The sequence below is a fragment of the Brumicola pallidula DSM 14239 = ACAM 615 genome, from assembly GCF_000428905.1.
Taxonomy (GTDB): domain Bacteria; phylum Pseudomonadota; class Gammaproteobacteria; order Enterobacterales; family Alteromonadaceae; genus Glaciecola; species Glaciecola pallidula.
Map to the genome: position 1 here is coordinate 1 of NZ_AUAV01000013.1, position 115,343 is coordinate 115,343.

A 115,343-nucleotide genomic window follows, 5' to 3' on the forward strand; every position below is an offset into this window, starting at 1 on the left:
GAATTTGCCCTGCCAGATGAGGAGCGCGGAACAAAAGTTTCTCTTGAAGGGCATGATTTACCTGCTCCACATATTAATACATTAGAATTGATTATTTTTGATGCTAATGTATTGAGAATCAAAGCTCGATTTAGCGACTACAAAATCGATCTGCGCAAGGTTGAGTTAGAAGAAATTGAAAAGATAAAGCAATCTTTAGTTCTTCATAACTATGATGACCGATTTGAAGTTAAATATACATAGGTCTATGCGATTCATATGGATTCACTTTAAGTAGGCTGACTTTTGCTACTCAATTATCATTTTCATTCACAGTAAAACGATAAATTTGAATAAAAAAGCAGACATAAGGAACGGTAAATTATAGGGGTGTTTTAACTAGCTAGGGGTAATAAGATAACACTTTGTCTAAAGCACACGCTTGGCACAAAGGCGACTAAAGCTAAGTCGAGCTGGTCGGCGGCAATGAGGTGTGAGTTCAACTGGTCAACGCAACACTTTGCCGACTGTCAGATTTCTAAATTCAACATTTGCAAAATTTAAGATCAAGCCCTAGCGAATACAGCGTAACTTTGTCTCTATTTACAATCCATTTGTCTCCATTTAATTCCATTTTTCTTCATTTACCATCTAATAAAACATTATGCCACCTGCCCCGCAGCCCATCCACTAGACCAAGCCCACTGAAAATTATAACCACCTAGCCAGCCGGTTACATCAAGTACTTCACCTATAAAGAACAATCCTTCTTGATCCTTAACTTGCATGTTTTTTGATGAAACATAGTCAGTGTCAACGCCGCCCAGTGTGACCTCCGCAGTCCGATAGCCTTCAGTTCCATTTGGTTTAATTCGCCACTGCGTAAAAGCGTCGGCTGCGCTTTGCAACTGTTTTGCGTTGTATTGCTTAAGCGGCTTATTGTCTAATTCAAAATACGGAATAGCCGCTTGTACAAAACGTTTTGAATAATGTTTTCCAAGTGCTGTAGAAAGTTGTATTTCTGGATTTGACTGCTGTTGCTCAAGTAAGTCTTGGAGCAGATCAGCATTTGGAAAAAGGTCAAATTCCACCTCTTGTCCTGGGTCCCAAAAACTCGAGATTTGCAGCACTGCGGGGCCACTTAAACCACGATGAGTAAACAAAATACTTTCATTGAAATTGGTGTTGTTGCAACTTGCATTAGCATCAACTGAAATACCGCTGAGCTCGCCTATTACGGCCTTGTCATGTTCCTGCAACGTAAATGGCACAAGGGCGGCTTTTGTTGGGATAATGGGCAAGCCAAACTGTTCAGCAACTCTGTAGCCGAACGGTGTTGCGCCTAACTTTGGCATACTCAAGCCACCCGTTGCAATGACCAATGACTCACTGCTAAAAACACCTTGGCTGGTATTCACTACATAACGATTATCGACATATTCTATGCCGATAATTTCTGTTCTATTCTTAATATCAACATTGGCTTTTTTGCATTCAGCCAAGAGCAAATCGACGATATCTTTAGCGCTGTCATCACAAAAAAGTTGGCCAAGTGTTTTTTCGTGATGCTTGATGCCATATTCGTTCACCAATGAGATAAAATCCCATTGTGTATATTGGCTTAGTGCGGACTTACAAAAATGCGGATTTTGAGATAGAAAGTTTTCGTGCGACGTATACGTATTAGTAAAGTTGCAACGACCGCCTCCACTCATGAGGATCTTACCACCTAGTCGTTTTGCATGATCAAAAACAATGACCTTACGACCTCGCTTACCAGCTTCAGTTGCGCAAAATAAACCTGCGGCGCCAGCACCTATTACAATAACTTCTGTTTTGGTCACGTTACTACTCGTTGTTATAAACACAGAACATTATCGCTGTTTAATCACAAGCCATCAACTAGATGGCTTGTTTTACTTGCTTTTGTTTTACTAAATGCGTTCGCTTTAGTGAAATATTGCTTACAGTTGCTTCAATATGGTTTCAGCATCACTGACTTCAAAACGACCAGGGTCCTCAACATTGAGTGCGCGAACAACACCGTCTTCGACAATCATGCTGTAACGGATTGAACGAATGCCACCAAACGCGTCAGTATCCATATCGAGACCAATCAATTGGGCAAAAGTACCGTTGCCGTCTGCTAACATCATAATTTCGTCAGCGTTTTGTGACTTACCCCAAGCGTCCATAACGAAAGCATCATTTACCGCGATACAAATAATGGCATCGACACCTTGTGCTTTAATTTTATCAGCCAATGCAATGTATCCTGGAAGATGAGATACTGAGCAGGTAGGTGTGAATGCGCCCGGAACTGCAAATAAGACAACTTTCTTTTCGCTAAATAAAGTACCTGTATTTGGATTTTTTATTTCACCATCTTGTAAGATACTGAATACCGCTTCTGGTAATGTGCTGCCTACTTCAATCATGGTCACTCCTTGTTATTCTATTGTGTGTCTATATTAGAGTATTCTTACTCGTATAAAGGCAACTTGCGATTATTTGTTTCAGAATATCAGTGTAGTATATACACATCAAATCTGTGTTTTTTTGATTCAATTGCGGTGTCGGGTTTACGTCCACACGCTAGTTCAATCGGTTCCGCCGAGATAGGTCTCTTAACCACGACCCTGCTACCTGCATGGTTCAGTGCTGCGTCCAACAATTGCGCACTGTCGATATCTGCACCTAACAACTGCTGGAATGCGCGCATTTCTTTCTTCACCAGAGCTGACTTTTTTTTGTGCGGAAACATTGGGTCAAGATAAATAACGTCAGCCAACGGTTTAGCATTTTTTTTTGCACCTTGCTTCAAAATATAGTCTGTTGCATCGGTTTTTACTAGCAATAATCTTTCGGGTAATTCAGCAACAGCTTCAATACGGTTTAGCGCATCCTCTAACAACGCTGCGATAATCGGACTGCGCTCTAACATGATGACATGAGCACCAACACTTGCCATAACAAAACTGTCGTTACCCATTCCTGCAGTGCAATCAATCACTGACAGTGAATCTTTACCTTTTATACCAATTGCTTTCGCTAGCGCCTCATTGCGCCCGCCACCATGCTGCTTGCGATAATTAAGCGCCGCTGAATTGAAATCAACTATAATATCACCCCAGCTTGGTTCATTGCTAAAACGCAGGGCAAGCCCATTGGATGTGTAGACGAGTTGCCACTGGCTATCAATGTTTACGTTGGCAACAGCGTTATCGCTTTTCGTGCTTCGTTTTGCCATTTTTTGTGCGTTGGTATGTGGTTTTTTATGTTTTGATGACGGCTTACTTGATTTTACTTTAGTATCGTTGAAACCCCGCTTTACGATAGGGTAACCGGTTTCAGCAGATAGCTTTTTTGCATCCTCTTGAGGGGATATGCGGTCACGATCCTCTATAAGAATGACTATTCCTATACCACCATCCTGCCCGCTTTGGGCATTGATAGACACATTTTGATCACGCATTCCCGTACTCCTCTTTATATGCCAGCCACCGACCAATGAGTGCTTGAGAGTTACTTGGATATTCGCGCCATACATATTCAGCCATATTTTTTATATCTGGAATAAGCGCTGCATCACGTATTAAATCCGCGATTTTCAAGTCGGCTATGCCAGTTTGTTTAGTCCCCAACATTTCACCTGGGCCACGAATTTCTAAGTCTTTTTCAGCAATATAAAAGCCGTCAGTTGATTCACGTAAAACACCTAGACGCTTACTGGCTGTTTTAGATAGCGGACCTGAATACATTAATACACAATGACTTTCTACCGAGCCGCGCCCCACTCTGCCGCGCAACTGATGCAATTGGGCTAAGCCTAAACGCTCCGGGTTTTCAACAATCATTAAACTAGCATTGGGAACATCAACACCCACTTCAATCACGGTAGTGGCGACTAACAAATCAAGCTTGCCTTGTTTAAAATCGTCCATGACTTGTTGTTTTTCAGCGGCTTTTAAGCGCCCGTGAACCAGTCCAACCTTCAGCTCTGTTAAGGTGGTTCTCAATGCAACTGCCGCATCCTCAGCCGCTTGGCATTGCAATACTTCTGATTCGTCAATAAGTGTGCATACCCAATATATTTGGCGTTTTTGCTCAACAGCCGCTTTACGAACACGCTCAATAACATCACCACGTCTGCTATCAGGTAACACTACCGTTGTCACCGGTGTTCTTCCTGGCGGCAATTCATCGATAACGGAGGTGTCTAAATCAGCATACGCAGTCATTGCTAACGTCCGCGGAATAGGCGTTGCTGTCATTATTAGTTGATGTGGGTATTTGCCGAGCTTTTCACCTTTTTTACGCAACGCCAAACGTTGATGCACACCAAAACGATGTTGTTCATCAACAATCACCATTGCAAGGTGTTTATACTCTACTTGTTCTTGGAATATTGCGTGAGTGCCAACCAGCATTTGAATATTGCCCAACGCAAGCTGTTCGAGAGTTTCTATTCTCGCTTTGCCTTTCAACTTGCCTGCCAACCAACCTACCTTGATCCCTAAAGGGGTAAACCAGTCGGTAAAATTACGAGTGTGCTGTTCGGCCAACAATTCAGTTGGAGCCATCAGGGCAACTTGATAGCCTGCGCTAATCGCGGATAATGAGCTAAGCGCAGCAACTAAGGTTTTTCCCGAACCAACGTCACCCTGAACTAAACGCATCATCGGTTGCGCATGTTGCATGTCTTGCTCAATTTCACCCACCACACGCGCTTGTGCACCCGTTGGTTCAAACGGTAGGGTGGCTAAAAACTTTTGTTTTAAGGGCTCATCTATTGTTACCGCGATGCCGGGTTCTGCATTTGACTGCGAACGTACTTTGAGCATACTTAAATGATGTGCCAGCAACTCTTCAATCACTAAACGCTTTTGCGCGGGATGCCTTCCCTCAACTAAATCTTCTATTACGATGTCTGGCGGTGGTCGATGCACTAAATGCAGTGCGTCAGTTAACGATACCTGTTGTTCATATAGACCATTGGGCAGCAATTCTAAAAGTGCGCCTTTATCCAGTTGTCTCAATGCTTGCTCGGTTAAATTTCGAAGTGTGAGTTGTCTTACGCCCTCGGTTGTTGGATAAACCGGCGTTAACGATTCTTCCAAGCTCATATTTTCAGGATCATCTACAATCTTATATTCTGGGTGCATCATCTCGAGGTTTGCTTTGCCTGTTCGAACTTCACCAAAGGCACGAATAATATTGCCAATTACTAACGACTTGGTTTGGGCAGCAGAAAAATGGAAAAAGCGCAGAGTAACGGAACCGCACCCGTCACTGACTTTAACCAACAACATTCGACGTTTACCGTATTGAATGTCGGATGACATAATCTCGCCTTGGATAGACACATGCAAATAAGCATGCAAGTCAGCCATAGGATAAATTCGAGTGCGGTCTTCATACCTAGCCGGAAGGTGAAAAATCACGTCTTGCAGAGTAACAAGGCCGAGTTTTTTTAGTTTTTCCGCAACTTTTGCTCCGACACCTTTAAGCGTGGTAACCGGCGTATCAGCCAGTGACTTCATTTCATAATATTCTTTTAGTTGTGAGATTGACTTGATGCCTAAACTTTACCAGACCTTTGCAATTAAGCCACCTGTTCTAGCAATCAGGCTTACAAAAACGACTAACCGCATTCTACCCGGTTAGTCTATTCTTTAGTTCACAGTGTTTACGTCATTCAGCTTTGAGGGCTTTGCTTCAGATTGACAATAAAGTGGTACGCTTTGAGTAAGATTTGTCGCAAGCTAACACTCGATATTGTCCTAGTTGAGTTGGTCGTCTTTCCAGAATTTTGTTCCTTTAACAGTCGCCTGTAAAGCCAAACCGCTTTCAGTCATGGTATACACCGTGACATCACCATAATAGGCCTCACCTTCAATCGACTTTCCTTTTGTACCGGCTTTTGCAGCTGCATCTGCATTTCCACCGAAGGTCCAGCCTTGTTCTACGAAATTGCGTATAGCTGCTTGATTGTGAAACACCATGACGATGCGATAATCTTTTGCGCCTATACCAAAGCCAACGCCACCTTCAGCCATATTCATATACGTTTTTTTGTTCTGAATCTGGTCGTTTACAACGCCATAGCCGGTTCCAGCAGAGACCAAGAACAAATTAATATTAGCGTTTGAAAATACAGCGTAACCGGGTGACGCTTTTAATTCCTGTCTCGCTGCGGGCTTTTTCAAATATAGTTTTTCTAACGCGTCTTGTTGCATTTCTAATATCGCGACACGCTTTTCAACGTCAGTACCTGCCCCATAAGACGCACAGGCACTGAGTAAAAAAACACACACTAAGCCACTTAATAATTTTAAACGATACATTTTACTTTCCTTATAATCGATTGATGCTTATGCAGCATAGTATACACTCAAACTAAGTATAAAATTTATAATCAATTACTGACTAACAAATTGCATACTCCTTGCAGCCGTATTTTTTGCCCTGACTGCATCGGAAGTTTGCATAGTTACCACATGCCTCTACCCATTCGACGGTTTTAGTTTTAATCAAAAATTCTTTGCCTAGCTTTTTAACCAGTAAAATACTCGCTAATGATGTAGATTGTTGGCAATCAATTTCTTTATCCGGTTTATTGGAGATTGATTGAGCATCCCCTAACCATTGCGCAACTATGTGCGCAACTATGTATCGATACACGGCAATCATTGCTAAAAAGAAGCAAACTAAAGCTAGCATTTCGTAGGTGAATTTGTGCTTCTGAAAGTGTTCTTTTGAAAACGGCATCTCAATTAATTACCTGTCACCCCTGATTTCCACCACTTATAACTTATTGTTTAATTTCAGTAATTTAGACACATAACGACTGGTCGTTCATGGCAGTATTCGACCCATACTTATTTCATTTAAATCACACAAATACAAGAGAAAACATGAATAGTACTGCTTCTCAAAACACAAATCGACTGCCTTGTTTAGACTGGCTCAGGGTAATTGCTATTGGCGTATTACTGATGTATCACATTGGTATGGTTTATGTACCTGACTGGGGTTATCACTATAAAAATCCCGTGGCGGGTGGTTGGATAAAATAGCTAATGCTGTTGACGTCGCCTTGGCGCATGGGAATAGTACGTGTCCCAGGTTGGCGTAACGCTATTTTTACATTTCTATGAATTAAACGCAGATAATTTACTTACTTAGTAGGGGTTTATTCGTTCCTGCTCGCTAATTAATATGAACACAGACTAAAAAATCCTCATTGATAAAAAGCAAGGCGCTTAACTTTGATATAACTTAAAATAAAAAAGGTAAAGTCAAGATGAACAAACACAACAACTTTAAAAAACACAAAAAGCTAATTATTGCCTCATCTATCACAACGGCTTTGGGTATTGCTTCTCCCCACGCGCTTGCACAAAACGAAACCGAAACACAAAATATAGAGAACGTTGAAAGGATAAGCGTTCTGGGCTCAAATATTCGTAAAATTGATACCGAAAGTGCGGCACCGGTTCAGTATATTGATAGAGACAGCATTGAGCTAAGCAGTATCGGTTCAATCTCAGACCTCGTTCTGAACATACCAGCAAATGCTGGCTCTGTGGTAAATCCTGTTAGTGGTGAAAATATTGGTTCATCCAATTTTAATATCCGTAACTTAGGCGCCGGCTCAACGCTGGTTCTAATCAATGGCCGCCGAGCGGGTAAGAGCCCCTTAAGTGATAATTTAGGCAATCAATTTTACGATTTGAATCAGTTACCGTTGTCTATGGTAAAAAGCGTTGATATCCAAACAGACGGCGCTTCAGCAATTTATGGTTCCGAAGCTGTTGCGGGTGTGGTCAATATAGTCACACGCAAAGGGTTTGAGGGTTTGGAAGTCAGTGCGCGCTATGAAGATGCGAGTAACCAAACAGAAACAATTAATTTTGCGCTTGGCAGTAATGGTGAGCGTGGTTCTTTTGGTTTATACGCTACGGCGTACAATGGAAGCATTAACTATCGTGATGATTTCGATTTCATTGTAGAGCGATCAGGCGGAGTACTACTATCAAGTAGCGGATCGCCTGATGAATATCGCACTTTAGATCCACAAACGGGTGCATTTGGAAGTACCAAGATCATTGACCCTTTCTGCGAAGAGGCAGGTCAAGTTGTTCAAGGGAATAATTGTAGCTATAACTTTTTTGACCATACCAGCCCTGTCCCGAAGAATAATCGCTTATCAATTTTCGCAGAATTTGACTATGATCTAGGTCAGTTATTCGGTTTTGAAGAATTAAAGGCATTTGGCGAAGTAAGTTATGCACAAAACACGACGACTCGCGCATTCGGCCCTCAAATAAACGGCAATGGCGAATATGGAGGTAGATTTTTAATCCCGGGTAGTCATCCGTTCAACTTTTTTGTAGACAATGCAGATGGTCTTCAATATATCGACCCAACTACAGCAACTGGTGCTCAATTTTGGCAACAAAATCCAAATGCGGCGGCTAATTTAACAACCAGTGGTAACTTTAGACCAATAGGTGCAGCCATTGCTGGTAGGAACGGACGTGGGAACGATTATATTAATAACTCGGATCGCCATATGATTGGTATTGATGCATTCAGAGAAAACTGGAGTATTTCAGCTTGGTACCAAAATTATGAACACGAGAATAGGTTTATAGCAGAAGGTGATAGCATCGCTAGCGGCTTGCAGTCTGGTTTAATGGACGGCACGCTCAATCCATTTGGTATTGCATATGCGCTACCAGACTTCATTTCGCCCAAGGACGGTATTAGTACCGCAGCTCATGACCTCGATAGCTACAATAACAACATTGGTTATACCACTACTAATATTCGCACAAGCTCACAAGAAACGCTTGATTTCGTAATGAGCAACGGTGAAGTTTTTGAGCTAGACGCGGGCTATGTAGGTGTGGCATTTGGTTATCAGAAACGCCAAGAAACGTTTACTTTTACACCAGACAGAATAACAAGTTCCGGTTTAGGAAGTGTTGCATCATCAAGGTCGCTTTCAGTTAATGGCGAAACAGATGTTGATTCCGTGTTTGTTGAAGTTGCCATACCTGCTCTGGAAAATTTAGACATACAGCTTGCTTTGCGCTATGAAGATCACGGAGAAGAAGTCGGCACTACTACCGATCCTAAAATTGCTGCATTGTATAAAATAACAGATGACGTTTTACTTCGCGCATCATATGGTTCATCGTTTCAAGCGCCAACGGCAATTCAAACAGGGGGAATAACAAGTAATACTGGGGTTGATTTTCTAACCTCAAATGGACGTGTTACTTGCAACACCGAGAATGCACAAGCAGGCGACTTTATTGCAGATACTTCCGCTAAAGTCCTCGGTAAATTGAACCCACAGTCGGCTGACAACATTAACCTCGGGATAGTTTGGCAAGCATCAACTAAAAGTAGTGTATCGGTAGATTACTGGCAATACGATTACGAAGGTCTCATTGTAAATGCGCAGTCGCCGCAAGCGGTATTAGATAGCGATTGTAATGATGGCATATTGAATGACCCTAATATCACGAGAGCCTCCGACGGCGTTCCTTTATTTATTAACACTTCCTTAGAGAATGCCAATAGTGCGAAAACTGATGGTATTGATGCTAAATTTAATTATGGTATTGATACTGAGATGGGTGCACTTGATTTTAATTTGACTGTGTCCTACGTTATGTCATTTGAAGCGGTGCTAAGCGGAGTTACTGTTGACGTTGCAGGACGCCGAAATGCCAACACAGACTCATTTGGCACGATGCCAGAGTTAAGTGGAAATGCCAGTGGCAGATGGACAAAAGAGAATCATCAAGCAACTGTGACTCTGCGTTATACAGATTCCTATTTACAAGATGACGGTGCGCGTAACAACAGTCTCTTAGGGCAAAATATAGATAGCTTCACGACAGTAGATTTTCAGTACAGGTACGATGCGTCAGAGTTGACCGGAATTGGAAGTTGGATAATGCTCGGGGCGAATAATCTTACCGATGAAAATCCTCCACGCTATGGTGCTCGTCCATTTTTTGATGAGGAAGCGCATTCCATCAGAGGAAGAGTCCTTTACGCAGAAATTGGTTTAACATTTTAATAAGCTATCTTCATAGGCTGCACTTAAATTTTAAAAGAATTTAGTTGCAGCCGATTCATCATTTCTATGTGCGTATTTGCATGTTTGCGCTGTCGTTAAAGATATAACCGGTTAGTCAAACTGAAACCAGGTGAGCGGTAATGAAACACATGTTTGGTAGTGTTGAAATTTACATGGAGCGAGTCAATCTACTTTAGTTTGCGAAGGGGCGGTTTACACTCTGAGTCATTCAACCCAAATAGCGGCTGTTGGCAATGAGCCGAAAGTTCGCAGCGCGCGCTCAACCATCGTAGCTTAAGCGGCATATCTTGATTACTTTTTTTAGATTTATTAGTGCTATCTGTCGTTATCCTAATGGCAGGTGATCCGACAAAGAAGACACGCTGTATTTTATGCCATATGATAGGACTATTGTCATATTCTTCATTGCCTATTAAATCCTTAAGCAAATTTTGAATAAACTTTTTATTTTACACCGTCTTTTTCGTTTTCTTTAAGTGTCTACCAAGCACTTTGATGTTTGGGTAATTTATTTTCATCATCAATATTAAGTTGCTAATAATGTCGATAAGAAAGCATAAAACGATTGACGTAGCTCATTTTATTTACGCTACTTCAATTTCATCTTTACTTTTTTACTTTAGGTTTAACATAAACGGGGAACGACATGATTCCAAAGCTTCCTGATAAAAAGTCGAGCGGCCAAGATATTCAAGCATTTATTGGCAAAGTCAAGAATGCCCCACTGGTCACCGGCGTAGGCAAGGGCAGATTAATATTTGCAATGGATGCAACAGCAAGTCGTGAGCACTGTTGGGATATGGCTAGTCAACAACATGCAGCTATGTTTGCTTAAGCCGACAAGGTGAGTGCAATCAGTGTACAGCTTTGTTACTACCGGGGGATGGGCGAGTTTAAAGCGCTTCCGTGGACACGCGGCGCCGATGAAATCAAACAAGCCTTGCTTTCGGTACGCTGCCTGGCTGGACAAACACAGATCGCCAAAGTGTTATCGCATGCTTTGAGTGAAACTCGCACAAGCAAAGTAAATGCACTGGTATTTGTCGGTGATTGTATTGAAGAAGACCCTGATTTACTTGGAGCCTTGGCAGGTAAGTTGGGAATACTTAATTTACCTTTATTTATTTTTCAAGAAGGAAATAATCCACAAGTTGGAAATATCTTCTCACAGCTAGCGACATTGAGTGGAGGCGCATATTGTCAGTTTGATCAAGGCAGTGCCAAACAATTAGGTCAGTTGTTGGCCGCGGTTGCGGTATATGCAGCGGGCGGTAAAACCGCTTTGAAAAGTAATTTATTGAGCATGGATGCGAGTGTGCAACGTTTATTGCAGCAGCTAAAGTAGCCATAATTAGATAGCAGCCCGTAATCTAAATTTTTAAATGGAAATATCAATACCGTAAAATAAAGGATGATAGGCTTTGCGGCTTAATTGATACCTCAAATAAGTGAAAACTTTATGTTAGGACTTGTCGTTTTAATAGCGGTTATTATCATCGGCTACATCGCGGTGGGATATATACGCCCCTTTAAACGCGAACAAATAAAGAAAGTTGGCGCGAAAGCTGGCGTACTCGCGTTTATCGCGATTTTGCTCTTGCTAACGATCACCGGAAAGCTTTATATTTTGGCAGCGTTGGGAACAGGTTTAGTTCTATTTGCTAAGCGCTTGTTTCCATTTCTACGTTATTTTCCGTTTTTAAAAGGACTTTACCAGAAGGCTAAAGCTAAACAAAGCTCGGGTTCATCTCAGCAGTCTACGATTGAAACCAGCTTGCTCAAAATGACCCTTGATCACGAAAGTGGCGATGTAGATGGTGAATTACTGGCTACCGACAACAAGGGCAAATATCTGTCTGAATTAAGTCTGTCAGAGCTAGTCTCTCTATGGCCTAGCAGATAAGCAATATCCGGATTCTATTGAAGTGTTAGCCGCCTATCTTGATCGCAAGTATGGTTCTGACTGGCACGAAGCTGCTAATGCCGGAAACTATTCAGGGGGTAGTGAACAAAACTCTCGGGGAAGAGACAGCGTTGAGATGACGGCAATTGAAGCTTATGCGGTGCTCGGCCTTAATGATGACGCAACGGATGAGGAGGTTATCGCAGCTCACCGCAAACTGATGCTAAAGCTCCATCCTGATCGGGGAGGCTGCAATTATTTAGCAGCAAAAATAAATCAGGCGAAGAATTTACTTGTAAGCAGCAAGGACAAGTAAACCTTTAATAGATTAGCTTGGTATCAGTCTACCAATGCAACGGCCCAGAATTTCCTGAGCCTTAAAACACGACACGGATCTGAACCCACTAGTTACCTAATCATTAGCACAAACGACGTATTCGCGCTATTGCGGTAATGTCGATGTCGACCTAGAAACAGTTAGAGGGATCTTATACTAGCGAAGCGGAATTTTAAGGCAATCTTCGCTGGCATCGCCCAACTCTGTGCCGCCATCTACTGTCATAATTGTCCCGTTTATATAACGACCCATATCACTAGCGAGATAGATTGCCGCATCGGCTATATCTTTGGTATCGCCAAATCGTTTGCTGGCAATCTTAGCAGACATTGCCGATTTCGCTTCTGGAGTAGGGGCTAAGCGCTCTGCGCCCTCGGTTCCATTAATGGGACCTGGTGAAATACCATTGACCGTGATGCCAGATGCGCCCCATTCAACAGCTAAGCATTTAATCATCATATTGATACCCGCTTTTGCTGCGCAAACGTGAACCTGAAAGGGCATCACAGTGACTGCTTGTGGAGCAGTGATCGCGATAAGTGATGCTCCTTTGTTTATATGATTAAAGCCTAGGTGGAATACGTTATATGTACCTAGAAGGTCAATATCGACGACAGTCTTGAAGCCTTTCGGTGAGATCCCTAAGGCAGGTGCTGGAAAATTGCCTGCCGCACCGGAAATTAGACAGTCAATCTTGCCAAGTTGCGCAACACATGACTGTAACGCGTTCTCAACTTGTTCCGGATCCCTAACGTCAGCGGTTAGCGCAATTGCACTGTGTCCGTTAATGCTTTTAACACTTTCTGTAATCTCTTGAGCTGCTGCTAAGGCTTTATCTGAGTTTCGGCCCAGTACGGCGATCTTCGCACCTACTGCTGCCATGCCCTTGGCTATACCTAAATTAATACCACTGGTGCCGCCTGCAATGAAAACCACTTTATCTTTTAGTGTTGACTGCTCAAACATATTGATTTTATCCTTTGTACGGCAATTTTAAATTGCACTTTTAAATTGCACTCTTAAATTGCACTCTTAAATTGCACTCTTAAATTGCACTCTTATTGACCTTTCGTCAATGATTTGCGAGCGTAGTTGAATGATAATAGAGGCTATACTCAGTCTCTGCAACTCGCGTTTGTTTTTTTCTGATTTAGGATAGATTCAGTGATTGAGTTCAGATAATACCTAACAAAGGTAGCTGTAGTTTACGCTTAGCCTTCTAGTTTTGAAAATTGAAGCGCTTTCCACCAACTCTCATCTGCTTGTATGTGGCCGACTTCATCAATATACGGGAAAGGAAGGTTTCGACGCTGACATTCCTTAAAAAGAACGGGAAAGCCGCCTTTGAATAAAGTAAGTTGGCATTCTTGTTCATCCAAACTTTGGACTTCATACATGCCAGCGGCTTGGCGCTGACCCTGAGCTTCATACATAACAATTGCGGCTGCCACAGATACATTCAGAGATTGCACCATTCCAACCATAGGCACAATGATAGAATGGTCGGCTAATGCAATCGCGTCTGGTGTGGCACCGGTCTTTTCTTGGCCTAACAATACAACCGTGGGTTTGGTGTAGTCAATGTCACGAAAATCACACGCATTATCATCTAAGTGGGTTACTAAGACTTGCATGCCCTGCTCTTTAAAATGACCAATTGCCTGTTGAATAGTATTGTGAAGTTGCGTTTTCACCCAAACATCACTGCCCATTGCCGTGCATTTTCGTAGGTTTTCAGGTTCATTCCATACGGCGTGAACTTTATGGACACCGACAGCATCACATGTACGAATAACGGCAGAAACGTTGTGCGCCTTGGTTACCTCTTCCAAACAGACTGTAAGATCTGGTTGTCTCATTTTTAGTAATTGGCGAATACGAGTATACCGTTCCATCGACATGCTTTGATTCATATTGATGTCTCCAAGCGCTATTCGGGTAGCACCATTACACCATCAATCTCAATCTGAGCACCTTTGGGCAATTGGGATACACCAATAGCGGCACGCGCTGGATAAGGCTGCTTAAAGTAATTAGCCATAATTTGGTTAACAGTAGCGAAGTGTCCAAGGTCGATTAGAAATATATTAACCTTGACCAAGTGTGAGGTATCGCCGCCGGCAGCAGTACATACTGCTTTCAAATTTTCAAACACTTGCACAGCTTGCTCAGTAAAGTCGTCTGAAACCAAAGCCATGGTGCTCGGTACCAATGGGATCTGACCTGATAGATACACGGTCGTACCAGCCTTGACTGCTTGACTGTATGTGCCTATAGCGGCGGGTGCATCGTCGGTCTGAATGATAGACTTAGGCATTTACTTTCCTTTTTTTAAATGAGTTACTTTTGTTTGTATTGACTGTGCCGTGATACTTTTTGAAGTTCAGGTAGGGCACGAATTTTACGCATAATTTTGGCAAGATGAACGCGATTTTTGGTCGTGAGTTCAATATCGATGACGTAGATACTATTTTCACGTTCTTCAGTTTGTAAATTAATAATACTCGAGTCGCAGCTCACGATAGTGCTCGTCAGCGCTGCTAGTGTACCCTGATGGTTAAAGAGTTCTAAACGCAGGGCTGCTTTGAACTCACCTTGCGGCACATCGTCCCACTCCATCGGCAATACCCGCTGTGGCTCTTCTCGACTGAGTTTACGAATGTTAGTACAACCCGTTTGATGAATAACAATGCCACGACCCGGTGACAAAATAGCAACTATTTCATCGCCTGGAATAGGATGACAACAACGTGAGAAATGCACCAACAAGCCTTCTGTACCCCGTATTGCGACATGCGATTTTTTCTCAGAAAGGCTAGGGTTTTCACCCACTAAACGTCTGGCAACAATTGCACTTAATTCATTGCCCATACCAATATTAGTCAATAAATCCTCAAACGTTTCACACTTAGTTTCTTCCACTACGCGATTAATATCAGCAGGAGAGATTTCATCTAACTTAATGGTGCCTAAAGCATGACGCAGTAAACGGTTACCCATACTTATCGCATCTTCAGATTGTTGGCGTTTGAGAAAGTGACGAATATTACTACGAGCACGCGCACTCACTACGAAGTTTAACCAGTTTGCGTTAGGCTTGGCTCTGGGCGAAGTAATAATTTCGATACTTTGACCGTTTTCCAAGGGCTTACTCAAGGAATAGTTTCGACGCTCCACCCTCGCACCAACACAGGTATTACCCACATCAGAATGCACCGCGTAAGCAAAATCAACCGCAGTCGCGCCCATCGGCAGTTCAACAATCGTGCCTTTGGGTGTGAATACATAAATTTCTTCAGGGAATAAATCAGACTTCACACTCTCAATGAATTCAGCAGATGTGCTAGAGCGCAGTTGCAGTTCAGTTAACGACTGGATCCATTGATTTGCTCTAAGTTGCGCGGTCGTGCCTTTATCAGCAGATTTTTTATATAGCCAATGCGCGGCGACACCTTTGTCAGCCATATGGTCCATTTCTGCAGTACGAATTTGTACTTCAACCGGAATACCATGCGGTCCGATTAATGACGTATGCAACGATTGGTAACCGTTAGTACGCGGAATCGCGATATAGTCTTTAAAACGATTTTCGATCGGTTTATACATGCCATGCATAGCACCTAAAACGCGATAACAATTATCTACATTTTCTACAACCACTCGAAAAGCATAAATATCCATGACTTCGGTAAACGACAGTTCTTTGTTTTTCATCTTTCGATAGATGCTATAGAGGTGCTTTTCGCGGCCTAGCACAGTGCCACTGATACCAGATGATTTGAGACGTTGAACCAGTTCATTTTGGGTCTTTTCGATTATCGCTTTACGATTGCCACGCGCCTGGTTAACCGCAGAGCGCAATGCCCGATGACGCATAGGGTACATGGCTTGAAAACCAAGATCTTCGAGCTCATTTTTTATATCGTGAATGCCTAAACGATGTGCCAAGGGTGAGTAAATTTCGAGAGTTTCCAAGGCAATACGACGGCGTTTATCCGGGCGTAATGAACCCAGTGTTCGCATGTTATGCGTGCGGTCAGCTAGCTTAATCAAGATAACTCGAATATCTTGTACCATCGCCATTAACATCTTACGAAAGTTCTCAGCCTGCGCTTCTTGTTTGCTGCCAAATTTGAGCTTATCTAACTTGCTCACACCTTCAACTAATTCGGCAACCGTTTCACCAAAAGCGAGACTTAAATCTTCTTTGCTGTAGTGTGTATCTTCAATGACATCATGCAGTAATGCTGCCATTAACGTTTCATAGTCGAGATCCATATCGGCAAGAATACCGGCAACAGCAACTGGATGGGTGATGTAAGGATCACCACTACTGCGCGATTGACCGTCGTGAGCGTCACGCGCAAGCACATAAGCCGCTTGAATATACTCGACTTGATCTTGTGGTAAGTATTTACTTACCTTTGTTTTTAAACCTTCAAATAGATACACAGATACTAATTAAAAAAAATAAGAGTCAATATTGCTAGAATACGGTTATTTCCGCGGTTTGCAAACGCAAAAACGCCGATTTTCATCGGCGTTTTATAATATATTTTTATTTTCAGATAAATAACGGAATTAAAGCGCCAGTTTATTAAGCCTAGAAGGCATTTTAACGTAGCGTCCGATTTCTAGCTATCTGAAAGAATGCTAGCGACAGAAGCAAACTCTGCAGCTTCTTGTTCACGCTGATCGTGCAAGTCAGATTGTTCTACTGTTTTAGCAGTCACTAAACCTAACTCAATTTCACGAAGAGCAACTACTGTTGGCTTATCGTTACCGACATCCACAAGAGGCTCTTTACCTTCTGTAGCAAGTTGTCTCGCGCGGCGAGCTGCAACTAATACTAAATCGAATCTGTTACCAATTTGGTTTACAGCATCTTCAACTGTTACACGTGCCATGTTGTGCTCCGATAAAATCAATAGGTATTTCAAAAAATGGTCGCGAAGTATACTGCATAACATCACTAAAGCATAGTAAATTCGTTTACTTCAAGGCTATTTCCTCTACCCTTGCGCTAACAAGCTGGCAAAAAGTGAATCATATCTGATCTGTTGATTTTCTAAGCTCAGACGTTGAGCTGAAATGATGGCCTCAAACTCCTTGTGCGCGACTGCCAAATTATCATTTACAATGACAAAATCAAATTCATTGTAGTGTGACATTTCTGACTGTGCCGCAGCCATCCGTTTGGCAATGACTTGGTCGGAGTCTTGTCCACGACCTGACAATCTAGTTTGTAAGGTTTGTATCGAAGGGGGTAAAATAAAAATACCAATAACCGTTGGATTTTGCAGCTTGACTTGGCGCGCGCCTTGCCAATCAATATCTAAAAATACGTCAATACCCTGTTGAAGCTTATCGCTAATTGCGGATTTGGATGTGCCATAGTAATTACCAAACACTTCAGCGTATTCATAGAAAGCGTCCTGTTCAATCATGCCTGTAAACGTTGCATGGTCGACGAAGTGATATTCAACCCCGTTTTGCTCGCCCTTTCTAGGTGCCCTAGTGGTGTGTGATACCGACAATTGCATAGCTTGTGTGTGGGTCGGCTTGTTCAAAACCTCTTTAATTAATGTAGACTTCCCCGCTCCGGATGGTGCCGCAACAATAAATAGGTTACCTAACTGTTGAGCAGATTCTTGAGGTATGTAAACAGAAGTACTTTTGGACATATATAGGAATTTTTGTTAATTGATAGTGCTACGATATTCAACAATGGTAGCATAAGCAAAAGCAAAGTGCGCAAATTGGAAAACAAAAGATGAAAGATGCTGATTACCATGAATTAATAGACACTCTGTTTATTTCAATTGAAGAGGCCTTAGACGTATGTGAAGTGGACATCGACTATGAAGGTGCTGGTGGGATTATGACCTTAACCATGCTTAATCATACTAAGATCATTTTGAACAAACAGCCGCCATTGCAGCAGCTTTGGGTGGCGACAAAATTTAACGGCCATCATTTCAATTACACCAATAACTTATGGATAGATGAGCGCACTGGCGTCGAATTTTTTGCATTTTTCGATGAAGCAATCAGCAAACAAGCCGGCCAACCTGTAAAGCTCAACCTACAAGGATAGAATAATGACTCAAGAATTATTATCTGGCGTTGAAATTCAGCCAAAAGGCGAGCACAAAGCCACTATTATTTGGCTACACGGCTTAGGTGATTCAGGTAATGGATTTGCACCTATCGCGCCTGAACTCAAGTTACCCGACCAATTGGGTGTCAAATTTATTTTTCCTCACGCGCCCATTCGTCCAGTTACCATTAATAACGGCATGGAAATGCGCGCATGGTATGACATTAAGTCTATGGACATGGAGTCGCGGGCAGATCTCGACGGTGTTATTGATTCATCGCAACGCATTGAGCAGCTTATTCGTGCTGAAATAGCATCGGGCATTGATTCGAAAAAAATAATGCTCATTGGCTTTTCACAAGGTGGCGTGATTGCATTACATTTAGGCGCCCGATTTACACAACCCATAGCAGGCATTGTAGCGTTAAGCACTTACATGTGTGCACCACAAAGTTTGCTTGCAGAGAAATCTGTGGAGAATCAAAATACGGCGGTATTTTTTGCACACGGCCAACAAGATGAAGTTGTTCCTTTATTTTTAGGTAATTCAGCGTTTCAAGTAATGAAAGAAAATGGCTACAATGTTGAGTGGAAAGAATACACGATGCAACATAACGTATGTATGCCTGAAATTGCTGACATTTCTACATTTATTCAAGCACAACTTGCTTAAAACAACACAACAGATGGGTGATATGAGCACTAACAAATCTTCACAACGCGTTATTCGAATTGCCACTAGAAAAAGTGACCTTGCTATGTGGCAGGCGAGGTATGTGCAAGCAGCATTGCTCGAGCATCACCCAGAGATAACAGTTGAGTTGCTGCCTATGTCAACCAAAGGCGACCGAATTTTAGATACACCCTTAGCAAAAATTGGTGGTAAAGGTTTATTTATTAAAGAGCTAGAAATTGCCATGCAAAATGGTCAGGCTGATATTGCCGTTCACTCCATGAAAGACCTACCCGTTGCCTTCCCCGACGGTTTTGGCCTGCATGCCATTTGTGAACGTGAGAATCCCTTTGATGCATTTGTTTCAAATACGTTTGAGTCAATCGAAGCACTTCCTCAGGGTGCGGTTGTCGGTACATCTAGCTTACGCAGGCAATGCCAGTTACGCGCATTTCGTGGCGACCTTGTTATTAAAGATTTACGTGGCAATGTCAATACTCGATTAGCGAAGTTGGATGCGGGTCAATATGACGCTATTATATTAGCTTCAGCAGGATTAATACGTTTGGGTATGCGCGATCGCATACAGCAAGAAATTAATGCTGACATTAGCTTACCGGCTGTTGGCCAAGGTGCAGTTGGTATTGAGTGTCGCAATGACGATGCAGAACTCATCGCATTGTTAGCCGCACTTAACCATGATGTTACCGCAACACGCGTTAAAGCGGAGCGCGCAATGAACGCAAGACTAGAAGGCGGTTGCCAGGTCCCTATTGGTAGTTACGCCGTTATCAATGGCCACTCGTTGTTATTGCGCGGACTGGTTGGTACGCCTGATGGTAAAACAATGTTGAAATCGCAAGCCGAAGGACCGTTAAGCGATGCAGAAAAAATTGGTGAAGCAGTGGCAAATGAATTGCTAACCAAAGGCGCTCGGTCTATTTTGGATTCCTTATATAACGATTAAACAAACTCAGAGGCAATAGCAAAACATGTATTTGATACTGCGTCCAAAAGCAAAACTAGCTGATTCAGTTGTGTGCTTTCATGAAGCTGGATTAAGTGCGCTTGGTTGCGGCCTAATTGATACCATCGCGCAACCAGATGTGCTTACCCTGCTACCTAGCCTATATGCATTCAACCCAGACCTTATTGTGGTTACAAGCACTGTCGCTGCCGACCTATATATTGATACTATTGCGCATATCCAAGGCGTAGATCGTCCACATACAGAGCAAAATAGGCAAGCTTCAAATTTACTCTTTATTGCAGTTGGTGCTAGCACAGCCAAAAAATTATCTAGCCAACATGAGCGAGTTATACAAGCACAACCATCAAATTCAGAAGGCATCTTGGCCTGCATTTCACACCTAAAACTGAAACACGCTAATGTTGCTATACTTAAAGGTAAGGGCGGCCGGAACCTAATTAACAATACACTAAGTGCCAATGGGTTTGCGGTTAAAGAGTTTGACTTGTATGAACGCCTTCTACTAAAAGAGCCGTATTATACTGATCACTTTGAGGCTGCAACTATTCAATGTATTATTGCTACGAGTACAGAAATTATTGATGCGGCTTACAATTATTTTGAAGCTGAATGGCTGAATAAGTGTCAGTGGATAGTAGTTAGTAAAAGAGTAAAGCAACATCTTAGCGCATTAGGCGCGAATAACATTTTCACCAGTAATGGTGCTACCGACAGCCATCTCATCGCTGCCGCTAATCAAGTTAAAGGATCACAACATGAGTGACAAAGAGTCGCCCCATTCTGACACCACATTAAAAAACCCAGACAACGTGGTAGAAGATGCCGTTATTATTGAGTCTGATCCCGACGCCAAAGCCGCGCCTAAAAAAGTCAAAACGGGCGGACTCTGGCTGTTCAGTATAGTCAACTTTTTGTTAATTATCGGTATTTGCGCAGCAGCAGCCTGGACTGGATATCAGTGGCAGCAAAATCAAACAAATGATTCTGACATCGGCGCAAAAATAGAGGCAGAATTGTTGAGCATGGATTCTTCCATAGCAAAAATAGATGCCTCTGTTGCAAAATACGACGCCGAATTAGTTAGCATTAATGAAGGCTTAAGTGAGCAAAACCAAGTTCTGAATAAAAACATGGATAGCTTGCTACAACAGATATTACAAAATGTAGATGAAAACCAAGTCTTAAAATCACGCATTGCAGACCTGTCAGGTAGACGTCCAGCGGATTGGCTATTGGCAGAAGCTGACTATTTGGTGCGTATAGCAGGGCGTAAATTATGGTTAGAAAATGATGTAAGTACTGCCATGTTGATGCTGCAAGCCGCTGATTCGCGGCTCGAAGATATTGGCGACCCGTCTTTGTTTCCAGTGCGTAAACTCATTGCTGAGGACATTCAAGCGCTACACCAAATAAACCCTGTATCAATCAATTCAGTCGCCTTGGCACTGTCTGGGATGATTCCCCAAGTTAATAACTTACCATTGAATGCGCTTAAGATCCCTGAAATTGAGGACAATAAAGCAGAAAATGAACTTAGTGAAAGCATCAGTGATTGGCGTGTTAATATCAGCAAAACATGGAATTCATTGGTTGACGATTTTATTCAAATAGAAACCAGCGATAAACCAGTTCTTCCCTACCTTTCTACAAAGCAGCGATGGTTAATTACGGAGCAACTAAAACTCGCATTATCGCAATCCAAAAGTGCTGCATTAGACGAACAAGAAACCTTATATTTAAATGCCTTACAACAAGCGACAGCGCTTTTAGTCGAGCATTTTCAACTGGACGATAACAACGTAAAGCAGTTTGCAGATGCCTTACAACAACTTCAAAATACGGATATCGCCAAAGACTACCCACGTCAGCTACAGTCAGCCGATGCCTTGAAAGACATTATTGACCAACGAGTTAAAAGTGTTTTCAAGAATAACACTGACACAGGTGCATTATGAGAAAACTACTACTCTACTTTTTTCTACTCATCTTGTTTTTTGGCGGATTGTTGTTTGGTCATGCTGCCATAGGTGAAAAGGGTCGTATCTTTATTGCGATGGGTGAATGGCGTATTCAAATGACGGTTGTCAGCGCAGTCATTAGCATGCTCATTGGTTTAATTGTTGTGCTTGTTTTATGGTGGGCAACCAAGCGTATTTTTAGAATGATTTCTGGCTCGCGAAATTGGTTTGGCGTTTTGTCGAAAAGAAAACAAAGTAAAGCCTTTTTTAATGCTATTAATGCTTGTGCCATTGGTGACTATGAAAGTGCGCAGAAGTACATCAATAAAACGTTCCCCGGCGAATTCGATGGTGCTAACTATATGTTGGCTGCGGATATTGATAGGCGTATTAATAATGGTAATAACCTTGAAAACCTCTTGGGCATAGCGGAAACCTTTCCTGAATCAGAAGCATCGGCAAAAACACAACACGCCGCTTGGTTGATACAGCAACATCAATTTCAACAGGCTGAACTGGTATTAGAAAGTATTGATGCCAAGGCTCAACAACAAGCTGTTGTCGTCAGGTTATGGCTGGCGACCCTGTCAGCACTGGGTAAATGGGCATTGGTAAAAGACAAACTCAGTGCGCATAAAAAAGTGTTAGGAGATGACTATGTGCAATGGGCGCAACAAGTAGTTCAAGGTGAATTTGCCGAAATAGCCAGTAAGCAAGGGGCCAATGCGCTTAAAGATAAATGGGCTTCGTTGCCTCGCGCAGCGAAAAAAGACATTGCTAATCAAATTGTGTACGTGCAGTTACTTATCGATCAAGGCTTATCAAAAGACGCTGAATCTATTTTGGTTGAGCTTGCTAAGAAAACCAGAAACCCTGCGTTCCATGGTTTGTTCAAGCAACTTAAACATCCCTCACCACACCAAGCAATGCGCTTGATAGAAAGTTGGATAAAAGTCGATATGGACAACGCACAGTTGTATTCAGTGCTAGCACATTTGGCTTACAATAGCGGCGATATTGAACTTGCCGAAAAAGCCGTCAGGAAAGCCCTCGAACTTGCCAGCAATCCCGAGGATGGCCGGTTATTGGCGAGATTACTAGAGAAACAAAGCGCATTTGAAAAAGCCAATAACGTGTATAAGGGCCTGCTGGCTTCGTGAGCCATCGGCCTTGTCTGGTCATTGTTAAATCTTGGATTATTAAGTTGGCTTGGTCTCAAATCAAAATAGACAATGTCATCTTAAAACGTTTCTCCAGCGCTTTAATTTTGGCAATCGAGTCTTCATCAAAGATGTGACCTTGCGGCAAGATCAGAATGTCATTTTCGTTAAATAACGATTCACCTAATACCATACCCGGCTGGATCTGATGCGAACGCCGCCCAATATCAAACCTATCTTCGCTTGCGGCTAATTGCTGCTTCTTTAGTACATTTATAACGCTACCGTCGTATTGCAGACCACTATAATTTGCTAATTTATCAAGCGAATCCACAACACTGTGTTCGATCCCATCGATTTTGCCTGTACGGTAACGCATATAATCCCTTGCAACCGACAATATTTTAGCGCCTATTGGAATATCCGCTCCAGCAACATTATTTGGAAAACCGCGACCGCTTACATATTCAAATTGATGCATTATGATATCGGTCACATTTTGCAATTGCGTAGCTGGACTCAATATAAGTTGGGCCTTCGATGATTGAGTGAAAAAAGCGTCTTGCTGCGCAGGTGTTAGCTTATTGAAAGGCGTTGTTACAACCTTTGAGTCCAATCCAACCATACCAATTTCACAGATAAAGCCTGCGAAACTAATCGCTTCAACTACTTTTTTTTCTACACCCATTTCTTGAGCAATATCAACAGCAGCTTTACTTACCGATTTGGCGAAAGCACCACTAAAGTAAGGATTAATAATTAACAGGTTGTAGACGGCTTTTTTTAAAGCCAAGATGCTTCTTTCAGATGCATTTAATGCAATCTTCAATTGTTTGGTGCGCTGTTCAACCTGATCTTCTAAGGTACCATTGATCTCATTTAATTGTTTATTTTGTAATATTGCTAATTTCGATAGCTGTTTATCTTTAGATACTAGACGGTACTGCGTAATGCCATTCTCAACAGCCTTAATAAGCTCTTCATTATTCCATGGCTTCTGTAAAAATCGATGTACTTGACCTTTATTAATGACTTCAAGCGTGGATTCTAAATCTGCGAATCCAGACAACACTATGCGATACGTTTGCGGAAAGTCCTTTGCCACTTTGGCTAAGAATTCAGACCCACTCATTCCTGGCATTCTCATATCAGAAACAACCACATGAACGGTATTAGTTTGCATGAATTCGAAGGCTTTTTGCGCATTATCGGCTAATACAAGTTTGAATGGCTTACCATGAAAAATACGTTTCATGGTTCGTAATATATTCGCTTCATCATCAATAAATAGAACTCTAAATATGGGGCTCTTTGATAACTCGTTTTTAATATCTGACATAGTTAACTTTACTCTCAACAGTATCTTTAATCGGTAATATGAGGGTAAATGTAGTGCCTCTACCCATATGACTGCTCACGTCAATAAACCCTCCATGTTCTTGCATAATATCAAATGAAATTGATAGACCCAGCCCTGTGCCTTCTCCCTCTGGTTTGGTTGTAAAAAATGGATTAAAAATACTTTTGAGCGTTTGCTCATCCATTCCTGAACCAGTGTCTATAACTTGAATTTTAATTTGTTCATCTACGAATTCAGACCTTATCGTCACCTTACCATTTGACTCAATAGCCTGCCCCGCATTCATCACCAAGTTTGTTAACACTTGGTTTATCTTGCCGACATTTAAGAGTGTTTGCGGCACGTCGTGCAAATCTAAGATGAGTTCGGCATTTTGCTCAACCTTAGACTTGACCATTTTAGCCGTGGTCAAAATACATTGATTAACGTCGACCAATTGCATGGTGTCGCTGTCTGCTCGTGAGAACATTTTCATGTTTTTTACTATTTCAATAACACGTTTTAAACCATCGTCGGTATCCTTGAGTAAGTCCTTTACGTCGTCATTGATAAAATCAATATCTTGGTCTTTAAGGTAACTTGCCATGTCCTTAATGAGTCTCGCCTGATCTTCATGGTAACTTGCAGACTCGCTCGACAATGCCAATAGGACTTTTGTGCGATTACATATTTGGATATACACATCGATGTAATTTCTTAGGCAACTGACATTACTATTAATAAAGCCTATCGGATTATTAATTTCGTGAGCTAGACCCGCAGCTAACTGTCCAACTGATGCCATTTTTTCGGCTTGCAATAACTGTTGTTGAGCTAATTTTAGATCGTTATTAATTTGTTTTAACTCACGGTTTTGCAATTCGATTTGTTCGGTACGTTTCGCCACTTTGTCTTCTAATGCACGATTTAACCTCTGTAATGCATCTTGAAATGATTGCGTACCTTGATGCTCTACTTCTAAATTTTCAACCAGCGAGTTAAAGGCACTTGCTACTTCGGCAAGCTCATCGAGGGAATCTTCAGGGACTCTAGCGAGGTCAAACTTACCTGAGTCTATGGCCTTTGTGATGTTTCTAGCACTGTTACGCAATACGCTAAGTTGTGTGGTTAAATAACTGCCTAAAAATAAGGAAAATAATGCCACCAATAGCATTTCGAACAACGCGATCCCCGCAGTTAATCGAGTAATAGAAGCAATAGAACGTTGCACTTGAGTCGTACTAATACCAATCTCAACATGTCCGTATACGACTGTGTCCTGTATTATTTGTGAAGTAGCATCAAAAACGCCGTCGTCGACATCAGATACGTTAATGTCCGCTTTAAAAGTTCGAGTCAGGGCGCGAATTCTTCCCGCTTTGGCAACCTCACCGCCAGACTCGTTAACAACACGAGCGTAAACAATATCTGGATTATTGATTACTTCAGTCACAATGGAGTCAAGTGAAGCGATATCATACGACAAAACACTATTTTTTACCGTGGTTGCAAAAAGTTTTGCCGTTATTTCCGCGCGTTTGATGAGGTTTTCATTTGCAATATCGGCCATAAATTTGGTGACTATGAAAACCAATATAAGCAGCAATGTACCTTGAATTAGCGCAGTACCTAATATGGTTTTACCCTTCAATGATAAACGCATAAACGACTCTACTTAGTTGACTTGCATTCGCAGTGCAAGATGACCTGATATTTCTAAATCTTTAATGCCGTCCCACTCTACACCTTCTGGTCTTACAAAAGGACTAAAATTTTGTAGGCGGAACAATTCCATAAAGGTAGCTGTAATGGCAACATCCATTTTTGCTAAATTTACGCGAGGAATAATAGTAGTAGCGAAAGAAGTTGCATTACGCAAGGAAGCTATCGATGATAGAACACATAATGGTATAGAAACATGTATGCTAAATCATACTTACCTTCTGGTGATCTTTCCGCACATACAAGAATTTGTTGCCGTCATAAACGCTAATTTAATGCCAGACTCTTGTGACGACGTTGAAAAACCGGCCCCCATTTGGCAGCCAGTCTGTTAGCGAAGTGTTGAAGAACAACCCCAAAGGTTAACTGTATAAGAGAATAAGTCTTAGGCGCATTTTTTTCACGCATACGCCTCTTGTTCTGTCTCTATTATAGAGTCTAGGACCATTGCAAGTGCATAGTTATCAAGTGGCTTGGCTAATTTAAACACCTTTGCATCGTGGTCTGCAGATAATCGGTGGTCACTAAATTCATCAAAAACAATGATGTGAGGCTTATATTCTAACTTTGATTCGATTACTTTAGTCAACGCAGGAATGTCCACGCGAGAGGTTTGACTATCAATCATAATTAGAGAGGGTTTGTGCTGCGCGATTTCAACGCCCGACTCAATACCGTGTTGGTAGACTTGTGTCACAAAACCGGCATTTCTAGCAATCCGCTGTACATTCTTAACAAGCTGCTTTTCAACTGAAACGATAAAACAAGATTTCTCTTTTTCAACAATCAATTCAGACGGCACTGGGATTTGATTTTGCACTAAAAAATCGAGCAAGTCGCTGTGCTTAACACGATTGTTACCGCGACCTGGCAACTTAAATGCCTTTAATTTTTTCGCTTCTATCCAGCGAATTACTGTTCGTGGGTTAACATCACAAATTTTTGCAACATCGCCACTAGAGAATGACTTCATATTATATCGACTACAGCAAACTAATAAGGCCTAAAGATTATCAGACGCCTTTTAAAATTGCGACATTCAGCCCGATCTGCTGACATACTTAGCTATTGATTTATATACCTACGTAAGCGCTGAATCGGACTGACAAGCCTGTCTTTCTTATACTTTCTTATACCTTTCAGCTCGACTGTTACACACAATTAATAAGTCAAGCCACTTACTTGATGTTCCCGTTTATAAATTTAGACTTTATGTAGACGACGTCTGAATGCAGTTGCTGCTAAAAGCAAAACTAGCAAGGTACCCATAGAACCGCCTGAATCAGAATCATTACTGGCGTTTTCGTTGCTAGCAGCTAACAATGTATTGGGCGCGGGATTTAAGCTTGGGTTAGTAACCACTGCGGTATTGGTAGATACTATGTCGGTTATCATGACTAAATTACTGTCGGTTGGCACTATACCAGCCGACTTGTCAGCCGATGTAAATTCTCGCAAAGGAATGGTCGTAAACGGAGCGCCATAATCAAAGTTGGGGGTATTTGCAATTGCATCAACAATCTCCATTCCATTCCCTAAAACTTGTCCAAATACGGTAAAACCACCATTTTGTACGTCAAGATTTGCAGCATTATTGCTCACATTAATAAACCACTGGGACGTTGCACTATTTACATTTCCACCCACTTTTGCCATCGCAATTGTGCCACGAACGTTCGACAGTACAGGTTCATTCACAACGGCGGCGCCGGTTTGAATGGCGGTTGGAGGAAACACATTGTTATAAGTAAAACCGCCCGCTTGCATCACAAAATTAGCTTGCGTTCGGTGTACAACGCCATTCGCATACTCGCCTGAATTGACGTAACTTAGAAAGTTCTCTACCGTTTTAGGTGTAGTTTCGTCAAATAAATTGACTTCGAAGTTACCTAGTACCGTACGCACTTCCACAACTGTCGCTTGAACTGAAAGAGGAATGACCATTGCCAATGAGAGTAAGATAGCCGAAAGGCCCTTTGATTTAGTTAATGTCATAATGATTTTCTTATTGTTTTGTTTTAAATGTAAATTAACATCTAATACCGGTTGAGATGGATTGATTTATAATAAAAATAAACAGGCTGTAAGCATTCCGCCTACGGGTTATTTACCGATATTAAGGTTAATCGATATCGAGACGTAAAACCAGTGCGCGAAAGAGCAAACTTCGGCACTTATTGTTAACTCCTTACTTTTAACTCCTTACTTTACAGCCTGCACTTGAACTGAAATTGATGAACTTCTGCCAAGGTCATCACTAACTTGAACCTCGTAGTCACCCGTTTTAGCCTGCCATATCAAAGGGGTGTGATTAGACATATCGGATAAATCGTTATTACCAATAAACTGCCCATTGGCAAACCAACATAGATAACTCGCCTGCGCATCAGCATTCGCTTGCAGTGGAATCGATACGATGCTCTGTAAGCTGCTCTCAACAACCTAATTAAGCAGAGATTGTGGTGAAATAATCTGTGGTTTATTGCCCTCGGCGACAATGTCATCAAACCCACAGTTGGGCATAAATCGGGGTGGCTTTTCAATATGCACACCGGCTTGTGCAAAAAGCGATTGGAATTCTGTAGGCCAGAAAGCATATATCTTCTGTTTTGCCATTGCTGTGTTTTGGTCGCAGCGCCGCAAGCCAGTACTATTGTCCACCCATAGCTGGCGAATCGGGCTTTGGATTTTTAGTCAACATGTCGAAAACTAAAAAGGCAGCCTCTGGTCTTACTAGATTGTGTTTATCAGATGCGTTCCTTTTGACTTCTTCAGCACTCACCCAGTAAGTACTTACTGCGTTTTTATGCTTTACTATATTAACAATCATCGCATCTTGAGCAGAAATAGGACCAACAAAACCTTTGCCAAAGTTTTCCGGTACAAAACCCGCGTACTTCTTTGGTAAATCTTTTAGCATTGTTATCGGATGAATAAGCTCCACATCAATAGCCAATCCAAGAAAGAATATTCCAGCGTAACCTAGCCACTTGCATAACGATAGTTGAGGCGCCGATACGCCGTTCTTGGAGCACATAGGTTTGCCAAAATGCGGGTAGCAGTGCGAGGTAGTCAACGCCTGAGTGTGCATAGTAGTTTTGATCCTCATACAGTATGGTTGCACGTTGCAAGTGCTCGGCAATGTCGTCGATAGGAGTGTATAGGCGATATTTGTCGTCGTGGGCTAAGGAGATGCGCAGCAACTAATCGTTGCGGTCAAAAATGGCGACCGAGTAACTTGGGTAATTAACGAGGTTCGGCTTAGGTAATAACAAATACATAAGCGCACCTGTAAACAGGGCAAGGCAAATGACAAAAAACACGTTAAAACGAAAAGCTAAATCAATTAGTAGATTAGATGTCACCACGCCACTGTGGGTCAGCAAATAAATGCCCTGTGCGTGTTTTCTTAAAGTCAGCAAACTCAAGCTAGCTGAACTATTATTGGTACTTGACCTAACAAAGTTGGCAGCGGTGTCGTCCAAATAACCAAGGCCACTGACATAACTCTGTCGTTGCCGCAGTTTGCTAATAGCTTGAGCAAACTGCAAAGCTACCGTCTCATTCTCAGGCGCGTATTTGGCTAAGTTAGATAAGCCCACTAATGGGAATACCTGACTGACGATCTGTTCGGTACAACCATGCGGATATTTCGCTAAATAGGCACTCAAACCCTCGGCTATCACTAAGGGACTCGCCGACGCTTTTACTAATTGGTTTGACTCAACAATACTAATATATTCGCTAGTACTTACTTGTATTTCAAACGCAGCGTTATTAAAGGAATCCTTAACAACATTCGCAACATTTAGGGTGATATCAAATTCATCACCGGAGCCGCATGATTAAGTACATTAGGTGTTAATACAAAAGGCCCTCTGACGATTGTATTTTGTTGCGCACGTCCCATTGTTTGTTCACCCACCGCAATCGCCATTACTCTTAAGCCACCGGCAAAATCATTTGGCACGTCGAAGGTGTAGGTGTTGCGGCCTTTTTTCGCTATTACTACGCCTGACCAAAATACGGCAGGGTTTTGTACTTTGCGTTCAAACAGGTTTTGGGAGCGTTTAATTCGCCTACCTGTCACCATCTCCTCTTCACTCATCATCGCGTCAGCAAACATATCACCACCTGCGGCTGAAAGCATTTGGCTTAACGCAAAGACAGGCAAAATCAAATCTAATATCTGCTTAGTGCGTGCACTTAACGCCCATTTCTTTAAGAAGTACGCCAGCGGATCGGGTGTGCGGTAACTAGCAACTTGTAAAATGCCTAAATCAAGGGCGAACACGGCGACTTTAGCATCCTCAGATACATCCAAATCAACCGCCATTGGTTGACCCGGCTGTACAATATTTTCAATTGTAAGGTCTAGATCCAACACCCGCTTTGAACGATTAATAGAGAAAGGCACTACTGTGTAACTCAATGGACTGGTAAATATTTCTTTTGAAGCAATATCACGAACAAAAGCAACATTCACGTAGGCATTACCTTCTATTCCTTCTGGAATCTTAGTGTCGCTAGTAAACCACTTGAAGGAGGCATCCATAAATCCAAAATGGGCAAGTTTGATTTTTTCAACATAAATTTCTGTATACTGAGCATCTCCAACCACTAGTTCAAGTGGGATATTACCTAAGTTCTGCAGATTTTTGCCCTCTACAATTATACCAATATTAACTGTTTCACCGGGACGATAAATACGGCGATCAGTGAACATATAAGCATTTACACGCTCCTTATCAGCAGAATAAGCATATTCGCCGCCAACATTAAAACGCGAGTAATTTATTTGCCGAGTATAACGATTATAAGGAATAAACGACACATCGCCTTTTTGTTTTACAACGTAAACAACCGGCTGCTGTTCGCGCTCATAGCCCTTTGCTGAGGGGAGAGTAACATGACCCAGTTTATCGGTGATCTGACTGAACAGTTTGGTACCGTTTTTGGCAATCAATTCAATCTGAGCACCAGCAACAGGTGCCCTCGAGGTTATTGACACTGATAAGTTGAGTATTAAATTGAGCTAGGTTGGTTTCATTAAAGCGCCAGTTATAAAAACTAGACTTGCTAATATCACCCTGTGTTTGTGACACCGAATGATATAGTTCGTCGTCAATGACTCTGCCTATACTGACTTGAACGTGTCCGATACCTCGCGTTAAAAATGCCAAGCGCTGGTCTTTTCAAATACAAGCTCGACATAAACTTGCTTTAGCTTGTCTTTAACACTTAATCCAAATTCACTCATTTCAATCCTGCCTTTCAATGGCCTGGTGATGAAACTAAATTTATCATCGGTTAATTTGTCTTTGCTCTCGAACACTTCTGGTGCAAAACTGACTTCATATTCTTGGCCTGCTGGCCAGTCATTGCTTGTGTAGGCAAACTCGATATAAAGTGCTGGCACTAAGATCTTGTTACTTTGACCTTCTCGATTATTGTCATCTTCATCATGGGACTCAAACTCACCTGAAAGTTCTGGGATAGTAATGACGGCATCGACCAATCAACTTTGCCAAATAGCACGACCAGAATTTTGCCGACGACGACAAAAGGAAAGCTCAGTGTTTTGAATAGAAATTGCATGCGCTTCATCTTAGAATGCCACGTTATTTAAGACCTAAAAGAGGTCATCCTTCAATTTTTGAAGGTGTTTAATTCACTATTATCTATAAGCTGGGTTTTGCGCTGATAATACAATTGGACCAGGAGTATCAGCGATACCAAAATTGGTATGTAGGCAACACTCGCATAGGCGCCAAAATCTGCGTTAAATAAGAACACTGCTGAGACTAATAATTTTAGCCATTCGAGCCAAATAGCGATCCGTTGATTCTCCATGATCCAAGCTACATTAATACTCGACACAATCACAACAAAGGAAATACCTAACTGATAACTCACACTTAACATATTTGCATTGATCAACAAATAAAGCGCGAGCAATGAAATAATCACATATTGCAGCAAACAGTAGATTTTAGTTATTAACGAAATCTCTGTTTGATACGCTGTAAATTGACTCAAATCTACTCGAGCAAGCGGGAATTTCTGACTGACATCATCTGGCCGCCACCCCGTTCTGCCAAACCAAACCTTGAATTTGTCAGACCATTTTTGTGTATATAAACTGTCTTGTATAAGCTGCTTATAAACTTGGATATTCGCGTAAAACGGGTTCCAACTTTTTAATGCTTTACGCACACCATAAATCGGTTTCTCATGGTCTAATTCGCCTTGATACGAACCAAACAAGCGATCCCAAATAATAAATACACCACCATAGTTGCGATCAAGATATACCTGGTTTTGTGCGTGATGAACTCGGTGGTTAGAGGGTGTCACCATAAACCATTCAATGAATCCTAACTTACCAACATGGCGAGTATGAACCCAAAATTGATAAACTAAATTAACAGAAGCGACGGAAACCAGTAAAATCGGGTCAACACCGAAAAATGCTAACGGTAGGAAAAAGATAAAATTGAAAAAACTACCGGATGATTGTCTTAGGGCAGTGGTTAAATTATAGTCTTCACTGGAATGATGAACCACATGTGCAGCCCAGAAGAAACTCATTTCATGACAAAATCGGTGATTCCAATAATATAAAAAATCATAGATGACGAATACAGCAAGCCAAACCCAAATCGATTGCTGGAGTTCAAACAACGCAAAGTGCTCATAAAGTAAGATGTAAATGGTGAAAGGCACAAGGTTTTTCATGACGCCCATAATACGGCTTAAGCCACCAATACTGAGACTAGTAATAGCGTCATTGAGACGGTAGTAATCTGTTTTTTTTACTTTTTCCGCAATGAGTTCAGCTGCAATTAACAGAAAAAATACAGGTGTAGCAAAAAGGATAATGTTCATACGTACACCGAGGTTAAACACATAGCTATACTAGTGTTGATAACGCAGTTAAGTCAAATAGCTTTATCGCAATTTCAATTCTGTGTAACGCCGTTGGTTTAATTGACTAATGTTTAGTGGAATATGACTTTTTATCCATACTTTATGTAGATTAAAATTAATTAAATCAATAAAAACAATACTTTAAGAATTGGCACATTGAATGCAAAGCAATGGAAAATATAAGGTTTTATGATGAATAAGACCAATACAATACACATTCTCACATCAATTACGGAGTTAGCCATGATTAACCAGATTCGTCGCCCTATTTACTCGTTTATAGGAATAACCCTTATCAGCTTCACACTCAGCGGCTGCATTATTCACGTTAATGCAAAAAATAAAGACTTGGATGTTGACACTACACTTTATTCGTCAGATGTGAAGTCGACCAATAAGAGCGTTAAAGTCGGTGCAGGAAGAACAGTACAAGACGTAGGTTCAGTTAATGGCAGTGTTGTTATACAAGACAAGGTGACTGCTGCGCGTGTAAGCAATACAAACGGCAGCATCTCTATAGGCGACAATGTTAAGGTAGATTCGGTGGACGGTGTTAATGGTCAAATTGAGATAGGCGAAGGCTTTGTAGCAGAACAAAATGTGAGTACCGTTAATGGCCAAATAAAGATACAAGAACAAGGTCAAATTGGCGGTGAGTTATCAACCGTAAACGGCAACATTTCGATAAGTGATGTAATTGTTGAAGAGGATATTGTAACTGCAAACGGAAATGTGACACTAAGAGACGGAAGTCTCGTGAAAGGCGACATTTATTTTAGTGGTCGCTCTAATCAAAAGTATAACAAAAACTACCCGGTGCTTTACATCAGCGCGGATTCCAACGTTGAAGGCGGTATTATTCTTGAACGTCCAGTTGAGTTAGTACTTGAGAACGAGAGCTTAGAAAGTAAAGTTAAGCGCCTCTACAAAGACTGATAGTTGATTACATGCACAGGGAAGTCATGATCTTGACACTGAAGCGGATGCTTTCATAGCATCTACTTGATTTATAGCAACCACTGCTCGTCTATAGTAACAAACTCTGAGCTGGCATTTATCAACGAATTAGCGGTTAAGTTACGCACCCCAAACACGATTGTTTTGCAACTATACTGTTGTCGTGTTTTGGTCAGCAAACGATCAAAATCACCATCACCTGACAACAGAATAATCGTGTCAACATGAGGCGCTACTTCCAATATATCGATTGTAATACCAACATCCCAATCGCCTTTTGCAGAGCCATCAGAGCGCTGTATAAAAGGTTTGAGCTTTACGTCAAAACCAATATGACGCAGGGCACTTTGAAATTTTTGTTGCTGCGCGTCGCCGCGATCAATGGCATAAGCAAAGGCATTGACAATCTCATAATCATTCGCAATGGATTGCCAAAAGTGACGGTAATTAAAAGAGCGAGAAAATGTATGTTTAGTGGTGTAGTAGATGTTTTGTACATCAACAAAAACGGCGGCTTTTTGCACTTCAATGCCCTTTATAATAAGAAAGAATTGTGTCAAACCCAATGGTAACACTAATCAGATTAAAAACGTCTGAACACAACTCGAGGTTGATCAGGCAAAATTTTATTTTGCTAGGATTTAGTATGTGCAGACTTCACGACTGCTGACACAGGACAGTGGATGTCAACACGTTTAGACATGCGCCAACATGCCTAAACGAGGTTATCTCAGGAACTTATATTATGGCATCACTTTCATAAATTCACTGAATTTCTGTTGCCCTTTGACGACCCATTCGGGCGTCGCTTCACCGGTGCCCGCATGAATTAAACCAGAATGTGACTGTAGTACTTTTTCCAGCAAGACGTGCTGATCGTCAGTAATGTCGACGAAAAATATATGCTTGCCTTGCATAAGTAACTGTTGGAATTGTTTGAATTGATAATTAGGCATCTGTATACCAATAAAACCACCGATCCAAGTGCAAAAACCGAGTACGACTATTGATAAAAATGCAATCGGTAACCAACCTACTGAGGAAGTATGCCACTGAAGCAAATAGGCTAATAATAACAAGAAGCTAGCGGCAGCCATACCTGCGGCTGCGCCAAGTCGTGTAGACCTCACGACATCTTGTTTCAACACGGCTTCAATTGCATGTAAATGATATTTTTCTACTTCAGCGTCATTGGCGCTTAATACATGAATTTGCGGGGTAGATAGACCTTCAAACTTTAACTCTTGTTCAACCAATTTAAGGTCTGCTAGGTCACTGCTGATATAATACTGACGCTTCATTCGCTTTCTCCCAATAAGGTTAGGCAACTCAGAAACCTGTGATTAAATCTCTAACGAATAGTATAGTATTAAATTGCATTAAGTCGAACTTCGATGTAGTAGACTACAAATGGGCCACTTATAATCTCATGTGGAATGCGAACATAATAACGATGACAGATGTGTATTTGAGGTAACTCAGTTTGGATAAAAACCAACTTATACCAATTTCGGATATAGAACGACTTAAACAACAAATAGACCGAGAGAAAAATGCTCGAGAGCTTGCCGAGCGTCAATTGGAGGTGTACTCGAGAGAAATTCATTTAGCTAATGAGTGCTTAAAAAAATCACTAAATGACACGAAAAAAAAACAAGCTGAAATTGAGTATCTCACTGAAGCGTCCTATGATTTTTCTTCAAAGTTAAGCCTAATTAATATTTTGCAAAACACAGTGTCACTTACTGGCAAATTTTTTAATGCTGAGTATGGCATTAAAGCGATTTTTAATAAGGGAAAATTAAAAAATGGTTCTAACGCATTAATTTGGTCTTCCAATAATGGCTGGGGAGAAAATCTCGAACTTCAATCGTTCTTTTTTAAACATCTACCGCTTGAGCGTCTCCCTTCAGACCGATATTATGCCGCCCCTCATTGGTTTATCACACCGCTCAATGAAGAGGATGCAGTTGGCGATCAAAACTTTCAATGGATTATTTATATAAACCTGCAGTTAGAAAGCAATAATTCGGTGTGGATTGGTTTCCTAAGCAAAATCGAATCTCTTGATGAAGAGGCATTGCACATACTGGAAGTTGCAAAAGGTCATTTGCTAAGTGGAATTAGACAACACTTATCCGATGAAACAATCGCTCTGCGAAATACACAACTTCAGCAAACCGCTGATCATCTGCAAAATACACAAAAACAATTAATTCAATCCGAGAAGATGGCATCATTAGGGCAACTTGCTGCTGGGGTGGCTCATGAAATAAATAATCCTATCGGATATATTCGATCTAACTTGCAAACGCTTGACGATTATATAAAGGAATTTAAACTTACTTTTAAATTGTTGGAAGAAAAAATATATCTAAACGGCAGTTTATCTAAACAAGAGTTCAATAAAACAGTAAAGAAAAAGGAGATGAATTTTCTATTAACCGATGCCGAACTAATCGTGAAGTCAAATCAAGATGGCATTCAAAGAATTAAAGAAATTGTTGTAGGACTAAAATCATTTTCACATACCGCTGACGATAACCTCAAACATATATCAATTTATGAGTGCGTAGATAATGCTCTGCGCATTGTTGCGAATGAATTTAAATACCAACACCAAGTAATTAACGAACTAGAAACGACACTTCCCAAGGTATTAAATAATTACGGAAAACTGCAACAAGTATTTGTTAACTTGTTAATAAACTCCGCGCATGCAATGCCAGAGGGAGGAACAATGAGGATCCACAGTGAGCTACATCAACGCTATTTATTGATTCATGTTGAAGACAATGGAATTGGTATGGATGAGAAGACTAAAAGCCAAATTTTCAATCCATTTTTCACTACTAAACCGGTAGGCAAGGGCACTGGCTTAGGACTCAGCGTAAGCTATGCAATCTTAGAAACACAAAACATTAGTATCGAGGTTACATCAGAATTGGGGAAAGGTACCCGTTTTACGCTTGGCTTCCGTCTAGATTGATATATCGTATGTGAGCTCGATAGAGATTTTACAGTTAGTCTCAAAACCACATATCCGGAATTTTGAAGCTGACACAACTATTTATGATAAATTAGTGTTTAATGCATACATAAATTTAAGCCACCAACAATTGTGCGAGGCTGAAAAAAGGCTTCTGACTAAGTGGAAGGTAAAAGATGAATAGCGATTCAAAAGGCAGCATTCTATTTGTTGATGATGAAATCAATATTTTGGACGCGTTAACGCGGTCAGTTAGAGGTCTAAACTTAGAGGTCCATAGCGCGAACTCAGCTAAAGCAGGGATCGCCATTCTAGAACAAAAGGATATCGATATTGTGATATCTGACAAGAATATGCCCGGTATGGGAGGCAATGAATTTCTTCAGGAAGTCGCGCGCCGTTGGCCAGAGACAGTAAGAATAATGCTCACTGCCTACACTGAACTGGATGCGGTGATGGATGCAATTAACACTGGTCGAGTATGGAGTTTCATGCAAAAACCGTGGAATAATGACGAGTTAATAATTACCATCCAACAGGCTATTAACTATAGTGAAATATTAGCAGAACGCAGTTTATTGCGTCGCACATTAGAGCAATGGCAATCTAGGCGAAAACATAATTTCATGAATTTTATTGGACAATCTACACCAATGCAGTTTGTTTATGATTCAGTCGAACGCTGTGCGCAAAGTCATGCTTCGGTTTTTATTACTGGCCCAAGCGGCGCAGGTAAAGAGCTTGTTGCCGATGCTATACATAAATTAAGTCCGCGTAAGAACATGACTCTTGTGAGCTTAAATTGTGCTGCAATTCCCCGTGAGCTAATGGAATCTGAAATTTTTGGCCACGTTAAAGGGGCATTTTCAGGAGCGGCATCGAATCGCGAAGGTGCAGCACAAAGAGCCGATAAAGGGACACTTTTCTTAGATGAAATTGGTGAGATGGATATCACTTTACAAGCTAAAATATTACGATTTGTGCAAACGGGTACCTTTCAAAAAGTCGGTAGCAACAAGGTAGAAAAAGTAGACATTCGTTTTCTAAGTGCCACCAACCGCGAACCTTATGAAGCTATAGAGAAAGGACTGTTACGCGAAGATCTTTATTATCGGTTGAATGTTATATCTATTAACTTACCACCTTTAAATGAACGCGAACAAGACAGTATTCAGATAGCCCACTTCTTTTTGCAGCATTTTAGCGAGCTAGAAAACAAGATATTTGTTGGTCTATCATCTGACGCTCAGAAATTAATTCAAAATTATGATTGGCCAGGAAATGTCCGCCAACTCGAGAATACAATTCACAGTGCAATAGTAATGTCAGAAGGTCCTCTGCTCACTGCGAAAATTATTATCCGTCAGTTGAGGTTGTCAGACCAAAAAGTGCATGAAATTAACAATAAAAAGAAACCCGTGCACGTTATGCAAGGATCCGCTTTAAATCTCCCCGCAGTTCCTCACACTCTTGATGAGCTATTCACCGGTATTGAGGGTGTGAGAAGCCTCGCTGAGGTAGAAAGGGCTGCTATCGAACACGCAATTGCAGCATGTGACGATAACGTGGTTAAAGCCGCAGGATTACTGGAGGTAAGCCCGTCGACCTTATATCGCAAGGTTCAGCAATGGCAAGATTAATGAAATAGTGTTTCGGTCTGCTTTCTATTAACAAACAAGTCTCATTTCTACTCTAGTAATCGTTCGCAAGTTGCAAAGCAATTGCTTTGCAACTTGCGAAATTCAAATGTAAAAATCAAAGAAAGCATATTTTATGATGTAAATCATAGCTCTAAAATAATATGAAAAGTGGACCAATTTTTGAATGTACCATTTAACAACGTTATTTGTTAGGTGGCATCATTGAAACTACCAGTACTACAATTCGAAAATAAGCGCCTATTAAGCAACGTCGGTTGGTTATTGGGTTCAGAGATGGCAGCTAAATTTTCGCGACTTTTTGTTATATTGATTTTGGCAGCACAACTCAGTGCAATAGAATATGGCACCATCATGCTGGCGCTTGCTTGTCATGAAGTGTTAAAGCTAGTATTGCGTTCCGGTGCAGGCTCTCAAATTGTCCAATGCAATGAATCTCAATTATCTGAATTTGTAAGAAATGGCGCCGTATTACAATGGCTTATTTGTTTGTCACTTGCTGCCTTTCAAGTCGCTTTAGCCTTCCCCATTGCGATTTTTTACGATAACGCACAACTCTCAGAATTGCTTATCTTAATGGCACTTGCATACATACCTTACCCTTTAGTTAGCGTTAAGGTATTTTTGTTACACCGAGCCAGCAAAATGCGCTATTACAGTATTTGTAATGCCCTATGTATTTTGGCAGAAAATACCAGTATTGGTATTTTTGCGCTGCTCGATTTCGGAATTATGTCCGTAGTTTATGGCAAATGGGTATTTGTTGCTTTATGGCTTATCCTATTCTATTTTGCGCCTGTTAAGAATTATGGGATTGGATTTAACAAACCTATCTTTTTATCATTGATTAAAAGCTCTGGACAACTGCTGTCTACCGAACTCATAAGAGCACTGCGCCTTCAATTGGATGTTTTAATTGGCGCACGCCTTTTGAGTCCCGAATTATTTGGTGTTTACAGTTTCGCTAAAAGCGCAGGGGTCGGTTTAAGCCAATCGCTTAACAATGCGTTTAATTCCGGACTGTATCCTTATCTATGCAATAAGCATCGACAAGACACCTTGCCCAACTTCACACTAAAAATATATGCGTTTGCATCTCTTGTTGCATTCACTTTTATCTTTCAGGCTATAGCTGTACCTTTTTATGTTCCTATTTTATTTGAACAACAATGGCAGCAGAGTTATTCAACCGTCGCCTTTCTATGTTGTTCTGCTTTACCTGCTATCTACATAGATACCCATTGCAACATCTTACGGGCTAAAGCTGAGTATCAATACGAGATGTATGTTCGTATCTTTTGCTTAGTAACAAGCGCCATTGGCCTACTTTTGTTCAACGCAAACACACCCATCGATTTTGCGCTTAGCGTGCTAATAATGAGCGTGGTATGTCTTTTAGTTTTGCTCATTCAGCACTGTTTTTCGCGTCGTATCTCGATCATCAAATTTTTGTTTTTGAGGAGTCATTTAAATGAATAAGCTACCCTTGCCCATAGTTACTGTGGTTATTCCTATGTTTAATGTAGAAAAATATATTGAAAGATGCATTATTTCTGTATTAGAACAGACCTTCAAAAATTTTGAGGTGATCTGTGTTGATGACGGTTGTTCTGACAATACTCTGCATATTCTCAAGCAATTTACCGACCCTCGCATCAGATTGATAAAACAGCAAAATAGAGGCTTGGCGGGTGCTCGCAACACCGGTATTCAGGCGGCTAAAGGGATTTATATTGCATTACTTGATTCAGATGATTGTTGGGCAAGTCAAAAACTAACTGAACATGTGGCGCATCTTAATAGCAATCCTCAGGTTGGCGTCAGTTATTGCCCTTCACTGTTTATTGATGAAAAGGGCAATATGACGGGCATGGGTCAATTTCCTAAGTTAACAGAGATCGAATTTAGAGACATTCTATGTCGCAATCCAATAGGAAATGGTTCAGCCCCCGTTATTCGAAGAAGACTTTTAACAGATATTTCAACTATAAACCAAGAACAAGGCCGCAGATATTATTTTGATGAAACATTGCGACAATCTGAAGACATTGAGCTTTGGGTCCGCATTGCGTTATCAAACAAGTGGAAATTTGAGGGTATTTCAACACCACTTACATACTATAGAATAAATGGGGGTGGCTTATCCGCAAATCTACAAAAACAGTTTGCAAGTTGGACCTTAGCTATGAGTAAAAACGAGCAAACTAACATTCAATTATTCAATCAATTATTACCTTTAGCAAGAGCATACCAGTTGAGATACTTAGCTCGTCGAGCAATTCATTCAAGGGACAGCTATCAGGCCATAAAGTTGATCCATAGAGCATTATTCGAACAGCCACGAATTCTATTTGAAGAACCCAAGCGCACAATAGCAACCTATGCGTGCGCATTATTATCCTTATTACCTCGTTCATTTTATAGTCGCTTGGAGTTGCTAGCGATGAAATGGATAGGGCAGCGACAAAGCGCAGTGGATATTAAGGAAATTTAATTGAAAAAAATCAACGCCATCCGTAAGGATCCTGATGTCATGAATCTGTTGAGCCGTCTTCCTGATGAGACTGCGTTGTCCCTTACAGACAGGCAACTAAGCCACATTAAAGTGGCGGTTGGTAACGGCGGCTATCGAAAGCACAAAATTGACTGTCGTGGTACGATACCGATCCCATTTTATCCCTCACGGATTTATTTTGTTTTATTAATGGGCCGCAATATTCGTGCGGTAACACGTCGTGAAAAGTCTATCGCGCTAATGACGACTTTATTTTTGACCACGTTATTTTTGTCATTAAGTACATTGCTTGGATTGGTGGTGCTATACATACTCAAATCAGCTCTAGGTATCGATTTATTTGAAGGATCCTCACTCGGTTTATGGAACTGGCTTAAGCAAAACTTCGGATAAATAGAGTGTTGCTTCTAAACACAAGAGAGCAGTCTTCGGTTTCAGATGGGCTATCAAAATGTAGCGTTTCTTACTATTTCCTATAGCAAATTTTGATCATTAGTGTGTAATCATCTATTTAAACTTTCATATTTAAACTAAGTAATAACTCGTATTATTCTATTCATACAGCACATTCTTTATTTTTATACCGAGTATACGGTTAAAAGGTGGAGGATGATGACCAAAACCAGTAAGATACGCTTCAAAATATTCCCTTAACAAAGAGCTGCCCTGGTGAAATTGATCGATTCATTGAAAGATTACAACATTAATACTACTTCTGAAATTTTGCATAACCCGGACTACGATACTCTTTTTAATGAAACCACAAAATCAGAACTATCCGGTTTTGAAAAAGGATTTGTTACCGAATCAGGTGCGGTATGTGTAAAAACCGGAAAGTTTACTGGCCGTTCTCCTAAAGATAAATACATTGTAAAAGACAGTGTTACCGAAGATACCTTGTGGTGGTCAGATCAAGGCAAAAACGACAATAAGGCGATTAATCAAGACACTTGGAACCAACTTAAAGGTTTAGTCACAAACCAACTCAGTGGTAAACGTTTATTTGTCGTCGATGCCTTTTGTGGTGCAAACAAAGACACTCGGATGTCGGTTCGCTTTATTACCGAAGTCGCTTGGCAGGCGCACTTTGTCACTAATATGTTTATTACGCCGAGCGCGGAAGAATTAGCCGAATTTGAACCTAATTTTATTGTCATGAATGGCGCCAAAGTGTGCAATCCGAACTGGCAAAAACAGGGACTCAATTCTGAAAATTTCGTGGCCTTTAACTTGACCGAGCGCATCCAACTAATTGGTGGAACTTGGTATGGCGGAGAAATGAAAAAAGGCATGTTTGCCATAATGAATTACTACTTGCCGCTGCAAGGAATTGCGTCAATGCACTGCAGCGCTAACGTAGGAGAAAAGGAAGACGTGGCAATCTTTTTCGGTTTGTCAGGCACCGGAAAAACGACCCTTTCAACGGATCCTAAAAGACAGCTTATTGGTGACGATGAACACGGCTGGGACGACAATGGGGTGTTTAACTTGGAGGGCGGATGCTATGCCAAAACCATTAGTCTTAGTCAAGAAAATGAACCCGATATTTATGCCGCTATTAGACGCAATGCTTTGCTTGAAAATGTAAGCCATAATGAGGCAGGTTTGATCGATTATCACGACAACTCAATTACCGAAAACACCCGAGTTTCATACCCGATTAATCATATTGCGAATATTGTTAAGCCCATTTCTAAAGCTGGCCATGCGACAAAAGTGATATTTTTAACTGCCGATGCTTTCGGCGTGTTGCCGGCGGCAGCCAAACTAACGCCTGAGCAAGCTCAATATTATTTACTATCTGGTTTTACCGCTAAACTAGCCGGCACCGAACTAGGTATAACTCAGCCAACACCAACATTTTCGAGCTGTTTTGGGGCCGCTTTTTTAACCCTGCACCCAACTCAGTATGCGAATGTATTGGAAACACGAATGCAGGCCGCTAATGCACAGGCTTACTTAGTCAATACTGGATGGAACGGCAGTGGTAAGCGCATTTCTATAAAAGCCACTCGCGCAATCATCGATGCTATTTTAGATGGCAGCATGGATGCTGCAGAATCACATCTGTTACCCATTTTTAATCTTAGTATTCCGAAAGAATTAGCCGGTATCGATGCGACTATTTTGGACCCAAGAGGCACATATGACGAACCACAGCATTGGTACGAGAAAGCTGACGAGCTAGGCGCTCTATTTGTTGATAATTTTGAGAAATTTACAGATACCGCACATGGCCGCAGCTTAGTCGATGCGGGTCCTAAGCTAAGCTCCCCCGAATAGGCATTCAACTATAGGACAGTCCTAGACTGAGGCAGTATTGGCGTGATAGACGATGAGTATTATAGCTATTGTTGCATCCAACAATAGAGCGATGTTGGCAAAGTAAGTTATACAAATAACGATGCCAACATCAAACTAAAGTCCTAACACTTATTAAAGGACATATTCTCTACTATTCAATAAGAAGTCATTAAAAACGCCAATCCGTGATGAGCGGTTTTTTACTCTCATCCATAAACCAGAGTGCGGCAACTAAACCTGGCGTATCATTGGTAACGATGATCACAGCTTCGTAGTTAATATCACTCAACGAAGTTCTGAGCAGGCAGCTATCATAATTGATGCTATAGCTTCCATCGTTATACTGTTTATAGTCGCTACACAGTGATAAGTACGCGGCTTCATTGTCATCTTGAGCTCGAGTAATCCGCAGGTCAAACGAGCGTTCGCTGCTGAGTGCAAAACCATTTGGCACGACTATCTCATGACTGGTTTTTGCTGAACTTCCTATCATATCCCCAGCCTCCTTAGGATTACTTTCTTCTAAGCTAAATTCAGTTACAGCCGGTTGGCTTTCAATTGGAACGGGCAACGGTTCTCCTGCCGGTGGCAGCGGCACTGCCGTAATACTCTGGGACCCACCGCCTCCACAGGCAGTAATCAACATACTTAGGCAAACAAAAATATATAACTTATTCATAAGACACCTCTTTAATTAGAAAAAATATTATTTGTGTTGGCGTTTTCCAAAATGTACCAGTCAGCGTCTACCAGCCCTTGATTCGCAATAAAACTAGAAAATAAGGGATACGCATAAATTACATCCATATACTCCAAGGAATATTGCATTTCGACACCAACATTTATAGCCCAAGGCATACCATTCGTACTCACAAAGTAACGCCCATTTTGTGGTTCACTTCTATCATCTCTACGACCAAAGAAATCGGTTCTAAAAGCTTCTGTCGGCGCTTTATCGGGTAAATGTATTTCATACGCTCTGCCCGGAGGCAGACCAAATGCTAAGCTATGATCATAACCCTCAGTCGCAAATAAAAATGGGTCGTATGGAAATTCTGGCATCTGAGCACTCGGGATAGCGTTAGCCATGGGCAATGTCATTGAAAAAACCATTTGAATATCAGAACCGCAACCCGCTTCAGTTCGATAATAGTTGCAGTTTTCACCCGGACTGACCCAATCCCACACATCGTTTGTAATAATAAATATCGCCTGATTACGCCCCGCTTCTAATGGAGAGATGTTTTGTGGTAAATCATTGATGGTATAGCGGATAGCATTTTCATCAATGGTACTTCGCAAAATACCAGGTAAATGAAACGCAAAACCATTGTGATGCAATGCACCAACAGCTGCAATTTGCCCTTCTAACTTAACCCGGATAACCTCACCATTAAGCGTGTATTCACTGATACGATAATTTATGACTAAGTCATTAAAATCGTAATCACCTATTGATGGCCAATTATCTTCAAAAGCAATGGTTGCCCACTCAGAAGCGCTAGGGTAATACTGTATGCTGACATTAAGCTCTGTAATGTCGACTTGATGATCTTCAACCTCCCCATCACTAAAACTACCTGTTGGCTCTAACCCACCGATACTACTGACTCTGAATCGAGCCCATGTGCTGCCTACCTCTGCCCATTCAGGTACAGCATAAAATAGCGTATTATTACCTTGTATTACAGCTTGAGCATCAGCAATCTTTTCATCAGAGCCAAACACACCATTACCATCAAAATCTATCCAGGCGTCGACAAAAGCTGACGTTGATGCGATGAGTTCCAATACAGCAGCATTGTTCACTTCAAGCCCGGTCACAAAGGCCACACCGTCTTCATCATCATTGCCATCTGTTACGTCATCACTGAGAGGAAATTGATAGCTATCAAATTCAGCGTCAACGCCAGATCCCATAAAAATAGTATTATTTTCTGTACTATGCCGTGCACCGTCATCATCAACAAGGCTGGCGTATGAGGCTGGTGCATCACCAAAGTCGAGGGTTGCTGCAACCGGAGCGTCAGCTAAGGTTTGACTTATTGATGCGGCCATTCCGTTAGTACAACCTGTCTGTCCGACTACGCTATCTGCGCCAAACTCGATGAAATTCGTTGCTGAATAAGCACCGCCGCAATCATTAGCTATTCCCTCTATAACTGTATTTGCTCCCGTCTGGACGAAACCCTTGGCAAGAATAAATCCAGTAGTTTCGGCACCTGCGCCTAGCTGTGTATATCCCGCTGAGCCAGCTTTGTCGCCCATCACATTCCAGATAATAGTGCTGTTATCGGTTACATTTAACAATATTACCTTCGCATCAATAGCAAAACTCAAGTAGTTAGCAATATTAAAAATCCATGTGCCATCCACACCTTTGCCATCAAGTGTAAGGGTTTTGCCTCCGGTAATTGTCAAATAATCTATCGTACTGTAGATGCCAGCTTCGAGAGTTTCATTATTTACCCCAAAAGTAGTAGAAACCAGTTCTGTTCCTGTTCCCAAATCCTTCAGTGCTATTTGCATTGACGTAATTAGTACTTCTTGATTTGTAACTAAGAGAGGAGGAGGTGGAACCAGCGAAGAATTCGCCGTCAGAATGCCATCAATTTGAACGCCAGCACCAATGGTTGTTGTAGTCCCAGCATCAACATTACCATGAAAAATTGAACCGGCGCCGACGGTTACTGTGGTTCCCGCTAAAACATCGCCAGATACCTCAACAAGAGCATCAAAGGTCGCGGTGGTGCCCGTTACAACGCTACCATCGATTACGGCACTGGCACCAATAGTTGCGGTGGTTCCCGCCTGAATAAAACCATTGACAATGGCAGCTACACCAAGCGTTACCGTAGATCCCGCTTCGATATAGCCAACAACACCTGCATCAGCGCCGAGGGTTGTAGCCGCTCCAGCCTCTACAGTACCCGCAACAATCGCATTTGCGGCAAGTGTTACTGCAGTCGCACTTTGAACATTACCCCCAACTGTTGTGCGTGCACCCGCCGTTATATAGCCACTGGCATAAAGTGACTGATTATTAAGGTCTGAATCTACCAAAGATTGAGCCGCTACCTGTAAGCTGGACCCAAGAGAAAATAATAAGGTAAATATGAAACGATTTACTTGTTTCGCTGAACGACAAAGATACCCACTCTTATACTCTATAAGAACCTGTGATAATGAGTTAACATCAAAATTCGTCCCGTAGTAACTCCGAACATAAACATTGCTCTTTTTCATCTTGCCGCCCTCTCTCTATAAATAAAACGCTTTACGTACTTATAAACTGATACAGCAAATAATGTACCAAGAATCTAAAAGAATTAAGCTTATGATTATTCAAGTTATTTTTAAAAATTAACGTATTTTACGTTTTTGCTTTGCAAAAAATACATTTGTGTCCTGCTAAAATTTTCGTTTTGCAAATTGACTATTTAGTTTTGTATAACGTTATCAATAGGACTAACTATTTACATTAATATTTAGAAATTGTAAAATTACATCAGTCGAATTCCCGTAATACCTATTGTTTTGCCTGCATCCCTTTTTCATGGCATTACCCTTTTTCATGGCATTACCCTTTTTAGAAGGAGAACATCATGAGCGAACACGTAATACGAATACCAGAACGTTTTGACTTTGGATATCACAAAGAGTTTACTGAGCAATATCAGAGACTGTTAGCGGAAAACAATGTAACTGAGATTGAGTTGGAGTTTAGTCGTGTTGGATATTTGGATAGCTCTGCGCTCGGTATGATGGTGTTGCTGCAAAAAAAAGCGAAGAGTCAAAACGTTTCTATCCGCATTAGAGGACCAAAGGAAAGTACTAAAGAGATTTTGCAGATTGCTAATTTCGATCAACTTTTTGATATTTCATAGGCAGAGCCTCAAATGCGGATATTAATAATTGAAGATAGTTCTTTATTTGCTGAAATCCTTGAGACTTTTTTAATCAGTAAGCAATGCGAGACAAAAATAAGCAGTAGTTTGCAAGCTGCCAAAGATCAGCTAATAATCTCATCATTCGAGTTTATCTTGCTCGATAACCACCTTCCTGATGGCAACGGTATCGATATTCTACCTTTTATAAAATCACTGTCTTGTAAAGTCCCCGTTATGATGGTCACAGCGGAAGACAATCAAGCTTTGATGTCGGAGGCGTTCGAGAAAGGAGTTGATGACTTTTTGGTGAAGCCAATTAGCGTTGATCTATTATGGCAAAAAATCCAACGTTGCCGACGTTTATACGACCAATCCGAAGTAGTTAACTTACAAACACAAGAGCTTGAAAATTTACTAAATCAACGAAAACAAGAAGAAAATTTAGCACGCTATGTGTATGAATATACTACTGCTTCACTGTCACATAACACACAATATGTCGACACCTATATTCAGTCCTCAAGTTCGTTTAACGGGGATGCTTTTATTTGTAATACGGCACCGAATGGCAACCTCTTTGCCATCCTCGCGGATGCGACAGGACACGGTTTAGCTGCTGCCATCAGTATTTTGCCTCTTGCTTCAACAATCAAGGCAATGATCAGAAAAGGCTTTTCCCTGGCGCATATTATCCATGAAGCCAATAAAAAACTTAATATAGAATTACCTGATAATAAGTTCGTTGCAATAATTGGCATAGAGATAAATTTCAATAAGCGAGAGTTACAACTTTTCAATGGTGGGATGCCCGATGTTATATTACTTAAGACAGACCACTCATTAGAGCGATATTCATCGAGGTCGATGGCGCTAGGAATACTTGAACCTGAAGTTTTTGATCCTAAAATAGTGGTTGTCAGCCTGGAGGCTATTAGCAACTTATTTTTCTTTAGTGATGGTTTGATTGAGCAACAAAATATTGCTGGTAAGCCCTTCAGCATGCATCGTCTCTTAGAGACATTGAAACGTTATGACTACAAAGAGTCACTCGTCAGTTGTGTTGTCAACGAATTTACCGTTTTTAATGGGATGGCTGAATTGCTTGACGATCTTTCAATCTGTGATTTACAGATAAAATCGTTGATCGACAGCCATGTATACAATAAACCAAAACTCATTGCGGCTAATAAAGGAAAAATTACGGTAACACTTGAAATTGAAGGCGGACTTATAGCGAGTACCGATGTTGTTGGATACTTAGACGGTATTATGCGAAGTGCAGATATGGTTGGTGACTTAAGACAAAGAGCATTTACTGTATTCGCTGAGCTCATCAATAATGGTATAGATCACGGTATTCTGAATTTAGACTCAAAGCTAAAGAATGATTTTTCTGGCTTTTTTGAATATCTGCGATTAAAAAAAGCACGATTAACAGAGCTTGGACCGGACGACAAACTTAGCATGAAATTTGCCTTCTGCCCCAATACCGCACAAATAGATTTTGAAATCATAGATTCAGGACAAGGTTTCGATATGAATAAAGACAACAGTGTTTGCATAGATGGGCTATCAGGTCGTGGTATGGATTTAGTAAAAAAGCTCTGTAAAACAGTTGATATTGTTGCTCCTGGAAATAAAATCATCGTCAACTTGAAGAGCAACCGTTAGTCAATACGCAGTGTATTTAGCAACGTTATCAAAAAAGTAATGGAGGCAACTACTGGCTCTTAATCCATTGCTGTGCCACATCTAACAACACATTTTGCATAATTGGTTTACTCAGGAAGCCGTCCATGCCTGCTTCCTTGCATTTTTTCCGGTTTTCATCAAAGGCATCTGCTGTAAGAGCAACAATAGGAGTTCGCTCATCGCGTGATTGCATACTTCTAATTTTTCTCGATGCTTCATAACCATCCATTATTGGCATCTCGCAATCCATTAATATCAGGTCAAACGTCTGTTTCTGTAATTGATCTAAGGCTTCTTGTCCGTTTTCAGCAATGGCAACGGTGAGTCCGAAATCTTCCAGCATGTGTTGCGCAATAATGCGATTAATCTCGCTATCATCTACCACCAGCACATGTCCTAACAGTTTGGCTGAGGTCGTGACTGCGTCGTCTGCATAGCCGCATACAACAGATTCTTCCTGATGCAAGCTTTCATCGCGTTTCAGGCTCAATAAAACGATAAATGACGACCCTATCTGCGGCTCGCTTTGCGCACTAATGCTTCCGCCCATCAGCTCGATAATTTGTTTACTGATGGCCAATCCTAATCCTGTTCCACCGTATTTGCGGGTTGTCGATTCGTCCGCTTGTTTAAATGGATCGAAAAGCGTCTCCAAGACATCGGGTTGTATACCGATACCGCTGTCATTGACTTTTATTTCGAGACAGGCCCGAGTTGAGGCCAATCTGGTGCCAGTGACGTGTATATCAACCGCGCCATGATCGGTGAATTTAATAGCATTATTTATTAGGTTCAGAAGCACCTGATTGAGACGGTAAGGATCACCGATAAAAAATTTGGCTAAATTGGCATCATACTTTAGCGATAATTTTACCGACTTTTGACTTGCCTGCGCATCATAGAGCGATATCACCCCTTGGATTAACGTCTCTAAATTAAACGATTTTTCCTCCAAGCTCATTTTACCTGCTTCGACTTTAGATAAATCGAGAATATCGTTGATAATATTCAGTAGCGACGCGCTGGAGTCATCGACTAATTTTAGATAGCTTTTCTGCAACTGTGACAGCTTTGTCTTGCCTAAAAGTTGCACCACGCCGAGTATGCCATTTAAGGGCGTTCGTATTTCATGACTCATTTTTGCCAAAAACTGCGACTTCGCTTGCGTCGCGCTTTCAGCACGTTCAACCGATGTTAATAATTGTTCAGTTTGGTTAAACGCATTTGTATATCTCATCATGAGAAGGAACGATTGAGAACAAATAAATACAATGTATCCAAAGTCTGAGGGAAAAAAGAAATAATGATCGAGTAGACCTTGCTGATAGATTACGTCACTTATAATTGACAGAAATAGAAAGACTCCACCTGCCAATAATATCCTGGCTCCTTGTATTTTTTGCACAACCGCGACGATGAGAATGTAGCTTGTATACATAGCGAAAATGACGGTAAGGATTCGAAATATAGGAATGTACTGGGTGAAGATATTGACGGGGAAAACAATAACCGTCAAAGAAAATAAAATACATATTGCAATATAGCCATTTAAAAAATACCTAGAATACAGCAACGGAAATAGAACGTGGATGAATGCCGCAAAAAATAGAACGCCCAAATAAAAGCTCAGATAATCTAATTGAACTACCAGATCCCAGTCGATGCTGGGGAAAATCGATAGTAGATAAAGTTCGCCAGTTAACAGCGAGCGAAATGCCATCAATAGGCAAAAAATTGAAAATAGAAGCGACGACTTTTCTTTCCTGCGGAATGAATAAAGACCTAAATAGTATGTGCCCATGATGAAAATACCACCGCATAAAAATAGGTTGATGGCAAGATTTCCTTCTCTGGTTTTGGTTATTTGTTGCTCCAACCCTATTTCTATAGGGTACCAAGCGCCGCCTTCTGCATGGTAGAAATTGGCAACTTGCAAGACAACTTCCAGTGAATCACTGTCAGCATAATAACTGGCCGTTAGCGGCATGTATTGAGGTGTCATCTGATCACGGGTTTTTGCCACCACACCATTGGAAGAAATCAGTTCGCCGTTCACAAACAAATTGTAAGAGGAGCCCATCCAAGTGCTTCTAAACATCAGTTTTGTGTTGCGTTGGTTGCCGATAATCCGAAGGTGGTAGGTCGCATAACCGTGCCCACCCAGTGCCTCACCATTAACTTGATAGTCATTCCATGAGCTGGGTACTTTTACAAAGTGTTGTTGGTTGATAGCGCCTAAAGGAAGGAAATCGCTCGGTCCCAACAGTTGATCCCAATAAAATCCCCATTCACCGTTAAGGCCGACAACACCGTCTTTTTCGAAGTCCCATTGAGCAAGGTCAAGCACTCCTTGGCGAGCAACAGGGGATGATTTAAGCTGAGATGTATCGCTGCAGGCGCTTAAGAATAGATAGACTAATACAAAAAAGAGGTATTTACAGGGCGCGCAAAGTTGTAAGAAATTTTTTTTCAAGGAAATTGAATTTTTAGTCACAAATAAGCACACGATACAAATAATTTAATTCTCATATGAAGTAACCGGTGATAGTAGCATTTAAATCACTATAGTGGTGCATTCCTGTTCGCTTCCCTTAAAGTCATTCTGGGTGGTCAATACAGACGTTCTAGGACTGTCTGACGGTCAGCTTATTTTTACCATCACATTGGTTTTACCTAGCCTTCAATGTCGTATAATCCTGCTCCCAGTCGCCTTTTAATGTGACCTAACTAGGTAACTTTAAACACTTTTGAAATCAATAATTTTTTAATAGAAATAAGGTTTTTAATTCTCCAAATAAGCCAATATTTACTTTGATTTACGTAGAACGTAAACCGGTCTATCAATGGAAATTGCATATTTTGTCCTTTTTCATAAAAGTAGCAATTGGTCGCTTTTTTTAACCAATCATTCTCAGACTTGTTTTTCACATGCAGAAAGCTATATGGATTATTAACTCGTATGTCATGACGCATTTTTATTTGCTCAGGCGTTCTTTGTGGATAGTGTCGACAAATCGGCGATGGATGAAAAAGTGCATTACAAAAAGGAGGCACTTTTCCACTGATACTTTCAGGCCACTTTTGACTTGGCGAATTTCTGAAGAACCTCGGCTCGCGCCAATTAATTCGATAGTAACGACGACGTTTAGGAACCGGCAACGACTTGTCTTCATTATCATAAACCGCCAAATCTTTATCGGTAAAGTAGAATTGGGCTTGCCAAACACGCATTTGAGTTTTCTTCCGCTGCATCGCTTTGACAAGCATCGGGCGAGGGTCTTCAATTAGCATTTCATCTGCATCTAAGATATACCACCAATCGGATGCCGAAAAGGTATGATTGAACATGTTGTAGACACGATTTCTGAACTGGTTACGATATATTTCATCGGTATGCGCAACAATTACAATACGCGAATCTAGGTCTGCTTTTGCACAAATCACTTCCCAACTTCCATCGGTAGATGCATTATCGAATACATAAATCATATCGCAAAATGCCAAGGCGCAGTCCAAAGTGTCAGCAATAATATCGACTTCATTTTTAATAATACAAATAGCGTTAAGTTTCATTTTTTACCTCTAACTCTTTGAATTTATGTTAAAAGAACGACGTATCCACTTGAATAACCCGTTAATTAGGGAATGGCAAATACAAAGCTCTGTCCATAAATAAAACACTAATTTATGCATTGGCTTCAGTTTACAAACATCCATTTTTAGTAAACGCTTTGCAACAATAAAATCACCCGCACGTATATTAAGTCTGACTAAGTGACAAACGTGGGCGCCGCAATAGCGCAAGATGTCTCGCTTTAATTCGGTGTCAATTGACGGTGTTAAGGTCTTCTCTAGTAAACGGGCAGCAAAAGGCAAAATGCGTTGTGGAATATGTCTATCACATGCGCGATTTTCAGCGTCGGTGTGGTATAGCAATAAAACCAATGGGGAGAATACGATTTGCGATTGGAGTGCAACGCGACAAAACAGTTCTTGGTCTTCGCCCATAGATTCACCGATGGGGAAACCGCCTAACTGATCAAACAAATATGATGTAATTACACAACTAGATACCATGAATGGAAGATCCCCATTTGAGGCTACCGCAAAATAATTTTCTAAAATGCACCCCGTTGGCGATACATTCTTTATTGCTAACTTAGGGTCAATATAAATATCTTGTTTAACGACTTTCTGATAATGACTTGCAAAGAAACTCTGCTCAGGAAAGCGTAAGATTAAATTATGCATTTCAGCTAGGAAAAAAGGCGACCACTGGTCGTCAGCATCAAGAAAAGCAATATAAGGAAAACTAGCTAAAGACACGCCTAAGTTTCGAGCTGCTGATACCCCCTGATTTGTTTGTTCAACAATCCTTAAATTGGGCATATTAAGTTCTCTTACTTTCTCAGCACTACCATCAGAAGAACCGTCGTCTACAACGATAATTTCGGCAGCAGCGTAGCGCTGCGCGGATATCGATTCAAGTGTTTTAGTCACGCTATCAATTTTGTTGTATAGCGGGATAACAACTGAAAACTGTATTTTATTCATCCGTTTATCTCCAATTTAACAAAGAAGCTTGTATTGCTCCTTCTGTTGTCATAAGCGGTTTTGCAAACTCCGTACCAAGACTCTGTTTTAGTGTATTTACTACGCTATCAGAACAAACCTCTAGTGCATCAAATTGATATTCCTCAGACATTCCTATTTGCTCACACCAATTTTTACACTTAATATGATAGTTAATTGATAATGATGGTGTTTTCGCCATAAAAGACAGAATCGAGGCATGCAAACGCATACAAACGGAGGCCTTAAATCCTGCGATCCTTTGTAACACCCTAAATGGATTTGGGTCATATTGAATATGAGTTACCGGAATATTTTGGTTCAATTGGTCAATGATTTTACGATGTATTTGAAAATCACCGAAATAATAATGTGCATTAAAATCAACAAGATAAATTGGTTCACGAGTCTCTGACCAGATTCGTTCAATTATATCAACCGCACTTTGAATGCGTCTAAATTCGATTTTATTGTCTGTATTACCATATGCATCAATTGCTTGTTGGCAAAAATTAAACATGATGCCACTTCGTTCAAGCTCAACGAGTGTATTTTTTGTATTGCAAAGCATTGTAGGGGCCAAGTCAAAAGTTAATTTAACATTCGCCTGAGGGCATAAATCTTTTGCCATATCATAGCTTTGCTTATCTCTTAAACCAATGAAACCGCATTCAGAGAGAAACTTAGCACACGCTTTTTCCGCACCTACTGATGTAAATGGACCTAAGCCAACACCTGCACATCGACTTTGTTCCCTGCCCGCTAGAGCGATAAGGTGACGCTTAAATTGAATATCAGATTCTGTATGCAAGACTGACCCACCACCAAAGATTATCTTTTCACTTTGCAACGCATTTTTATAATGCGAAAGTCGTTGGTGACCACGAAACAGAGCATTTGGTATGGCTTTAATATCACCAAATTCGTGGCATTTGATATCAGTAGCACTGCTGACGATGTTATTTTGAGAAGATAATAAATGATGACTTGCCCAGCGGGCGGAATAAAGTAAAGCGTCATCGCCTGTATTGTGCATCCCATAATAGCCAACAATAAAGGCATTAAATTGTTTAAACATAGGATCTCCTACTTTGAATTTGTTTAAATACCATTCCTATCCAAAATAAAGCCGGCCAGTATAAATAAGCTAAAATTTCTAAGTTTTCGAAAAAACTATAACAAAAAAATACAATTAAGAAACATAAAGCCGCTAGCACTTGACTATTTTTTTGAAAGTAAAATAAGCAATAAATTATGCTTATTCCCAAAGGAATGGCTAAAGCAACAAGGCCAACGAGGCCCTTTATAAATAGCAAGCCAAACCAAGTATGATGGGAACCGATAGGCATAAATTCGACCAGTTTATCACCAGATTCAACGGCCCCATGGCCCCAAATTGGTGCTTCGGCTTGCCAACGCTGGAATGCCAAATTCTCCAGTGCAGAACGCACTCTTGTTGATGCTGGGCGGGATTCTTTAACTTGCTGATATGAATCCATAACTAACTCATATAGTGGCTCGCCCAAAACAAGTACAATAGGAACAACGATACCGAGAGTAATAAGTACCCAGGGATTTTTAAGGTGTTTGGCAAGTAAAAACATAGGGATAATGGTAATGAAAATAGCCAGCCCCGCCCGAGATTGTGACAGTAGCACCATCATAAAGCAGCCAGTCACTCCCCAATTACGTAAATTTTTATCTTTCTCCTGAAGACAAAAAATAATCAGAACGCAGCTTAACAAACCGGCCGCTGGCGCCCATGGGGCGAAAAACTGCCAGCGACCAGCACCTGTCTCAGGGTTCATTCCGTAAAAACTGACTGTAAAGAAAATATCTCCGGCCCCGCCTAGCACTTGTAATGGTGAAACGAACAGTTGGCCAGGTATTCGTAGGCTATATAATAAGAACGTCAGGGATGCAAAAATAGCAGTGTGCTTACAGACAATGCACGCTCCTCGAACAACGCTTTCAGGCTTAATGCTAACCAAGGAGCCCAGAAGTGGGAATATTGCTATTAGTGCCCATCCCTTTGCCCACCCAATCGTACTTTTAATCGTTTTTGCAAACCCCAAAGACCATTGTGCGTGTGCAATCCACAATGAAAGCAACATAACTAACATGCCGATGACCCAAAGCCAAACAATGACAGGAACCGAACTGAACACATTGTTGCCCTCAACAAAAGCTCTCAACAATACGATGCCTAAGATCACCCATCCTAACGCTGACCCCGTAATGTATAGTCCACCGATAGCATAGATAGGATATGTGGCAATTAAAGCCCAATAAATTAATTTCGCTTCAGTAGTAGTTTGACAAGGCGTCTGCGATTGCATAATACGGTTACTCCTGAAGTTATAAATATGATGCCAACCGCACCAGCAACTAATCCGAGTACGGTGATTGGACTATCTACTTCCGTGGGTGTAGAAGGTGTCGTTAATACTTGAACTACCGGATACGAAGCAAATACATCGGCTTTTCCAGCTTCTATTCGCGCAGCAGCAGAGGTAAAAATGGCTTCAGCCAAATCAAATTCTTTTTGCAAGCGATCTAACACTGCAGATTCTCGCGCATACAACTTTACCTGGTCACTAAGCTGCAGTTCAGTGCGTTTTAAGTCTGCTAATTCAGCCTGAATTCCTGAATGCAGAGCAGATGCTTCAATCAAATCAGCAAACATTTGGGCTCGCTTTGGATTTAATTCTAAATTTAAACTGGTAAACGAAGTCGATGCATGTGGACCTGCAATCTCATTGCTTCGATTTAATAATGATTTTTTTGCAGCGTTATAGCGTAGCTGCTCTGCAATGACTTTAGGGTGTCCTTCTCCCCAGCGAGATTGATACTCAGACAATAGCGCAGTACTTGCATCAAGTTCCTTGAGCAATCCTCTAAATTCAACGTCCGACTGCAGAATAAACGCTTTGCCTGCCAGGTCAGATGATACACCTAGGTTTTGGCTCAGACCATGACGGTAGTTTGCTAAATTTTTTACTTGGGCATGTAGGTAAATTTGTTTTTCTTTGAGTGATTGTAGGCTTGCGACCAATAATTCAAACTGAGCTAGAGACACCAAAAATGATCGTTGTTGAAATTCCGTAACGTTCGCTCTTGCTTGATTCAATTTGACTCGGTAGTCATCTAAAACTCCCTGTATACTTATATCGCGACGAGAAACTTCATCTTTACGTAAACGCGTTAGTTCTTGTTGCAAACTGTCATATAAAGCCCATGCTTTACGATTTGCTTGCGCCGCACTTTTACCGGTGATACTTATACCGAGTATCGATGTTTGTTCTGTTAATACAATTTTAGGTTGACCAAAGTCGGCGCTTGTCATCTCAGTTTTTTGACTGGCTAAAAACAGTACACCGCGACTTAACAACATCTCTTTATAATTGACTCGAGGATTAAAACCGCCCGATGAAAATGGCGCACTGGTTTGCGATACAACTTGACCTACATTATCTATAGAAACGTTAGATGAAGCACCAGTCCCCGGTAAAACTAATTCCAATTCACTCTTATATGTCGGCGCTTTCTCCAAGTATAAGATAACAAACGCGGTGATTAGCAAATAGCAACACAAGGTAAAGATTAAATACGGCCACTTCAAAGTGCGGTAAACAGTTGCTTTAAAACGAGCAGCAGGGGAAAGGACAGCAATAGCATAATTTTTCATGAGTATATACTCAAAACAGTAAGGTAAAAGGTGTTAGTAAATCTACAATAGTTTTAGCAACGTCACGTAAATTGGTCACTCCAGAGTCGTAACATGCAATCGCATCGTCAGGCATAACATAAGGGTTTATGTCATCTCGGTTTGCATGTCTCATTAATTGCTCAATTGAACGCTCAATTACTTGAGTCTCATTAGTGATGGGGTTCACGCTAGCTAACATGACTTTCCGTGGAGCATTAGTCCATTCTTTACCGCCAACACAGTTTGCAGATACAGCGGCTTGGAGCAGCTTGGTACCATACGGTAAATTTGTCGAGTAACGCCCGACGGCAGCGCTAGAATTACTCTGCGCTGAATCAATTAGATTTGACATAAATACACGAAAACCCTTTGGTGTAATTTGACTGGGACGTACTAAGTAGGATTGAAAACAACCAGTACTTGGCACAATGACTTGGTCGCCAGCAATTAGTGGATAATCGTGAACAGGGACACCAGAAAGTATGCCTGTAAGATCTACCTCTATTTGCCAGCCTTGACGGATCAAAATAATTTGATCTATTTTGGCATCAGGTCTTACGCCATGTGCTCCTCTGATCGCTTCAGACAACAGTCTCATATTACTGTAATCACCATCAGCTACAACGCGCTGGTCCATTTCTGCGTTTGCGTGCGTTTTATTAATCAATACTCTACCAGGCTTAAAAACGGCGCCTGTGACAGGTATTTGAATGGCAGCTAAATGCAGTATTTTTATATGCACTGTGGCCATTGCGGGGCGAAATATGCCGGATTTAATCAACGCTAATTCTATTCTTTCAGAGAGTTCTCTAGGTGATAGTCCGGAAGCATCAATCGCATCAATAATAGGTAAGCTTAGCAAGCCCAAATTATCCAAGACATAGTTACCACTAAAACCTTCCCCATATTCCATTGTAACTTCAATTAAATCACCTGGGCTGAGTGGCAGCGCATTGCGAGCTCGAATATTCGCTATGGGCCTTGGCGCTTGTGTTGATGCTGATGATAAAATAGGTTTATCAACGCGATAATTTAGAGGGGCTGCAAAATCCTGACGAGCGTCACAATTTAATGTCGCAGAGAACACATTCTGAGCAACGCTTTGCTGAGTGAACAAGTACCCATTTTTATTACGTTCACCATAAAACTCACCAGACCGATTTTCTATTACCTCCAAACTGTGTTGCTGCTGTGCGCATCCAGATAAAATTAACACCGTCATTATCACGGATATTAATACCGAAAACTTACTGGTAGCTGTTAAAATGTATAATTTTCTAGCTAAAGTTTCCATTCGATGTCCTGTACTATTTTGATATTAATACAGGTTATCTAGCACCTTACGAGCCAACTTTTAACTGGTTGTTTTAAATGATATTTTTATTTTAAATCATTGTTTTTTTGCAATTTGCAAAGCAAAAAAAATGACATTCTTGAATTGCGAACCACGCTGAAATTAAAAAAGCCGGATGCTATTCGCACCCAGCTGACAATTTTATAAGTTAACAATTTGATTATTAGTTAATAGGCACCGTTTGCAGTTATCACGGTTGGAACCGTCACCAATAAAATATAGATATCTAAGCAAATACTTTGTTGATTAAGATAACGTTGGTCTAGTTCAACTTGTGTTTGAAAGTCAGTATTTGCACGTCCTGACACTTGCCATAATCCGGAAAGACCCGGAATACCGTTTAAGCGGCTTAATGCGCTAGTGGGATATGCATCAACCTCCGCTGATAGTCCCGGACGAGGACCTATTAATGCCATGTCTCCAGTCACAATATTGAACAGCTGAGGGAGTTCATCTATTGAGTATTTGCGAATAAAACGCCCTACTTTAGTGGTTCTAGGATCTACTTTGTATTTTTTACAAACCCCATCTCGATCATTTGTTGTTTGATCAGGTTCTTGATAGAGAGGATCCGTTTTTAAATGCATCGAACGAAACTTATACATGCGAAAGTGCCTACCGAATTTGCCAATGCGATCTTGGCTAAAGAAACAGTTACCCCTGCTTTCCATCCGAATCAACAACATGCTTATCAATAAAATAGGAGAAAGAATGATGAGAGCAATTAACGCAACAAAACGCTGAATCGACATAGGAATACCACGATGCTTACCCAAAGAAATGTGAGGATCGCTTGTCTCACTGTCAATGATGTTGGGTGTTTTGAGTACGTTGAGTGTTTTGAGTGTGCTTGAATACATCATGATTGAAATCCTCGCTTTGCACGGTTAAAAATAAAAGTGTGAATTAGAAAAAGTGGATTACCGATTACATAGCGATTAAATTTAGTTTTCGGTTCTTGTAGTAACCTCCATACCCATTCCATGCCTAACTCACGCATCCACAAGGGTGCTCGAGTGATATTGCCGGAATAAAAATCAAATAGACCGCCAACCGCTAATGCCGTATTGCATTGTAATTGCGCTGCATTTTTTTCTAGCCACTCCTCTTGGATCGGCGAGCCCATTGCCACTAATAAAATGTCGGCACACGATTGATTAATCCGAGAAATGACATCATGTGTCTGTTCTGTGCTGAAGTATCCGTCTTGGCTGCCAGCGATGTTTAAGTTTGGATAAATCTTTAATAAGTGTTGCGCGGCTTTATCAGCGACGCCAGGCTTGGAGCCCAGCATATAAATAGATTTTTTCGTTTTTTGCGCCGCCACACATAAATATGGAAGCATATCGGTACCATTTACATTTTCACAGATACGCACACCAATATATTTGGCCGCAATACGCATACCGGATCCATCGGCGAAACAACGATCACCACGATTGATTCGCTCTCTTAAAACAGGATCATTAACCGTTAAATTTACCGAATTTACATTAATGAAATAGCCAATCTTACATTTGATATTGGTTTTTTTTATGGTTGACGTTGCCAGCGCCCATTCAACCGCTAAGCGCATGCTGTGATTATGAATAGTTAAACCAAACAATGTAAATTGCTGAGGTTGCTTGAGTTCAGTAGACGCTTGATAGAAAAAAAAGTGAGATAATGCTCCTCTAACTAACAGCGAAAGATAAGCAAGGCGTCCTGCTGAAACTTGCTGCTCAATAAGATCATATGGTTTAAGTACAGCGATCCCACTTAGCTGATGCAATCCAACGCGACTAATTAGGCCAGCTAAACAATGCCCAAAGCGTTGTAACTTTGCTCTCTCTAACCCGCTAAACGAATCTTGTAATGGTAAACCACAAAAACGAATGTTTTGTGTAACAACACTCCACAATACGCCAATCTCCCTTACAAAACCGCAGTGACAGCGATGCAGCGTGACTAGTCTACCGAGGCAATCATATTTACTAATAGATCGTATAAAAGGCTTTCTCTGTACTTTTGAAATGAGTAAGTTAACTAAGAAAATCGGACTTAAAACCAATATTAGTAATAAACTGATGGGCATATCAATGAAGATATAACTGCTTTTAACTGCGGGCAGCTCGACGCTTTCCTTACACCCTGTTACTTTAAAACTCATCTTGCTTTGCATAAGCCACCCCGAATATCACAAATCAGTTTAATTACCATGAAAACAGTCATAATTCGCTGCCTGCTAATTCATTTACTGCTTGCTCTGCGTAACTTGTGCCAAGTTTTTATTTTATTTTAAGCTATTGATATATATAAAATTAATAGATGGTTTAATTCGGATACAGATTTTTAATAGTGACTATTTGCATTTTGAAAATGCGCAATAAGAAAACTTTTTAAAATGAGAAGTTAAGATGAGAGTCGTAAAAGTACGAAATTAGTGCTCTTCAAAGCGCGTGTATTGTTTGATCACTGCATTCGTTAGAGTCGCCAGAGGATCTGTTTTTTGCGTATAGAATTTGTATTTGCTAGCAATATATTTTAATTTTGCAATTGCCTTTGTCATTCTTGAAATAACTTTATGACAAAGACTCAAAAAAACACTTCTACGTAAGGGACCAAAACAAAAGTGACGGATATAATCATCTAAGTCCGTGTCGTAAGTATTGTTCCAACGCCTATCTATTACTTCAATAAAAGTACGTTTTTTGGAATATTTAATAATGTGACCATTTTCGCCCCAACCGACACTGTCTTGATCTGAAACAGCGGTCATGCGACTAGACAAAACGGTTTTAAGCCATGCAATGGTTACTTCATGATTGAGCATAAACATAACACCTGAGTTGAATCTTCCGGTATAACTTTTAGCCAGATAAACAGACTTCTCGGGCTGAATTGTTGTTTCAATTGCGGGCGCTACCTCATTAATGTAAGCATCAGCATCGACGAAAAGTACTTTCTGATAACCCGCGTTGAATGCAGCTAAGGTAAGAGTCAATTTTAACCAGCAGCATTCTGCTCCAAGTCCTGTAATAAATGGACGAGTGACAACTTGATAACAATAACCGTGTTTTTTTGCATACTTTTGATGTGAGGCAATACAGTCTTTATACAACCATTGATAGCCGTTTAGGGCGATACTAAATATTAATAGGTCTGACTTCATCATATTCCTTTAGTACATCAATATTTTCATTAACGCATTCAATTATTATTACAAGACTCTGAACGAGTAAAACCAGTTAGCTACATTGCCTGCAAGAAACAATCCACCCTCTAATTTTTTTCATTTATTTTTAAATCTTAAGATTGTTTTTTCACTTGATTTTTATCAAAAAAGTGACCGTATTTTATCGTATTGCGTGAAACTGTTATTCAAGTAAGTTCTTTGCAAATAGAAACGTTGCTTGCGTTTGGAGCGAACGTCTTGCTCTTCTAAGTGGACGTCTCTTTAAGCTTTTTTGGCGCATCAGTTCAGCTATCCGATTAACACCGCAGTAATGTCCCAAAGCATTTATTTCAGCGCACATACTTGGAGTTCCGCACACACCACGGTAATTGCTATGAATGTCTTTTAACAACTGAATATATTTGGTAAGAATTACATCTAGTCATAAAACACCTTCAGTGGTATCGATGTATACCATTTTCAAAGTGTCTACAAAATTGGGGTAGAACTACAAACCCATCTGATGGAGGCCATTCCTAAAGATGAGTTTTAGTAAAAATGCACCAATATAACGCTAAATGCTAATAACGGCTTGCCCTTTCCAGCACTAAAATATGATACTTTACTTTCGATTTAAATCCGTGCGGCGGTGACGCTCACATCGGCCTATACCCGTTAAACGCGAACATCCAATGCCTCTTGCTCGCCGACACCAAAGACACGTTTGTAGCGGTCAATTTCCGACGCTGGCCCCATCGCTTTATTAGGATTATCAGACAGTTTCACGGTTGCTTTTCCATTCGCAGAAACGGCTTTACAGACCAGTGAAAAAGGCGATAAAGCATCATTAGACACAAGTCCTCGAAAATCGTTAGTCAGCAAGGTACCCCAGCCAAATGAAACTCGCACACGACCTACAAACTGTCGTTGTAGTTCGATAATTTTCTGAACGTCCAAGCCATCGGAAAATATCACCAGCTTTTGAGTTGGATCCTCACCACGCGATTTCCACCAGTTGATCGCAATTTCGGCACCCGTCGCGGGATCGCCGCTGTCGACCCGAATACCGGTCCAACCTGCCAACCAATCAGGTGCATCTTTTAGGAAGCCCGTGGTCCCATAAGTGTCCGGCAGGATCACGCGCAGATTGCCGTCATATTCGTCCTGCCAGTCGGATAGAACTTTATAAGGCGCATCACGCAGCGTCGCGTCGTCTTCGGCTAGGGCCGAATACACCATGGGTAATTCATGGGCGTTCGTGCCAATCGCTTCCAGTTCTCGGCGCATGGCGATCATACAGTTAGAAGTGCCGACAAACTTGTCTTTAAGGCCCTCTTGCATTGCCTGAACACACCAGTCTTGCCAAAGATAAGAATGCCTGCGACGCGTGCCAAAATCAGCGATCCGCAGATCGGGAACCTCACGTAGTGCCTCGACCTTTTGCCAAACCTTGGTCATGGCACGGGCATAAAGGACCTGAAGTTCGAACTTGCCCATCCCTTTAAGGACGGCGCGGCCGCGTAACTCCATCAGTACGGCCAAGGCGGGAACTTCCCACAACATCACCTCAGGCCAAGCGCCTTTAAAAGTCAATTCGTATTGACCGTCGCGTTTTTCAAGTTGGTAAGGAGGCAGACGCAGACCTTCAAACCACTCCATGAAATCAGAACGGAACATCTGTCGTTTGCCGTAAAATGTATTGCCGCGCAGCCACGTACTTTCGCCCCTTGTCAAAGAAAGCGAGCGGATATGATCGAGTTGTTCACGCAATTCGCCCTCATCAATCAACTCAGCCAGTTTAATATGTTTTGAGCGGTTGATCAGGCTAAAGGTTACTTGGGTGTCAGCATTATTACGAAAAACGGACTGGCACATCAATAACTTATAGAAATCCGTGTCGATCAGCGAGCGGATAATCGGATCTATTTTCCACTGACGGTTCCAGACTCGGGTGGCAATATCAATCATGTTTAAGTTTCACTCCGGCAGCATGCATCTGGGTTAGCGTGACGTCAAGGGACCCATTTAGGTCTATACCGCGGCAGGCGGTCATATCGACAGTGACTTTAAAGCCTAATCTGGCTGCATCAAGCGCCGAATAGGCGACACAGAAATCGGTGGCAAGGCCGACGATGGTAACCGTGTCGAGGCCACGTGTGCGCAAGTAACCCTCGAGCCCTGTGGGGGTTGTTTTGTCATTCTCGAAGAAGGCAGAGTAGCTGTCTATCTGGGGACGGAAGCCCTTGCGAATGATCAGATCTGCGCTGCCGGTTTCAAGGACGTCATGAAAGGCCGCGCCATGTGTGTTTTGGACACAATGATCAGGCCACAAAATCTGAGGACCGTAGGACATGTCAATTAGGTCATAGGGGGATTTTCCATCATATGACGAGGCAAACGAGGTGTGCCCTATGGGATGCCAGTCTTGCGTCAAAATACGTGCGGTAAAGTCGGGCAGCATGGCGTTTATGGACCCGACAATGGCGTCTCCATCGCGCACGGCTAACGCGCCATTCGGGCAAAAATCATTCTGAACGTCAATGACGATCAGCGCTTCATTGGCTGCTCGCATGATAAATCTCCCTTGGCTTCAAATACCTGAGGTATTTCGTCAAATGTTCCGAAAGGGTAAACACTATATCTGATCTATGCAACGAGGTTTTTTCAACTTACTCGACCAAACAACAAGCACATTGCCGTTTGGCCTATTGGTTTTACATGGCCGCGAGGAAAATTTTACAAATTTCTTCGTGGCTTGCTTGTTTAGGGTTTGTTAAGCCACAAACATCTTTTAATGCATTATTTGCCAACAATGGAATATCATCGACTTTGACACCTAAGGTTCCTAGTCCGGCGGGTATACCTACTTTTTTGGCTAACTTTTCAATGGCATTAATAGCCGCATTTGCGCCCTGCTCTGCAGACATGGTGAGGACATTAACCCCCAAACTATTGGCAATCTCTTTTAAACGTTGTGAACATACTTGTGCGTTATAGCGCTGCACATGCGGTAGTAACACCGCATTACAAACGCCATGAGGCAAATCGTAAAAACCGCCTAATTGGTGAGCCATAGCGTGAACATAGCCTAGTGAGGCATTGTTAAATGCCATACCTGCCATAAATTGAGCATAAGCCATTTGTTCTCTTGCTACTATATTTTTACCCTCTTCAACCGCTGTCGGTAAATTGGCCTGAATAAGTTCGATGGCTTTTAGTGCCACTGCATCAGTAATAGGAGTCGCCGCAGTAGAGACATAGGCCTCAATGGCATGAGTTAATGCATCCATGCCCGTTGCAGCGGTCAATGATGCTGGCATGCCAATCATCAGTGACGGATCATTAACCGACAACACGGGTGTCGTATGTTTGTCAATAATAGCCATTTTTACATGACGTTTTTCATCAGTAATGATAGTAAAGCGTGTCATTTCTGACGCAGTGCCTGCAGTAGTGTTAATCGCGATTAAAGGTAATTGAGGTTTTTTAGATTGATCAACACCTTCGTAATCAGCTATTTTTCGACCGTTGCTAGCAACTAATGCAATACCTTTAGCGCAATCATGTGGCGAGCCACCTCCTAAAGAAACCACGAAATCACAATCATGTTGTTTGAGTAATGCTAATCCATCGTTAACATTACTGATTGTTGGATTCGGCTGTGTTTTATCAAATACGACACTGGCAATGTGTTGTTCGTCCAGTAAATCAGTAATGTGTTTTACGACTCCTATTTTATTTAACACTTTGTCGCTAACAATAAAACCCTGTTTAAATCCTTGCTCTTTTATATAATTAATAGCTTCCATCAAGCTACCATCGCCAATAACATTTAAAGACGGCATATAAAACGTTGTACTCATAACATGCTCCTTTAATAGATCAGCTATTTTGTACCATGAAAAAAATTTAAACGGCTTGATGTAAAACATAGAACAACGATTAATTGCATTTTATATGATAATAAATCATTAGCTTACAATGTAAGGTTTAAGCAGCATACTCATACCCTAAGGAGTATTAAGCCTTAAGCGAATCGCTTCGATTGCTGTTGCCGAAATACCCGAGCTAATTAACTATAGTTATCGGCAAATTGATGATTCACATCTCTGTGACCCGCTTCATCGTTTCTGACGGCTATAATGACATCGCGCAGAGTCGCATCTGCGGGTAATTTCCAGTAGTCAATCGCAATCTGGGGAGCGTTCACGTTCTCCAAGCGACCGCTATCTACCTCGGCGAGATATTCGCTGTAGCTATACACCGCCTCTTCTTCGAAATAGCCAACTAGTCGGTGCGCGGTTCGGCCAGAGACAACATAAAGAAACAAGAAACTGGTGAAAAAAACACCTTGAGCTAGCAAAATCAACATCCGTTCGAAAAAGCTCGGCTGAGCAATTTGCACAAACGTCAGCAGATGCATGCGTTCATTTTCAGCTTCCTCCAACAGTGTGTGGATCGCCTCCCTATCGTCTTTCATCCGTCGAAGTGAGCGCATGTGACGTATCATTCCACCAACCATCCCCGGCACTGCAGCCACGGTTTCCAACACTACCGCCCGGTGACCATAGCGCTTAGCAAAGAAAAGGTCCGCAAAAAAGCGTAACAACTTGGTCAAGCGAAAAGCCAAGCGATCAGAAAAACCCGAGGGAGTATGATGTTTGCTTAACGGGTCGTCGTTGTGTGCTTGTGAAGAAGCCTCAAGTGCTTCGTTCATGGTAATAACCTCCAAAAAAAGTGTTAATACCCTAAATGTTAATTCAGGGCAAATCATGATGTGCATAACAACGTTATGTACAATTATTACGCTTCTGTCGACCCTAGAGGATCACAAAGCATTATCAACTTATCATCTTTGTCAACAGTGTCTTTTATTAGCATCAAAGCTCTTTAATTTTTGATGATCTGAGAGTGATCATGAGGTGGATTGCTCCTCAAAGCCTTGCCCCAAATAGATTCTTTGCTTCCTCTTGAAATTACAACTATTCGACATGGGTTTGCGACTATACCGATCGAAACTGACTATGTTGCGTAACCACTAGCCTTATGTAACAAAAACTGGACAAGTTAGGTAGTTTTGATGTTTGTAGTGAAGTTGTCTCTGCTATGTACTGCGTTCTTTTTCAAATTACTAATCAGCAAGATCCTAGGAAACTATTAATGACTTTAAAGCATTTATCAGCCAACAAATTATTACTCATTCTGGCTGTTACCAGCGCACTCAGACCCCCCTTTGCGCAAGCAAATGTTGCTGAGCAAAGTAAACAAGCGAAAGAAAATATCGAAGTAATTTCAGTGACCGGCACGCGCCGTAGTTTGCGTAGTATTGCTGAAAGTACGGTCCCTGTTGATATAATTACGAGCAACGATATGATGAGTACGGGCCAGCTTGAAATCAGCCAAGTACTTGCAAATCAGATACCTAGCTTTAACTACCCTAGTGCCACAATTGCGGATGGCACCGACCACGCTCGCCCGGCTGTTTTACGTGGCTTAGCGCCCGATCACACTTTAGTACTGATTAATGGTAAGCGCCGTCACTCAGGTGCACTTTTAAATCTTGCCGGCGTGGTTGGGCGTGGCTCCACCTCGGTTGACTTAAACATGATCCCAAGCTCAGCAATTAAACGTGTTGAAGTACTGCGCGATGGTGCAGCCGCCCAGTACGGCTCTGATGCGATTGCCGGCGTAATTAACATTGTATTAAAAGACGCGTCCGAGGGCGGAAGCGTCAGTGTGACTTATGGTCAATATGACAGCCAAATGGCCGGTGCGCCCAACTTTAAAAGCACCTATACAGATTCAAATGGCAATCTTGGCTTTAACCTAGGCGACGACCGTGAAGTAAGTGACGGTAACACACGAACCGTTAGTGCCAATTCTGGTTTTTCGCTTAACGATAAAGGCTTTTTGAATGTATCAATTGAGTATCGTGATAACGACCCAACTCAACGCTCTGGCTTTGACCCTCGCGAACAATATAGTCGCTTGGACGACGGTAGCTTAGATCCACGCGAATTAACCATTGATCGCTATAACCACCGTTTTGGTAAAGCAGGCTTAAAAGACTATGCACTATTTTACAACATGGCTTACGACTTAGACGACGGCCTAAACCTTTACTCTTTTGGTAGCTATTCCAAACGTGAGGGTAACTCAGGTGGTTTTTACCGGCGCGCAAAAGACAGCCGAAACGTAGAAGCGCTTTATCCGAATGGTTTTTTACCTCAAATTGAAACCGACGTAGAGGACTACTCAATAGCACTAGGTTTAAAAGGCGAAAGCGATGATTGGACATGGGATGTAAGTAGCAATTATGGGCGTAACGACTTTGCATTAGGCGTGGTTAATAGCGTAAACACCTCACTAGGCGCTAACAGCCAAACCGAGTTTGATAACGGTGCCTTGGTTTATGACCAATGGATCATCAATGCAGATGCAAACACAACGCTGGATTTAGGTCTACCCGATAAGGTATATTTTACCATCGGTGCTGAGTACCGTCGTGAAAGTTATAAAATTGAGCAGGGCGAAGAAGCATCCTACATTACAGCTTTAGATGCTAATGGTGATCCCGTTGCGTCAGGCGGCGCCCAAGTATTGTCAGGATTTGGTCCAGCAAGTGTAACGGATACAAGTCGTCATAATATTTCCGTATTTACTGAATTCGACGCTTACCTTACTGAAGATTGGAATGTGGTTTTTGCAAGCCGTTATGAGAATTATAGTGATTTTGGGGACACCTTGACTTCAAAACTAGCATCGCGTTACAGCATTACCCAAAATCTATCACTTCGCGGTGCAATTAGTACAGGCTTCCGCGCGCCTTCACTCGCGCAGAGCTCGTATCGCCAAATTTCAACGGTACTTGAGAACAACCAGCCGTTTGAAGTCGGTTTATTCCCTACCGATGCCCCTGCGGCAAAAGCGCTGGGTGCTAAAAAATTAGACGCAGAAGACTCAGTAAACGTAACCGCAGGTTTTATGTTTAACCAAGATAGCTTTAGCTTGACGGTTGATGCATATCGTATCGATATTGATGACCGTGTTGTATTGTCTGAAAATTTAACAGGCTCAGCCGTGCAACAAATTTTAGCAAATGCTGGCGAGCTAAACACCGAAAGTGTGCGTTACTTTACCAATGCTATTGACTCAACCACTCAAGGTGTAGATATCGTTGCTACCTATTCACTTACGCTAAATAATCTGGGCGACGTGCGCTTAAACGCTGCTGCTAACTTCAACGATACCGAAGTAACGCATATCGACGACAACCCGGCGCAACTTAACTCACTAGGTGATGAATACGTGGTATTCGCACGTCGTGAAGTAGGTCGTTTTGAAGAAGGCACACCTGATAGCAAATGGAACTTATCTGCTGTTTGGAGCGTTGACCAATGGCAAACCACATTGCGCACGACTCGTTACGGAGAAGTTGCTGATATTTCAACAACCGCTGCTCGTGATGAATACCTGAATGCGAAGTGGATCACCGATCTGGAAATAGCATACCAAGCAGACGAACACTGGAAGTTTGCTGTAGGTGCGAATAACCTGTTTGATCAGTATCCGCAAGCCACAGTAGACAACATTGGCTATTCAAACTTTAGCCAAATATTCCCATATACACCGTATGCGCCATACAGCTTAGATGGCCGTTTCCTTTATGGTAATATTACTTACCGCTTTTAATCTATTGTTTACTTAATTAAGCACATTATAAAGGATGCCCAGCGCATCCTTTATAATATATTTCATGATCTTGCTCGCAATTGCGCACTCAAAATGCATTTGGGGTCGGACGTTGTCCTGTTACATTTAATGACTCAAGCCTTCTGCGCCCAGGCCAATCCTGCGCGGCAGTAAATGCTACTTATTATCGAGTAATGCCTGGGCTTCTTGTTGCCAAGTAGTAAACCCTTTGATTTTTTCAAACGGTTTTAACGCTTCCGTCTTACTTGCTGGGATGTTGGCTAAATCTTCAAGGCTTATAAAACCGGCATCAGCGAGCTTTTTCTGGTTCACCGGACCAATACCCTTTATTGAAGCAATAGTTGGTGACTTTGGCAGTGTTTTTGACTTTGTTTTTTTTGCTACCGTTTTTGGTTTTTCGGGGCTCTTATCATTGACTTTAACCGTGGCTTTTTTCGAGGTTTTTTTAGTCGGCTTTACAACATTACTAGCTTTCAGATGAAGCTTTTCAACCAATTCTGTTGGCAATTGGCCAATTATTTTATCTTGTACTTTGTGCACAGACTTCATTCGCTCGTCAAACTCATTGTGCAACTGAGCCAATTTTTTATGGTAGTTTTTATCAATTTTTTTAATTAACTTACCTGCAGTTTTGCCTGAATCTTTACTCAGGGTTTTTACCTGAGACTTTAGTTCGTCAACTTGCTTTTGTAATTCTTTTTGGCTCGATTTCAGCTTGGTATTGATGTCTTCAAGCATGCTTTTGCCTTTGACTTTGTCACTTTTCACTTTCTTTTTTACTGGTTCCTGATTTTTTTTTGCCATTTTTAATATTCTCCAAAGCTATATGAGTCCAAGGACTTCGATTGTTAATCTCGATACAAAGATAGCCTATGTTTGCTTTACCTGCTTGGGCTAGGACAAATCTAGGTAACTTTTGTTCTTTGCTTGTCGATGCAAAAGAAACAAGACTGTGGGCTAATACATAGTAGTCTACCGACAAACAATATGCATAATTTTGTCACAGATCAAATACGTTTTAATTTAGCACTGAATTATTGTGTGCGATCGTATTAAAGTGGAACGTTATGTATGAATGTAGAAGTGTGGAGCATGAATTTGATTTTATAAAAGCTCTCTGCGCAAATCAATTTCTGTTGAATACATCGGGAATGTGTTTTATTCGTCCTAATCACACCTATTCTCATTTGTTATGGGTGCTTGTCTATTCGATACTAAAGCATGCTGAAAATCCAAACTGTGGCTGTCTGATTAGCAACTGATGACCGCAATCTCACATCCGAGGGCCATTTGAAATTTTAACCAGCTCGCCATCATGAAATTCTAAAATCATTGCGAACTTGCCCTTGCCAAATACGTACGTGTATCGGTCAACGTTTACATAAGCATTATTAAGTTTAACTAGCCCAATAAATTCCGAATCAAATGGTTGACCGCATATTAGTTTAACCTCTATTGTTGTGGCACCCTCATTCACGATTTTGTTGCCGCACCTTAGAATATCGGCTTTAAGAATGGTCGAGCTGATAGAAAATAATGCAATAACGATTAGAAATTTCAAGCTGTAGCTACTTTTCATAGATATTCCATTTTATGTTGATTAATGAACTGTAATAGACATCTCAGACTTTTTCAACTCGGTCCAGTCTATCGACTATAGCTGCGTAAAAATTCTACGCATACCTTCGCCTAATACTAAGTTCAACCGTTTCAATTACATAAATGATAGAGGCTGTATCTTGATCCTGTGTATCTTGTTTAGCCTCAGCGCTATGTTCATCTTGTGCTAGCTGAGTCCGTATTAAAAAACCCATTTTTGATGCTTTAACATTCATCGCGTTACGTAATAATTGTTTAGCCTGTTGCAGCGTTTCTGCCTCTTTTTGTACTTTCACCAATACTGGCGCACCGTGATGATGTTCGACCAATATGGCATCAATACCTTGGTTTCTATGCACCGGATTATAGGCAATATTCGCTAAGCATTGTAACGCTTGTATATTAGCCTGTTCAAAAGCCTTACGGCCTTTTTGCATTAACGTAGATTGGGTTTTAACTGGCTTATCTAGTCTTGTTTGCGACAGTTCAATGGCGTCCTCTGACTGGTCAATACCAATGTAGTTTCTATTCGCTAAACTTGCTGCTACACAGGTCGTTCCGCTGCCACAAAAAGGGTCTAATACAAGGTCATTCTGATTAGTAACAAGTGCAATAATTCGTTCCAATAGCAGCAAAGGTTTTTGGGTTGGGTATCCCACGCGCTCTCTTGCTTTTGGATTCAGATAAGGAATATCCCAAACGTCACTTAAGGGCACACCTTGCTTGGCATCGGCCTGTTTAATACTACCTTGTTCGTCGCGAGCGTAGATAGATTTGTTGTGCTTGTCGCGGGTTCTTCTTTGCAATATTTGGTCGAGATTGGTTGCCTCTGAATAAGGCATAAAAACTTTGTTGAAGGTAAAGTCGTGTGTTTTACTATAAAAGTAGATGTTTTGATGGCTTGGCAAAAGCCCTTTTTTAGCATTCGACCAGCGTTTATATTGCCATATAATTTCCGATTGGAAATACTCAGAACCAAACACATCATCAAGCACACCTCGAACAATATGATTAGCCATTTTGTCACAATGCACAAAGATACTGCCTGTATCTTTTAATAAATCACGCATTTTGAGGATCCGTTGGTGCAAAAACTCAGCATAGCTAGACTCTTGCTTCCAAATATCATCAAAACTAAATTCTTTGGTGCGCTGCCGATTTTTAAGCTTGTGTTTACGCTCAGTAAAAAACGGGGGGTCTAAATAAATCAAATCAACCGATGAATCGGCAATTTCATTCATTTTTTGTAAACAGTCACCTAGCAATAACTGGTTGGTCGTGGTGGTCATTGTAGGTGAAATTCTCCGCTGGTTCAAAAGATGTAACGCTACACATGACACATGTTACCCATGGGCCTGATATACAAGCAAGCATTTTAAAAAGTTGTTTATGCAAAATTAACTCACTATGATGGAACAATGAAAACAAGATGAATGAATGAAAACAAGATGGAGCGCAGCTTTATGAAGCCTAGGTTAGTGCACTTTGAAGTGCTCATTGCAAGCAACGTTGATGTCACTTTCAACAACAGGTGTGTAAGTTATTAATAACTCAATCACTGATAATCCGAATAGTCCGCCGCAAGGGGGTAATAAATTCACAGGGTGGCTTGGTGACTCGCTATTCAGTATCACAGGCTGGAAGTTCGAAGGGGAATTACCACAGCACCCTAAACTGGTGTTAGCTATTGCACCACACACCTCAAACTGGGATTTCTTTTTAGGTGTCACCTTGTTGTTTGCCCTGCGAATTAAGATCCGTTTTTTAGGAAAACACAGCATTTTTGTGCCCGTGGTCAAACAGTTGCTTGAATTAATTGGCGGCATACCGGTTAACCGAAAATCAGCTCGCGGTGTGGTTGGTGAGGTAGTGAGTGAATTCAACGCTCAAGAGAAGATGATTTTAGCGGTTGCTCCTGAAGGAACTCGTTCTCCTAAATTACCTTGGAAAACTGGCTTTTTAGCCATTGCGCATCAAGCAAAAGCCCACGTTACATTAATTGGCTTTGATTATAAGCGCAAACGCATTGTGTTTGGGCCTGTATTTTTGAGTCAAGGTAATTTCGATGACGACATGCAAAAGGTATATCGCTTTTTCTCTACGATCACTGCCAAGTATCCTAAAAATGTGGTTTTTCCGAAAGACATGTGATGTTATGAAAAAGGGCTTCAAGTGAAGCCCTCAAAAATAGTCGACTAGAATTTACTTAGATGGATTAATCAGGAACTTTTCACCCGTTTTCTTTGCATTGTAGCGCGCAATATTTGCAGGCTGCATAGCCTCTTCTAAGCTAATTTCGTCACTAAAATCCAGTGCAAAAGTGGTATTAATTTCATCGGCCACTCGTTTATGCATTGCTACTACTTGGCTAATTTCTAACTTACCTAAGAAACGCATTAGCAACCAACCGCCAATTCCCCAGGTCATGCCATACGCTCGGTTTAAGACGCTCGGCGAGAAGTCCAGTCCACCATAGATATAAACTTGCTTGTTTTGCGCTGAACCGTAAGTATTAAAGCCCGTTGCGTCTTTACTTCCAACCTTTTCCATTGCCGTTAAAATATCGCTCACTACGGTACCGCCACCAATAGCGTCAAACGCCAGTGTGGCACCTGTCGCATCGATGGCTTTGTATAAATCCTTCTTAAAGTTTTCAGCGCTTGAATTAACAACATACTTTGCACCCAACGCTTTCAACATATCGACTTGTTCTTGTTTGCGAACAATATTTACCAAATCAACGCCAGCTTGAATACATATTTTGTTTAGCATAATCCCCAGACTTGACGCAGCCGCGGTGTGCACTAATGCCTGATGACCTTCTTGACGCATGGTCTCAACCATACTGAGGGCAGTTAACGGATTAACAAAAGACGATGCCGCCTGTTTTGGCGTTGTACCTTCGTTATGCACAATACAAGCTTGAACTGGTACACAGCAATATTCGGTATAAGTGGCCCCTGAAAGGACGGCAACCGTTTTACCGATTAACGCTTGTGCCTGAGGGCTATCGCCCGCGGCAACAACCGTTCCCGCACCTTCATTACCGATCGGTAGTGTTTGGTCTAGGCGTGGTTTGACTTTTGACAACATGCCTTCGTGTAATGGTGCTTTAAGTGTTTTGCCGTCATCAGAAAAACTAGCTGCACGTAAGTCAGCTGGGCCAAACATTGGCCACATATCCGATGGGTTAATTGGTGCAGCTTCAATTTTAACAACAACTTCGTGAGGTTTTGGTCTAGGTACATCAACTTCTACTAATGAGAATGAAAGTTCTCCCTTGGATGAAATGGTACTAAATAGCTGTTTTGATTTGGTCATTTGAATTTTCCTTTTAAAAGTTGTTAAGCCGATTGTTGTTTGCTAGTGATAGAGGTTCTTATTGAAGAGTGCAGGTTGTGGCTGTTTATATTTATAGCCATGTTGACGCTCTATTCATCACCTCTTGAACAAAAATAAGGCACAAAAATGCGCTGATATAATCACTAAAAAAGTAACATGCTGAAATGGCGCTGGCTAGTCAAACAAAATGTTATACGACTATCACCAAAATCAATTTCAATACTGAGGTGCTATAACTCTGCGCAATTAGTAAAAGATTCATAAAGCCTTGACTAAGTAGGACACTATTTTACACTGAGTGAATGCTTCCTTCAGAACGTTTAAGTCTAATGTCATCATTAAAAGTAAAGTTTTCTAAAGAATATCTTGTGGTCGCACAAAACGTCTCAGGAAGAAATTTGAACGTACCCGTGTATAAGTTTGTCAGCAATGTACCAGGCCCCAAAGTGTATATCCAAAGTTCAATACACGGTGCCGAAGTTCAAGGAAACGTGGTCCTACTTCATCTTCTCAAAGAACTACAAGGTGCTCCACTGCGAGGAGAAGTTACTTTGGTTCCCAACTGCAACCCAGTCGGTAGTAATTTAAAGTCAGGCGAGTACACACTAGGGCGTTTCGATCCGGTTAACGGCCAAAACTGGAATAGGGCTTATCATTACAATAAAGACTTAATTTCTGAATTCGCCGATAAGATAAATCCTGATATGGATATCAGTGAATTAAAGAAAGAATATCGCAGCAGACTAAGAGCGTCGATTGAAGAAAGGTTAAACAATGAATGGGGAGTCGGACTGGCCGAGTGTTTAAACCTAAAATTACAACTCATGGCACTAGAAGCGGATATCGTTTTAGACCTTCACAACGGACCGGTTTCTACTCGACATATTTATGTTCCTGAGTATGCCAGAGAATCAGCCAAATATTTTAATATTCCGCATGTAATCTTAATCAATAAGGTATTTTCTGGGGCTTTAGATGAAGCCACATTTTGTCCTTGGTGGTGTTTAACAGATTCCTTGATGGAGCGCTTCCCGGGTTCCGAATGGGACTTTGGGATTGAAGCGTTTACAGTTGAAATGGGCTCTCAAGAAGTCATCGATTTTGATGCCGGCAAAGCCGATTCCAAAGGGATCCTTTCATACTTATCATACAAAAAATGTTTTGAAACGCCCTTACAAAAGCCCGAAAATATAACACGTTACGGCGTTTATCTAAGAGACTATAAGATAATGTACAGTCGTTTTGGTGGGATGGTCGAATATGTAGCAAAGCCAGGGCAGTTTATTAAAAAAGGTGAATTGATGGCGCAAGTGCTTAATATTGATTTACTTGATGATGAGCAAGCCATTAGTTTTGTCAAAGCGCCATGTGATTTAATACCGATATTGCACTTTCCATCGGCCAGTGTGCTAGGTGGCACACAATTGTATAAGTGTTTTACCAATTACTTTGAAATTTAACGTTAAGCAACTGAACCTAGCTATTATTCTGTCTAATTAGCGTTTAAGAACCGACGTTAATGCGTTAACGCAGTAATCGACATTCTTTCTATTGCTGCCATATCCCATTAAGCCTATACGCCAGGCTTTTCCAGCTAATTCACCTAAACCGGCACCTATTTCTAAGTCAAATTCATTCAGTAATTGAACACGGATTTTGGCATCCTCAACCCCATCAGGAATACCCACCAAATTAAGCTGCGGTAAGCGATAGGTTTCTTCAACCATAAACTCAAGACCTATATTTTCTAGGCCCGCTTTAAGTGCCAAGTGCATATCAGCATGACGCTGCCAAGCTGCTTGCAACCCTTCCTCGTGCAAAATCCGTAACGATTCATGCAAGGCATATATGCTATTTACGGGCGCAGTATGGTGGTAAGCGCGTTTTCCCCCCTGCCCCCAGTAAGCCATAACAAGCTCCATATCTAAGAACCAACTCTGCACCTTGGTTTTACGGTTTTTGATAACATCAACGGCTTGTGGGCTAAATGAAATAGGAGATAAACCCGGTACACAAGATAGGCATTTTTGCGTGCCTGAATAAATAGCATCTACTTGCCATCCGTCTACGTCAAGGTCAATACCGCCTAGAGATGTCACCGCATCGACTATGGTTAAGCAGTCGTATTGCTTTGCCAATGCGCACATAGACTTTGCATCGTTACGCACACCGGTTGATGTTTCTGCATGCACAAAAGCAACGGCTTTGGCATCAGGATTGGCTTTTAGGGCGTCTTCCAACTTATGCAGGTCTGTAGGCTTACCCCAAGCGTCTTGCACCATAACGGCAGTTGCACCACAACGTATAACGTTTTGCTGCATACGGCCACCAAAAACGCCGTTTTGACACACTATTACTTTGTCGCCAGGTTCTAATAAATTAACAAAGACCGATTCCATTCCCGCAGAGCCCGGCGCTGAAACGGGCATCGTTAGCTGATTTTCAGTTTGGAAAGCGTATTGTAGTAATAATTTCACTTCATCCATCAATTGGATAAACGCAGGATCTAAGTGCCCTACCGTTGGACGAGAAAGTGCGTTTAATATACGAGGGTCGACATCTGAAGGGCCCGGACCCATCAATGTTCTAATAGGTGGAATAAAAGTATTAAATTGGGCTTTCATGAATAACCGACGCCTTATTTTTTAATGTGTGCACCATGTTACCTTGATCCTATTGTGTAACAAGGCCTTGATAGCCAGAATAAACAAAATGAATAGTAATTTAGCGAAAATAGTTGGCACTGATTCAGTGATCATTTATGGTCTATGTAAAATTAATGACAATAACAGCCAGCATGTGAAAAGAGGCAATTAAGTCGCTTTGGACGCATATAAACAGTTTAGGGATAATAATAATGAAGCTAAGCATTAATGCAAAGACAGCAAGGCATACTGCAAAAAAAACACACGCGTTTTTAGCATATTCAGTTGTAGCAATTTTACTTTTATTAAGCGCCGCATTTTCTACGAGTGCTTTACACGCAAAAGAAGCACAGCCCGCAGCTTCAGTTAGCAAAGCGCTAAACGGTATCGGGCATCCTCACTTTCAAGCAGAGGATATTTTTGAGCTCGAGTACGCAGCTGATCCTCAAGTGTCACCCAACGGCCAAGATATTATTTACGTGCGACGATCAAATGACATTATGACCGACAGCACTCGCTCCAGCTTATGGATTGTTGATGCTAAAGGCGAAAGCCATCGTCCCATTGTTTCCTCACAACAGAATCATTATTCCCCTCGCTGGTCACCAAACGGCAAACGTCTCGCGTTCGTTTCTAATTCAGAGGGAAAGCCGCAACTTTACGTGCGATGGATGGACACAGGTCAAACTGCCCTAGTTACCAACGTAGCGTCTTCCCCATCATCTATCGCTTGGGCACCAGATGGCAAAAGCATCGCGTTTACTATGAATGTTAAGTCGGACGAAAAACCATTTAAAGTGAATATGCCAGAAAAACCTAAAGGTGCGCAGTGGGCAGAACCATTTGAATATATTACCAAAGCAAGATATCAAGCAGATGGTCAAGGTATCCTTGATCCGGCATTCACACAAATCTTCGTTGTTCCTGCGGAGGGCGGCACGGCTCGACAGTTGTCATCTGGCAACTACCATCACCGCGGTTCACTGAGCTGGGCAACTGATAGTCAACAGATCTACTTTTCAGCTAATCGTTCAGATAACTGGGAATATGAACCTGGTGAATCGGATATTTTTGCCCTCGATATGAACGGAAAATTTACTCAGTTAACCAAGGCTGCTGGCAGTGAAAACAATCCGAAGGTGTCCCCTAACGGCGAATACATAGCTTACTCAAAACGAGATGATAAAAAGTTAGCCTATCGGAATACCTATTTACATGTAATGGAAGTCAGTGGTGAAAATGATCGTAATTTGTCGGCTAACGTCGATAATTCACTGTCTAATTTTCATTGGAAAGATAGCGCCGGGCTTTACTACCAGCAAATGCTCAGAGGTATTACACAAATTGATTATGTTGCGCTGTCGAGTGCAAAGCATAACAAGGTAACTGCTGGCCTAGGCGGCACAACACTGGGAAGACCATATACTAGTGGCACTTTTGATTATGCCAGCGGTACTTTTGCATTCACCAAAGGAAGGCACGACCGCCCTGCCGATATTTATGTGCAGCAAGGCAAAAAACAAAAACAACTAACCCAACTTAATGAAGATTTACTAGGGCATAAAACGTTAGGCGCTATTAACGAGTTTATATACACATCGTCAATTGACGGTGAAGAAATTCATGGTTGGTATATATTGCCACCCGACTATGACAACACTAAAAAGTATCCCTTAATTACTGAAATTCATGGTGGTCCGCATTTGGCATATGGCCCTCATTTTTCTGCTGAGTTGCAACGCATGGCCGCAGAAGGTTATATCGTGTTTTATAACAACCACCGTGGAAGCACGGGCTATGGCGAGCGCTTCGCCCTTTTGTTGCAAAACAAATACTCATCAAAATATGACTTTTCTGATCACATGTCAGGGATCGATGCGCTAATTGAGAAAGGCTTAGTTGCTCCTGAAAAACTGTATATTACCGGGGGTTCTGCTGGCGGTATTGCTACCGCTTATGCGATTGGATTGACCGACAGATTCAAAGCCGCAGTAGTGGCTAAACCTGTTATTAATTGGTTGTCCAAAGTACTTACCGCGGACAGTGGTATGTATCAAATTCCATATCAATTCCCGGGTATGCCATGGGAAGAAGTTGAACATTATTGGGAACGGTCACCGTTGTCATTAGTGGGTAATGTAGTCACTCCCACAATGTTAATAACAGGGGTAGAAGATAAACGTACACCCATGTCTGAAGCAGAGCAGTATTATCAAGCGCTCAAGCTTCTAAAGGTCGATACCATATTGGTTAAAGTGCCCGGTTCGTCGCATAGTATAGCGAGCAAACCTTCACGCTTAGTGGGTAAAGTGGAGAATATTTTAGCTTGGTTTAAGAAGTACGAATAAGCGATATTTGAGTATTGATACTTCGCTGACTGTCATTGTCAAATAGTTCAGGTCCACCGTTTACTCTGGTTATATTTGTTCTATATCATGCTTGGGTATGGAACAAGTATCTTGTGTATTTTTTCATCACGATATATTGTTTCGAGAATTGAAGTTAGTTTAACAACAGTGAACGCTTTTTGTGCCCGAAGGAGTAATTAACTTAATGCTAAGATACAATCGTGTAAAACCACTAATCAGCTGGCTTATGTTACTAATCATGCTGGTCCCGGTTCACGCTTTTGCTCAAAATAGTCAAGTGCTGCGTCTTCTCGTTTGGGAAGGTTATGCCCCTGAAGCTCAACGTGAACAGTTTATACAATATATAAAAGACAAATATTCAGTTGAGCTTACCCTCAAAGTCGATTATATCGCAGAAGCTGAAGATGGTTTTGAGGCCCTACGTTTAAGAAAGGCGGATGTCGTCAGTCCTGCGCACAACAGGATCAATGATAAACGCTTTCGAATGATTGACTCAGGGCTGTTGCTTCCTTTAAATCTAGATAACTTACCTAATTACCAAGAACTTAACCCGTCCTTCAAGCAGCTAAATCACTTAGTCAAGGATGATGTGCATTACGGACTGCCATTTGCTTGGGGGCCTTATGGCCTGATATACAATACTGAGGTGTTTGATAAAGCGCCTGATAGTTGGAACGTGCTTTGGGACCCAAAGTATCGCGGGCAATATAGCATTGCTGATTATGGCGAGATTAATATCTATCTGACCGCTTTAGCAATGGGCTATGATGCATCTGCTTTGGCTGATTTTGAACAATTAAATAACCCCGCATTTAAAACCAAACTCGCAACGTTGGTGCGCAATACACAATCACTTTGGGTAGGCGTTGATACCGCAGACGATCTGCAACACAAAACATTAGCGTCCTCTTGGGGTTTTGCACTGCCCGAATTAAAACAACGAGGTGAAGTTTGGAAATGGGCCCATCCCAAAGAAGGCGTGCCGGGCTGGATTGATAATCACGTTATGAGTAAGGAGTTGGCTTACAACCCCGAGTTGAAACGCATTGCAGAAGAATGGCTTAACTTTACCATCAGTGCCGAATTTCAAGCGCAGGTGCTAGTGCAAGGTTTAAGTACTAACCCTGTCAATATGAGAACGGTCGAATCTGCGACAGTGGAACAAAAACAAGACTTTTACGCGAAATCGCTAAATGATCCTGAGGCCATTATCGTGCTAATGCCTGAACTCGACCGTCGAACCCGCAATGGAATTGATAATTTATGGAATAAAGCACTGAACAAGCGGCAAGTCGAGAATGAGGATAACCATAAAAAATGACAATCAGCAAACGCCCATTTACTGATAGCCTGTCATACACACTGGCTAAAAGTAGTATTTTGGTTACTCTAATTGTTGGCTTTTCACTTAGCTTTCTGCAAATAGGTCTTGACTATCTCCGTGAACAAGACGCTATGGATAAATTTGCAGCAGAAATTTTGGCTGCTAATCAGTTTGCAGCCGCTGATGCTTCCTTTCACTTAGACTCACCCGCGGCAGACGAAGTAGCTAAAGGTATTCTGCAATACCATTACATCACATCTGTTAGTATTACCAATGAGTTGGATGAAGTACTGGCTCAACGCAGTTCTAACTTAGCCACAGATAAAGAACATACCCAACCATATGACATATTCGGTGAGATTAAAGAATTTAATCACGTTCTATATTCTGGGACTGGTGAAGACATTGGTAATTTGACCATTTATATTGATCCGGCTTTAGCCTCTGAAGGCTTCGTAGATCGTTCGATGTTGGTCCTCATTTCGGGTCTGGTACGAAATATATTAATGGCGTTTATTCTTGTTTTTGTCTTCTATCTCACTGTTACGAAAAAAGTTATCGCTGTCAGCTCTGCCCTCAAAGATTTAGATCCAAACAACCCCCGTAGTAATCATATACCTGTACTCAATGTTAAGAAGAAAAATGAATTAGACGATTTAGGTGAAGGTATTAATCGAATGCTGGGGATAATATCTAGTGACATTCAGGAGCGAGAAAAGCGAGAGCAGGATCTTTACACTAGCCAAAAAGAACTGACTTACCAAGCTAATCATGACGCATTGACTGGTTTAGTTAATCGCCGAGGATTTGAACTTTTATTAAATCAGGCGATGCAAAGTAAACAGCCTGAGTTTGTTTTTTGTTATCTTGATCTCGATCAGTTTAAGATCATTAATGACACATGTGGGCACATAGCGGGCGACGGATTATTACGCCAAATCGGTCATCTACTTAACAATCATATTCGAAGCAACGACGTATTAGCGCGCTTGGGCGGAGATGAATTTGGGATTTTGATGCAGTCTTGCAATATCAGTGACGCCGGTTTAATCGCGCAAAAACTGATTGATCAAATTGGTCAGTATCGATTTTTTTGGGAAGGCAAATCCTTTGCAATTACCGCTAGTATTGGTATCGCTTCACTGACTCAAAAAATTAAAAACACCACTGATTTACTGCGTAATGCGGATATTGCGTGTTATACGGCAAAATATGCGGGTAGAAATTGTTTTCGCATATATCAGGAAGGTATATCAGACACATCGCAGCTCCATGGCGACATGGAATGGGTGAATAAAATCAATCAGGCGCTGGAAAATAATGACTTCTGCCTTTACGCACAGAAGATTGTACCTAACATGACAACAGCTGAAACGGGCCTTCACTATGAAGTGCTTTTGCGCATGCTTGGCGATAATGGAGCGATTATCGCACCGAACGCTTTTCTGCCCGCTGCAGAACGTTATCATCTAATGACCAAAATAGATAAATGGGTGATTGAACATCAATTCCAATACTTGTCTATGCACCCAAAGCATCTTGCAGAAGTAGAACTTTGTTCAATTAACATATCCGGTCCATCCTTGACAGCGCCTGAATTTCAGCAAACAGTAATCGATAAATTACAGTATTATAAAATTCCAGCCAACAAAATCTGCTTTGAAATAACAGAAACAGCGGCTATCTCTAATCTTACTGACGCCATCGCTTTTATCGATGCAATGCATGAGAAAGGCTGCCGCTTTGCTCTCGATGATTTTGGCACTGGATTATCCTCATTCGCTTACTTGAAATACCTACCGGTTGATTATTTAAAAATTGATGGTGTTTTTGTCAAAGGTATCGTCGAGGACCCGATTGATTACGCCATGGTCAAATCAATTCACGAAGTGGCGACGGTGATGGGTAAAAAGACGGTAGCAGAATTTGTCGAAAATAGGGATATCGAATTAAAATTGAAAGAAATTGGAGTTCATTATTCACAAGGATATGGCATTGCTAAACCTTGTCCGATAGCAGAATTAGCCAGCAGTATGCAAACTAAGCCAAGCTAGAAAAATTGAGCGGATCCGTCGCCAGAGTACGTCTAAGATACTGCTTGCGCTGACTGAAAAAAAATAAAAGGAAATAATTATGTTAAAAACTATCCCAGAACTACTGCAAGAAGCTGCCACCAACGTGCGATGCATTAGTGCAAGCGTCGCAGCAGATGAAATGAAAGAAAACAATGGTTTGCTGATTGACGTGCGCGAACCCTCAGAGCATCTTGCCAAAGGCGCCGTAGGAGCGACTAATATTCCACGCGGACTTTTGGAAATGAAACTGATGGAAGTAGAAAAAAACCCTCTTCGAGCCATATATTTGCATTGCGCTACTTCAGCAAGAGCAATTTTGAGTGCTGAACAACTTGCCAGAATAGGCTATCAAAAAGTCAGTGTTATCACGTGTAATATGGATACTATCCAACAGCATCATTAGCCAGATTGGATGATAACGTCAATTCAGAGGCACTTGAGACATAAGCGTGCTTTTGAACTCGTTTTTAAAATTTTTAGATGGCTATACATCATTATTAATGAGGAATGCCTAGTTAATAAGAACCTAATGCAAAGACTGATTAGGGTTGCCAAATAACACCTTAAATTTCGCCTTAAGGCCTCTTGCGTTGAGAACACCTCTACCTAAGTAAACCCACTGATGAAATGTAATTGTAAGTGGGTTATTACTATTTATCTGCTCGACAATACCGTATTTACAAGGTTCTGTTAGTTTTTCCTCGGTAAAAGTACCAAATAATTTATCCCAAATTATAAGTACGCCGGCAAAATTTTTGTCGATATAGCCTGGGTTAATCGCATGGTGCACTCTATGATGCGAAGGCGTATTAAATACTTTTTCAAACCAACCTAGCTTATTCACTATTTGTGTGTGAACAAAAAATTGATACGCCAAATTAAGCGCTACCACGGTAAATACAGTAATGGGATCAAAGCCTATTACTATCATGGGCAACCAAAATACCCACATACCCACGATTGGATACATTAAGCTTTGCCTGAAGGCGGTGCTAAAATTCATTTTTGTCGAGCTGTGATGGACGACATGCGCAGCCCATAACCAATGGATATGGTGCGATGCTTTATGAAACCAATAATATAAAAAGTCTTGCAGTATAAAGGCGCCTAAAACGGTCATAACAGACAGCTCTATATCAAATAATCGATAATCATGAAGCCAATAAAAAAACGGCATTAACAAAAGCAAAGCAATTGCGTCGGACGCTTGGTGCATGAGTGCAAGCGCACTATTCGCCATACTATCCTTGATATCGTAGTAGCGTCTATGTTTAATAAATTCATAAGTTACAAAAAGAATAAAGATAGGACTAAGGGCGAGTAAAATAATTTCTATAGTCATGCAAATTTCCCGTCAAAACGAATAGCTAGTATGCGCATTATCTGTGCTGATAATTTGCTCTTAAATTTGCCGCTAAATATATTAACTTCGTTAGTAGTACTGTTCTTACCTACGTCTTGTCTTTCAATAACTAACAATTGCGCATTAAAAAAACCATATAACTGCTCATCATCAAAAAAGAGTTCTCTCACGTTTGAAAATTTGGTAAAGATAGGCTGTTTTGAGTGAGTTGATATCATACCTTTAACCGTGATTATTTATTAATGTTGCTAGTATATAAAAATATTGCATGGCAAACTTGTTACTACACGACCATTTTTTAGCTTTAGGCGACAAATGAGCACGCTTGCGGATCATTATTTTTCCAGTATTCTTGATTACTTAGACACTCTGGGCCTGGACAGCCGAAAAGTGTTATTGGCTATTAATTTTAATGAGTACAATAATGAACAGACACAGCAACTAGCGCCTCGAATTAGTTTGAGCAGCTATAACGCGTTACTTGAATATGCAAAGCACAGCCTAAATGAGCCTTTATTTGGTTTTAAACTTGGACAGCAAATTCGTACCGCTGACTTTGGTGTATTGGGATACTTAATAGAATCAAGTGATAACTTAGCAAGCGCGATTTCAGCTCTTATTACTTACGATAGTTTGGTGGCTGATATAGGAAAGGCACAATTTGAACAGCAAGGTGATATTGCCATTATCCGCTGGCTACCGGACCCAAACTGCAGTGTGCAGGTTATTTTACGTAATATGACTGCGTGGGTCAGCGTTATTCGTCAACTGTTAAACCCGCAGTTATCACCAAGTCGCATTTGTTTTACACAAGCATGGCCTGAGGCTGAAACAACAACACTCGCCAACTGGTTTAATTGTCCAATTGAAACCAATGCTCAATATAACCAAATTGTATTTCCCAGGAGCTATTTAGCACAGCCTTTTAGAACTGATAACGCTCAAATTAACCTTGCCCTTAAACATATATCAGAGCAACAATTGTCTCGTTTTAAAAGCCAACAATTAGTCACTGAAAAGATTGACCATTTATTAATGGCTAAAAACGAATTGGACGATTGCAGCTTAATTCGCACAGCAAGCGCATTAAACCTAACGCCTCGAACCTTGCAGCGCCACTTAAAAAAAGAACAAACATCCTTTGCTAATTTGTTAGAGCGTGAACGAAAAAGACGCTCACTACAATACATTGGAAAATACCCTTTGAGCACAACAGCTATAAAGTTGGGTTTTAATGATCAAAGCTCCTTTAATCGTGCATTTAAACGTTGGTATGGATATAGCCCTTCTGACTATTTAAAAAATAAACTGATGACTATAAAGTCGTAATAATAAACCATTACGGGGCACCGCCGACCCTCAATGCGCTAGCAAACGAAGCCATAAATTGTAAAACTGCTGAGGTTCTGGCGTCAAAGAATAAGCAAAGGTAAGCACTTTGTTGCGGTGGTCGCTCCTCGTCAATTTTTGACCTACATATCGCTACAGCCCCCCTGTGTGTCACCATACTTCCTTACGATAGCTCAAGGTAAATTTACACCACCACAACATTATCCATAGCTTGCGCCCTATAACGCTCAAACAAGGCGCTGATATCTGGATTAGGCTGAGCTAGTTTTTTTTCATTTAAAAAATCTGGATTGTAAAGCTTTGAATATGAGCGTTCACCTAAATCACAAGCAAAGGTTACTATCGTTTTACCAGGGCCTGATGCAGCGGCAGCACGAAGCGCTCCAGCAACATTGAGCGCTGAACTACTGCCAAGCACAATACCATCGTTGGCCGCCAAATAATGTGCAACGGTAATTAAATCAGGATCGGGTAAGTTGACCGCATAATCAATTTTGGCCTGACGGAAATTATCGACGGTGCGCATAATACCGATACCCTCAGTAAATGAGCCGCCTTGTGACTTGTATTCGTTGTTTTTCAGAAAATTATATATCCCAGAGCCATCCGGATCAACCAGCCAAACTTTGATGTTCTCATTTTGCTGTTTAAGGTAGTCTGAATTTCCCGCAATGGTTCCACCGGTGCCGCAGACGGATACAAACACATCGATTTCGCCTTCAGTTTGCTGCCAAATTTCAGGTCCTGTATGCATGTAATGAGCGCGATAATTACTTAAGTTTTCAAATTGATTTGCCCACCAATAATCTGCATTTTCTTCACCAATGCGTTTGGCCGTATGATAAAAATGCGCTGGATTTTTAAATGGACAAGGATCGACTAACAGTAACTGTGCTCCATGCAGGCTAATTAAGCGTTCTTTTTCGATGGTTTGGCCTTTTGGCATTACCACTTGGAGATTATACCCAAGCGCTTTAGCCACGATTGCAAGCCCAATACCAGTGTTGCCAGCCGTACCTTCCACTATTGTCATGCCTGGCTTTAAATCGCCTTTTTCTTGGGCATCTAACACCATTTGCAGGGCAGCCCTGTCTTTAATTGAACCACCTGGGTTTTGATATTCGCATTTTACGTAAATATTGCATCCGGTGAGTGCTGATAGTGATTCTATTTTAAGTAGGTCTGTATTGCCCACCATCTCACTTAAATTATTTGCACGCATGAAAACGTCACCTCAGTTCAGTATGTATAGGCAAGTTAACACATTAAGCCATGAGTCATAAACACGAATTCATGTCTATTTAAGCCGTATTATCCTAAAGAGATTAACTATCTATTATTAGTTTCAAACGCTAATGTCCGATCACACCAATATTAAAACGCATCAACAAATTAGCACGCTATTTATTCACCTGGATGATATTCACGCAGGGTATTTTTTTTAATATCTTCTGGATAAAAATACACATCTCTTAATTTTCCCGCTGCATAAAGTGGTGCTTGATCATTAAAATGCGGACTAGCAGGGTCACCACTTTGGCCACCTGCGGAAATCGCCTTAGCTTTGACCTTATTACCAAATTCAACTACAGCGACAAAACTGTTACCGCGTGTTCCATATATGCGTTTGGTATCATTGAATGTGCGTTGACCATAGGCAGCTAGTGATCCCCATCGAGCAGAAGTAAAGCCAACCGGAATACTTGGTGCAGCATCGTCAAAGGGTTGAACAATGTCACCTGTCAAACGCTGAAATCTATTTATCTGGCCCCAAGGCGTTTCTGCGCTGCCAAAATCAGCGATCAGCTTTGCCTTGGCTTCAGATAATGTTACGACACCAATTTGAGCGGTATATTCAGCTACGTACTGACTAAAACTAAGACCGCGCTCTGCTGCATTGACTCTCGCCGCTTCATCATCGGCAGCTTTGCGTCTAAGCTCTTGACCCCAAAATACGGCCAGTGATGTTGCTTTTGAGTCGACGCTTGAGCGATGATCCCATGCTTTAAGCAGCGCGATCTGATCCGCAAGGTCTGCAACTGGTTCAGTATCGTACGCCTTGTATAATACGGGCAGCAAAACAGTAAAGGCAGTTAAGTGAGTGCTATAGGCTGCCTCAGCCAAACTATCAAGGGTAAAGCCTTGCTTACCGTCGAGTACCTCAATAGCGTGAATACCGCGATAATTCTCTGGGAAATTTTCCATATACTTGGGGTAATCTTCTGCTTTGGGACTGTATTTTGGCCCTGCCATCATCCATGGCCAGTTATTGGTGTTATTTAAATAGCCACTTTTTGGATTAAGGCCACCAACAGTTTCTTCGAGTGTGTGCAAACCTTTCCAATCTGTATCGGGGTTGCTGCCATCGACCGGTTTTGTCCAGTCAAATGAAGGATCCCTGCGCGGAATAAAGTTACCATGAAAATACGCAATGTTACCTTCTGAGTCGGCAAACAGCGTGTTATTTGAGGAATTGGTATGTAACCGCATGTTCTCTTTGTAGTCGGCGTAGTTTTTGGTTTTTGTGCGACCATAGGACTGCTTTAGTGCGTCAATTGGGTTCTGCATTAACGCAACACTGACCCACTTACCATCGAGTTCTCTGACTATAGGGCCACGGTGGCTATAATAAACCGTAAGCGTTTTTGAGCTTTGTCCCTTGTCAGTTTTATACGGCAAGGTAATTTTTCTTTCACGCAGTTTTTTCCAGCTATCACCGTGTTTATAATAATGCCCATCTTTACGTTGTTCGACAGTTTCAAGATACTCGTCAATGAAATCAGCCCCACTGGACGTATGCATCCAGCCTGTATTTTCATTAAAGCCCTGATAAATAAAGAATTGTCCCCAAGTAACGGCACCATAAGCATTCAATCCTTCATCGCTGCGCATATGTACTTCAGCGCGAAAATAAAATGAGGTGTGTGGATTGATAAGTAGCAGTGCCTTACCATTTTTGGTGTTTTTCGGTGCGATAGCAATACCATTCGACCCTTGTGGCTCTGCATTAGGATCTTGGGTAGCTGCAGCAACAGCAGCGTCGCCTTTACGTTGACCATAGAAACTTTCAAGCGCCTCTATATTGATGCTTTCGATATCGCCACCAATACTACCTTCAGTGAAAGCCAGTGCCATCCAGGGCTCAAATTGCTTGAGCACTTTGGGAGTGACATCAGGGTGAGTGTATAGGTAGTAGTTAATACCATCTGCCCAAGCATACATCAGTTTTTGCAGATAAGCAGGGCTGTCGTTAAACTTCTTTTGCATGTCAACAGGATCGATATATAGTTTCATCCGAAGGTCACGATATAGCTGACTTTCACCCTCTGATTCAGCTAGGCGGCCCATGGCATTAAGGTAATTAAGTTCAATACGGTTGAAATCATCTTCAGCCTGCGCGTATATCATTCCAAAAACCGCATTAGCGTCAGTTTTGCCATACACATGAGGAATGCCCCATGTGTCACGAGTAATGGTGACTTCACCCGCCTGCTGCTGCCACCGCGCCAGATCGCTAGTGCTTGCTACAGAGGCAGAACTGGAAAATACCAAGACCATTATCAAAACAAACGATTTCATGCACACTTACCTTTTTTAAGATTTGAGCAACTATATCTGCACCAGCTATTGCTGTAAAGATATGCCTTTAAAGGGCTTTGTTGCGAATATTTTGACGCTCAGGTGTTAAATTCTGGATTCATCGTTTTATTCAGCTGGGATATTCGAACTAGTCGACGTTTGTGCACGCAAAAAACCCGCATAAAATACAAGAAGTATTTGCATACCGTGTGCATTTATTAGCATACTAATGTTATATTTTATACACTAAGCGGTATTCAAACATGGGTTCCAAAACGATCATTCAAGTTAAATTAATCCACGTCATTTTTGTTTTTATCCTATCTCATTTTGCACTTAACGTGCACGCTGAGGAGCGCGTAAGTGAACAAGCTCAAATCCACACGTCTGACTCAGTTGTAGCGCTAACGATGCAAAACATTGCAGGCAATATAGACAAACGAATATCAAGCATGAAAATGTTAGCAAATACCATCGCCAATGACACCCACATTCAAGCATGGGTGAATAACGGATTTGCACAAGCAGACGAAATTACATTACTCAATAAATTAGGCTATTTAGTTAACGAATACGAATTAACAAGTGCTTCCTTTGCCGACACCAACAGCAATAAATATTGGAATCACGAGGGCTTTTTACGGGTTTTGGTACCAGAAATTGATACTTGGTATTTTGCTTACCTAAAAAGTGGTGAACAAAATCTAATTAGTGTTTATCACGACCAAAATAATCAACGCGTTGATCTTTATGTTAACTATCGGCAGGACAATGGGAACGGGCTCTCGGGTATTGCGACTTCATTTGAGGGTGTTGTTGATATGTTAGCGAAATCATCACTGAATGAGTATGGCAAGCTGTTTATTGTTGACAGCACAGGTAAAATTCAGGTGCATTCTGACCCCAAAGTTGCAGGCAAAGTTACTTTGCAACAATTGTATTCAGAGGCAAGTGCAAAGACTCTCCTTACACCTCAACCATTCAACTATGTCGATAGCACAACAAGCAATAAACAGTATTTGCTATCAAGTTATTTGGTATCGAGTTATATCCCAAGTATGAATTGGTTTGTGGTTGCGCAAATAGAAGGTGAGTAGAAGGTTAGTAGAAGGTTAGTAGAAGGTCGGTAGAAGGTGAATTGTATTAAATAAGGCATAAACATGTCATTATTATAGACAAAATTATTATTCTGTTAACACCCGTTAGCACCTATAAATGCCCATAAATAATAGCGAAGATATCAATATGCAAAAAACACTGGTGCTCACCGGCGGTAGTTCAGGAATTGGCTTAGCAATTGCTGCTAAGTTTGAAGCCAATGGCTTTACCGTGTTTAATTTAGATATTCAGCCCGGGATGCATGGTCGATTTATTGAGTGCGACGTTAGAAATCATGATGCTGTGTGTAATATTATTGCTGACATCGCTAGCAAACATAGTATTAACGTACTTATATGCAATGCAGGTAAGCATGTTTCTGCAAATATTGAAGCAACCTCTGAAGCTGACTTGTTAGCCCTGTTTAATCTAAACGTAAAGGGTGCATTTTCAGCAACGCAAGCAGTATTGCCTGCGATGAAATCTGGTGGCGGCGTGATCCTTTATGTGGCTTCTGAGCAGGCGCTTGTAGCAAAAACAAATTCCTTCGCATACAACTTAAGCAAACACGCATTAGCGTCCATGGCGAAAACCACCGCTGTTGATTATGCTAAATTCAATATTCGTGCAAATGCATTGTGCCCAGGAACAATAGAAACGCCGCTATATCACAATGCGATTGATCGATATTGTGAGCAAAGTGGTGCTGATAAAAACGCGGTTCATGCGCACGAAGCAGCACTGCAGCCGCTTGGTCGCATTGGCCAACCTGAAGAAGTGGCCGCGATGGCTTATTTCTTAGCATCAGATGATGCAAGTTTTGTGACCGGCAGTTTGCAAGTCATTGATGGCGGCTATACAGCGGCTTAATGAATGAAAATTATTATTGACCCGCACGTCCATTTGTTTGATTTAGAACAGGGTCAGTATGACTGGCTAAAGCCTGAGTTCCCTCCTCAATGGTTGGATAAAAACAACATTTGTAATAGCTATAGTGATACCGACTTACAACAGCAAACATCATTTTCAATTGCTGGGTATGTTCATATTGAAGCGGGTTTTGACAATAAAAACGGTCATCGTGAACTTAAAAATGTGGAGCACAGAGCTAGTTTACCACAACGCTCAATCGGCTTTATCGACATTACGCTTGCACCCACTGAGTTTGTCATTGAACTGGATAATCAATGGCAGCACCAAAGCGCGGCGGGCATTCGACATATATTAGAAGCGATGGACGTGATTGAAAATTCGACAGACTTATATCTACACGATACCAAATCAGCGACAGATTTTAGTAAAACAACGTTATTAGAGAATAATAATTCTTTTATAAATTTAGGTGTTTTAGAAAAACGTAATGGTATATTTGAATTGCAATGCGATGTTAACAATCGCCAGCTAGTGGTGCAGATTTTTAGTTTTTTTCAGCGCCTTCCAAATTTACAGTTGGTGCTAAACCACGCGGGGTTTGCGCCACCAGCATCAGACCTTGATGGGCAACCTAGCTCGGCCTTTAGTGACTGGAAAATAAACATTCAGTTATTGGCTCGTTTGCCTAATATCGCGGTAAAATGTTCGGGCTTTGAAATGCTCGAACGGAGTTATAAGAAAAGCCAGATATACGCTGTTTTAACGCATTGTGTGGATGTATTTGGTTATGCCAATGTCATGCTCGCGAGCAACTTTCCGCTATGTGAATTGGTTTTCAATTACGACGATTATTGGCAACAGACTTTTGCAGTACTAGAGCAAATGATTGACCTTGGTTTATTAGATGCCCAGCAAGAAAAAGCGCTGTACTTTGACAACGCTTTTCGTATTTATCAGTTCAGCAAGACTAACTTGTCGCTAACGACAGACATTGGCTAAAACACACACGCTACTTTACAGTTATGTGCGGCGAACGCTTCACAACATCATCATTTAATTCAATACCAATACCCGGTAAATCAGGCACTTTAAACTTGCCATTAACCGGTTGGTAATCTTGAATACACAGTTCTCTGTTCCATGACTTAATTGCGTAAGTATGATGTTCGTGAATTAAAAAATTAGGAATAGCGGCTTCTAATTGCAATGCTGCCGCGGTTGCTACAGGGCCACCACAAACGTGTGCTTGCACTCGAATGTCGTATACATCGGCGTAGTCGCAGACTTTTTTAGCTTCGGTAAAGCCGCCACATAATCCAACATCAGGTTGCAATACATCAATGCTCTGATCTTCGAAGTAGGGACGCACATCCCAGCGATGATATAAGCGTTCGCCACCAGCAATAGGTACTTTTACATTCTGAGATACTTTTTTATGTACCGCAGAATTTAAATAATTCACGGGTTCTTCAAACATCATGCAACCCACTTCTTCAACTATAGAGCCCATTTGAATAGCAGAGGCACATCCCATCAGTGAATGCGCTTCAAAGATAATATCCACGTCGTCACCCACTTCTTTGCGAATAGCGCGCATGCGGTCACCAAACAGCTTCATCTGTTTTGGTGTAAATAGCTTGGTCCGATCGTAACTTGAATCACCGTTAGCATCGTACACAATAGGGTCAACTTTGACCGCATCATAGCCTTCTGCTATTGCTTTACCTGCGGCTCGCGCGTAATCGTCGGGGCTTAGCATTTTAACGCAGTCTTGGCTCCAATCAAACTGTAATTGGCTAGCATAGGTACGCAGGTTATCATTGGTTTTACCGCCTAGTAACTGGTACACAGGCACGTTTAATGCTTTACCTTTGATGTCCCACAATGCGGTATCAATAGCGCTCATTGCTGCATATAAAACAGGACCGCCGCCTAAACCCCAAAAACTTTCACGTAACATACGAGACCACAGCAACTCAGTTTTAAATGGGTCGAAACCAATCAAAACAGCTTCTACTATTTCCTTAATCATGGCTGCGGCAGCACTATGGCCCCAATCATAAGCTAATCCAGCCTCGCCAACGCCATGAATACCTTCGTCGGTATGTACGCGTATAAAAACAGGATGCCAAGATGGTCGCTCAGGACAATGAATATCAAAGATTTCTACATGGGTTATTTTCATTTTTAGGTCTCACAATAAGTTACTTGTTGAACGCGATTTTGACTATTATGGTAGCCAAATAGCGCTCGCGTTAATCATTATCTGGTTTTATGAATCAAACTCGGGATAAGCACGTTTTACTCTTCGCATCATTGCTGGCCATGCTTTTTGTCCGCCAGTTAAGCCAGTGTGCACGATATTAGCTTGTGCTTTGATACCATCGATTGTGGATTGATGCACCGTCGTTAGCTGATTATTGGTGTTCTGCATTTTGACCTGTATTTCACAAGCGCGAAGCAAGTCATACATATGCATGAAAGCATCACCGATAGTATTTCCCAGCGTTAATGCGCCATGGTTTCGAAGTAACATAAAGTTGGCATTACCTAAATTAGCTTGTAGGCGTTTAATCTCATCAGCATTCACCGCCAAGCCTTCATAATTATGGTAACTCATACTAGCTAATGCAAAAGCCGAGTATTGGCTATAAGGTTGCAAGCCTTCTATGTCACTTGCAACAGCAATAGCGTCAGCATGATGGAGATGCAAAGCACATTGCGCTTCGGGGCGTGCTATATGCACGGCACTGTGAATTGTGAAGCCTGCTGGATTAATTGAGAATGGTGACCCTTTATCAATTACATTACCTTCAATATCAATCTTGACTAAGTTGGACGCGGTGACTTCTTCAAAAGCAAGGCCAAACGCATTGATGAGTAAGTCTTCCGTACCGGGGATACGCGCAGACACATGGGTGTGAATTAAGTCGTCCCACCCATGCAAAACTAATAGCCGGTAACAGGCTGCTAACGCTACCCGTGTTTGCCATTCTTGGGATGATACTTTGTCTTTTAAATCAATTTGGGGGATGTCGTACATAGCACTTAATTAGGTTGCGTAAATCATATGTTGAAATAATAGCATGCAGATTGTGGAGAGATCATTCTTTTAGCAGATTATTAAGAAGTCTAGTGTATTACATAATATGCAATTCCACGGGGCTCGTTTGCAATCTGAGCAGAGTATTAGTGATTTATACTGCAGTTACTGCCTGGGCATATTTGCAACTTCGACCCTGTTTTTTCCGTTTTTCTTGGCGCTATACAATGCCTTATCTGCTTCGTCAATAAGGTCTTCAATACGATTTACCTTGCTAGTTATGCGCTCCGCAACACCAAAGCTTGCGGTCAACGTTATCGGAGGATGATCCCCCACAACTGATTTCTGGTTGAGTCCGTCGCAAATTCGTCTAGTCATAATTTCAGCCTCAACTAAGTCAGTATTTGGCAGTAATATTAATATTTCTTCACCGCCGTAGCGAGCCACAATATCGTCTTTACGCAACCCACTATTGGCTAGATAATCAGCAACAAATTTAAGACAACCGTCGCCGACTCCATGCCCATATTGATCGTTTACCTTCTTAAAGTTATCAATATCCATCATGATAACTGCAAGCGGAAGTTGTTGCTCTTGGGTCTGTTTGAACTGAGCGGTAGAGTATTCATCTAATGTTTGTCGATTAAACAATCCAGTCAAATGATCAATTTTAGAAAGCTGTCTTATTTTATTGCGTTGCTGCTCTAAATCAAGCGCTTTAGTTTCCAGCATTTGATTGCGAACCGACAACTCTTCTGTTTTAAGATTAATTTCTTGCTGTAGATTATTGGTCAAGTGCTCTGCTGTTTGCAAAGCGCCAAGGTAATGCGAGGCATGAATTTGAGATTGCACGAAGAAGAATATAAACAGCCCATATTCAGTAATAAACAAATTATATTGACTAGAATAGGTAGCATATATGTCATTACACACTGCAAGTAATAGCGGTAACAGACTCATCATTAAAGATCGGGAACCAGGCATTTTTTTGATAATACCGTTTGTAAGGATCAGCATAATGCTTGCCGCAATAAATAATAATACCGATTGGTATACAAACAAATAGAACATCACTGTTTGCATGGGTAATAGCCAAGTAGCCATGATAGTAATAATCAAGATGCCATAATTTGCTTGTACAAACTGCACATCGCCTTTAAACGGACAAAGATTCGCAAAGAAATGCACACCCGCTATTGCTGGCCAAATAATTAAGACGTATTCAAGTTTAGAAATAGTAAAAAATAGCGCAGGGTCTCCTATGAACACATAAAAATAGTCGGAAGCAACTAAGCCTCGCATTAATCCTGCAAAGCCTAATATTACCAACAAAAGTAGTGTTTTTTCCTTTGGTCGTTGAGCATAAAAAATTAAATTTTGCATAACTACAAAAATACCAACACCAACGATTAATATTCTAATCGCCAAATCGATGTAGATACTTCGACTTGCCTGCTCATGTTCTTGTATCACTGGGACCGCAAATAAACCGGCACGGATAGACGTATGACTCGACAAGTAAATAACAAGGGTTCCTTTGTTACTATCAGTAGGCAAATCTAAGATTGTGGTTCTGTAGCGTTGTTCTTGGTCGAGGCCATCTTTGGATATTTTACCTGAATTGCCAAGATAGCGACTGCTTCCATCTGCGTTTACCCACCAAGCTTGCCATGCATCACTGACACTGCGCATGTGAATAGCGGGTTGCTTAAACACTCCCTTTAGCCCGTCTATTTCAAGAAGGTAAGTGCCATAACCATCTACAAATGGCTGTATATTGTGCTCATCCTTTTCAACAATATTTTCTAAAAAATCTAGTTTACGGATAATTCTGATTGGATATTTATGGCTATCTAACTCATCTAAGGGCAACCATTCGCCCCAGTAAAAACCCCAAGGGCCGTCCAGTTTGACTTCACCATCTTGATACTGTTGAGATACGTTAATAGTAGGAATAGATTGCGCGCTAGCATGAACAGAAAAGGTAGTAATAAAAGAAATAGCCAAACAAACTAAGAGCAAGGGCACCAAAAGGCATTGTTTGCTGGAAAATGTGGCTTTTTGAGGCATAAATTATTCTTAGTGTACTGCCAAAAATCTAGATAGTTAGGAGAGTAAACGTAATACTTGCCGTATGCAACAAACCTAAAATTACGCAAATAATCTAAGATTGCCAGAACGCAAAGTTGATGCCACTCTTTTATCTAAAACCGGGACGATAACGTCGCTCTACCTGCTTTTCTAACTCAGCGCGTTGAAATAATACGCGCCGTTCTTGTTTTGCAACAAACATCTCCATTTGGTCATTGTAGTGCACTGAGTTGCTGTCCTTAGTTGCCGAGCCATACTGATGGATGGCGTCACTTTGAACCACGCCATTTTTATCCCACGACACGAACATCATAAAGCCGTCGCCAGCAATATTTTCAATTTGTCCATTTTGGTCCATTTCCTGACCATAAACGGCACGCAAAATATCAGGCCCGCCACTCATTGGCAGATTCTTTTGACCTCGTTTTAAGCGATATACGTCGCCATAAGGTGGTGTATAACTGCCATGATATTTAACTAATTGAGCGACCGTATTTTTGAAGGCTCGAGTGATTTTTTTCATCTCTACTGGTTTGCCATTGGCTTTTTGTATAGGAGCCATTGTCAGAACTGCTAGAGCCGCCTCCTGATTATCTTTGTGAGTTGAGAGGTTCCAACTGCGCAATGCATCAAGAGCGCCTAATTCAATTTGGCTTAAGTCGACGCTTTGTTGTTGCGCTAGCCATTTACGTAATGCCGTGATTTGATAAGACTTTGGATGATAGAAGAGGTCATATTTCACTTCCTTAAAAAGCCCCTTAGATATTTTCTTTACACCTTTTAATTTTTCTTCAATTTGTAACACACGGTTGGTCACCGAGGTCTCAATTCCCATTGACTCTGGGTATTGGCTTTCCTGCGCATCATCATCACCATCAGTTGCTAGCCAAGGTGTATTGTTGGCATTATAAACTAAACCAGAACTCGGGTTGACTGTTTTTGGCATGGCAGAAAAGTCATAAAATTCAGTCCAAATTAAATCCGAACGATTCCCCGGTAGAATTTTATCCCATTGCCATCCATCAATCCGCTTGGGGAACTTTGCGTTATAATAGTGTGCGATATTGCCTGCTTTATCTGCATATACAAAGTTAATACTGGGCATGCTATTTAATTTCAAGGCCGCTTCAAATTGTTCTTTATTAGTGGCTTTGTTTGCCGCAAACATAAACTCTAAAGTGCCAACTTCGTTCATACCAGACCAGCGCAGGGCAAATGAACCTTTCTCGGTTGCCATCACCGGCCCATGCTCGGATATATTAATTTCTTTTTTTACAGTCCATCTCAAAGGACCGAATAACTTTATGGTCATTTTAGCAACTTTTGTTTTAAACGTTTTCCACTGTCCATCTAGGAGATATTGATTTTCGTTATCAGGATTGATGGTTAGTTGATAAATGTCCACTAAATCAGGTTTATTCACTGTATTAGCCCAACCCAAATGATCATTGTGGCCATGAATAATTACCGGTGCGCCAGGAAAAGTAGAGCCAACCATGTTCCATCCCTCTTCACTATGCAAACGCACTTCATACCAAGCAACGGGGCCAGTAAGTGGTTGATGACTGTTGATTAATAAATGCGTGAGCCCATCTTCTGAACGATGTGGAGCAATTGCGATACCTTGACTTCCAATGGGCAGTGCGTTGGTGGGTTGCCAAATAAGTGCATTTTGCGACTTAGCAACTTCATGCATCACGTCAGGATCCACTAAATCACTTAGTATCTGATCAAAGCCATAAAACATCGGCATTTTAAACGTAAAGCCGGCGATAATATCTTTGCCTGTCGCGGGTAAAAAGTATCGGCTGACATGTTCTGGATTCTGAGCCGCATACAGGTTCACACCATCCGCGTAGGCTTGTGCGATTTGTTTGATATTTTCTGGTACTTGCGTCTCATAATTTGCGTTGACGGCGTCCCAGACACCCATAAATTGAACCACAAAATCGGTCTCTGCAGCCTTATATCCTATTTCAGCAGCCAATGTACCCCGAGTTGCAAGTAACACTGATTGAAGCGTTTCAAAATCGTCTTCACTTTGTACATAACCCAGACCAAATGCAGTATCGATGTCTTTCTTGCCATAAATATGAGGAATACCGAGCCCGTCGCGCATAACTTCAACATCATACTTTGTGGCCCTAGCTATATACGCGCGAGTGTCAGGCATACTTGGTAGTGTGAGGTAAGCAATGCAGAAAACAGACGCAATGACCAATGCTAATATATACCCAAACCATTTTAGTGAGATGTATTTCATTACTGAGTACTTTTCTTGGTAGATAATTTATAGGCTTGATAGCACTTTAACAGCCTTCAAGTCACAAAGGCTAAAATAAGGTAACAATACAAAATAGCGACATTGTGATTGGATTGCAGAAAAGTAATATCATACTTAAGATCTGGACGTATTAACCAGCAAACTTACGGGCACAACTTTGTAATCAAAAAGTCATGCCCATAAAACGGTTACTGTATTATAAACCATTATATTAACGTCAACTCTTCAACACCCATGTTATACAATACAAAACCGTAAATATCAGCATACTGCTCAATGGTTTTGCTAATCGGTGTTCCTGCACCGTGACCTGCATCAGTTTCAATGCGGATAAGGATTGGATTATAACCGCCTTGGAATTCCTGCAGTACCGCAGCAAACTTGAATGAATGTGCCGGTACTACTCGGTCATCATGATCCGCAGTAGTGATCATCGTTGCAGGATATTCGATACCTGATTTAACATTGTGAACCGGTGAATAAGCCTTTATGTAATTGTACATTTCTTGACTTTGCTCAGAGGTGCCATAGTCATAAGCCCAGCCAGCGCCAGCGGTGAATGTGTGGTAGCGCAACATGTCCAATACACCAACGGCTGGCAACGCAACTTTGGCAAGGTCTGGACGTTGAGTCATCACTGCGCCAACTAACAAACCGCCGTTAGAGCCGCCGCGTAGAGCGAGATAATCACTGCTTGTATAGTGGTTGTCAATAAGGTATTCAGCAGCTGCAATAAAGTCATCAAATACGTTTTGCTTTTGCATTTGTGTACCCGCTTTATGCCATGCTTTGCCGTACTCACCGCCGCCACGAATATTCGGAACCGCGTAAACGCCACCTAATTCAAGCCAAGCTGCAAGCATAGGACTAAAGCTTGGTGTCAGGCTAACGTTAAAGCCGCCGTAGCCGTAGAGCATTGTTGGGTTTTTGCCATTCAGTTCGATGTCTTTGTGATGGGTGATGATCATAGGCACTTGAGTGCCGTCTTTGGACTTATAGAAAACTTGCTTTGAAACAAATTTAGAAGCATCAAACTTTGACGCCGACTTGTTAAACAGTATCGACTCACCAGTTGCAATATCTAGGGAGTAAATAGTTGTTGGCGTAATGTAATTACTGAATGTGTAATAAGCGGTTTTTGCATCGGCCTTATCACCGTTCATAATGGCAGAACCAATGTCTGGCAGCTCAATTGTGCGCAGTTTTTTGCCGTCTAAATCATATTGATAAACCTTAGAAATTGCATCCACCATATATTCTGCAAAAATATACCCGCCGGCACTGCTCGGCGACAACACATTGGTCGTTTCGGGTATCAGATCTTTCCAATTCACGACACTCGGTGACTTCGCGTCTACCACAACGATTTTGCTATTAAGCGCATTGTGATTAGTTACTAAGTAAAGGCTATCACCTTTGTTGGTGAGCATCGAAACGTCATTGTCAGTGGTCTCGATAACTGTTTGCCAAGCCGTATTTGGATTTGAAAGGTCTTTTAAGAATGCGCGGTTGCCTGAGGTTGAGTTTGCTGCAGATACCAATAAAAAGCGATCATCCTCACTGACTTGAGCTCCGATATAACGGTGTTTCTCGGCATCAGTATGACCATACACCTTGAGATCATGGGCTTGAGGCGTACCAATTTTGTGATAATAAAGTTTATGCTGATCGGTTTTTTGACTTAACTCAGAACCCACTGGCTTGTCATAACTGGAGTAATAAATTCCCTCATTTTTGTACCACGACAAACCACTAAATTTAACGTTTACCAATGTGTCACTAAGTAACTCTTTGGTCTCAGTGTTAATAACATAAACTTGACGCCAGTCACTACCCCCGGTCGACGTTTGATAAGCTGCTGTTGAACCATCAGCAGAGAATGACAAACCCGCTAACGAAATCGTGCCATCATCACTAAATTTGTTAGGATCGATGAAAACCGTCGCATCACCACCGTCTTTTGAACGATAAACAAGGCTTTGATTTTGCAGACCGTCATTCTTATAAAAATACGTGTACACGCCTTCAGTGAAAGGGGCAGATACGCGCTCATAGTCTAGTAAGTCACGTAGAACTTTGGCTATTTCTTCACGGTAAGCAATATTTTCTAAATAGGCCTGCGTTGTTTCATTTTGTGTTTCTACCCACGCTTCAGTTTCTGCACTGCGGTCGTTTTCTAACCAGCGATATGGATCTGCGATCGGGTCACCAAAGTAAGTATCAACCACATCCTCTTTTGCCGTGGTGGGGTAATCAACAGTAATAATTTTATTTGTTTTTTTCGCTACTTCAGACACTTCGGCTTCCTTTTTTTTGGCTAACAAGCCGTCGATATGCCGGCAACTGCGATTGCTAACACCGTTTTAGTTGTTGTTTTAAAGTTGTTTCATTATCTTTATTTTACGCTATGTTTGGCTTGTTTATATTAATGCTTACTGTGTTTTTGGTTCCGGTAAACGCTCATTGAAAAACAATATAAAGCCTCTTTTATTCGGCATTACGTTATTCGGTATTACGTTATTCGGTATTACGTTATTCGGTATTACATACAGTCTGTAAGGTACGCAGTACGTGCTAAAAGCGGACACTTTTCATCTCTCGTTTGCAATTTTCGTTAATGCTTGCTGAAACACCTCAGCAGGCTGTCCGCCGCTGATCAAGTGTTTATTATTGACAATAACCGCTGGCACAGATTGCACTCCCGCACTTTGATATTGTTGCTGTAATTGGCGAACGTCTACTGTAAATTGATCCGACTGCAATACTTTTTTAGCGCCGGCAATATCTAAACCAACACTCTTAGCGGTTTTTAAAAGCTGCTCATGATCGCTTGGATTGCCATTGTTTTTGAAATACAAATCAAACAATGCTAATTTTAATTCGGTCTGCTTACCCTGAGTTTTAGCCCAGTGTAGTAAACGGTGCGCATCAAACGTATTATAAATGCGACCACCACCTCTGTTAGCAAAGTCATAGCCAACGCCAAGTCCGCGCTGCCTAATAGCGTCTCGATTTTGTTCTGCTTGCTGCTCAGAAATTTGATATTTTTGAGTTAAATGCTCGGTAATTTCTTGTCCTTCTGGTGCCATTTGTGGATTTAGTTCAAAGGGTTGCCATTCGATACTCGCTGTGATGTCTGGCGCTACTTCCTTCAAGGCTGCTTGCAGCGCTTTGAAACCGATAATGCACCATGGGCAAGATATATCAGACACAATGTCTATTTTTAATTCAGTCGCCATTCTTATTTATCCTGTTCAGTTGTAAATATTGGACGGTAGTAGTAAACGTCAAGATTACCGTGGCTTGGTAATGAAAATCCGTACTCACGGGGCCAGTTACTTTATCTCGACCATCGCCCACGACAGTAACGTATTTTTTCCTTTTTAGTAACGTTCGATTTTTAAAAATGAGCATTAACGCACCGATGAATACGGCACCTAAAACAATGGCGGCAATAACTTATCGAACGATGTCTAAAAGCGCCTTAAACTTATCGTCTTTGCAGTCTTTCATCAGTTCAAACAAGCACATTTCAACGCTAGTAATGCCTATATCCTTGGTTAGCAATTTAGTGATAGCGGTGTGTTTGTTGGCATCGTCTCGTGAGGCAATACTGTCGACAACTAGCTCAATTGTCTTGCCCATTTGTTTTAAGCCCATCGCGGTTTGATATACACAAACATGCGCTTCGATGCCACAAATTAACCAATGTTGAACCCCTACGTTGTTAATTTGCTCAACAAAACGAGGGCTTACGCAAGCATCAAAGGTGTACTTTTTGATGCAAGGATAACCATCTAATAAAGGCCTGATCTCGGTTGCCGTTTTGCCTAGCTTTTCGGGATTCTGTTCAAGCACTAATATTGGTAACTCCAGTAAGGTGCAGCCTTTAATCAACTTTGCTACATTCTGAAACATCATCTCGCTATTGTGCACGAGATGCGACAATTTACCCTGAATATCGACGACAATAAGACCGGTGTTATTTCTATCTAACATAGTATTTTCAATTAAAGAGCAATGAACATAGCTTAATGTATCGCTGTTTTTTTGTCACATTAGATACGCCTTAAATACAAATTGCGCAGTAAACACCCTATAAACGAACCTTTGATAAACTAGCATTTGATAATCGAACGGTAGGTAATCTATTTCAACGAGTTCGCGTAATATGTATTAATATTGTTTCACAGTGCGCTATCATTATAATTGCGCAGCTCAAGCAACACAGCCAACACAGCCAACACAAAATGAGTAATTACATGACAACTTATTTCGCAAAGCGCTTATTCGACGGTCTGCGAATGCATGACAACATGCACTTAGACGTCAGCAAAGGTATCATTTGCAGCATCAAAAAAGCTCACTCAAGTCAGTTAAAAGCAGATATAAAGCTAGATGGTCTGGTGTGTGCGGGTTTTATCGATACTCAAGTTAATGGCGGTGGTGGGGTTTTATTTAATTATAAACCCTCGTTGGAAACCCTGGTTACGATGCTGCAAGGTCATTCAAAATATGGCACAACGGCGATGTTACCAACCCTAATAACGGATAGCAGTGAGGTGATGAACACAGCAGCCAATGCTGTTGCTGAGGCCATAGCTAAGCCCCTATCTAGTATCTTAGGCATTCATTTTGAAGGGCCCAATTTGAGTAGGATAAAGCGCGGTATTCATCCAAGCAAGCATGTCAGAGCAATCAGTGATATAGATTTAGCTACTTTTACGCGCAGTGATATCGGTCAAGTCTTAGTAACTCTTGCACCAGAAAACGTATCACCTGATGTGATCACCGACCTTGTCAGCCAAGGTGTTATTGTGTCGTTGGGTCATACGGGCGCAAATAGTGATCAAGCACTTAGCGCGATTGATGCGGGCGCAACTTGTATCACCCACTTATTCAACGCTATGTCAGGGTTAGCTGCAAGGGAACCTGGGCTGATTAACATTGCTTTGAGTGATTTACGCGTAACCTCAGGATTGATTGCCGACTTACACCATGTTCACCCGCAGAACTGCGCCCTAGCCTACCAATGCATAGGTGCTGAGCGTTTAATGTTGGTAACCGATGCGATGGCACATGTGGGGTCAGATTTGCAAACCTTGGCATGGTTAGATTCAACCATCACCAAAACGGCTGGCAAATTGACATTAGATGACGGCAGTCTCGCCGGTTCGTGTTTAGACATGAACAGTGCAGTTAGAAATATGTATTCTTTGCTGAAGCAAAACACCCGATGGACCGACGCAGATGAACTGCTTGGAAATGTGCTCAACATGGCCAGCCAAGTTCCAGCCCGCCTGTTGGGTATTCAAGATAGAGGGAAGCTAATTAGCGGAAATAAAGCTGACTTCGTATTACTCGACGATGATATGCGTGTAAAAGGATGCTGGGTACATGGAGAAAAAGTGTCAGGCAATTGACTCACGTAACTGTGCTAATGATAGCGGATATTCGTTTAACGCTGAATATCCGCTTCTTCATCAACTGCTCTTCATCAACTGCTCTTCATCAACTGCTTTTCATCAACTGCTTTTCATCAACTGCTTTTCATCAACTGCTTTTCATCAACTGCTTTTCATAAAGTGCTTTCCATAAAGTGCTTTTCATGAACAACTTTTGCTGAACTACTTCTCGCCCAACCATTCCACTCTGAATAAATCTCGACGTTTGTCCAAATAGTTACGCACCGAGCCTTCATTCTGTAGCTTAGTTAGCTTGTCAAAATCAAGGTCAACAATGAGCGTCATTTCAGTATTTGGTGTCGTTTCAGATACAATGGCGTCATGCGGAAACGCAAAATCAGAGGGTGAGAATACCGCTGTCTGCGCGTACTGAATATCCACATTATCCACTTGCGGTAAGTTTCCTACGCTGCCCGCAATAGCCACATAACATTCGTTTTCAATTGCCCTAGCTTGCGCGCATCGACGCACCCGCAGATAACCGTTTTTGGTATCAGTCCAAAAAGGGACAAACAAAACTTGAATATCTTGTTCGGATAGCAATCGAGCTAATTCAGGAAATTCAACGTCGTAGCAAATCAGAATACCAATTTTACCAAAATCAGTATTAAATGATTGCAACTTGTTGCCTCCCTTCATGATCCATTCTTTCTTCTCATGAGGCGTTAATTGCAGTTTATATTGACTTTCAATTTTGCCATCACGGTGACATAAATACGCAACATTAAACAGTTCATCATCTTCAACAACAGGCATTGAACCGGCAATGATGTTGATATTATAGGATACCGATAAACGCGAGATAGCGGTTAAAATTTCTTCTGTGTATTCAGCTAAATGCCAAATAGCATCAATTGAACTTTCACCATCACTCAAGCCCATTAGCGGTGCATTGAAAAACTCAGGAAACAAAGCGACATCGCACTTATAGTCAGATAATGCGTCAACAAAGTATTCTACTTGTTGCAGCAATGCTTCCACATTCTCAAAGTAACGCATTTGCCATTGTACACAACCTACTCTCGCCGATGAACGCTTGCCGCCTATTAAGTTAGGCTTTTCGGCATCAAAGTACATGTTGTGCCATTGCAATAACGTGGCATAACCTAACGAGTCTTTATCTTCTGGCAAATACGCCTTCATAACCTGTTTTACGTCAAATCCGTTAGACAATTGAAAAGTCAGAATAGGATCAAAAATATCTTTCGATTTTACTTGTTCGATATACTCATACGGTGTCAGTTCTTTCGCGTATTGAATGTAGTTTGGAATACGACCACCGGCCATAATCGAGCGCAAATTCAAATTACGCACTAATTCTTTGCGCGCCTCATATAAGCGTCGACCTAAGCGTAAGCCTCGATATTCTGGCGACACAAAAACATCAACACCATACAACACGTCACCATTTGGATCGTGAGTAGTAATATAAGCATCACCGGTTATTTCTTCGTAGGTATGCTTGTCACCAAATTGTTCATAATCAACAATAACTGACAACGCAACCGCTACAACTTTGCCTTTGTCGTCAATGCAAATTTGTCCATCAGGAAAGGTAGAAATTTGGGCTTTAAACTGCTTAAAAGGAAGCGTACCACCCACTCGCTGATATATAGCGTCCTGCAGTTCCCTGATATCGTCATAATCGTCTAATGTAAGGTGCCTAAGCTCTAGTAAGTGCTCACCTTCTTCATTTGAATTTACTGTTTCTTTGGTTGGCATGTAATCCTCAAAAAAATACCTATGTCAAAAATGACGCCGATAGTTTATCAGGTATTGGTAGCTTTGGTAGTCCAAGTTTAGATTTACCAGACCCGATTCAAATTGATGAACTGGGCTTTATTGCCACGTTCAGCGTAAGCCAAACACGCCCTCGATTTCTTCCAAAGAACGTCCTTTGGTTTCTGGTAGCATCTTATATATCAGGACAAAGCCGACAATAGCTAAGAGGCCGTAAATCAAGAATGTCGTGGCTGTACCTAAATTGGCCAACTCCCAAGGAAACAGCAATTGCACACTGAAGCTAACAGCACTATTGACCGCACCAATGCAGGCAATACCGACACCGCGTAGCCTATTAGGTAGAATTTCTGCCAGCAGTACCCACATTACAGGGCCAAGTGAGACGGCAAAAGAGGCAACAAAACCCAATATACCAATCAGCACGATAACTGAATTGATTGTTACCGCGGCCTCAATTAACACAGATTGATGTTCACGTGCATCATCTTCACCGAGCAACGCGATTGTTGCGTTTTTGAAGCTGACGTCATTCGAAAAGGTTTTACCTAAAATAGGCATCAATTTACTTTTGTGATCCTGACTTTCAATTGACTGAATAGAAGTTTCGGTAAGCTGGTAGCTTGCATTGTGAAAACCGTAGGAGGCGATGGACATACTAATGAACACACCTGCAAGACCAATCAACATAAGTGGTTTTCGGCCTAACCTGTCAATTAATAGCATGGCGACAATGGTAAATACGACGTTGATAACGCCAACCCAAATGGCTTGTGAAAATGCAGCGTTTTGACCAACGCCACTTTGCTCAAAAATACTTGGCGCATAAAAGTAAATGGCATTTACACCGGTAGCTTGTTGGCAGATAGCCACAACTAAACCGACTAATAAAACAAATCGCATCTTTTTAGAAAATAAACTTTGGAGTAAATTGAATATAGAGTCTGCTTTACCTTGTGCAGCGACGTTGCGGTCTGCTTTGATTTCTTCAATAAAAGTATCGGCCTGTTCACTCGTCATTGATGGCGCGGTGGTGTTTTTTGCATTGAGCATTAAGAGGACAGATTTGGCTTGGGTTTCGCGATTATTTAACGCAAGCCATCGAGGGCTCTCAGGAATAGTAAACAACAGCGCAAAAAATATGGATGCGGGAATAATTTCAAAACCCAGCATCCAGCGCCAAACATTGTTCTCGATGCCCAAGGCACTGACCCATGCAACAGGACTAGTCGACAGTTGTAATAGGTAATAGTTAACAAAATAAGCAACCGAGAGTCCAATAACAATATTGAGTTGGTTAATAGAAATCATTTTACCACGTATTTTTGCTGGCGAAATTTCGGCGATATAGATAGGAGCAACAACCAAGGATGCAAAGGCAATTCCGCCTATAATTCGAGCCGTAACTAACATGCTATAGCTCACCGCTAATGCAGAAAAAATAGCAGACACCACATACAAAAAAGCAATCGCAATAATGACTTTTTTACGACCAAACATGTCGGCAAAAAAACCAGCAAACAAGGACCCAAATAAGGCACCAAGTGTAGGCGAACTGACCACAAAACCTTGCTGCCAGTCATTCAATTTGAATTCAGTTGTTACAAAGCCAACCACACCAGAAATAACCGATGCATCAAAGCCAAAAACGAAGCCTCCCAGTGCAACGACAATCGCGAAATAAACACTTTTTGACATTAAATTAGCTCTCTTTTTAAGGCTTTTATTTTTATTTGATCAGACCAATGCTGGCTATTAGCGAGCTATATCTGACTTTGATTATCTGTTGGTCGCTACTTATTTAAATACGATTTTCATGGAGTTTGCAGCTATTAGCTCCGCTCGCCTTTGGATTGTAACTCCGATTAAGCCAACTAGTAACCATAGATGCACAGCACCGCCGCTTGATCCTGACGCAGTTGCAGGTTCTTGCGGCGCTGGAACGACGACAACAATCGCGCAACCAGTGCTATCCACCTGAGTACCTGCAGCCGTTCCCGGGCATTGATCATCAGCATCAAGAACGCCATCACCATCGCTGTCGACTGACGTTTGGGTATTGTTACCAAAAAAGATATTATCTAAAAATAGCGTGCCATTACCTTCTATTTTTAATTGAAAGACCTCGGTTAAATCAACAATAGTCGAATAGGTACTAAGCGGTATGACCAGACTTTGCCAAGACTGCTGGACGACATCAACTTCAAAAGATGTTTCAACTGGTCCTGGACTGATAATAAAGATTTTCAATGCAGTGGCGTTTTGTGTCCAATAATCCAGATAGATATTATCAAAGGCAGAAACATCCTGTTTATTATTACCAAAATCAGTACCTTGATAATCCAATGTCGCGTACTTTAGTACGTTATCTCCTTGGATTTGCTCTTGAGTTACTGTTGTCCCTTGTTCCCAATCAGGATTAAAGTCCACACCTTCAATATTTTGATAGCTATCGCTAAATAATGAAATAACCTCATTTTCCGCATTTGTTGGTGTCGGTGCGGCTTCTTCCGGCGCGGTAATAAATTGGCAGCCCGTTGCATCAACGTCAGCATTTGGAGGTGTATTTGGACATTGATCCAAACTATTAACAACCCCATCGTTGTCGTCGTCTAGCGCCACTGGTGTGCTTTCATTACATTGCTGCCATTCGTTTGCATCAGTAGCAACACAATGAGCGACATAGTCTATCTCCATGGTCGCAGTATTTAATTGAGGGTCAACAGCGCCACCTAACGAACCGCCTATGGCTACGTTCAATAGAACAAACATCGGCTCTTCATATTGAGAACAACTTGATAGATCGTGCTGAGCTACAATATTATCATCCATAAAAAAAGTAATTTCATCGGCAGTCCATTCAATACCATATGTATGAAAGGCCAAGACATCAGTTGCACCACCAGCATAAGTAGGCCGAGTTTCACCACCGCAATTACCTGCATTGAAGAAATTGGTGATGTAACGATCGCCTGAGTTGGCATACCACTCCCAAACATCTATTTCGCCAGCACCTGGGTTAGGCCAATTAACGTTATCGTTATCACCTTTGATAGGGTCTTCTGCAATACGGTTTTCTAACATCCAAAATGCGGGCCAGGTACCCCCTCTTAATTCCAAAAAGCGAAGGCGCGTTTCAATACGGCCATATAAAAACTCAGCTTTGTCTTTGCTGTTAATCCGACCGGACGTCCAAGGACGATCCACCCCATTTTGACCAGGGCAGTTAATATTTTGTCTGCGCGCGGTAATTTTAAGCGTACCGTCTGACACTTCAAAGTTACGTTGGGCAGAGGTTTCGTCATCGGTGTAACATTGAATCTCGTTATTGTAGTTGGCTTGAATTTGCGCTGTCCAATTATCCCAGTTAACGCTTTCACCGTCGAAACGCTCTATCCAAGAAACCTCCCAGCCAGCTTGGCTTTGTGCCAACGGCATAAAGCAAAAAGCAGTCAAAAACGCTGCTTTTTTAACGTGCTTTTTAGTCAATTGCTTGATCAAATTCGCAATATCCATGTTCAAACCCCTCCAAGATTTATACGCTTGTTTGCTAGGTGCAAGTAGTACGTCAAACAGCGTTGTATAATACTTTATTTAACAATTTATTTACAAGCGTCTTGGGGTGAAGTGGACTTTTAGTAAGACGAGTGAAACCTACCCCTTGAAGTGCCCTTTGTCACGCCTCCTTGTCACGCCTCCTTTGTCACAACGTATGCAATGTTAACGAATAACGATATTGTTTGCGCTCGAGTAGATACTCTTTATGCGTACTAGGACTCCATGAATCATCGCCACCCACCCCCATGTGCTGATGATCTATATGTAAGTGAATAACATCATCTTGCACCAGCTCATTGGTATGTCTCGCGGTTGTTAAGGTATTTTGTGAATACACACTAGCAGCGAATAAAAACGCACCCTGAACTTGTAAATTATTGACATTAAGTTGCTGACAGTCGCTGCGCAAACCATTATCTGTCGGGAAAATATACCCTGTATGAAGCTCATTCAAGGCCAAACTATAGTGTCCAAAACGCGCAGCCGCTTTACGATCTGGATAGTTTTCAAATGGTCCTAAGCCTAACCAGCTAACCTGTGAGTTTTGTCCTTTGCTGACAGCTAAACTGACTCCTATACGAGGCAGTGGTGGAAGGGCTTCATTTAAGCGCACATCAATATCTACAGTAACAACACCCAAAGTACTAATATTGTAAATCCACTGCGTTTGCGCTTGCATTGCACTTTTACCTTGCTGCTCGTATTCATAATCGAACACACAAGTGATCCGCACATCGTCGCGGGATGAAAGCGCCTTAATTTGTCGGCATGTGCGTTGCCACTTGCCTATACCCGCAAGTAACCAGCGAGCTTGCCACGCATTTGGGTCGAGGTTGTCAACCTCACTAACCCCAATATCATTGTCCAGCGGGGCTCGATAAAAGTTGTCCTGTAAACCGGCGGCAATAACCGACCGATTGGCGTGTTCCCATTTGTCTATCAAGCCCGTTTTGCGGTTAAAATTGATTATAAAATTAGCACCTTGGACAGCAATTGCCTGCTCACCATCATTCACGTTTAATGCTACTTGTGAACTGTCTGGTAGAACTACTGGCTGAGTCGGTAATTTGCTCAAGCTCAAGCTGTTTACCAAGCTAAACTGTTCTGTTGCCAGCACATGACCCGCTTGCGCAAAACTGCAATCGTTGAGCAGTTCTATATCGATATTGATATGATACTGCTTCCCCGCTGTAAACTCTGAATTGGGTGCGATATCAATAATCACAGTGCTCTGGGGGGCAATATTAAGCACGACACTAGCTTGTTCAATTTCAACGCCATTTTGCATGAGTCGCCAAATCAGCTTTTCATTGTCGGTGCTCCTAAACACATAATCGCTGAATATGCTGAGGCTGTATTGACTGTGATTTTGCGCGAGGCCATTCGGCGCTTTCGGCACGAGACTAAATTGTAGGTGCTGTTGGCTATATTTAGCTTCATATAAAGAGGGGTGTGCAGTGCGATCAGGAAACAATAATCCGTTGATACAGAACTGACGATCATTAACATCATCACCAAAATCGCCACCGTAGGCCCAATAGTGAATGCCGTTGCTATCGATTTTTGATAGTCCTTGGTCAACCCAATCCCAGATGAAGCCGCCTTGCAAACGCGGGTATTCTCTAAAGGCTTGCCAATAATCGTCAAAGTTCCCCAGACTATTGCCCATTGCATGCGCGTACTCACATAAAATAAGCGGGCGTGTTTCCCCTGGTAGACTCAGCCATTTCTTGATTGCGTATTTAGGCACTGCATCGTCTATTACATCGGTATCAACTCGAGAATACATAGGACAAATAATATCCGTCGCTGAGGTGTTCGCTCCACCACCTTCGTATTGCACCGGACGGGACGGATCGAATTTTTTTGACCAGGCATACATCGCATTATGGGTTGCGCCATAACCACATTCATTGCCCAATGACCAAATGATAATTGATGCATGGTTCTTATCGCGCTCAACCATCTGTGTATAGCGCGACATAAAAGCGCCAGTCCATTGTGGATCGGATGCTAAACGCCCCATCGGAAACATACCATGGGTTTCGATATTGGCTTCATCGACAACATATAAACCTAATTCATCACACAATTCATACCAACGCGGGTGATTTGGGTAATGCGCAGTGCGCACAGCGTTGAAATTGTTTTGCTTCATCAGCTTGATATCAGCAAGCATGTCAGCTTCATTGACTACATGGCCGTTTTGCGGGTGATGTTCGTGTCGATTTACACCGCGGATTAATATTGGCTTGCCATTGACGCAAAGCTGACCGTTATCAATTGCTACTTTCCTAAAGCCAATATCGTAGGCTTCTACATCAAGAATAAGACCTTTATCATCTTGCAAACTCACCACGCAGCGATATAAGTTTGGGGTTTCAGCACTCCACTTTTTTGGGTTTTGAATGGCGATATTATGGAACACAATATCCTCCCAACCGCCTTTTTCATCGATGCGTTTATTGTTTGTGCTTTGCGTTTGTGACTCGCAAATAGCAGAATCACCATCAAATACTTGCACGCTGACCGTGTGATTTTTGAGATGAGCTAGTGCAACTCCAGCGGGGGTTTGGATCGCTGTTTTCAGCTGGAGTGTCGCATCGCGATAACAAGCGTCTAAGTCTGTTGCAATAAAGACATCACGAATATAAGTTTGCGGTTTTGTGAGTAAGACCACATCACGAAAAATACCACTTAGCCACCACATATCTTGGTCTTCAAGATAACTACCATCGCTCCAGCGAATAACCATTGCCGAAATACGGTTTTTGCCAGCGGTAAGGAAGGGACTTAAATCAAACTCACTGGGCAGACGACTATCTTGTGAATAACCAACCCACTGACCATTGCACCACAGATGAAATGCCGAGTTTACACCTTCAAAAATAATATGATTACGCTGGGACAGCCGCTCAGTCGCTATATCAAACTCAGTGCGATACAGGCCCGTTGGATTATCGCTTGGCACAAAAGGAGGATTTACCGCAAAAGGATACTTTACATTGCAATAAATCGGCTTATCAAAACCTTGAAGCTGCCAGTTTGAGGGCACGTTTATCGTTTGCCAGTCATCAACAAACTCGGCTAGTAATGAGTCATCAACATCTTCAGGCTTAGCAATCAATTTAAAATCCCACAGGCCGTTTAATAACTGTTTTTGCGGATGTTGTTTTTGACGAGCATCCGCAACAGTTTTATAGCCATTAAGTGGACTGTGAGCCTTCTCTTGATTGACCTGCACCGACAAGGGGGATTCCCAGTCGCGGCGTTGAAGAATATGTTGCAGTGACGTCATAATGCTCCTTTTTACTATTGCGGATTGTTTTTGTACGCGTTGATTGCGTGCGATTTTTGCTTTTTGGCTTTTGATAAAACGAAAATGGGGAGGCGCTAAAACACCAACACGGCGCACTTCATGGTTATTACTAATACGCTTCTAAATATAGCTAAATTTTACCCCTTAGGTTATGCTTAAATCTATCTTATTTTTATCCTAAACTATCATTTTTATTTATGAGAAATACGCTTAAAGACATTTTAGATATTGGTCCTAACTGCTATGAGCGCTTTATAGAATCTGCTACGTTAGCTGAAATTAAGCCTTTGGAAATCGAACTAGCGGGTTGTTCAAACTTATCAGGAAGATATTGCGTTGCGCGCACAACACCACCTGATCACACTTTATTTTACACCCTTAGTGGGCAAGGCAGATTAACCACGCTTCACAAGCAGTATGATCTGACACCGAATACATTGGCCATCTTGCCAGCAAGGCAGGCTTTTGCAGTGAGCATAGCAGCGAAGCATTGGGACATTTTTTGGATCAACCTTGCCAACACTGCATGCTGGGAGCATGTGGCGTTAAGTGAAGCGCTGGTATTAGAGAATCAAAAATTCGAACCACTTCACCTCGCCATGGAACTACTATACGCTGAACCTAGTGCTAGTTTGCGTGCAGGTGTGATGCCAATACTTAGCCATTATCTGCACCTAACGCTTAAAGGCCAGACACAGCAAGAGCACGCACAAAAGGCTTCAAATGATCGTTTACAAAAACTGTTTCAAGAAATTGAAAAACGCTTGCAGTTTGATTGGACCATTGATGCTATGTGTAATTATATTCACTATTCATCGCCGCATTTGCATCGTTTGTGCCAAGCGAAGTTTGGTAACAGCCCAATACAACAACTTATTCATTTGCGTATACAGCGATCCAAAACCTTGTTATTAAATACATCCTGGCCTATCTCACATATTGCGAGTTATGTGGGTTATTCAAATATTTTTAATTTCTCGAAGCGTTTTAAAAAATCCGTTGGGATATCACCTAGCGGGTTTAGGCATGGTTAGTGGTTAGCGCTTAATCTCAGCTAGGTAGCAGGCAACGTTAGTGAAAAAACAGAAATAGCTTGATGCATAGGAGTAACCTCCGCCAATTATGACAACTCCAATGCCACAATTGTCACTTAACTCTCCTAATCTGAGACGGCTAGGGGCCGTTCACGTGTTTTAGCTTGGATTTTATGACCATTTTTGGCATCCATTGTCTACCATTTTTAATAGATAATAATAGCCTACACTATCCAGTATGAAGGGGGAATAAGAAGCTGGCGCGTTGTTGTTTGCATTTGTTTTATTCCGTCAATTAGGTAAATCTGTGCACTACTTTGCAACAATGGAGCGGTTCATGCTTAGCACTATACTGTCAGTGATTTGCCATCCGTCAGTTTTTTTTGTTTTACTTAAAATACCGTTGCTCGGGTGACATTTTGTAACCATCTACATGAATAGGTAACAATATGGAATTAGACCCCCTCATACTCTCGAGAATTCAGTTTGCGTTTATTGTTTGCTTTCACGCTATATTCCCGGTATTCACTATCGGATTAGCAAGCACCATTGCTGGATTCGAAACGCTGCACTTCAAAACCGGTAACCCTATTTGGCAAAAGTTATCTAAATTTTGGATCCAAGTCTTTGCCGTCGTATTTGGTATAGGTGTGGTCTCCGGTATTGTTATGTCTTTTCAGTTTGGAACGAACTGGAGTAATTTCTCTTATGCTACCGCAAATTTTTTAGGTCCGGTTTTGAGTTACGAAGTAATAACTGCCTTCTTCTTAGAAGCAGCGTTCCTTGGTGTCCTATTATTTGGGCGAGACAAAGTGCCGCAGGGGGTTCATCTATTTGCTGCAATAATGGTGGCTTCTGGGACTTTTATTTCCTCTTTTTGGATTTTATCAGCGAACTCACTCATGCAGACGCCGGAAGGTTTAGAGCTTATTAACGGCATGTACTATGTTACGTCGTGGTCGGACGCCCTATTTACACCTTCATTCGGTTACCGCTTTTTGCACATGGCCCTTGCCTCATTCTTAACCGCGGCATTTGTTGTCGCCGGCGTTAGTGCTTGGTTTGTCATACAAAAACGTGAACTAGAAGCGAATAAAAAAGCACTTTCCGTGGCTTTGTGGTTTTTATTGGTGCTTGCGCCTACTCAAGTAATCGTTGGTGATTTTCACGGTTTAAATACCTTGGAACATCAGCCTACCAAAGTAGCTGCGATGGAAGGAAACTGGGAAAAATCAACTGGTGTGCCACTTTTACTATTTGCCATTCCAGATCAAGAGGCGCAAACCAACCACTTTGAAGTGAAGATTCCTAAATTAGCCAGTTATGTATTAACACATGATTGGGATGGCGAAGTACCCGGATTAAAAGATGTACCTGAGGAAGAACGGCCCAACGTATTTATTGTGTTTTGGTCTTTCCGGATTATGGTTGGACTTGGTTTACTGATGGTTATATTCGCTATTTGGGGCT

General features: G+C 41.5%; 100 protein-coding genes (1 of these 100 running past the window's edge). 37 read left to right on the forward strand and 63 right to left on the reverse strand.

Features of this window, described 5'->3' with window-relative positions:
* Positions 1-243, forward strand: a 243-nt coding sequence (locus G399_RS22175; protein WP_026843465.1) for a hypothetical protein, incomplete at its 5' end; no start/stop codon positions are given.
* Between the two features lie 398 nt (positions 244-641).
* On the opposite strand, the gene G399_RS0104680 is transcribed toward G399_RS22175, so the two are convergent.
* The 6 genes from G399_RS0104680 to G399_RS0104705 form a co-directional block, all read right to left on the reverse strand.
* Positions 642-1,823: a BaiN/RdsA family NAD(P)/FAD-dependent oxidoreductase gene (locus tag G399_RS0104680; RefSeq protein WP_006008339.1), complete on the reverse strand. Its 1,182-nt coding sequence runs from the start codon at positions 1,821-1,823 to the stop codon at positions 642-644.
* A gap of 120 nt (positions 1,824-1,943) precedes the next feature.
* Positions 1,944-2,417, reverse strand: coding sequence for a peroxiredoxin (locus G399_RS0104685; protein ID WP_006008337.1), 474 nt, complete (start codon positions 2,415-2,417; stop codon positions 1,944-1,946).
* An 86-nt stretch (positions 2,418-2,503) separates the two neighbouring features.
* Positions 2,504-3,454 carry a class I SAM-dependent methyltransferase gene (locus G399_RS0104690; protein ID WP_006008336.1) on the reverse strand — a complete coding sequence of 317 codons (951 nt, stop codon included), beginning with the start codon at positions 3,452-3,454 and terminating at the stop codon, positions 2,504-2,506.
* On the reverse strand, positions 3,447-5,522 hold the full coding sequence (gene recG, locus G399_RS0104695; RefSeq protein ID WP_006008333.1) for an ATP-dependent DNA helicase RecG: 2,076 nt from the start codon (positions 5,520-5,522) through the stop codon (positions 3,447-3,449). The genes G399_RS0104690 and recG overlap by 8 nt, the downstream gene beginning before the upstream one ends.
* A 240-nt stretch (positions 5,523-5,762) precedes the next feature.
* Positions 5,763-6,326: a lipid-binding SYLF domain-containing protein gene (locus G399_RS0104700; protein ID WP_006008331.1), complete on the reverse strand. Its 564-nt coding sequence runs from the start codon at positions 6,324-6,326 to the stop codon at positions 5,763-5,765.
* An 82-nt stretch (positions 6,327-6,408) separates the two neighbouring features.
* Positions 6,409-6,750 (reverse strand): hypothetical protein, encoded by a 342-nt coding sequence (locus G399_RS0104705; RefSeq protein WP_006008329.1) that lies wholly within the window; start codon positions 6,748-6,750, stop codon positions 6,409-6,411.
* A gap of 146 nt (positions 6,751-6,896) precedes the next feature.
* Here G399_RS0104705 and G399_RS21925 point away from each other — a divergent pair, with 146 nt between their 5' ends.
* The 6 genes from G399_RS21925 to G399_RS22475 all read left to right on the forward strand — a co-directional run bounded on the left by G399_RS21925 (position 6,897) and on the right by G399_RS22475 (position 12,321).
* Positions 6,897-7,058, forward strand: a complete 162-nt coding sequence (locus G399_RS21925) for a hypothetical protein (protein ID WP_006008326.1) — start codon at positions 6,897-6,899, stop codon at positions 7,056-7,058.
* Positions 7,059-7,285: 227 nt separating this feature from the next.
* Positions 7,286-10,081, forward strand: coding sequence for a TonB-dependent receptor plug domain-containing protein (locus G399_RS0104715; RefSeq protein WP_006008324.1), 2,796 nt, complete (start codon positions 7,286-7,288; stop codon positions 10,079-10,081).
* Positions 10,082-10,748: 667 nt separating this feature from the next.
* Positions 10,749-10,937 (forward strand): hypothetical protein, encoded by a 189-nt coding sequence (locus tag G399_RS22465; protein ID WP_006008322.1) that lies wholly within the window; start codon positions 10,749-10,751, stop codon positions 10,935-10,937.
* 9 nt (positions 10,938-10,946) lie between these two features.
* Complete coding sequence (locus G399_RS20220) at positions 10,947-11,447, forward strand: VWA domain-containing protein (RefSeq protein WP_226988900.1); 501 nt, start codon at positions 10,947-10,949, stop codon at positions 11,445-11,447.
* A gap of 114 nt (positions 11,448-11,561) precedes the next feature.
* Positions 11,562-12,005 (forward strand): hypothetical protein, encoded by a 444-nt coding sequence (locus G399_RS22470; protein WP_226988899.1) that lies wholly within the window; start codon positions 11,562-11,564, stop codon positions 12,003-12,005.
* Between the two features lie 22 nt (positions 12,006-12,027).
* Complete coding sequence (locus G399_RS22475; protein WP_226988898.1) at positions 12,028-12,321, forward strand: DnaJ domain-containing protein; 294 nt, start codon at positions 12,028-12,030, stop codon at positions 12,319-12,321.
* A gap of 177 nt (positions 12,322-12,498) precedes the next feature.
* Here G399_RS22475 and G399_RS0104730 read toward each other — a convergent pair whose 3' ends face one another.
* The 6 genes from G399_RS0104730 to gmk form a co-directional block, all read right to left on the reverse strand.
* Positions 12,499-13,308, reverse strand: coding sequence for an SDR family oxidoreductase (locus tag G399_RS0104730; RefSeq protein WP_006008317.1), 810 nt, complete (start codon positions 13,306-13,308; stop codon positions 12,499-12,501).
* 245 nt (positions 13,309-13,553) lie between these two features.
* Complete coding sequence (gene trmH / locus G399_RS0104735; protein ID WP_026843466.1) at positions 13,554-14,243, reverse strand: tRNA (guanosine(18)-2'-O)-methyltransferase TrmH; 690 nt, start codon at positions 14,241-14,243, stop codon at positions 13,554-13,556.
* Positions 14,244-14,272: 29 nt separating this feature from the next.
* Complete coding sequence (locus G399_RS0104740; protein ID WP_006008313.1) at positions 14,273-14,659, reverse strand: RidA family protein; 387 nt, start codon at positions 14,657-14,659, stop codon at positions 14,273-14,275.
* Positions 14,660-14,682: 23 nt separating this feature from the next.
* Positions 14,683-16,794, reverse strand: coding sequence for a bifunctional GTP diphosphokinase/guanosine-3',5'-bis pyrophosphate 3'-pyrophosphohydrolase (gene spoT / locus G399_RS0104745; RefSeq protein WP_006008309.1), 2,112 nt, complete (start codon positions 16,792-16,794; stop codon positions 14,683-14,685).
* A gap of 182 nt (positions 16,795-16,976) precedes the next feature.
* Positions 16,977-17,249 carry a DNA-directed RNA polymerase subunit omega gene (rpoZ, locus tag G399_RS0104750; protein ID WP_006008307.1) on the reverse strand — a complete coding sequence of 91 codons (273 nt, stop codon included), beginning with the start codon at positions 17,247-17,249 and terminating at the stop codon, positions 16,977-16,979.
* 105 nt (positions 17,250-17,354) lie between these two features.
* On the reverse strand, positions 17,355-18,026 hold the full coding sequence (gmk, locus tag G399_RS0104755; protein ID WP_006008305.1) for a guanylate kinase: 672 nt from the start codon (positions 18,024-18,026) through the stop codon (positions 17,355-17,357).
* An 89-nt stretch (positions 18,027-18,115) separates the two neighbouring features.
* Between gmk and cyaY the strand changes: the two genes are divergently transcribed.
* Genes cyaY through G399_RS0104785 form a run of 6 tightly spaced genes read left to right on the forward strand, consistent with a single transcriptional unit; the run spans position 18,116 to position 23,224 of the window.
* On the forward strand, positions 18,116-18,439 hold the full coding sequence (gene cyaY, locus G399_RS0104760; RefSeq protein WP_006008303.1) for an iron donor protein CyaY: 324 nt from the start codon (positions 18,116-18,118) through the stop codon (positions 18,437-18,439).
* A gap of 4 nt (positions 18,440-18,443) precedes the next feature.
* Positions 18,444-19,115: an alpha/beta hydrolase gene (locus G399_RS0104765; protein ID WP_006008301.1), complete on the forward strand. Its 672-nt coding sequence runs from the start codon at positions 18,444-18,446 to the stop codon at positions 19,113-19,115.
* Positions 19,116-19,137: 22 nt separating this feature from the next.
* Entirely contained in the window at positions 19,138-20,082 is a 945-nt protein-coding gene (gene hemC, locus G399_RS0104770) for a hydroxymethylbilane synthase (RefSeq protein WP_026843468.1), read from the forward strand.
* Between the two features lie 25 nt (positions 20,083-20,107).
* Entirely contained in the window at positions 20,108-20,869 is a 762-nt protein-coding gene (locus G399_RS0104775) for a uroporphyrinogen-III synthase (protein ID WP_006008297.1), read from the forward strand.
* The gene (locus G399_RS0104780; RefSeq protein WP_006008296.1) at positions 20,862-22,061 is read left to right on the forward strand and encodes a uroporphyrinogen-III C-methyltransferase; all 1,200 of its coding nucleotides are present in this window, start codon (positions 20,862-20,864) and stop codon (positions 22,059-22,061) included. The genes G399_RS0104775 and G399_RS0104780 overlap by 8 nt, the downstream gene beginning before the upstream one ends.
* Entirely contained in the window at positions 22,058-23,224 is a 1,167-nt protein-coding gene (locus G399_RS0104785; RefSeq protein WP_006008294.1) for a heme biosynthesis HemY N-terminal domain-containing protein, read from the forward strand. The genes G399_RS0104780 and G399_RS0104785 overlap by 4 nt, the downstream gene beginning before the upstream one ends.
* Before the next feature lie 55 nt (positions 23,225-23,279).
* Here the strand turns inward: G399_RS0104785 and nosR are convergent, their stop codons facing one another.
* Both nosR and G399_RS0104795 read right to left on the reverse strand, forming a co-directional pair.
* Entirely contained in the window at positions 23,280-24,563 is a 1,284-nt protein-coding gene (gene nosR, locus G399_RS0104790) for a response regulator c-di-GMP phosphodiesterase, NosR family (protein WP_006008292.1), read from the reverse strand.
* Positions 24,550-26,226, reverse strand: coding sequence for a sensor histidine kinase (locus G399_RS0104795; RefSeq protein WP_006008290.1), 1,677 nt, complete (start codon positions 26,224-26,226; stop codon positions 24,550-24,552). Before G399_RS0104795 ends, nosR begins: the two co-directional genes overlap by 14 nt.
* 145 nt (positions 26,227-26,371) lie before the next feature.
* On the opposite strand from G399_RS0104795, the gene G399_RS0104805 reads away from it, so the two are divergent.
* Positions 26,372-26,620 carry a hypothetical protein gene (locus G399_RS0104805; protein WP_026843469.1) on the forward strand — a complete coding sequence of 83 codons (249 nt, stop codon included), beginning with the start codon at positions 26,372-26,374 and terminating at the stop codon, positions 26,618-26,620.
* A 65-nt stretch (positions 26,621-26,685) separates the two neighbouring features.
* On the opposite strand, the gene G399_RS0104810 is transcribed toward G399_RS0104805, so the two are convergent.
* The 10 genes from G399_RS0104810 to G399_RS0104855 form a co-directional block, all read right to left on the reverse strand.
* Entirely contained in the window at positions 26,686-27,258 is a 573-nt protein-coding gene (locus G399_RS0104810) for a helix-turn-helix domain-containing protein (RefSeq protein ID WP_006008283.1), read from the reverse strand.
* A 230-nt stretch (positions 27,259-27,488) separates the two neighbouring features.
* Positions 27,489-28,280 carry a peptidylprolyl isomerase gene (locus G399_RS0104815; protein ID WP_006008281.1) on the reverse strand — a complete coding sequence of 264 codons (792 nt, stop codon included), beginning with the start codon at positions 28,278-28,280 and terminating at the stop codon, positions 27,489-27,491.
* 207 nt (positions 28,281-28,487) lie between these two features.
* Positions 28,488-28,703: a hypothetical protein gene (locus G399_RS22915; protein WP_148277331.1), complete on the reverse strand. Its 216-nt coding sequence runs from the start codon at positions 28,701-28,703 to the stop codon at positions 28,488-28,490.
* Positions 28,704-28,727: 24 nt separating this feature from the next.
* Positions 28,728-28,901 carry a hypothetical protein gene (locus tag G399_RS0104820; RefSeq protein WP_006008277.1) on the reverse strand — a complete coding sequence of 58 codons (174 nt, stop codon included), beginning with the start codon at positions 28,899-28,901 and terminating at the stop codon, positions 28,728-28,730.
* Between the two features lie 34 nt (positions 28,902-28,935).
* On the reverse strand, positions 28,936-29,241 hold the full coding sequence (locus tag G399_RS0104825; RefSeq protein ID WP_026843471.1) for a hypothetical protein: 306 nt from the start codon (positions 29,239-29,241) through the stop codon (positions 28,936-28,938).
* On the reverse strand, positions 29,231-29,488 hold the full coding sequence (locus G399_RS0104830) for a transglycosylase domain-containing protein (RefSeq protein ID WP_026843472.1): 258 nt from the start codon (positions 29,486-29,488) through the stop codon (positions 29,231-29,233). The genes G399_RS0104825 and G399_RS0104830 overlap by 11 nt, the downstream gene beginning before the upstream one ends.
* A complete protein-coding gene (locus G399_RS0104835) occupies positions 29,489-29,971 on the reverse strand; it encodes a hypothetical protein (RefSeq protein ID WP_026843473.1) in 483 nt (160 codons plus the stop codon).
* Positions 29,972-30,093: 122 nt separating this feature from the next.
* Positions 30,094-31,296: an MG2 domain-containing protein gene (locus tag G399_RS0104840; protein WP_081585699.1), complete on the reverse strand. Its 1,203-nt coding sequence runs from the start codon at positions 31,294-31,296 to the stop codon at positions 30,094-30,096.
* Between the two features lie 159 nt (positions 31,297-31,455).
* Positions 31,456-31,803 (reverse strand): hypothetical protein, encoded by a 348-nt coding sequence (locus G399_RS0104850; protein WP_006008275.1) that lies wholly within the window; start codon positions 31,801-31,803, stop codon positions 31,456-31,458.
* Between the two features lie 131 nt (positions 31,804-31,934).
* Positions 31,935-33,173: a sterol desaturase family protein gene (locus tag G399_RS0104855; protein ID WP_006008273.1), complete on the reverse strand. Its 1,239-nt coding sequence runs from the start codon at positions 33,171-33,173 to the stop codon at positions 31,935-31,937.
* Positions 33,174-33,458: 285 nt separating this feature from the next.
* Between G399_RS0104855 and G399_RS0104860 the strand changes: the two genes are divergently transcribed.
* Entirely contained in the window at positions 33,459-34,151 is a 693-nt protein-coding gene (locus G399_RS0104860) for a DUF4097 family beta strand repeat-containing protein (RefSeq protein WP_006008270.1), read from the forward strand.
* 71 nt (positions 34,152-34,222) lie between these two features.
* Here the strand turns inward: G399_RS0104860 and G399_RS0104865 are convergent, their stop codons facing one another.
* A complete protein-coding gene (locus tag G399_RS0104865) occupies positions 34,223-34,696 on the reverse strand; it encodes an NYN domain-containing protein (protein ID WP_006008269.1) in 474 nt (157 codons plus the stop codon).
* 219 nt (positions 34,697-34,915) lie between these two features.
* Complete coding sequence (locus G399_RS0104870) at positions 34,916-35,473, reverse strand: hypothetical protein (RefSeq protein ID WP_006008266.1); 558 nt, start codon at positions 35,471-35,473, stop codon at positions 34,916-34,918.
* Between the two features lie 182 nt (positions 35,474-35,655).
* On the opposite strand from G399_RS0104870, the gene G399_RS20230 reads away from it, so the two are divergent.
* The 6 genes from G399_RS20230 to pckA all read left to right on the forward strand — a co-directional run bounded on the left by G399_RS20230 (position 35,656) and on the right by pckA (position 43,617).
* A complete protein-coding gene (locus tag G399_RS20230; RefSeq protein WP_006008261.1) occupies positions 35,656-37,161 on the forward strand; it encodes a sensor histidine kinase in 1,506 nt (501 codons plus the stop codon).
* 176 nt (positions 37,162-37,337) lie between these two features.
* Positions 37,338-38,801: a sigma-54-dependent transcriptional regulator gene (locus G399_RS0104880; protein ID WP_006008259.1), complete on the forward strand. Its 1,464-nt coding sequence runs from the start codon at positions 37,338-37,340 to the stop codon at positions 38,799-38,801.
* Between the two features lie 213 nt (positions 38,802-39,014).
* Positions 39,015-40,298, forward strand: a complete 1,284-nt coding sequence (locus G399_RS0104885) for an oligosaccharide flippase family protein (protein WP_425304068.1) — start codon at positions 39,015-39,017, stop codon at positions 40,296-40,298.
* Entirely contained in the window at positions 40,291-41,313 is a 1,023-nt protein-coding gene (locus tag G399_RS0104890) for a glycosyltransferase family 2 protein (RefSeq protein WP_006008255.1), read from the forward strand. The genes G399_RS0104885 and G399_RS0104890 overlap by 8 nt, the downstream gene beginning before the upstream one ends.
* On the forward strand, positions 41,314-41,727 hold the full coding sequence (locus G399_RS0104895) for a hypothetical protein (RefSeq protein ID WP_006008253.1): 414 nt from the start codon (positions 41,314-41,316) through the stop codon (positions 41,725-41,727). It begins immediately after the preceding gene.
* A gap of 276 nt (positions 41,728-42,003) precedes the next feature.
* Positions 42,004-43,617, forward strand: a complete 1,614-nt coding sequence (gene pckA, locus G399_RS0104900; RefSeq protein ID WP_006008252.1) for a phosphoenolpyruvate carboxykinase (ATP) — start codon at positions 42,004-42,006, stop codon at positions 43,615-43,617.
* Between the two features lie 190 nt (positions 43,618-43,807).
* Here pckA and G399_RS0104905 read toward each other — a convergent pair whose 3' ends face one another.
* Both G399_RS0104905 and G399_RS0104910 read right to left on the reverse strand, forming a co-directional pair.
* Complete coding sequence (locus tag G399_RS0104905) at positions 43,808-44,317, reverse strand: hypothetical protein (protein ID WP_006008250.1); 510 nt, start codon at positions 44,315-44,317, stop codon at positions 43,808-43,810.
* An 11-nt stretch (positions 44,318-44,328) separates the two neighbouring features.
* Entirely contained in the window at positions 44,329-46,884 is a 2,556-nt protein-coding gene (locus G399_RS0104910; protein WP_026843478.1) for an LruC domain-containing protein, read from the reverse strand.
* A gap of 359 nt (positions 46,885-47,243) precedes the next feature.
* On the opposite strand from G399_RS0104910, the gene G399_RS0104915 reads away from it, so the two are divergent.
* Together G399_RS0104915 and G399_RS0104920 are read left to right on the forward strand one after the other, a co-directional pair.
* Positions 47,244-47,525, forward strand: coding sequence for an STAS domain-containing protein (locus G399_RS0104915; protein ID WP_006008247.1), 282 nt, complete (start codon positions 47,244-47,246; stop codon positions 47,523-47,525).
* 12 nt (positions 47,526-47,537) lie between these two features.
* A complete protein-coding gene (locus G399_RS0104920; RefSeq protein ID WP_006008244.1) occupies positions 47,538-49,199 on the forward strand; it encodes a fused response regulator/phosphatase in 1,662 nt (553 codons plus the stop codon).
* A 49-nt stretch (positions 49,200-49,248) separates the two neighbouring features.
* Here G399_RS0104920 and G399_RS0104925 read toward each other — a convergent pair whose 3' ends face one another.
* The 15 genes from G399_RS0104925 to G399_RS0104990 form a co-directional block, all read right to left on the reverse strand.
* Positions 49,249-51,693, reverse strand: coding sequence for an ATP-binding protein (locus tag G399_RS0104925; RefSeq protein ID WP_226988897.1), 2,445 nt, complete (start codon positions 51,691-51,693; stop codon positions 49,249-49,251).
* A 254-nt stretch (positions 51,694-51,947) separates the two neighbouring features.
* Positions 51,948-52,793 (reverse strand): glycosyltransferase family 2 protein, encoded by an 846-nt coding sequence (locus tag G399_RS0104930; protein ID WP_006008239.1) that lies wholly within the window; start codon positions 52,791-52,793, stop codon positions 51,948-51,950.
* Between the two features lie 9 nt (positions 52,794-52,802).
* Positions 52,803-53,774, reverse strand: coding sequence for a glycosyltransferase family 2 protein (locus G399_RS0104935; RefSeq protein WP_006008237.1), 972 nt, complete (start codon positions 53,772-53,774; stop codon positions 52,803-52,805).
* A gap of 4 nt (positions 53,775-53,778) precedes the next feature.
* Positions 53,779-54,870: a polysaccharide pyruvyl transferase family protein gene (locus G399_RS0104940; RefSeq protein ID WP_006008235.1), complete on the reverse strand. Its 1,092-nt coding sequence runs from the start codon at positions 54,868-54,870 to the stop codon at positions 53,779-53,781.
* A complete protein-coding gene (locus G399_RS0104945; protein ID WP_006008232.1) occupies positions 54,863-56,131 on the reverse strand; it encodes an O-antigen ligase family protein in 1,269 nt (422 codons plus the stop codon). Before G399_RS0104945 ends, G399_RS0104940 begins: the two co-directional genes overlap by 8 nt.
* Positions 56,086-57,480, reverse strand: coding sequence for a GumC family protein (locus G399_RS0104950; RefSeq protein ID WP_034896268.1), 1,395 nt, complete (start codon positions 57,478-57,480; stop codon positions 56,086-56,088). The genes G399_RS0104945 and G399_RS0104950 overlap by 46 nt, the downstream gene beginning before the upstream one ends.
* Positions 57,481-57,490: 10 nt before the next feature.
* The gene (locus G399_RS0104955) at positions 57,491-58,795 is read right to left on the reverse strand and encodes a polysaccharide biosynthesis/export family protein (RefSeq protein ID WP_006008229.1); all 1,305 of its coding nucleotides are present in this window, start codon (positions 58,793-58,795) and stop codon (positions 57,491-57,493) included.
* Positions 58,796-59,022: 227 nt separating this feature from the next.
* Positions 59,023-59,718, reverse strand: a complete 696-nt coding sequence (locus G399_RS0104960; RefSeq protein ID WP_034896271.1) for a sugar transferase — start codon at positions 59,716-59,718, stop codon at positions 59,023-59,025.
* The gene (locus G399_RS0104965) at positions 59,715-61,016 is read right to left on the reverse strand and encodes a WecB/TagA/CpsF family glycosyltransferase (protein WP_148277326.1); all 1,302 of its coding nucleotides are present in this window, start codon (positions 61,014-61,016) and stop codon (positions 59,715-59,717) included. The genes G399_RS0104960 and G399_RS0104965 overlap by 4 nt, the downstream gene beginning before the upstream one ends.
* 258 nt (positions 61,017-61,274) lie before the next feature.
* Positions 61,275-62,006: a hypothetical protein gene (locus G399_RS0104970; RefSeq protein WP_006008215.1), complete on the reverse strand. Its 732-nt coding sequence runs from the start codon at positions 62,004-62,006 to the stop codon at positions 61,275-61,277.
* 205 nt (positions 62,007-62,211) lie between these two features.
* A complete protein-coding gene (locus G399_RS22920; RefSeq protein ID WP_161627083.1) occupies positions 62,212-62,421 on the reverse strand; it encodes an IS3 family transposase in 210 nt (69 codons plus the stop codon).
* A 263-nt stretch (positions 62,422-62,684) separates the two neighbouring features.
* Positions 62,685-63,977: a nicotinate phosphoribosyltransferase gene (gene pncB, locus G399_RS0104975; RefSeq protein ID WP_006008211.1), complete on the reverse strand. Its 1,293-nt coding sequence runs from the start codon at positions 63,975-63,977 to the stop codon at positions 62,685-62,687.
* Complete coding sequence (pncA, locus tag G399_RS0104980; RefSeq protein ID WP_006008210.1) at positions 63,970-64,581, reverse strand: bifunctional nicotinamidase/pyrazinamidase; 612 nt, start codon at positions 64,579-64,581, stop codon at positions 63,970-63,972. Before pncA ends, pncB begins: the two co-directional genes overlap by 8 nt.
* Positions 64,582-64,723: 142 nt before the next feature.
* Positions 64,724-65,872, reverse strand: a complete 1,149-nt coding sequence (yiaY, locus tag G399_RS0104985) for an L-threonine dehydrogenase (protein ID WP_006008207.1) — start codon at positions 65,870-65,872, stop codon at positions 64,724-64,726.
* Positions 65,873-66,081: 209 nt separating this feature from the next.
* A complete protein-coding gene (locus G399_RS0104990; RefSeq protein ID WP_006008205.1) occupies positions 66,082-66,726 on the reverse strand; it encodes an alternative oxidase in 645 nt (214 codons plus the stop codon).
* Positions 66,727-67,169: 443 nt separating this feature from the next.
* Between G399_RS0104990 and G399_RS0104995 the strand changes: the two genes are divergently transcribed.
* Positions 67,170-69,701, forward strand: coding sequence for a TonB-dependent receptor plug domain-containing protein (locus G399_RS0104995; RefSeq protein ID WP_006008203.1), 2,532 nt, complete (start codon positions 67,170-67,172; stop codon positions 69,699-69,701).
* Between the two features lie 177 nt (positions 69,702-69,878).
* Here G399_RS0104995 and G399_RS0105000 read toward each other — a convergent pair whose 3' ends face one another.
* From G399_RS0105000 to G399_RS0105010, 3 genes are all read right to left on the reverse strand, one after another.
* Complete coding sequence (locus G399_RS0105000; RefSeq protein WP_006008201.1) at positions 69,879-70,526, reverse strand: hypothetical protein; 648 nt, start codon at positions 70,524-70,526, stop codon at positions 69,879-69,881.
* Between the two features lie 469 nt (positions 70,527-70,995).
* Positions 70,996-71,301, reverse strand: coding sequence for a DUF2845 domain-containing protein (locus G399_RS0105005; RefSeq protein ID WP_006008198.1), 306 nt, complete (start codon positions 71,299-71,301; stop codon positions 70,996-70,998).
* Positions 71,302-71,395: 94 nt separating this feature from the next.
* Complete coding sequence (locus G399_RS0105010) at positions 71,396-72,610, reverse strand: DNA methyltransferase (protein WP_006008196.1); 1,215 nt, start codon at positions 72,608-72,610, stop codon at positions 71,396-71,398.
* A gap of 388 nt (positions 72,611-72,998) precedes the next feature.
* On the opposite strand from G399_RS0105010, the gene G399_RS0105015 reads away from it, so the two are divergent.
* Positions 72,999-73,472 carry a 1-acyl-sn-glycerol-3-phosphate acyltransferase gene (locus G399_RS0105015; protein WP_006008193.1) on the forward strand — a complete coding sequence of 158 codons (474 nt, stop codon included), beginning with the start codon at positions 72,999-73,001 and terminating at the stop codon, positions 73,470-73,472.
* A 51-nt stretch (positions 73,473-73,523) separates the two neighbouring features.
* On the opposite strand, the gene G399_RS0105020 is transcribed toward G399_RS0105015, so the two are convergent.
* The gene (locus tag G399_RS0105020) at positions 73,524-74,642 is read right to left on the reverse strand and encodes a zinc-binding dehydrogenase (RefSeq protein ID WP_006008191.1); all 1,119 of its coding nucleotides are present in this window, start codon (positions 74,640-74,642) and stop codon (positions 73,524-73,526) included.
* 350 nt (positions 74,643-74,992) lie between these two features.
* Here G399_RS0105020 and G399_RS0105025 point away from each other — a divergent pair, with 350 nt between their 5' ends.
* The gene (locus G399_RS0105025) at positions 74,993-76,123 is read left to right on the forward strand and encodes a M14 family metallopeptidase (protein ID WP_026843483.1); all 1,131 of its coding nucleotides are present in this window, start codon (positions 74,993-74,995) and stop codon (positions 76,121-76,123) included.
* 36 nt (positions 76,124-76,159) lie between these two features.
* On the opposite strand, the gene G399_RS0105030 is transcribed toward G399_RS0105025, so the two are convergent.
* Entirely contained in the window at positions 76,160-77,287 is a 1,128-nt protein-coding gene (locus G399_RS0105030) for a pyridoxal-phosphate-dependent aminotransferase family protein (protein ID WP_006008187.1), read from the reverse strand.
* Positions 77,288-77,520: 233 nt separating this feature from the next.
* Between G399_RS0105030 and G399_RS0105035 the strand changes: the two genes are divergently transcribed.
* From G399_RS0105035 to G399_RS0105050, 4 genes are all read left to right on the forward strand, one after another.
* Positions 77,521-79,656, forward strand: a complete 2,136-nt coding sequence (locus tag G399_RS0105035) for a S9 family peptidase (RefSeq protein WP_006008185.1) — start codon at positions 77,521-77,523, stop codon at positions 79,654-79,656.
* Positions 79,657-79,861: 205 nt separating this feature from the next.
* A complete protein-coding gene (locus G399_RS0105040) occupies positions 79,862-80,998 on the forward strand; it encodes an ABC transporter substrate-binding protein (RefSeq protein ID WP_026843484.1) in 1,137 nt (378 codons plus the stop codon).
* Complete coding sequence (locus G399_RS20235; protein ID WP_006008181.1) at positions 80,995-83,055, forward strand: EAL domain-containing protein; 2,061 nt, start codon at positions 80,995-80,997, stop codon at positions 83,053-83,055. The genes G399_RS0105040 and G399_RS20235 overlap by 4 nt, the downstream gene beginning before the upstream one ends.
* Before the next feature lie 79 nt (positions 83,056-83,134).
* Entirely contained in the window at positions 83,135-83,479 is a 345-nt protein-coding gene (locus tag G399_RS0105050) for a rhodanese-like domain-containing protein (protein ID WP_006008179.1), read from the forward strand.
* A gap of 123 nt (positions 83,480-83,602) precedes the next feature.
* On the opposite strand, the gene G399_RS0105055 is transcribed toward G399_RS0105050, so the two are convergent.
* Positions 83,603-84,418, reverse strand: a complete 816-nt coding sequence (locus tag G399_RS0105055; protein WP_006008177.1) for a sterol desaturase family protein — start codon at positions 84,416-84,418, stop codon at positions 83,603-83,605.
* A complete protein-coding gene (locus G399_RS0105060) occupies positions 84,415-84,657 on the reverse strand; it encodes a hypothetical protein (RefSeq protein ID WP_006008174.1) in 243 nt (80 codons plus the stop codon). The genes G399_RS0105055 and G399_RS0105060 overlap by 4 nt, the downstream gene beginning before the upstream one ends.
* A gap of 97 nt (positions 84,658-84,754) precedes the next feature.
* Here G399_RS0105060 and G399_RS0105065 point away from each other — a divergent pair, with 97 nt between their 5' ends.
* On the forward strand, positions 84,755-85,768 hold the full coding sequence (locus tag G399_RS0105065; RefSeq protein WP_006008173.1) for an AraC family transcriptional regulator: 1,014 nt from the start codon (positions 84,755-84,757) through the stop codon (positions 85,766-85,768).
* 205 nt (positions 85,769-85,973) lie between these two features.
* Here G399_RS0105065 and G399_RS0105070 read toward each other — a convergent pair whose 3' ends face one another.
* On the reverse strand, positions 85,974-87,011 hold the full coding sequence (locus G399_RS0105070) for a cysteine synthase A (RefSeq protein ID WP_006008169.1): 1,038 nt from the start codon (positions 87,009-87,011) through the stop codon (positions 85,974-85,976).
* 182 nt (positions 87,012-87,193) lie between these two features.
* Entirely contained in the window at positions 87,194-89,368 is a 2,175-nt protein-coding gene (locus tag G399_RS0105075; RefSeq protein WP_006008167.1) for a penicillin acylase family protein, read from the reverse strand.
* A 263-nt stretch (positions 89,369-89,631) separates the two neighbouring features.
* Here G399_RS0105075 and G399_RS0105080 point away from each other — a divergent pair, with 263 nt between their 5' ends.
* From G399_RS0105080 to G399_RS0105090, 3 genes are all read left to right on the forward strand, one after another.
* Positions 89,632-90,465 (forward strand): cache domain-containing protein, encoded by an 834-nt coding sequence (locus G399_RS0105080; RefSeq protein WP_006008164.1) that lies wholly within the window; start codon positions 89,632-89,634, stop codon positions 90,463-90,465.
* Positions 90,466-90,613: 148 nt separating this feature from the next.
* Positions 90,614-91,336, forward strand: coding sequence for an SDR family NAD(P)-dependent oxidoreductase (locus G399_RS0105085; protein ID WP_026843485.1), 723 nt, complete (start codon positions 90,614-90,616; stop codon positions 91,334-91,336).
* Between the two features lie 3 nt (positions 91,337-91,339).
* Positions 91,340-92,338, forward strand: coding sequence for an amidohydrolase family protein (locus tag G399_RS0105090; protein ID WP_006008160.1), 999 nt, complete (start codon positions 91,340-91,342; stop codon positions 92,336-92,338).
* 10 nt (positions 92,339-92,348) lie between these two features.
* Here the strand turns inward: G399_RS0105090 and G399_RS0105095 are convergent, their stop codons facing one another.
* The 7 genes from G399_RS0105095 to G399_RS0105130 form a co-directional block, all read right to left on the reverse strand.
* On the reverse strand, positions 92,349-93,524 hold the full coding sequence (locus tag G399_RS0105095) for a mandelate racemase/muconate lactonizing enzyme family protein (RefSeq protein ID WP_006008158.1): 1,176 nt from the start codon (positions 93,522-93,524) through the stop codon (positions 92,349-92,351).
* Positions 93,525-93,611: 87 nt separating this feature from the next.
* Positions 93,612-94,382, reverse strand: coding sequence for a class II aldolase/adducin family protein (locus G399_RS0105100; RefSeq protein WP_006008156.1), 771 nt, complete (start codon positions 94,380-94,382; stop codon positions 93,612-93,614).
* 165 nt (positions 94,383-94,547) lie between these two features.
* A complete protein-coding gene (locus G399_RS20240; protein WP_006008155.1) occupies positions 94,548-96,452 on the reverse strand; it encodes a sensor domain-containing diguanylate cyclase in 1,905 nt (634 codons plus the stop codon).
* A 130-nt stretch (positions 96,453-96,582) separates the two neighbouring features.
* The gene (locus G399_RS0105110; RefSeq protein WP_006008153.1) at positions 96,583-98,736 is read right to left on the reverse strand and encodes a penicillin acylase family protein; all 2,154 of its coding nucleotides are present in this window, start codon (positions 98,734-98,736) and stop codon (positions 96,583-96,585) included.
* A 227-nt stretch (positions 98,737-98,963) separates the two neighbouring features.
* Positions 98,964-101,054, reverse strand: coding sequence for a prolyl oligopeptidase family serine peptidase (locus G399_RS0105115; RefSeq protein WP_006008151.1), 2,091 nt, complete (start codon positions 101,052-101,054; stop codon positions 98,964-98,966).
* A gap of 294 nt (positions 101,055-101,348) precedes the next feature.
* The gene (locus G399_RS0105120) at positions 101,349-101,996 is read right to left on the reverse strand and encodes a DsbA family oxidoreductase (protein ID WP_006008149.1); all 648 of its coding nucleotides are present in this window, start codon (positions 101,994-101,996) and stop codon (positions 101,349-101,351) included.
* A gap of 220 nt (positions 101,997-102,216) precedes the next feature.
* Complete coding sequence (locus G399_RS0105130; protein ID WP_006008146.1) at positions 102,217-102,756, reverse strand: isochorismatase family protein; 540 nt, start codon at positions 102,754-102,756, stop codon at positions 102,217-102,219.
* A 263-nt stretch (positions 102,757-103,019) separates the two neighbouring features.
* On the opposite strand from G399_RS0105130, the gene nagA reads away from it, so the two are divergent.
* The gene (gene nagA / locus G399_RS0105135) at positions 103,020-104,180 is read left to right on the forward strand and encodes an N-acetylglucosamine-6-phosphate deacetylase (protein ID WP_006008143.1); all 1,161 of its coding nucleotides are present in this window, start codon (positions 103,020-103,022) and stop codon (positions 104,178-104,180) included.
* Between the two features lie 204 nt (positions 104,181-104,384).
* Here the strand turns inward: nagA and G399_RS0105140 are convergent, their stop codons facing one another.
* From G399_RS0105140 to G399_RS0105155, 4 genes are all read right to left on the reverse strand, one after another.
* Positions 104,385-105,944, reverse strand: a complete 1,560-nt coding sequence (locus tag G399_RS0105140; protein ID WP_006008142.1) for a bifunctional GNAT family N-acetyltransferase/carbon-nitrogen hydrolase family protein — start codon at positions 105,942-105,944, stop codon at positions 104,385-104,387.
* 129 nt (positions 105,945-106,073) lie between these two features.
* Positions 106,074-107,660 carry a sugar porter family MFS transporter gene (locus G399_RS0105145; protein ID WP_006008139.1) on the reverse strand — a complete coding sequence of 529 codons (1,587 nt, stop codon included), beginning with the start codon at positions 107,658-107,660 and terminating at the stop codon, positions 106,074-106,076.
* Positions 107,661-107,759: 99 nt separating this feature from the next.
* Positions 107,760-109,478, reverse strand: coding sequence for a glycoside hydrolase family 16 protein (locus tag G399_RS0105150; protein ID WP_006008137.1), 1,719 nt, complete (start codon positions 109,476-109,478; stop codon positions 107,760-107,762).
* 187 nt (positions 109,479-109,665) lie between these two features.
* Positions 109,666-112,818, reverse strand: coding sequence for a beta-galactosidase (locus tag G399_RS0105155; RefSeq protein WP_006008134.1), 3,153 nt, complete (start codon positions 112,816-112,818; stop codon positions 109,666-109,668).
* A 218-nt stretch (positions 112,819-113,036) separates the two neighbouring features.
* Between G399_RS0105155 and G399_RS0105160 the strand changes: the two genes are divergently transcribed.
* Together G399_RS0105160 and G399_RS0105165 are read left to right on the forward strand one after the other, a co-directional pair.
* Positions 113,037-113,873 (forward strand): AraC family transcriptional regulator, encoded by an 837-nt coding sequence (locus tag G399_RS0105160; protein ID WP_006008133.1) that lies wholly within the window; start codon positions 113,037-113,039, stop codon positions 113,871-113,873.
* 449 nt (positions 113,874-114,322) lie between these two features.
* A protein-coding gene (locus tag G399_RS0105165) for a cytochrome ubiquinol oxidase subunit I (RefSeq protein ID WP_006008129.1) crosses the window boundary here: on the forward strand, positions 114,323-115,343 show its 5' portion. It continues 377 nt past the right edge of the window; only the first 1,021 of its 1,398 coding nucleotides appear in the window; the start codon lies at positions 114,323-114,325; the stop codon falls past the right edge of the window.

Bases quoted from the DNA above. Each gene is read 5' to 3' on its own strand.
- G399_RS0105060 (WP_006008174.1), bottom strand. From the start codon at position 84,657: ATGATATCAACTCACTCAAAACAGCCTATCTTTACCAAATTTTCAAAC.
- G399_RS0104950 (WP_034896268.1), bottom strand. From the start codon at position 57,480: ATGAAAAATTATGCTATTGCTGTCCTTTCCCCTGCTGCTCGTTTTAAA.
- G399_RS0104910 (WP_026843478.1), bottom strand. From the start codon at position 46,884: ATGAAAAAGAGCAATGTTTATGTTCGGAGTTACTACGGGACGAATTTT.
- hemC (WP_026843468.1), top strand. From the start codon at position 19,138: ATGAGCACTAACAAATCTTCACAACGCGTTATTCGAATTGCCACTAGA.
- G399_RS0105160 (WP_006008133.1), top strand. From the start codon at position 113,037: ATGAGAAATACGCTTAAAGACATTTTAGATATTGGTCCTAACTGCTAT.
- G399_RS0105150 (WP_006008137.1), bottom strand. From the start codon at position 109,478: ATGGATATTGCGAATTTGATCAAGCAATTGACTAAAAAGCACGTTAAA.
- G399_RS0105050 (WP_006008179.1), top strand. From the start codon at position 83,135: ATGTTAAAAACTATCCCAGAACTACTGCAAGAAGCTGCCACCAACGTG.
- G399_RS0104855 (WP_006008273.1), bottom strand. From the start codon at position 33,173: ATGAACATTATCCTTTTTGCTACACCTGTATTTTTTCTGTTAATTGCA.
- G399_RS0105080 (WP_006008164.1), top strand. From the start codon at position 89,632: ATGGGTTCCAAAACGATCATTCAAGTTAAATTAATCCACGTCATTTTT.
- G399_RS0105100 (WP_006008156.1), bottom strand. From the start codon at position 94,382: ATGTACGACATCCCCCAAATTGATTTAAAAGACAAAGTATCATCCCAA.
- G399_RS0105040 (WP_026843484.1), top strand. From the start codon at position 79,862: ATGCTAAGATACAATCGTGTAAAACCACTAATCAGCTGGCTTATGTTA.
- G399_RS0105130 (WP_006008146.1), bottom strand. From the start codon at position 102,756: ATGTTAGATAGAAATAACACCGGTCTTATTGTCGTCGATATTCAGGGT.
- recG (WP_006008333.1), bottom strand. From the start codon at position 5,522: ATGAAGTCACTGGCTGATACGCCGGTTACCACGCTTAAAGGTGTCGGA.
- G399_RS0105095 (WP_006008158.1), bottom strand. From the start codon at position 93,524: ATGAAAATAACCCATGTAGAAATCTTTGATATTCATTGTCCTGAGCGA.
- G399_RS0104930 (WP_006008239.1), bottom strand. From the start codon at position 52,793: ATGAAACTTAACGCTATTTGTATTATTAAAAATGAAGTCGATATTATT.
- G399_RS0105145 (WP_006008139.1), bottom strand. From the start codon at position 107,660: ATGTCAAAAAGTGTTTATTTCGCGATTGTCGTTGCACTGGGAGGCTTC.
- pncB (WP_006008211.1), bottom strand. From the start codon at position 63,977: ATGATTGATATTGCCACCCGAGTCTGGAACCGTCAGTGGAAAATAGAT.
- G399_RS0104955 (WP_006008229.1), bottom strand. From the start codon at position 58,795: ATGGAAACTTTAGCTAGAAAATTATACATTTTAACAGCTACCAGTAAG.
- G399_RS0104815 (WP_006008281.1), bottom strand. From the start codon at position 28,280: ATGACATTAACTAAATCAAAGGGCCTTTCGGCTATCTTACTCTCATTG.
- G399_RS0104965 (WP_148277326.1), bottom strand. From the start codon at position 61,016: ATGCAAAGCAAGATGAGTTTTAAAGTAACAGGGTGTAAGGAAAGCGTC.
- G399_RS0104740 (WP_006008313.1), bottom strand. From the start codon at position 14,659: ATGCCTAAGTCTATCATTCAGACCGACGATGCACCCGCCGCTATAGGC.
- pncA (WP_006008210.1), bottom strand. From the start codon at position 64,581: ATGCGAGCAGCCAATGAAGCGCTGATCGTCATTGACGTTCAGAATGAT.
- cyaY (WP_006008303.1), top strand. From the start codon at position 18,116: ATGAAAGATGCTGATTACCATGAATTAATAGACACTCTGTTTATTTCA.
- G399_RS0105110 (WP_006008153.1), bottom strand. From the start codon at position 98,736: ATGAAATACATCTCACTAAAATGGTTTGGGTATATATTAGCATTGGTC.
- yiaY (WP_006008207.1), bottom strand. From the start codon at position 65,872: ATGAGTACAACGTTTTATATGCCGTCTTTAAATGTTATTGGCGATGGT.
- G399_RS0105005 (WP_006008198.1), bottom strand. From the start codon at position 71,301: ATGAAAAGTAGCTACAGCTTGAAATTTCTAATCGTTATTGCATTATTT.
- G399_RS0104810 (WP_006008283.1), bottom strand. From the start codon at position 27,258: ATGAAGTCATTCTCTAGTGGCGATGTTGCAAAAATTTGTGATGTTAAC.
- trmH (WP_026843466.1), bottom strand. From the start codon at position 14,243: ATGTCGATGGAACGGTATACTCGTATTCGCCAATTACTAAAAATGAGA.
- rpoZ (WP_006008307.1), bottom strand. From the start codon at position 17,249: ATGGCACGTGTAACAGTTGAAGATGCTGTAAACCAAATTGGTAACAGA.
- G399_RS0104995 (WP_006008203.1), top strand. From the start codon at position 67,170: ATGACTTTAAAGCATTTATCAGCCAACAAATTATTACTCATTCTGGCT.
- G399_RS0104945 (WP_006008232.1), bottom strand. From the start codon at position 56,131: ATGCAATCGCAGACGCCTTGTCAAACTACTACTGAAGCGAAATTAATT.
- G399_RS0104920 (WP_006008244.1), top strand. From the start codon at position 47,538: ATGCGGATATTAATAATTGAAGATAGTTCTTTATTTGCTGAAATCCTT.
- G399_RS0104705 (WP_006008329.1), bottom strand. From the start codon at position 6,750: ATGCCGTTTTCAAAAGAACACTTTCAGAAGCACAAATTCACCTACGAA.
- G399_RS0105030 (WP_006008187.1), bottom strand. From the start codon at position 77,287: ATGAAAGCCCAATTTAATACTTTTATTCCACCTATTAGAACATTGATG.
- G399_RS0105155 (WP_006008134.1), bottom strand. From the start codon at position 112,818: ATGACGTCACTGCAACATATTCTTCAACGCCGCGACTGGGAATCCCCC.
- G399_RS0105000 (WP_006008201.1), bottom strand. From the start codon at position 70,526: ATGGCAAAAAAAAATCAGGAACCAGTAAAAAAGAAAGTGAAAAGTGAC.
- G399_RS0104805 (WP_026843469.1), top strand. From the start codon at position 26,372: ATGGCAACATCCATTTTTGCTAAATTTACGCGAGGAATAATAGTAGTA.
- G399_RS0104765 (WP_006008301.1), top strand. From the start codon at position 18,444: ATGACTCAAGAATTATTATCTGGCGTTGAAATTCAGCCAAAAGGCGAG.
- G399_RS0105055 (WP_006008177.1), bottom strand. From the start codon at position 84,418: ATGACTATAGAAATTATTTTACTCGCCCTTAGTCCTATCTTTATTCTT.
- G399_RS0105090 (WP_006008160.1), top strand. From the start codon at position 91,340: ATGAAAATTATTATTGACCCGCACGTCCATTTGTTTGATTTAGAACAG.
- G399_RS0104890 (WP_006008255.1), top strand. From the start codon at position 40,291: ATGAATAAGCTACCCTTGCCCATAGTTACTGTGGTTATTCCTATGTTT.
- gmk (WP_006008305.1), bottom strand. From the start codon at position 18,026: ATGTCCAAAAGTACTTCTGTTTACATACCTCAAGAATCTGCTCAACAG.
- G399_RS0105075 (WP_006008167.1), bottom strand. From the start codon at position 89,368: ATGAAATCGTTTGTTTTGATAATGGTCTTGGTATTTTCCAGTTCTGCC.
- G399_RS0105065 (WP_006008173.1), top strand. From the start codon at position 84,755: ATGAGCACGCTTGCGGATCATTATTTTTCCAGTATTCTTGATTACTTA.
- G399_RS22470 (WP_226988899.1), top strand. From the start codon at position 11,562: ATGTTAGGACTTGTCGTTTTAATAGCGGTTATTATCATCGGCTACATC.
- G399_RS0104915 (WP_006008247.1), top strand. From the start codon at position 47,244: ATGAGCGAACACGTAATACGAATACCAGAACGTTTTGACTTTGGATAT.
- G399_RS0104715 (WP_006008324.1), top strand. From the start codon at position 7,286: ATGAACAAACACAACAACTTTAAAAAACACAAAAAGCTAATTATTGCC.
- G399_RS0104785 (WP_006008294.1), top strand. From the start codon at position 22,058: ATGAGAAAACTACTACTCTACTTTTTTCTACTCATCTTGTTTTTTGGC.
- G399_RS0104795 (WP_006008290.1), bottom strand. From the start codon at position 26,226: ATGCGTTTATCATTGAAGGGTAAAACCATATTAGGTACTGCGCTAATT.
- G399_RS0105085 (WP_026843485.1), top strand. From the start codon at position 90,614: ATGCAAAAAACACTGGTGCTCACCGGCGGTAGTTCAGGAATTGGCTTA.
- G399_RS0104685 (WP_006008337.1), bottom strand. From the start codon at position 2,417: ATGATTGAAGTAGGCAGCACATTACCAGAAGCGGTATTCAGTATCTTA.
- G399_RS21925 (WP_006008326.1), top strand. From the start codon at position 6,897: ATGAATAGTACTGCTTCTCAAAACACAAATCGACTGCCTTGTTTAGAC.
- G399_RS0105025 (WP_026843483.1), top strand. From the start codon at position 74,993: ATGTCATCATTAAAAGTAAAGTTTTCTAAAGAATATCTTGTGGTCGCA.
- G399_RS0104820 (WP_006008277.1), bottom strand. From the start codon at position 28,901: ATGGCAAAACAGAAGATATATGCTTTCTGGCCTACAGAATTCCAATCG.
- G399_RS0104860 (WP_006008270.1), top strand. From the start codon at position 33,459: ATGATTAACCAGATTCGTCGCCCTATTTACTCGTTTATAGGAATAACC.
- G399_RS0104990 (WP_006008205.1), bottom strand. From the start codon at position 66,726: ATGAACGAAGCACTTGAGGCTTCTTCACAAGCACACAACGACGACCCG.
- G399_RS0104730 (WP_006008317.1), bottom strand. From the start codon at position 13,308: ATGTTTGAGCAGTCAACACTAAAAGATAAAGTGGTTTTCATTGCAGGC.
- G399_RS0104870 (WP_006008266.1), bottom strand. From the start codon at position 35,473: ATGAAGCGTCAGTATTATATCAGCAGTGACCTAGCAGACCTTAAATTG.
- G399_RS0104905 (WP_006008250.1), bottom strand. From the start codon at position 44,317: ATGAATAAGTTATATATTTTTGTTTGCCTAAGTATGTTGATTACTGCC.
- G399_RS0104940 (WP_006008235.1), bottom strand. From the start codon at position 54,870: ATGTTTAAACAATTTAATGCCTTTATTGTTGGCTATTATGGGATGCAC.
- G399_RS0104880 (WP_006008259.1), top strand. From the start codon at position 37,338: ATGAATAGCGATTCAAAAGGCAGCATTCTATTTGTTGATGATGAAATC.
- G399_RS0105070 (WP_006008169.1), bottom strand. From the start codon at position 87,011: ATGCGTGCAAATAATTTAAGTGAGATGGTGGGCAATACAGACCTACTT.
- G399_RS0105140 (WP_006008142.1), bottom strand. From the start codon at position 105,944: ATGCCAACCAAAGAAACAGTAAATTCAAATGAAGAAGGTGAGCACTTA.
- G399_RS0104775 (WP_006008297.1), top strand. From the start codon at position 20,108: ATGTATTTGATACTGCGTCCAAAAGCAAAACTAGCTGATTCAGTTGTG.
- G399_RS0105010 (WP_006008196.1), bottom strand. From the start codon at position 72,610: ATGACCACCACGACCAACCAGTTATTGCTAGGTGACTGTTTACAAAAA.
- G399_RS0105035 (WP_006008185.1), top strand. From the start codon at position 77,521: ATGAAGCTAAGCATTAATGCAAAGACAGCAAGGCATACTGCAAAAAAA.
- G399_RS0104780 (WP_006008296.1), top strand. From the start codon at position 20,862: ATGAGTGACAAAGAGTCGCCCCATTCTGACACCACATTAAAAAACCCA.
- G399_RS0104935 (WP_006008237.1), bottom strand. From the start codon at position 53,774: ATGAATAAAATACAGTTTTCAGTTGTTATCCCGCTATACAACAAAATT.
- nagA (WP_006008143.1), top strand. From the start codon at position 103,020: ATGACAACTTATTTCGCAAAGCGCTTATTCGACGGTCTGCGAATGCAT.
- G399_RS22465 (WP_006008322.1), top strand. From the start codon at position 10,749: ATGATTCCAAAGCTTCCTGATAAAAAGTCGAGCGGCCAAGATATTCAA.
- G399_RS20235 (WP_006008181.1), top strand. From the start codon at position 80,995: ATGACAATCAGCAAACGCCCATTTACTGATAGCCTGTCATACACACTG.
- G399_RS0105120 (WP_006008149.1), bottom strand. From the start codon at position 101,996: ATGGCGACTGAATTAAAAATAGACATTGTGTCTGATATATCTTGCCCA.
- nosR (WP_006008292.1), bottom strand. From the start codon at position 24,563: ATGTCAGATATTAAAAACGAGTTATCAAAGAGCCCCATATTTAGAGTT.
- G399_RS0104970 (WP_006008215.1), bottom strand. From the start codon at position 62,006: ATGAAGTCAGACCTATTAATATTTAGTATCGCCCTAAACGGCTATCAA.
- G399_RS0104700 (WP_006008331.1), bottom strand. From the start codon at position 6,326: ATGTATCGTTTAAAATTATTAAGTGGCTTAGTGTGTGTTTTTTTACTC.
- G399_RS0104960 (WP_034896271.1), bottom strand. From the start codon at position 59,718: ATGATGTATTCAAGCACACTCAAAACACTCAACGTACTCAAAACACCC.
- G399_RS20240 (WP_006008155.1), bottom strand. From the start codon at position 96,452: ATGCCTCAAAAAGCCACATTTTCCAGCAAACAATGCCTTTTGGTGCCC.
- G399_RS0105020 (WP_006008191.1), bottom strand. From the start codon at position 74,642: ATGACCAAATCAAAACAGCTATTTAGTACCATTTCATCCAAGGGAGAA.
- G399_RS0104690 (WP_006008336.1), bottom strand. From the start codon at position 3,454: ATGCGTGATCAAAATGTGTCTATCAATGCCCAAAGCGGGCAGGATGGT.